The following is a 112952-nucleotide window of genomic DNA, read 5'->3' on the forward strand; positions in this document are numbered from 1 at the left end:
TGTGGTTCCGTCGAGCTCATCGAGTCGTCTACCTGATCTAGGTCGATCAAATCGGTACGCTCACAGAGACTTTCGATATCTTTGATGTTGTTCGGCGGGCCGGATGCGCAAGCCACCTGATCGCGGCGGTTTCGGGTCGAGTGGGATCGACCTTCAGCTGAAGCTTGACGTGGAATAATCGAGTGGACGTCGCTTTTCGATTGTGGCCAATCAAGTTCGCTGTGTTGTACAAATAGTAGGCCAACATGATGTGTACTCCATGGATCTTCGATGGTGGGGGTCTGATGATGCACAACAAGCGTGAAGCCGATACTGTGTCGGACAGATATGTGGGTGATGGATCTCGCCCGAGCTGATCGCAAGCTCGAACCGCCACTGTGGCTGATAGTTCCTGCCGACATCGACAGATGGGTAGGTTCCTCATGGCTTTTCCAGCGTCACAACACCTGATTTTGGCAGCAATTTCATCCGCCACCATCCCGTATGGATTGGCCGCGGCAGCTCTCGACGCTCACTGATGGACAATCGAGACAAGGCAGTCGGCGATCGACGCCCGGAGCTACCCGACGACCCCGATGACCTCGCAGGCCCTCGAGGTCTTCCGCTGCATTTCCAACCGCAGGCGATCGTATTGGTGTTCGTTGGTGGAGCGCTGGGGACGCTTGCGCGCTACAGCGTGGAAGAGGCCCTGCCGCATACCAGTCCAGGATGGCCGTGGGCCACGTTCACGATCAACCTGCTCGGTGCGATCGTTCTCGGGGCCGTCCTCGAGGGGCTTGCGCGGTTGGGTGTCGAGACCGGATGGCGTCGACGAGCGCGGCTATTCGTCGGAACCGGCCTGTGTGGTGCGTTCACCACCTACAGCACGCTGGCGCTCGAGGCCGATACCCTCGGTCGCGACGGACACAGTGCGATCGGTGTGATCTACGCGATTACCAGCGTGCTCGCCGGTGTGGTCGCCGCGTGGGCAGGCATCACGATTGCGTCGAGCCTGCATCAGTGGCGTCGAACGGTGCGGCAGTCATGACTATCGTATTGCTCGCTGTTGCCGGCGCCACTGGTGCCGTAGTGCGTTTTGTCCTCGACTCGATCATCAAGAGTCGGTGGAAGACTACATTTCCATGGGCGACGTTCGCGATCAACGTCTCGGGTTCTCTGTTGATCGGGCTTGTCGCGGGAATCGTGCTGTTCCACAGCGGCCCTGGTGATCTCCAGACCATTGTGGGAACTGGATTCTGCGGTGGTTACACCACGTTCAGCACCGCGAGTTTCGAGACCGTGCGATTGGTGGAGCAACGACGCCGACTGTTGGCGCTGACGAATGCACTCACCACGATGGTGGCGTCCATTGCCGCCTGCTCGGCCGGCCTGGCCATCGTCTACGCATTGTAATTTCATCCACCGATGAGAGGCACTCCTATGAGCGAAACCACCGACAATCAGCCCATAGCCGGAAACCGGCGCCACCGCATCGACGGCCATCCCGCCCGTACGGCGGCGACCGCCGAACTCGTTGTCGGATGGGATGGCCGCCCGCCGAGTACATCCGCCGTCGAGTACGCGGTAGATCTTGCGGAGCGGATCACCGCACATCTTCACGTCGTGCACATCGTCGATATCGACGACCTCCCCATCGATCCTGACTCATCGGATTACGAGACCGAATTGCGCGCCACGCTCGACGAGCAGGCCCGCCATGCACGAGAGCTACTAGACGGTCTCGACGCGAGTTGGACCTACCACGCCTGGCACGGCTCGCCCGCCGATCTGCTGGACACTGTTGCTGATGAGTACAAAGCATTGATGGTGATCATCGGCAGCCCACGTGGGGGATTCATGTCGTTCCTCGACTCCATCGGTGGAGTGTCGGTGTCGCATCGGCTCATCAGTAGACACCGACACCCCCTGCTCCTTGTCCCCGAATCCAGAACTTCGATCAGGAACCCGCACACGTCGACCTGACGGTCGAAGTCGCCGAGGTGACCACCGTAGGTTCGGTCACCCGCGCAGGCTGGACGGCACCTCGAATCGACTGCCGTACTGCGCGGCAAGGTAGTCAGCTCGATGAAGGAACGCGTCCCGTCCGCCAAGGTAACCGGTGACGAACTGACGCACTCCGCCGGTCCATGGGGGGAATCCGATGCCGAAGATGGAGCCGATGTTGGCGTCGGGATCGGAATCGATGACACCTTCGTCGAAGGCCTTCTGCGTCTCGATTACCTGAATGAACATCAAACGGTCTTCGAGGTCTTCGAACGGAATGGCCAAGTCGCGGTTGGAATTCCACTCCTCACGCACACCGTTCCACAAAAGAGCGCGCTTGCCGTCGGCGTACTCGTAGAATCCGCCACCCGACTGCTTGCCGGTCCGCTCGAACTGATCGATCATCTTGGCAATCACCTCGCCGGCAATGGGTACCGCTTTGTCGAGTTCGGTACCTTCCGTTTTGGCTGCTTCTATTGTTTCGTCCATGATCTTGCGGATCGTGCTGAAGTTCAGTTCGTCTGCCAATTGCAACGGCGAGACGGCGTAACCGGCTTGCAATGCTGCCTGTTCGATAATCGCCGGGTCGATACCCTCCGCGACCATGTTGATGGCCTCGAGCAATTGCGAACTGAATACTCGGGTGGTGAAAAAGCCTCGGCCGTCATTGACGACGATCGGGTACTTCTTGATCGCCAGGGTGTAGTCGATCGCCCTCGCCAAGGTCTCGTCCGAAGTCTTTGCACCACGGATGATTTCGATGGGGTCCGTCTTCTCGACGGGTGAAAAGAAGTGAATGCCGATAAAGTCCTCGGGCTTCTTTACTTCCTCGGCCAGTCCAGAAATCGGCAGCGATGAGGTGTTCGATCCCAGCACCGCGCCGGACTCGACGATGTCCTCGATCTCGCGGAACACCTGACCCTTGAGCTCGGTCTTCTCGAAAACCGCTTCGATGACGAAGTCGACGCCCGCGAAATCTGCAGCGTCGGCGGTGGGGGTGATGCGGTCCAGGAGAGCTTTGGACTTTTCCTCGGTGGTGCGTCCCTTGGCGAGCGCCTTGGCCTCGATGTTTTCCGAGTAGGCCTTACCCTTGCGCGCACCTTCGATCGACACATCCTTGAGGACGACGTCGATTCCGGCCTTGGCGGTTACGTAGGCAATTCCCGCGCCCATCATGCCCGCCCCGAGCACCCCGACCTTGAAAATCGGCTTCTTCTCGACACCCTTCGGCCGGGCTGCGCCGCCCTGGACCTTTTGCATGTCGTAGAAGAACGCCTGAATCATGTTTCGCGCAACCTGGCTCTTGACCAGCGACACGAAGTAGCGCGACTCGATCAGCTGCGCGTTGTCGAAGTCGACCTGCGCGCCTTCCAGCGCGGCGGCCATGATCGCTCGCGGCGCCGGCATCTTGTCACTCTTGAGCTGCTTGTGCAGGTTCGCCGGGAACGCCGGCAGGTTCTCCGCGAATGACGGCGAACTGGGTGAGCCACCCGGGATCTTGAAGCCTTTGACGTCCCACGGCTGAGTGTGAGAATCCGGGTTCGCCTTGATCCACGCTTTGGCAGCGGGTACCAATTCCTCGACCGAACCGACGATCTCGTCGACCAAGCCGATCTCCTTGGCCTTTGCCGGTTTCATCCGGGCACCGGTCAGCAGTACCGACATGAGTGCCGGTTGGATCCCGATCAGCCGGACGGTGCGCGCGACGCCGCCCGCTCCTGGCAAAACACCGAGAAGCACCTCGGGCAGGCCAATCTGACTGCCCGGCACGTCGGCAGCGATGCGGTGGTGCGTGGCCAAAGCGAGCTCGAGTCCGCCGCCGAGCGCAGCACCGTTGATGGCTGCGACGACGGGATTGCCGAACGTCTCCAACCGCCGGAACTGCGACTTCAGCTCGGTGACCAGTTCGAGGATGGCAGCAGGCTCTCCCGGGATGACCTCTTCGACGAGTACCCCGAGATCCATGCCGGCGAAAAAGGTCTTTTTCGCCGACGCGACAACGACCCCGGAGATGTCGTCGCGCTCTGCTTCGAGGCGGTCGAGTGTGGTGTTGAAGGAGTCTCGGAATCCCTCGGTGATGGTGTTTGCGTTGGCGCCGGGCTCGTCCAGTGTGAGCGTGACGATGCCGTCAGCGTCCTTGTCCCACGCAATCGTGTTGTCTGTCATGAGGTTGTCAGACCCTTTCGATGATGGTCGCGACGCCCATGCCACCGGCGACGCAGAGTGTGATGAGTCCGTAGCGGCCGTTGGTGCGCTCGAGTTCGTCGAGGACCGTGCCGAGCAGCATGGCGCCGGTCGCGCCGAGTGGATGGCCCATCGCGATAGCGCCACCGTTGACGTTGTATCTGTCGTCCGGGATGTTGAAGGTGTGCTGCACGTGCAGCGCGACGGCCGCAAATGCCTCGTTCATCTCGAAAACGTCGATATCTTCGATGGCGAGGCCGGCTGTGGCCAGCGCCTTGTTGACGGTTGGGATCGGGCCCTCGAACATAAGTACGGGGTCGGCGCCGCTGGTGGCGGCGGAGACGATTCGGCCTCGGGGCGTCAGTCCCGAATCCTTTCCTGCGGCTTCCGATCCGACGAGGACTAGCGAAGCACCGTCGACGATGCCGGAGCTGTTGCCGCCGGTGTGCACGTGGTCGATCTCTTCGACGAACGGAAACTTCTGCATCGCCGTCGCGTCGAATCCGCCGAACGCGCCGATTCCAGCGAAGGCTGGATTGAGCGTGCCCAGCTTCTCGAGCGTCGCTTCGGGACGCATGTGCTCGTCCTGATCGAGGATGGTGATGCCGTTTATATCGCGGACCGGAACGACGGACTTGGAAAAGTAACCGCCGGACCATGCAGCTGCGGCCCGCTGCTGCGAGCGGATCGCGTAAGTGTCCACATCCTCACGGCTGTACCCATAAATGGTGGCGAGCAGATCGCACGCGATGCCTTGCGGGACAAAGTAATTGTCGTACGCGGTGGCGGCGTCGTATGCCATCGCACCTCGGTCACTGCCCATGGCTACCCGAGACATCGACTCCACGCCGCCGGCGACGACCATCTCCTCGAAGCCGGAGCGGATGTCTTTGGCCGCGATGTTGACGGCCTCGAGCCCGGAACCGCAGAAGCGGTTGAGCTGAACGCCGCCGACTGTGTCCGGCATCTTGGCAAGATTGACGGCGGTGCGGGCGATGTCCATGCCCTGGTCACCGATCGGCGATACGCAACCGAGCACCAAGTCATCGATCCGGTCCTCGTTCAGATCAGGCAAACGGTTGCGTAGTTCCTCGATCAACCCGACGACGAGCGAGATCGGCTTGACGCTGTGCAACGCGCCGCTGCTCTTGCCTTTGCCGCGCGGAGTTCTGATCGCCTCGTAGATAAAAGCTTCGGTAGTCATGGAGAGTCCTTTCGAATCCGACTGCTTACAGCGAGCGACTGATGATTTCCTTCATGATCTCGCTGGTGCCGCCATAAATCTTGTTGACGCGAGCTGCGGCGTACATCTGCGCAATCGGGTACTCCATCATGTAGCCGTAGCCGCCGAAGAACTGCACACAACGGTCCACGATGTCGATGGCCTTGTCGGCTGCGATGAGCTTGGCCATCGAGGCAGTTGCTGGGTCGTTCTTGCCGTCGATGTATTCCTGGACGCAGTAGTCGACGGTCGCCTTGACTGACAATGCTTCAGCCTTGAGTGCTGAAAGCGCAAACTTGTTGTGCTGGAACTTGATCAGCGGCTTACCGAAGGCTTCGCGCTCCTTGCTGTACTTGATAGCTTCGAGTACAGCGGCTTCGGCCATACCGGAGCACACCGAGGCGATAGCCAGACGCTCGCGAGCGAGCTGCTCCATCAGCTGGTAGAAGCCGATCCCTTCCTGCTCACCGAGCAGGTTGGCGGTAGGCACGCGCATGTCGGAGAAGAACAGCTCGCGGGTGTCCTGGCCGTGCTGGCCGACCTTCTCCAGAACACGGCCGCGCTCGAACCCGGCGAGCTTGTCATTAGTTTCCGCGACGATCAGCGAAACCCCTGCCGCGCCTTGGGAAGTATCGGTCTTGGCGACGATGACCAACAGGTCGCAGAGGCTTCCGTTGGAGATGAACGTCTTGGAACCGTTGATCACATAGTCATCGCCGTCGCGACGCGCATTTGTCTTGATGGCCTGCAGATCAGAACCGGTGCCCGGCTCGGTCATCGCGATCGCGAGGACCAGTTCACCGCTGATGATGCCTGGCATCCAGCGCTTCTTCTGCTCGTCGTTGCCGTAGGTGTTGATGTAGTGCGCAACGATGGGCGAGTGCACGCTCCAGCCGCTGGCGGTGTCGTGCGCGAGAGCAAATTCCTCGGCCACAATGGCCGACATCCCGAAGTCGCCCCCGGCGCCGCCATATTCCTCGGGTAGGTCGAGTCCGAGCAGACCCGCGTCTCCCAGCTTGTTCCAGAACTCACGGTCGACCTGATGGTTTTTCGCCCAGCGGTCCTGGTTGGGAGTGGCTTCCTTCTGCAGGAAGGCTGCAGCGTGCTTACGCAGCTCCAGGTGCTCGTCGGTCTCCCAGGATGCGCGGTAATTGGGGAACAGTTTCGACATGGTTACTTGACTCCATTCAAGGGGATGTCTGCCTGTGTGGCAATGTCTTCCAGCTCTGCGGTCGTCTTGTCGGCGAACGCCTTGCGCATTTGATCGTGCGTACCGTCGACGCCGAACGTCTCCAGGGTGCGCGTGAAGAAGTGCGGTTCTACAGCTCCGAGGGCAACAAAACCGTCGGCAGATTCGTAGATGCCATAGCCGGGAAATGCGCCGCCGAGTGTGGCGCCGTCACCCATGAGGCCGTGCCGTACAGCGTCGCCGGCTCGTTGGGCAGCCTCCTCGAGTACCACCCGATACGACGCCCCGACCCCGGTCTTGTTACGGCCGTGCAGTGCCGCCAACGCAGTGGAGACTGCGCGTTCGGCACCGAGCATGTCGGCAATGGGCACTTTCGGCATCGCCGGTGGCGACAGCGTGCCGTGCACTGCCTGGTAGTTGAGGTCATGGCCGGGTACGTCGGCCCGGTCGCCGTCGTGGCCGACGATCTCGATCAGGCACAGCCGCGGAAAGCTCTCCTGCGGGCGCGCCAGTCCCAGCCGCGCCAACGCTGACGGACGCATCGAGGTGATCAGCAGGTCGCTGTCGGCGAGTAAAGTGTCCAATTTTGCGCGTTCCGCCTTGATATCAAGGGTGACGACGCTCTGCAGATGTGTAAGGTGCCGATACCAGTCCGGTGCCACGGCGGCCAACGGATCGCCGGAGGGCGGTTCGACCTTCGTGACGAACGCACCGAATTCGGCGAGCCTGGCGGCTGCGAGCGGCCCGGGCAAATTGATAGCCAAAGAGACGACGCGTACATCGTCGAGTAGTTGCACTGTAGTGACCTCCATATTCACTCAGACAATACTGGTGTATTGGATAGCGGTCAATCGTAAGGTTAGTTACCTGAGGCCGTAGGATGAGCGCAACTAGGAGGGCACATGGTCAACCCACGGGCGACGAACGACGATCTCACCGCTAAGGCACGTATCCGGAACACTGCGCTCGATCTGTATGCCCGCTCCGGCGAGGACCGCGTCTCGCTGCGTGCAGTAGCTGCCGAGGCCGGCGTGACGCTGGGGTTGGTACAGCACCACTTCAAGACCAAGGCAGGACTTCGCGAGGCGGTAGATCAGCTGGTCGTAGACTATTTCGAGAATGCGCTCCGCGACATCCCCGAGATAGAAACGCAACCCGCTTCGGTGGTGGCACGCGACGAAGCGGTCCGCCACATGCTCGAGGCGAATCCGACTGTTGTCGACTACGTTCGGCGAGCCCTTCTCGAACCTTCCGGCGAACCCATCCATCTGATCGACGCACTCGTCGAGCTCACCCGGCGCGAAGTCATCGCCCAGCGTGCAACCGGAGTGGCGTCGCCGCAGCGGCGCCTGTCAGCTCAGATCGTGTCTGTGTTGGCGCGTCAGATGGGCGAACTACTGCTCAGTCCGTTGGTCGATGCCGTGTGGGACCGCGCAGCAGAGCCGTCGGACGGCAAAAAACCCACTCTTACCATCCGCGTCGAAGACTGATCAGTCCTCCGAGTTCGACCCCTGTCGACGCAATTCGAGTAACTGAATAATTTCGTCGTCGAACGCCTCGGCAGCCTGAAGATTCGAGCAATGTCCCACTTTCTCCAACTCGACATACCGGTGCAGAACACCGCGTCGCCGCAAGACGGCTTCGATGGCTTGCCCGGCCTCGGGCGGCGTCAAGCGGTCCATTTCACCGACCAGTACCGTGCACGGGACGTGTAATTGCTCCAAACCTTGCAGGACGTCGAGCTTGAACAGTCCTTCGCCCCACTGATTGCGAATTCCGGTGGGAACGCTCGTCACCATCGCCCGCAGGAAGTCTGCCTGGGCCAGAGTGGCCTGCGGCGACATTGCGATAGCGCGAACTGCTCGGGAAATGGGTGCGCCCGCGGGCACGCTCAATCGTGCGCGCATGACCAGGCTGAGCAAAGGAGCACGGATCGCGCCGTACCGGCCCGCGAACGGCATCACCCCGGTAGTAGCCCGGAAACGCGCGGCCACAGTGTTCGCGAGAAGCGTCGCAGCTGCAAGAGTGCGCACCTGCTCGGGATGCCCTTCGGCCCACGCCATGATTGTGATGCCGCCGAAGCTGTGCCCAACCAGCACGGCCGGCCGTTCGGGTGAGACGGTCGTGTCGAGCACCGCTGCCAGATCATCGCCGAGCACCTTCGGGTGTACTCCCGCACGGCCGAGCGTACTTCTGCCGAGTCCGCGCTGGTCGTAGGCGATGACGCGGTACTGGTCCCGGAATCGATTGATCTGCGGATTCCAGTATTCGAGCCGACAGGCGAACCCATGGATCAATACGACGGGCTGAGCATCCACCGGTCCATATGAACGAACGTGTATTTTCGCGCCGTCGGCAGTGTCGACCGTCGTTTCGACCCAAGGGGCCTGAGGGTTGAGCAGCCCACCCTTCGCAGCCGCACCTGCTTTGAACTCGGCTTCGGCATCCATCGGAACTCCCATTCTGTTATCCAATACAGTTGACCAGCAGACAATACCTTCGTAGGGTAGTGACTATGAGCACACCCCTGCCGCGTAACCTGTGCGAGGCCTTCCAGCGAACCGCCGCCGTTCAGCCGGACACCATCGCGCTCCGCGACCTCGACGGCAAAACCACCGTGACGTGGAGCCAATACGCGCAGCGCGTGCGATCCATCGCCGCTGGACTAGCCGAGCTCGGCGTCGTTCGCGGCGACACGATCGGTCTCATGATGACCAACCGGCCCGAGTTTCACCTCGTCGACACTGCCGTACTGCACGTGGGTGCGACGCCGTTCTCGGTCTACAACACCAACCCTGCCGAACTTCTCGGTTACCTGTTCGGTAACGCCGACAACAAGGTAATCATCTGCGAGCAGCAGTTTTTGCCCGTCGTACTCGCCGCTCGGGAGTTCGGCGGAGCGGTGGATCGTGTCGTGTGCATCGACGGCGATGGCGACGGTGTCCTCACGCTCGCCCAGGTGGAAGCCGCTCCGGCAGCAGACTTCGATTTCGAAAAATCCTGGCACGCCGTCGGCGCCGAAGATTTGGTGACGATCATCTACACCTCCGGTACCACTGGCAAGCCCAAGGGTGTCGAAGTCAGCCATCACAACATTCTGGCCGAATCGAAAGTGATCGACGAGATCGGCGGCTCCGACCGCAGCGACAGCGTCATCTCTTACCTGCCCGACGCGCACGGCGCCAATCGGTTCCTCGCGCATTACCAGAATCTGATCACGGGTGCCTCGATCACCACGGTGGATGACCCGAAGAGAATCGCCGAAGCATTGGCCTCGGTACGACCCACAATCTTCCTTGGTGTGCCACGCGTGTGGGTGAAGATCAAGGCTGGGATCGAAGCGAGCGTCGCCGAGGGTTCCATCGTCGAGCAAGCCCTGGCGAACTGGGCTTTCGGCGTCGGCAGAGCACGAGCGCGCGCCAATTCCGAGCGTCGCAGCATCGGGATCGCTGACCGGGTGCAGCACGCTGTCGCGGAACGTCTCGTGTTGTCCGGAGTGCGAGCCAAGCTCGGACTGGACAATGTGCGCATTGCGATGACCGGGGCCGCCCCGATTCCCGAAGAAGTACACGAATACATCCTCGGACTAGGAATTCCGGTTGCCGGCGGTTGGGGAATGACCGAATGTACCTGCGCGGCAACAATCGACCACGGAGACTCCATCAAGATCGGCACCGTGGGCCGAGTGTTCGGCGATAACGAAGTGCGACTGGCCGAGGATGGAGAACTTCTGATTCGTGGCCCGATCCTCTCGCGCGGATACCGGAAAGAACCGGAAAAAAACGCTGAGGCAATCGATTCCGACGGTTGGCTGCACTCCGGCGACATCGGTGAAATCGATGACGAAGGCTACGTGAAGATCATCGACCGCAAGAAGGAACTCATCATCAGCGCGGGCGGTAAGAACATGTCACCCGTCAACATCGAGAGCGCGATTCTCGCATCCAGCTCACTTGTTGCCGTCGCGGTAACGATCGGCGACGCACGGCCGTACAACACTGCGCTGATCATGCTCGACCCAGACGTTGCCGCAAAGTTCGCGTCCGACAACGGCATTGTGGGTTCGACTGCTGAATTCGCGAACGATCCGAAGATGCGAGGCGCCGTCCAAGCTGGCATCGACACTGCAAACGCGAAGCTCTCACGCGTCGAGCAGATCAAGAAGTTCGCCATCATCCCCGAAACATGGATGCCCAGTGGCGACTACCTCACCCCCAAAGGATCACTCAAGCGTAAGTCGATCGATGAGGCGTACGCCGAGTTGATCGACGCAATTTATGAGCAGAACGGGCTCGAGCGAGCGAAAGACCTCCCCCGATAGTCCGTCGGCTACAACACCGACACGTACCCACACTAGAGAGAGATGACATCGATGAGACGAACCCGCTTCGCCGCGACAGCGGCACTCCTTGCCGCCGCACTCGCGGTGATCAGCGCGCCTGTCACAAGCGCGCAACCGCAACCGCCGCCGCCACCGATCCAGACCAACTGGTTACAGGCGCTCGGTTATTCATTGACCAATCCCGAGGTAGAGCCGGTGGGAATGAATGTGCCTGGCTGCGTTCCGAGCCCGTCCCACCCCCGGCCGCTCATCCTTGTGAACGGAACATTCGAGAACTCGTACACGAATTGGTCGTACTTTGCCCCGCAGCTTGCCGCGGACGGTTACTGCGTCTTCGGCTTCAATTACGGCGGTGCACAGGGCAGCCCAATCCAACAGACTGGCAACATGCGCTCATCTGCCCGCGAACTCTCCGATTTCGTCGACAAGGTGCGAGCCGAAACAGGTTCGGCAAAAGTCGACCTTGTCGGACATTCTCAAGGCGGGCTGTTGCCGCTGTACTACATCAATGTCCTGGACGGTGCGGACAAGGTCGACACCTACGTGGGGGTGGAGCCCGCATCGAATGGAGTGGCGCTGTACGGGATCTTACCCATCGTTCAAGCTGACCCACTGCTACGCGGCGCCCTAGGGCTCATTTTGGCCGCGTCCATCGACTTCACGGCAGACTCGGAGTTCCTGCGCGACACCGCAGCGCAAGGTCTGACTCGCCCCCAGGTTCGTTACGCCAGCATCATCTCCAGCAACAGTATTCTGATCAGTGTCCCGGAGGCCCACATACCACCGGCTCCTAACGTGACAAATATCGTGCTGCAGGATGTCTGCGCGCAGGACTACGCCGACCATGTCACCGTCGTCTACGACGACATAACCCTCGACCAGGTCCGCAGAGCACTCGACGCGACTGCACCCGCGACAGCCACCTGTCACCTGGTGCTTCCTCTGGTGACTCAAGCTCCGCCTGCCTGAGGCTCCGCACCACCAGGACAATCAACGTTAGACAGCTACGCCGATACCTATATCGGTGTAGCTGTCTACGTTGTGCGCGACACCACTTTTGCCCTTCGACCACTTGAAATCATGTCACTTCGGGCGGGTCGATCTACGGTTGTGGACGGGCGCGAAGATGCGAATTCGATCAACTCGTTTTCGGTCCAGCTGACTAGCTGATAAGTAGAGCCCTTTTCTACGTATTCGGCGCAGACGGTTACGTCGGCGGTCGAGCCCCTATGGATGTCATCGCCCGTTGATCTTCAACTGTCCGCCCAGCGTGGCCATGCTCCTTCCGACAAAAAATGAATTGTCGGTCAATTCGGCCCTGATCGGGCGGGGCTACCTGTCTTCACAGGGACCGACCGACGAGTTCTTTCATGATTTCGTTTGTGCCGCCATATATCTTCTGCACGCGGGCGGCGGCATACATTTGCGCTATTGGATACTCCATCATGTATCCGTATCCGGCGAAGACCTGCAGGCAGCGGTCGACGATCTCGACTTGTTTGTCGGTTCCCCACATCTTGGCCATCGACGCGGTGGCGGCATCGAGTGTGCCGTTGTCGTAGCTCATGATGCAGTGATCCATGAACGTTTTACCTACGAGCACGTCGGTCTTGCACTCCGCGAGTACGAACTTGGTGTTCTGGAAGTCCAGGATCGTTGTGCCAAAAGCGCGGCGCTCTTTGGCGTAGCGGATTGCTTCGAGCACCGCGGCCTCAGCCATTGCGACGCCGGCAACACCCAGGATGAGGCGCTCACGCGGCAACTGGACCATCAATTGGGCGAAACCTTTGCCTTCCTCCCCACCGAGCAGATTCTCCACTGGGATACGCATGTCGGTGAACGAAAGCTCGCGGGTGTCCTGTCCATGCTGACCGATCTTCTGCAAGACTCTGCCCCGACAGAATCCCTCGAGGCCGGTTGTCTCGGCAACGAGCAGCGAGATTCCTTTGGCACCGAGCTTGGGATCGGTCCTCGCGACGATGACCAGTAAATCGCAGTGAGATGCATTGGATATGAACGTAGTGGGCCACGATCGTCGAATGGACGTTGAAACCGAAGGCTGTATCGTGAGCCAACGCCAATTCCTGCTGGACGATGGCTTCGTGACCGAAGTTGCCGCCACCGCCGCCGAACTCCTCGGGTAGGCCCAGGCATAGCAAACCGGCATCACCCGTCTTGGTCCAGAACTCGCGATCTACCTGGTGTTGTTCAGCCCAACGTGCTTGGTGCGGGGCTGCCTCCTTGCGGAAGAACTCCGCAGCGTGTCGACGCAGGAGCGCCTGGTCTTCGGTCTCCTACGGGGACCTGTAATCCGGGAACAATGTGTTCATGTCGTACCCTCCGAGGAATCGAGATGTGTGTACTGAACAAGCCTGCTACGAACTATTCCCTTTGTAGATGTCAGCGTGCTGGGCGCGCATGTTCTTCTTGTCGAGCTTGCCCACGCTGGTGCGAGGTAGTGCATCCAGGAATAGCACGGTGTCGGGAAGCTGCCATTTCGCGAACTTATCGATCAGCACCCTGTTGATGTCTTCGAGTGGGAGGTCCTCGCCGTCGACTGTGACCGCCAGCACCACCGGGCGTTCCTGCCACTTCGGATGTGCGACGCCGATGACCGCTGCTTCTTTTATCTTCGGGTGTCCGAGGATGGCGTTTTCCATGTCGATCGATGAAATCCATTCGCCACCGCTCTTGACGACATCCTTGATTCGATCGGTGAGCTTCAGGTAGCCGTTCTTGTCGATCTTGCCTACATCACCGCTCCGCCAGTATCCGTCGAGGAATTTGTCGGCGTCGTCGTCGAGCTTGTAATAGCTTTCTATGATCCAGGGCCCACGCATGAGTACCTCACCCTGACTTACGCCGTCGTGAGGGACGTCGTTGCCCTCGGCATCGACTATTCGAATATCCACACCATTGACCGGAAGGCCCTGGCACCGTTTTAGATCCCATTTTTCGTCGTCGGTGAGAACGCCACGCAGGGAAGGTTTAACCGGACCGTTAGTGGTGACGATAGGAGTGGTCTCGGTTGCTCCATAACCGTGAATGATGTCCGCGCCGGTGATGTCGTGGAAGTCGCGCATCAGGGACAGGGCTGGCTCAGTTGCTCCGGACAGCAAACGTGCTCGACTGAAATCGGGTTTGGTGCCGAGGGTCTTGATGTAGTCCATCATCGGTTGGAAGATCGCGGGCGCTCCATTGGCTACGGTTACGTCCTCTGAGATCATGACATCCACCAGGAGAGATGTGTCCTCGGCCATGTACCGGCCCGGCAGAACAATTTTCGATGCGGAATAGACGGCAGCTTGAGCAAAACCCCAGCATTGACCGTGGAACATGGGAGTGATGAGCATGACCGTATCGTCGCTGCGCACGCTGATGTTCGACGCCAAGCTCAAGGTGTGCAGATAGATCCCACGGTGTGAGTAATAGATCCCCTTGGGGCGCCCCGTGGTGCCGGTGGTGTAACACGCACTGTAAGTAGAGGTTTCGTCGATGACGGGCCACTCGATCTCGGGATCTGCCGCCTCGATCAATTCTTCGAGATGGTAGATGTTCTCGAGTGTGGTGCTGATCTCGGAGAGCGGCTTGTCCGACATCACAACCCATGCTTTGACATCGGGGGTGTGCGGGGCCAATGCTTCGGCGATCGGGAGCAGGGTTTCGTCGACCAGCACAACTGAGGCTTCGCTATGAGTGGTGACGTAACCGAGGTCTTCCGGTGACAGTCGCAGATTCATTTGTAGCATCACTGCCGCGATACCCGGTATGGCCCAATACAATTCGAAATGACGTTTGCTGTTCCAATCAAGAATTCCGACGACATCGGCTGGTTCGATCCCGAGTTGTTTCAAGGCGTTCGCAGTACGTTTGATTCGAGCGTAGGCCTCGCCATAGGTGTACCTGTCCCACCCCCCGCTCGGAGTGCGGAAGACGATTTCCTGCTCGGGGTACGTGCGGGCTGAATGCCGGATAAGGCTGGTCGTGTTGAGTTGGTAGTGGTCGCCATGTGTGGACGGCAGGCCCTTGACGATCCGAGTAGTCATATCTTCCTCGCGTTCGTTTCCTGATCGTGGTGTTGGAAGCGCCTTCGCGCACTATACAAGTGTATAGCAATAAAGCCTCGCGTATAGCTGTTTTCGATGTAGGGATGGTCGATGCGACAGAAGGGCTCGACCGTGCAAATTTATTGGGACCTTGTCGTCGAATTTTTCGTGCGGGCTATCGCTGACGCACCTATCGAAAGCTCTCCAGCGGAGGTTGCGGCGGGACGGAATGCTGCGGTGGAGCGCATGCTCGCGAGTAATTCGGCAGTAGTGAACTAGCTGAGGTGCACGATTCTCGATCCGGGTGGATCGAAAGGTCGGGTGCTCGAACGGTTGACGGTGCCGAGTCGAACCGAAATCGCCAAATCACGAACAGCGGGAAAGGTCGGCACGACTCCATGACACCGACCAGGTCATTGAAACGATGGTCCGCAAGCTGGGGTATCTATTCCTCCAGCCCATGATCGACACTTTGTGGGATCAGCTGACGGTGCCGGATACCGGCGCCCCGAACAGGCCGACTTTGTCGGTGACCGTTCGCGGCGGAGCCCCAGTCGTGAGCGTATAGCGCTGTGCCCGCCGTTGCCCTAACCGCCCGGGCTTGTTCGAAGTCCCGATCGACTGTGGCGGACGCTCTGATGATCATCGGCTTGCGTTGTCTACGCCCTGAGTCCGAGTCGCCGCCTCGATGCGGGATGCATGTAGCCTAAAACTACCGTTCGTGTAGTAGTTCGGTGCTGATGCGGGAGGATGCCGTGCTCGAAGACTCGTTGCCCTTGAGTTCGACTCAAGCTGATATCTGGTATGCCCAACAGCTCATGCCGGACATCCCGTTCACCATCGCGTATTACGTGGACATCACCGGTGAGGTCGACGTGGATGCGCTACTCGACAGTGGATCGAGAGCACACCTCGAATTCTCGTCGTCGAGTATGCGGATCGTAGACATCGAGGGGCAGCCTGCTCAGATATTCACGACACAGATTCATGACGTCGCGAACATTGTCGATCTCCGAGCTCACGAGAGCGCACTGAGTGCCGCGCTCCAGTGGATGGACAACGATTGTCGATCCCCGCTGCCGATGGATGGGCCACTTGTCCGGTTGCGGCTCTTTCGTCTCGCCGATGACCATGTGCTCTGGTACACCCGAGCCCACCACATCGCGCTCGACGGCTTTGCATCGATGAAAGTGCTCGAGCGTGCCGCCGCGATCTACTCGGCCTCTCGGGCGGGGACCGAACCGGAACATCTCCACCTGTCGTCTCCGGCCGCCCTTGTCGAAGAGGACGAACGATATCGAACGTCCTCGCGATTCGAACGTGACGGACGATTTTGGGAGACTACGAATCCTGATGCACCCGAATCGATTCCGGTCACCCTGGGTCGGGCGGTGCAGCCCGAACCGTTGTCCATGACGATCGGCGCGGACACCGACGCGCACCGGACGTCTTCGGCCGTTTCATGGTCGGTCGGCGATCGCGCAACATCGAGTGTGGTGATCGCTGCGTTCGCCGCTTTCCTTGCGCGCATGACCGGTTCCGACGACGTCCACTTGTCGTTGCCGGTGTCGGCGAGGACCACGGCATTGCTACGCCGTGCCGGATCCTCGGTGTCGAATGTGGTCCCGCTGCGATTGTCCGGAGTCGGATCGGCCACGGTCGACAGCGTCGTCAAATCGACAGAAGTGGCATTGAGTGGAGTATTGCGGCACCAGCGCAGCAGACCCAGTGCGTCAGTGAGCGGATCTCCGCTTCGCGTCGGCCAATTCGGGCCCACCATCAACGTGATGATGTTCGCCAACAACATCACCGTCGGTGATCTGGACGGTCAGATCCACATCGTGACGACGGGTCCGGTCGCCGATCTTGCGGTCAATATCTATCCGAGTAGAACTGCCACGCAACCCCGTATCGATTTCGAGGCGAACCCGGCCGTATACACAATTGGTGATCTATCCCGGTATCACTGCCGCTTCTTACATTTTCTCGACGGCTTCACCGAACCTGGTTGCGGAGACACCGCTGTGGCGGATCTCGAGCTCTTCTTTCCCGAAGAAACGCGAACCTCGCCCGCGTCCGTCGGCACAGATGCCGAGAGCTCGACTTCGCTGATCGAAGTGTTCGACGAGGCGGTCCGTCTCTACGGCGATCGGATTGCTGTCCGCGATACCGAAGTCGTCACGTATGCCGAATTGTCCACGCAGGTCGACCGTCTCGCCCGTGCATTGATCGACCGCGGAGTCGGGCCCGAGGGCATGGTTGCGGTCCGCGCGTCTCGATCGATCGCCGAAGTCGCGGCGTTCTGGGCAGTAGCGCGAGTGGGCGCAGTGTACGTCCCCATCGACCCGAACTATCCGCGGCAACGAGCGGAGTTCATCCTCCGCGACTGCTCTGCAAGTGTCGGCCTGTGCACATTCGAGCACCTCGAATCCGAACTGGGGGAGGTGCAATGGATGGACATCGACAATCCCTCCGAACCGACACACTCCGCCCCTGCTGTCGCATCGGCCGAGTGCAGGGCAGATAGCGCCGCATACGTCATCTACACCTCTGGCTCGACCGGCAAGCCGAAGGGAGCGATCGTCACTCACGACGGGATCGGTGCACTCACACAACATATTCGAGCCAGCTACCACCTCGACTCCTCCTCGCGCATCTGTCATCTCTCCTCACCGGGGTTCGACACTGCAGTCGTCGAACTGTTGGCGGCTGCGGTCTCCGGCGCGACGGTCGTGATCGCGCCTCCAGGCGTGTATGGCGGACTGGAACTCGCTGAACTACTTTCCCGCGAATCGATCACCCATCTGTTGATCACACCTTCGGCTCTGGCCACACTCGATTCATCAGAGCTGAAGGGCATCGAGACCATCATCATCGGTGGTGAGGCGGCACATCGAGATATCGTCGATCGCTGGTCCCCGAACCGCCGCTTGCTCAACGCCTACGGGCCGACCGAAACGACATGCAGTGTCACCATGACCGGCCCGCTACACACAGGTGAGGCGATCGGAATCGGTGCAGCCATGACAGGGGCGGCGATCTACCTCCTCGACCGCACCCTGCACCCGGTGCCCGCCGGTGCCACCGGAGAGATCTTCATCGAGACACGCGGGCTGGCCCGCGGATACCTCGGCCGCAGTGCTGAAACCGCGACGCGGTTCCTCGCAAACCCGTTCAGCAGTAATGGTTCACGACTTTTCCGTAGTGGCGACCTGGCGCGTCACCTGGCGGACGGAAACCTCGAATTTCTCGGCAGAACAGACGATCAGATCAAGATCCGAGGAAACCGGGTCGAACTCGGAGAAATCGACGCGGTACTGCGTGCGCATCCACAGGTCACCGCAGCATCCTCGACTGTGCGTTACGGCCCCGATGGCGGGCTACGCATCGACGGATACATCGTGCCCATCGAGCAGGCCGTCGATACCCAGCAGATTCGACTGGATATATCGCAGCGGTTGCCCGCCCACATGATTCCGTCGACAATCACGATTCTCGACGCGATCCCGCTGACGGTCAACAAGAAACTCGACCGCGCAGCACTCCCCGTGCCGGCGCCGCAGAATCAACGAAAGGTGCGCGGCGTCGAACCATCGGGTACCACCGAAGTTGCGATCGCAGCGGCGTATGCGCGCATTCTCGGTGCCGACCAAGTCGATGTCGAGACGTCCTTCTTCGATCTGGGTGGCGATTCGCTGGCAGCCACCAGAGTTCTCGCTCTCGTCCGCGTCGACACCAGCGTGGAGATCGGCGTACGAGACCTCACCGAGGCTCCTTCGGTCCGTGCTCTGTCTGCGCTGGTGGAAGCCCGGTCCACCGACCAGGGTTCGGCCTACCCGTCTGGTCCTGAGCGGGGCCTGGCGGACACTGCGGCGTACATCCCGCTCGCTCCGCAGCAGCGCCACATCGATCGAGGCGCACTCCTTCCGTTGTACAACTTGCCGTTCACCATCGACATCACGGGCTCGTTCGATGCGGGCGCGGCGGAAGCAGCGCTTGCAGATCTGACGGTCCGACATCGAAGCTTGAGGACGGTGTATCCGGATTCAGTGTGGGGCCCCAGCCAAGTCATCGAACAGAATGTTCGTCTTGCCGGACCAGCGTTCGGGGCGACTGCGTTCGATGCCGACGAGGTAGATGCGGTATTGGCAGAACCATTCGATGTTCGGTCCGAGCGTCCCATCCGGGCGCAGCTGTTCTCGCTCACTTCCGATCATCATCTGCTCGCGTGCGTTGTGCACCACATCGCTGCAGATGGGTGGTCAATGGGTGTGTTGGCTTCGGACTTCGTTCACGCGTATCGGGCCCGGGCCGCTGGCAGGACCGTTGATTGGACAGAGTTGCCGCTGGAGTACTCGGACTTCAGCGTATGGGCCGCAGCTCGGTCCACCGCCGCCGATATCGCATTCTGGCGCAAGGAGTTGCTTGGAGCACCACCAGATATCGGTTTGCCCCTGGACCGGCCGAGGCCAGACCTGTGGGATTTCTCCGGCGCCCGAGTTTCGCTGGAATTCGACTCCGCAGTCGTGGACGGACTGGATGAAGTCGCCCACCGTGCCCGGACAGGACGATTCACCGTACTTCGGTCAGCACTGCTCGTCCTTCTGGCGCGGCTCAGCACGACCACCGACATCGTCATCGGCACTCCTGTTGCAGCTCGGTACGATCCGAGGTTCGAGCAACTCGTAGGGATGTTCACCAATACGGTCGCCATCCGCACGAATATCGCGTCCGCGCGAACGTTCGACGATGTCCTTGCCCTGGCGCGTACCAGCGAACTGAGAGCACTCGACCACGCAACTGCCCCGTTCGTCGACGTCGCGGGTAATCTCGTCGAGGACCCCGTCGATTCCTTGCATCCACTCTTTCAAGTCGCCTTGTCCCTGGATATCTTCACCACTTCGAAGTTCGACGTCGACGACGCCCATTTCGAGGTAACTCCACGTCCACTGGATATCGCCAAATGTGATATGCACGTCCATGTCACCGAACGTCGGGACGAAGCGGGACTTGTCACCGCGATCGGGGTGGAGATCGTCTATCCGACGGCCTTGTTCGACGTGGCGACGATCGCCGAGTTCGGCCAGTCGTACGAGCAGGTCGTACGTGACATCATCGCCAATTCGACGGCGCAGTGGAACCGTGTACTCGACTGAGAAGCAATGCAATTCGTGCAATACGTGGTGCATCGCACGTGCAACTGAAAGTAGGAAAACCAGTGTCCACGATCAACGGCCTACCAGCCCACATTCTGTTGATTCACTTCGTCGTGGTCCTCGCGCCACTGACTGCACTTCTCGCCGTCGCGGCCAGTGTGTGGGCGGGAGCGCGTCGAAGATTCGTCTGGTTGATCGCGGCTCTGTCGGTGTTGATTCTGGTGCTGACACCGCTCACCACGGATGCCGGTGAATGGTTGGAAAAGCGCGTTCCGAAGTCCGCAGCAGTAGAGACGCATGCCGGGCTCGGCGACACCATGCTCTATTTCGCAATCGCAGCTGTCGTGGTTGCGGCATTGCTGGTACTCCAACATTTACGTGAACGCCGCGAGAAGCCGCCGGTGCGGTGGCTGTCGGTTGCCGTTGCCATTATTGCCGTTCTCGTCGGGGTGGCAACGATCGTCCAGGTGTATCGCATCGGAGATTCCGGTGCGCGCGCCGCGTGGGATGACACCGTCACGTCTGCCCCCGCGGAGGATGGTCCCAGCAAGTGACGGGAGTCAGCAGCGAGAACGGAGATCCGGCTCGAGGCACTTGCCGGTGCAGCTGCCTGCGAACGTTATTGGAAGACAGATGAAGGCGTTTCTCCGACCTCCGGCACGATGACGTCCTGAGCTACGTCGAACAGCGCTATCGAGATCGACGCGCATGCGGCTATCACCACCAGGCCTGCGACGACGACTGCGTAACGTTGGCGCGCTGGCGGGGGCTCGGTCAAAGCGTGCACTCGCCGGACGACATCGCCACCTGTACTTGCGAGTCTCCGAGACTCCACCTCCCGCTCGAGATGAGTGCGGAGCAAAGCCGTTCGCGCGAGCGCAGACACGGTCACATTCCGGCCGAAGGTTGCGGAGTACTCATCTGCTTGACGTTCCGCGGCGTGCCTCACCCGAACTACCAACGGGCGCAGCACCGGATCGAACTGGGCCGCGATCTCGCACAACTGAATCCATAGCGCATGGCGAAATCGCAGATGCGCACGTTCATGTTCGATAACTGCACGCAATTCGGCATCGGACAGAGCCTCGGCGAGGCCAGTGGTCACGACAACAGCACCGCCACCGGATGGCACGGCAAAAGCGTCGGGCTCAGCGGAGTCGACGAGAACTGTTCCCCCTGGCGTGCGGGCTTCGGCTCCGAAGCGCGCCGCCATTGAGGAACTGACGGCAACACGTCGAAGATGCCGTGACACTTCGATGGACCGCCAGAGAACCCATCCGAGAAGTGCAACACCGAGCACAATCGGGAAGGGATTGGGCGAAGAAACCAGGACTGCAGCAATTGCCACCATCGAGGCGACAATCGAGAATGCGGTCACGACGGCGAGAATTGGAAACAGCACTACAGCAGTCGAAGGAGTGAACCGGCGATCGATGCGTTCGATGTTCATGCGAATCGCCAGCGACACCACCCAGGGGAGTGCGGCCACGAACACAAGTAGCGTCACTGCCCGCGCTCATCCAGATCGCCTGCAGCAGGTGAGAGCAGAGTACGCAGAGTCGCCTCGTCCTCGGGGTCCAAGGATGCGACGAAACTTGCCAGCACATTCGCACGCTTGTCCCGCTCACCGAGCTCGGTTCGCATACGCATCGCGGCACGAAGCGCAGGAATCTCGCTTATCGGTGCGGTGAGGGTGTAGACGAAGGATCTGCCTCGGCGCTCCCGCTCGACCAGACCTTTGCCATGGAGTCGAACCAGCGCAGTCATCACGGTGGTGTGGGCGAGTTCGGCGTCCAGATGAGCGCGAGCCTCCGACACGGACAGCTCTCGATGCTCACCGAGTAACTGCACGATGGACTCTTCCAGCTGACCGGACGCTCGACGCACAGGTTTCACCTCAATCACTGATATGCCTCAAGGATAGTGCACTATCGCGCCACCTGACTGACGTGCCGGGTCGGTGCGGATTCGTCCGTAGTCGCAGTGTCGAGTCGGTGCAACGCGAAACCCCCGAGGGTGACCATGGCTGCGGCGATGAGTGCGCCGGCGCAGACGTCGGTGAGCCAGTGAACCCCGAGATACATGCGTGTGCAGGCGATAACGACGGTGAGGGCCAATGCGATACCCAGCAGCAGGACGCGTACCGCCGTTGGGCGTCGCGCGCTGACGATCAGCGCGATCATCAACAGCAGCGCTCCGCTACCGGTGACGTGCCCTGACGGGAATGAATGATCGGTTTCGAGAATGAGCTGCATCGACAGCGGTGGGCGGTCGCGGCCGACGATCAGTTTCAGTGCAGTGCACAGGATCGATGCTGCGGCGACCGTCGCAAGGAGCACCACCGCCGGGCCGTAGCGCTTCGTTCGCCAGATCAGCACTACCGCGACGAGGATGCCCAATGCTGCTGTTTCGGGCGGGCCACCTGCGGTGGTGATGGCTATTGCCAGGTGATCGAGGGTGGAACTTCGGTGATCGACGAACCATTGGGCGACGGGTGCATCTGCGCCGGTCAGAGCGCCGTTGCTGTGTACTGCGACGGCCAGGACCAGCACAGCGAAGGCACAGCCCAGCGCGGAGAAGAGCGCCGCGCGGACTCCATTCTCGCGTGTCCTGAGCACTATCCCGAGTACGACGAGACCGAGGCCGATCGCGAGGCCGACGGCTTCGACGTCGGTGGAGGCGGCTTCGGTGAATACTTCGGTGACCGTGGAATGCACGGCGGACATCGATGAGGAGAGGAGCACGGTCATCAGTGTGCAGAGGTGATCCTGAAGAACCGCTGAAAGCGAATCCCCGGTCACCTGTTGGTTCTGGTGTACTTCTTGGGACGTACAGAGATGGAGCTGTCGATGCGGGTACTGGTGGTCGAGGACGAAGTGCGTCTTGCGGAGATGGTGCGACGCGGTCTGGTAGCCGAGGGTTTCGCTGTCGAGGTCGAGCACGACGGTGACGACGGGTTCCACACCGCGGTCTCCGGCGAATTCGACGCACTCGTGCTCGACATCATGTTGCCGGGCAAGCATGGCTACGACATCGTGCGGGATCTGCGGGCGCAGGGTGTGTGGACGCCGATCCTGATGCTCTCGGCCAAGGACGGTGAATACGATTTGGCCGATGCGTTCGATCTCGGTGCGGATGACTATCTGATCAAACCATTTTCGTTCGTGGTGTTGGTTGCCAGGTTGCGGGCTCTGGTGCGGCGAGGTGCTCCGGATCGTCCTGCAGTGTTGACCGTCGGCGATTTGGAATTGGATCCGGCGCGGCACCGCGTCATGCGGGCGGGATCGGAACTATCGCTCACCCCACGGGAGTACAGCGTGCTCGAGTTCCTGATGCGGCGCAGTGGGGTTGTGGTCACCAAGTCCGAGATCGTCCGGTCGGTGTGGGATGCGCACTACGACGGGGACGAGAACATCGTCGAGGTCTATATCGGCTACCTCCGTAAGAAGGTGGATCAGCCGTTCGGCCGCAAGAGTATCGAGACAATACGGGGAGTCGGATACCGACTCGCAACAGGTACCAGCGACTGAGAGATGTGTTGTGATCGGAGTGATGTAGGTAGCGCCCGAGGGCAGTAAGCCTTCGGGCGCTACGGGTCGGGTCGAACTGTGAGTTACTGTCCCGGTGCGTCTGCGACGTCGCCGGACTCGGGCAGGTCCACCGAGCCCGGTGCGTCCGGGGTGTCTCCGGCTTCCGGTGTGTCGACGACGCTGCTGCCGCCCGGTGTTGCTGCGTGATCGAGGGTGTGACCGGCGGCGATGCCGCCGCCGATGGATCCGCTTGCCAGCGCTACGGCAGCGACGGCAACAATCTTGTTCTTGATGTCCACGAGGTTCCTTCGGTCGTCGGTGTGCACATATCGTTCGTGCGGTACAGGACCGAATATCGCAGTCGGCTCCTGAAGGATCCCTGTGGAGAGCTGAAAGGGTCCGTGGCTTTCGTGAGCGTGCGGTGATCGACCCGATCCTTCTGGTATGTCGCGTTCGACAATGCCGGCCAGTCGGAGCCGAACCAGCGCCGGAATGCCTCACGTACCGAGAATTCGACGATGCGCGCGAGAGTCACCAGGGTTTCAGTGACGTGAGGATGCTCGCAACACCTCTCACGCGGACGCCGACCCATCTTCAGGTTGGATCTACGCCCTCGCTGCGTCTTCAGCGTTGGAATTGTCCGCGGCGGTGTCGAGGACGTCGGCTTTGGTGATGCTCAGGTATGCAACGGAACCAACGATGGCAATCACGAACACGGTGGTGACGATGGTTGATCCGAGTCCGAGCCCGCCGGCAGTCTTGTCCTGGGTCAGGTAGTCACCGATGGACGCGCCGAGTGGGCGGGTGACGATGTATGCGATCCAGAATGCGAGGACGGCGTTGAGGCGTAGGCCGTAATATGCGGCGGTGACCAGGGCGATGATGGCGGCAAAGATGAGCGCCGACGTCAGGTATCCCAGTTCGATCTGCTCCGCAACCAGATCGCCCGCAGCGGTACCGAGTGCGAAAGTGAACAGGATTGCGAGCCAGTAGAACCCTTCTCGGCGGCGGGTTCGGATGCTGTGTATCGAGAGTGTTCCCTCGGAGATATACCAGGTTGCGAAGGTGAGGATCAGTCCGGCGGTGAAGAACCCGGTGCTTGTTGCAAGGGGCACGCCGAATTTGTCGGTGAGATTATCGGTGATCAATGTGCCCGCGACGCTGATCAGGATAACCACCAACCAGTACGCCCACGGCACGTAGCGCCGAAGGGTGAACTGGTAGAGCAGCGCAGCGACCAACATGATGCCGACGACGACAGTGGTCCCGGTAAGACCGAAGCCGAGATCCATGTTAAGAGCGTCGGCGGCCGTCTCTCCAACCGTGGTTCCCAGGATCTTGATGATCCAGAAGTAGAGCGTCACCTCGGGGACTTTGCTCGCCAACATGCGTGTGGTGGTCATGGAATGGGACTCTGGCAGAGCGGTCCTGAAGGGATGCTGAAGATGGTCATTGTCTTCGGCGCTGCAGGTAGGAGACTGGTGGCGTGATGTCCTACATCGATGTACTGCGGCCACGACGTTGGACCGTGCGGGTGCGCTCGGCGGTTGCCTCGACCCTGGTTGTCGCCGTGTGCCTGATCGTGGCGGGCGGCGCGTTGTTGGGTGTTCTCTACAACTCCCTCGAATCCTCCAGCCGTACTGCCGCAGCGGCGCGAGCTGTGCAGGTGTCCGAGCAGCTCAAGTCCGATTCGCCGTCGCAGATCGACGATTCGCTGTTGGCTACCGACGGTCAGATCGGGATCGTGCAGATCGTCGACGCGTCCGGAGTAGTACTCGCCTCCTCTAGTGGAGATGGAGACACACCGTTGTCCACAGTCGACGTTGAACCTTCGACCACGCAGGATCTCGGCCGTGTCGAACGCGACGAGAGTGGCGATTTCTGGGTGACGGGCCGCGGTGCGACGACGCGAGAGGGGCCGGTGACGGTGGTGGTGGGTGCCGATCGTGAACCGGTCGAAGATGTCGTCACCACGGTCGCAGTTCTACTGGCCATCGTCGGCCCCATTGTGATCGCGCTCGTCGCGTTGGCGACGTACCGACTCGTCGGTGCAGCGTTGAGCCCCGTCGAACGGATCCGGACTCGCGTGGCATCGATCTCCAATGGTCAACTTGGGGAGCATATTCCGGTTCCAGAAGCACACGACGAGATCGCCCGACTTGCGGTGACCATGAACGAGATGTTGGAGCGGCTCCACGCCGGGCAGCGTGCGCAGCAGCGATTCGTCAGTGATGCCTCCCACGAACTCCGAAGCCCACTCGCCACCATTACTGCTGCTCTCGAACTCGCTGCAGCACGACCGGAGCTGATCGACGAAACATTGATAGACGAGTCGCTACTTCCCGAAGCGCGCCGGATGCGGGGATTGATCGAAGATCTTCTGCTGCTTGCTCGTTCGGACGAAAAGCAGACTGCTATCAGCGCAGTCGACGTCGACCTCGACGATCTTCTGTACGAGGAAGGTAAGCGGGTCGAATCGATGGCGGACGTGACTATTCGGACGTCGATCGTTCCTGTTCGTGTGACAGGGGATCAGCAGGCGCTGGCGCGGATGGTGCGCAATCTCGTCGACAACGCGATCCGGCATGCGCACAGCCGAGTGGAATTGTCCTGCGCAGAGTCCGGCGGGTCCGCTCTGATCACCGTAGATGACGATGGTCCGGGTATTGCTGAGTCGGAGCGAGAGCGAGTGTTCGACCGATTCGTGCGACTCGACGCGTCCCGAACACGTAACGACGGCGGTGCGGGTCTGGGTTTGGCCATTGTTGCCGGCACGGTTGCCGCACATGCTGGTTCGGTGACTGTTCTCCAATCGCCACTGGGCGGCGCTCGTTTCGAGATCAGATTACGCATGGGGTCGGACTGTGAACTCGCGAGCGATAGGACCTGATCCGTCACCGAGGTTGCCACCGGCAGTAACGGGGGTGGCTCACCTAAGGTGGTGTGATGATCGACATTCGGTTGCGTAGAACGATTCGCTTTGCACCGATGGCGTTGGTTCCGATCCTGCTGATCGCCAGCACCTTTCCTGGGGAGTTCCACGTCCCGTTGAGTTACTGGCTCCTAGGATGCGCGTCGGCGGCGATCTTCGCCGTAGGCGACAGGGCACCGCTCGCCGCGTCCATCACGCTGTCGGCGTTGTCGGTGCCGATGTTCGCCGCGCAGGCATGGGGCGTCTCTGAGCTTGTGCCCTACCTTGGTGCTGTAGCCCTGGGCGAGGTGGCTTTACGCTCGTCCAGGGCATCTCGGATTTTCGCAGCCGTGGTCTGGGCAGGTGCGTTGGTGCTCGGGTCGTGGCTCGACCACCCCGATATCTTGTGGCGCTGGGCAACAGTTGTCTCGACTGCACTTTTCGTCGGACTCCCTCTGCTGCTTGGTCTGTACGTTCGTTCGCAGCGCGAGCTTGCGGCGACCTATGGACAACGCGCCGCGGACGCAGAAGCCCGGACGGCCACAGCTGAAACAAGTGCACGATCAGCGGAGCGAACAGCTGTGGCAAGAGAATTGCATGACCTCGTCGCGCACCACATGGCTGCGATCGTGTTGCGGATAGGGGTAGCGCGACACGTAATCGGAGGGGTCGATCCACGAGTGGATGAAGTGTTCGATGATGTACACCTCACAGCATCGGATGCATTGGCCGACATTCGCCGACTCCTTGCCGCGTTGCGCGATCCGTCCCTGGACGAAGTCCCTCTTGTGGATCCCGACGCCGTACGGTCCGAAATTTTCGACGCCATAGATCGCACTCGACGTGCCGGATACGAAGTGAAGGCCCATGTGGATGCAGATATCAGCGAACTGGATGCAATCAGCAGGCTCTCGTTGCTCAGGGTTGTGCAGGAGGCGTTGACGAATGTCATGAAACACGCGGCCACCGCGTCGGCTGTGAATCTGTCGATAGTTCGCAAGGGTGCGGGGTTCTCGGTTCGAATCACCAATATTGGAGTCAAAAATAGCCCGCCTAGCGGCGAAGGATACGGAGTCGTCGGCATGAGAGAACGCATAGCCCTTCTGGGCGGACAACTAGCGACAGCAGCAACCGTCGACGGATGGGAACTCGATGCGTGGATCCCCGCCGCAGCAGACGCTGCCCCTGCAACACCTGGACACACGCTGTGATCCGGTTGACGATCATCGACGATCAACGCTTGATACGGGCCGGCCTTCGGATGTTGTGCGAGTCGACACCGGATTTGGCCGTTGTCGGCGAAGGATCCAACGGCGTAGAGGCAATTCGGTTGGCCGCCGAACTCTCACCCGATGTGACCTTGATGGATCTCGGGATGCCCGGTCTCGGCGGTATCGAGGCAACGAGACAGATCGTGGCATCCCACCCTGGATCGAAGGTGCTGGTGCTGACAACCTTCGATGACGACGATCACCTTTACCCCGCGTTGGCCGCCGGCGCTGCCGGGTTTCTGGTGAAGGACACCGCGCCGGTGGACCTGCTGAACGCAATCCGGCGAACGGCAGACGGCGACTTTTTGTTCTCACCACAGCTCATGCGTCGAATCGTAGATCGCGCCCTCACTGCCGCCCCGCACGGTCCGGACGGTCCAGAAGCCGAGATCCCAACAGCCTCGTTGACTGCGCGAGAACAGGACGTGCTGAAGCTGGTCAGCGAAGGTTTGAGCAATCAAGAGATCGGGAGTCGACTGCACATCGGTGTAACCACGGTGAAATCGCACATTTCGAACCTTATGGAGAAAACGGGGTGCGACAACCGAGTCCGTCTTGCGATATTCGCCAATCGCATTTGTCAATGATGCTTTTCATGTTGTGCCGGTATCGAATTCATGCCCGAAGTATCGAGTGGAGGGCTGAGCGTCTGCGCTGATCGATCACCCGACTCGACCACCACGAACTGCCCCATCATTCCCTGATCTTCATGCATCAACATGTGGCAGTGGTACATGTATGGCTGCGCTGTATCGGTGTACTCGTCGAACCTCAGTGCCAGCCGTATCCGCTGACCCGGAGGTGTGTACACAGTGTCCTTCCATCCAGCGAGCTCGGGCGGCGGTGGAGCCCCGTCGATGTCGACGATCTGAAACTGTGCATCGTGTACGTGAAAGTTGTGTGGCCAATTGTCCACGTTCTTCACCGTCCATACCTCGGTGGTATCGACAATCGACGCAAAGTCGATGCGGTTCATATCCATGCGTTGGCCGTTGATCATGAACCATCGCATTTCAAATGTTCGCTCTACCACGGGCCTCCCGATATCCAGTTTCGGTAGAACCGAAAGTACAGCAGGGAGCTCCGGCGACGCTCTGAGACGTTGCTTTCCGCGCAGTTCGAGAATATCGAAGGTATCCGCAAAGCCGAAGGTGTCGGCGGATTCCCGACCCACACCGCCGTGATCGTCGATCGGAAATGATTTCAGTATCGAATCCGTTCCCGATTCGATACTGACGATCACCTCGACGCGTTCACCCGGGCTGATCTGAATCCTACTCAACAACAAGGGCTTTCCCAGCAAGCCACCGTCTGTCGCTACGAGCTGGAACTCGCGGAAGTCTTCGAACCCGAGGTTGTACAAGCGTCCTGACGATCCGTTGAGGATGCGGAGTCGAATGCGTTCGGTAACGACAGGCAGGAACGCTCCGGCGATACCGTTGGTGACAATAGTGTCGCCCAGCAGCCCGATATCGGTGGAATCCGATTCGTCGAGACTCCCGTCCTCCTTGAATCGACGATCTTGAATGATGAGCGGTACGTCGTCCACTCCGTAGTCACCGGGCAGTCCGAGGGAATCGGAAACAGCATCGTCGACGAGGAAAACCCCCGCGAGTCCGCGATACACGTGCTTTTCCGACGAACCGTGTGGGTGCGGGTGGTACCACAGTGTTGCGCTCGGCTGGTCGATGGTCCATGTCGGTTCCCACTTGTCACCGGGGTCGATACTCTGAAGGGGCCCGCCATCGAAGCGGGCTGGAACGTGCATTCCATGCCAATGCACGGTCGTTGGCTCGGGCAGCGAATTTTCGACAGTGAAAGCCACAGTCTCGCCGCGACGAGCACGCAACGTCGGCCCCAGCTGCGAACCGTTGTATCCCCAAGTGGCCGTCGTCTTCCCAGCGACCAGCTCTGCGGCGCCGGCTGCTGCGATCAGCTCGAAATGACGGGTGCCGTTGGCATCGATCCGGGACTCGGCAATGGGCGGTATCGGCAACTGCCGCAACGGCGACGCTCGAACCGGTTCGTTCCCGCCGCCGCTGCATCCGGCGAATATCACGATCGGTGTCGCGGCAAGGCCTGTCAAGAAGTGCCTTCTGGATAGTTGTTTCACGATGCTCCTCGTTCGGGCGGGACAGTGCGATGCCCCGCACCTTCCCGACCAGTCTTCCTAGTTGGAACGGTCGAATCTTCGGTCCGATGGGCCCCCCACTGCGGTAAGCCCTCCTACCCAGGTACCTGGTCGTAGAAGCGTTTCCCGTGCTGGGTAGTCGGTTGCGTTCGTACCGCAGCGAGTTCTCCGAAGGGCTGCGTCGAGCATCGTCGGATGAAAGGGGTCCGGATTCACCGCAGCCCGGGGGCCTGGACAGAGCGGGTGTCGAGAAACGGACATATTCGGCCTTCGCAACATTAAGCTGACGAAACGCAGATCATGAGGAGGCCCCATGACGCAGCTCGGTCCAGATGAACAGACCGGTCGCCAGTCCGATGTGGACGGGTTCGAAGAGGTCGATCAGCAGTCGGCCGGTGAACGGGCCGAAGAGGTTAAGCCGGGCCGGCGGAAGCGTCAATGGATCGGACTCGCGGCCGGCGTACTGCTGGCCGTGGTCGTCTACGCGATCATGCCGGCAGATGTCGATCATGCTGCGCGGTTGACCGCCGGGACCGCGGTTCTGATGGGTATCTGGTGGATGACGGAGGCCATCCCGATTCCCGCAACTGCACTGTTGCCCCTCATAATTTTCCCGATCTTCGATCCCGACGTCGCCGTCAACGACGTGGGAGCGTCCTATGGCAACAACATCATTTTCTTGTTCATGGGTGGCTTCCTACTGGCTCTTGCGATGCAACGGTGGAACCTTCACCGTCGGATTGCATTGCTGACTGTCAACGCCATGGGCACCAAGCCGACGATGGTGATCGCCGGATTCATGATCGCGACGGGTTTTCTGTCTATGTGGGTCTCGAATACCGCCACTGCGGTCATGATGATCCCCATTGGTGTCTCGGTTCTGGTTCTGGTGCTCGACATCGGAAAGAAGGCCGGGGTGGAGCACGCCACCGAAGAAGCTGGCACGGACCCTTCCGCGCAGGCACATTCGGCGTCGCCCGATGACCTGCCGACCGACGTGACGGTCACCGAGGCGGTGATCAAAAGCAATTTCGGGACCGCCCTGATGTTGGGCATCGCCTACGCCGCTTCGATCGGCTCTTTGGGGACCATCATCGGTACACCCCCTAATACCTTGCTCGTGGGATATTTGGAGGGCGAGGGGATCACCATCGGATTCTTCGAATGGATGGTTGCCGGAGTTCCACTCGCCGTCGTTCTACTGCTAGTCGCATGGTTTTTGCTCACCCACGTCTTGTTCAAGCCCGAGATCGACGACATCCCCGGCGGTAAGGGCCTCATCAGGGGAGAACTCGATGCTCTGGGGAAGATGTCACAGGGTGAGATCCGGGTGGCAGTCATCTTCTGTCTAGCGGCTACATCCTGGGTCGCGGTTCCGCTGATCTTCGATGACCCCCCGATCTCCGATACCGGCATCGCCATGACCGCGGCCATTCTGTTGTTCTTACTCCCCAGCGGAGGTAAGGCCGGAGTGCGTCTTATCGACTGGGACACGGCAATCAAACTGCCGTGGGGGGTATTGCTGCTGTTCGGCGGTGGACTCGCCCTATCGGCCCAGTTTCAGTCCAGCGGCCTGACCGATTGGATCGGTAGCGTGGCAGCGGGTCTCGACACGATCCCCGTGATCCTGTTGGTCGTCGTGACAACGACCGCGACCATCTTCCTGACCGAGCTCACCAGCAATACTGCGACAGCGGCGACATTTCTTCCGTTGGCAGGCGGTGTGGCGATGGGCATGGATCTCGATGTGCTGCTTCTGACGATTCCGGTCGCGCTCGCGGCAACATGCGCGTTCATGCTGCCGGTGGCGACACCACCGAACGCCGTCTCGTACGCGAGTGGCTACATCACGATCGGTCAGATGATGCGAGGTGGCCTATGGCTCAACCTCATCGCGATAGCTCTGATCACCGTCGCCAGCTATACCGTCTTTGCCTGGTCCTTGGGAATCGCGTCGTGACGATCTGCTCGGTCTGAAGAGGCATGCTGGGAATTTGTAAGAGAAACAGCGCAAGAGAAACAGCTTTGCCAGGAACACGAATTCGACTCGACGAAAAAGGTATGAGTGATGTCAGGGGACTCGGCACACCGACTCGAGCGGTGGCAACGATATTGGAACAAGCAATCGGCCAACTACGACAAACATATGACATTCCTCGATCGAGTTCTCTTTCGAGACACCAGATCGTGGGTCTGCGCCCGAGCCGAAGGTCGGGTGCTCGAGATTGCCATCGGTACTGGCCTCAATCTGGACCACTACCCAGCTGGCGTCGAATTGACCGGCATCGAACTCAGCCCGGAGATGCTTGCTCGCGCAGGCAGCAAGTCCAGGGAAGCCATGCCCGGAGCGCAACTGATGCTCGGTGACGCGCAGGCCCTGACCTTCGACGACGAGTCCTTCGATACGGTCGTCTGCACGTTCTCGCTCTGCGCAATACCCGATCCCGATGCGGCACTGGCAGAGATGACGCGTGTCCTTCGGCCCGGAGGGATATTGCTGCTGGCCGACCATGTGGCTTCGTCCATTCGGGTCGTTCGATGGCTTCAACGAGTCATCGAGTTGATCAGCGTCCCGATGGGGGGTGAGCACTTCCTCCGACGACCCTCCGACTCCGTCAGCCGCAACCGAAATTTCACCATCGAGGAAATCGACCGGTTCACACTCGGGCTGGTCGAACGTTTGCGGGCACAACGGAAATGAGTGCCGATGTCGTAGTGAGGGCACGCATCGAACTTCCGACCATCCACCCTATTACCTGAACATCTCGGGTCGGTTCGCATACTCTGACCTGACAATTGGTGTTCCACCGTGATAGCTAACGTGCACTCTGAAAGGCTAGGTCGCTTCAGTGCTGATCATAGGAATTATTCTCTTCGGTCTTCTGATAGGTGCCGGCGCGCAGTTGATCTTGGGCAGGTCCAAGACCGGCATGGACTGGACGCTGGCGTTCACCGCCGGCATCGTGGGCTCCTTCGTCGGTGGCTTGGTGGTGAGTTCGATTGCCGGCGACGGAATATCGCTACGGCCAAGCGGAATCATCGGATCTCTGCTTGGAGCATTGCTCGTCACGGCACTTTGGCAGCGGTTCAGCCCGGCCAGATCGAACTCCCAGTAGTGGGAGCGAGTCACGCAGGCGCTTCTAGGCTCCGCGATACTGTCCTGGCCTCTTCTCGACGAACGCGGTGATGGCCTCCTGGTGGTCTTCGGTGTGATGAGCCATGGCTTGCATGGCCGCTGACAGCTGCAACAGCGATTCCAAGGACTGGTGTTCGGACTCCCGAAGAAGCTGTTTCGTCATTCGTACCGAATGCGGTGGGTTCTTGGCCACGCGCGTGGCCAACTCGGTTGCCTTCTCCAGAAGCTCCTCTGGTTCGACCACGTAGTTGACCAGTCCCAATTCGAGTGCAGTCGCCGCAGTCACTCGGTCACCGGTCAGTGCCATCTCCGCCGTCCGTGCTCGACCGATCGTCTTCGTCAGCAGCCACGCTCCACCGTCACCGGGGATGATGCCGAGCTGCACGAAGCTCTCCGCAAAAAATGCTGTGGTCGAGGCGACGCGCATGTCGCACATCAACGCCAGATCGCACCCTGCACCGACGGCAGGCCCGTTGACAGCTGCGATAACCGGGACCTCGCAGTGATAGAGCGCAAGAGGGATGCGCTGGATACCGGACCGGTAGCCGTTGTAGACGGTGTGCGGACTGCCCGCGAACATGCTTGTGCGGTCCACCATGTCTTTGACGTTGCCGCCAGCAGAAAACGCGGTTCCCGCGCCGGTGAGCACGACGGCTCTGACGTCGGGATCTTCGTTGACCGCGGCGACGCGTTCACACAGGGCGTCGATCATCGATACGTTGGAGATGGCGTTCCGAACCTCGGGCATGTTCAATGTCCACGTTTCGACGTGGTCGGAGCGGCTGACGAGCAGGGGAGACGAGTCGGGCATGTGGGTGTCCGTTCTGTGAAGGGATGTCCAGGCGATCGCGGCGCGATTATTCGATCGATACCAAAGTGTGGCGAAGACGGGAAGGCCCGTGCAAGCCGGCGCCCCTTCGACGGCTCGAGCACCGATTGCGTCGTATTCGAAGAGGTATAAACGAGGGATGCCATCGATTGATCCGTCCGCACCGCCCACCACTCCGCTTCGTACTGCGGCCCGATACGCGCTGTCCGGTGCGCTGGTATTCGCCGGATTGAGCCACCTCTTCTGGGCGCGCGAGGATTTCCAAGCTCAGGTCCCACGATCGATTCCCCTCGATCCCGACGGTGTCGTCATGGCTTCCGGTGGTGTCGAGATCATGCTCGGCGTCGGGCTTGCCGTGTTGCCGCGCGATCGGGTTCGGATCGGCCGGCTCCTCGCGGCCTTCTTCGTTGCTGTGTTCCCTGGGAATATCGCTCAGTACCGTAACAAGCGGGACGCGTTCGGCTTGGACACCGATCGGCGACGGTTCGTCAGACTGCTGTTTCAGCCGGTACTTGCGGCTTGGGCACTGTGGTCCACCGCCGTCCCGAATAGACGTTAGGCAGTGCCTCACCGCTGCGGCCTTCTTTGACACGCCGCCATTGACACAGTCAATCGTGTCCTAACCTTTGTGCCGCCAAGAGATCTCGCTTCGCGGCTTCGTCCCGAACTTCGGACAGAAATGTTCCGAAATTACCTTCACTGCACACTAGAACGTGTTCTTATTGGGTCTCCAGCACTCGACAGGAGCACCTAGTGACGCGTGACGACGTCGCGGAAATCGAACAACTGAAGTATCGGTACCTTCGGACCCTCGACTGCCGCAGGTGGGACGAATTCGCAGAGACTCTGACCGAGGATGTCGTTGCCGAATACGGTGAACACCTGCGGTTCACCTCACGCGATGATGTTCTGGCATTCATGCGTAGCGCGATGGTGCCGGGACTGATTACCGAGCACCGCGTAGATCACCCGGAGATCATCGTCGAGGGCGACAGCGCAAGTGGGGTGTGGTACCTGTCCGACATGGTCATGCATCCCAAGTATGGCGCCATCCTCAGAGGTGCAGCGTTCTACGACGACCGTTATCAGCGGGGCGAGGACGGCCGTTGGCGTATAGCGCACACCGGTTACACCCGAACCTACGAATTCACACACGAACTCACTAGCCTGCCCGGATTCAGAATGACAGCGGATCCGTGGCAGGACGGAAGGACACAGTTGTGACCGAGAACCTCACTGGCAAGATTGCTTTGATCACCGGAGGCGGCCAGGGAATCGGACGGGGCGTCGCTCTGGAGTTCGCACGTGCTGGGGCCAAGTGCTTCCTCGTCGGCCGTACCCGCTCGAAACTCGAGGCTGTGGCGGAGGAGATTGCGCAGGTGACCTCGGCTGCAGACGTCGCTGTCTACGAGGTGGACATCGCCTCGGACGGTGCCTGCGAGGCTGCTGTCAGCGCCGCAATGGACGCTTTTGGCGGCGTCGACATTCTGGTCAACAACGCTAATTCCGCGTTCCCGGTACCGCTCGACGAATCCGGCGACGACTTCTTCGACTACGCCCTGAGAACAGGACCACGTGCGGTACTACGCCTGATGCGAGCCGTCCACCCATCCATGGTGGAGCGGGGTGGGGGAGTCATCATCACGATGATTACCTCGTCCGCAGTTCGTTGGGACACATCAGGATTCGGGGTCTACGCCGCCACCAAGGAAGCCATGCGAGTGCTGACTCGGACCGCCTCCAGTGAATGGGGACATGAAGGGATCCGCGCACATTGCGTTGCCCCGCACGCACTTACGCCGGCACTGGAGTGGTGGATCGAAAACAATCCGGAGGAAGCCGAAGAGTTCGTTCGGACGATCCCCATGGGGCGTATCGGCGATCCTGAACGCGACATCGGCCAAGCAGTTGCATTTTTGGCCTCGGATTCCTCACGCTATCTGAGCGGCGCGGTCATCCCGTTGGACGGCGGTCAGTCTCGCTGGTGACGCCAGTGTTCAACCCACGTTGACGCCCGCATCCTTGAAATGCGAAGGCCCGCACCCATTCTTCGGGTGCGGGCCATAAGCGAAGTGGCGTCAGTGCTGCAGTGCTGGGTAGTCCGTGTAACCCTCTGCGCCACCGGAATAGAAGGTGTTCTGATCCGGTGTATTCAAGGGCAGATCTTCGCGCCATCGGTACGCGAGATCAGGATTGGCAATGGCGGGGCGTCCGACAACCACAGCATCGCCGATACCGTCTGCCAGGAGGGACAGCGCTTCCTCGCGGCTGGTGATCTCGCCGAATCCGCTGTTGACGAGCGTCGGACCACCGAAGGCTTGCCGCAAGCTCTGGACAAGTTCCCCCGCCGGATTTTTGTGCAGCACGCTGAGATACGAGAGCCCGAGTGGCGCAATCCGATCGACGAGCGCCAGATAGGTCGCCTGCACGTCGTCGGCGTCCTTCTCGTAGGCATCTTGGATGTTGTGCTCGGGAGAGATACGAATTCCGACTCGGCCTGCGCCGATTGCCTCGACAACGGCCTCGACTACTTCAGCGACGAAGCGGGCCCTGTTCTCCGGTGATCCGCCATAGGAATCGTCACGTCGATTCGACGCCGGTGAGAGGAACTCGTGGAGCAAATAGCCGTTGGCACCGTGAATCTCGACGCCGTCCATGCCAGCTGCGATCGCGTTCTTCGACGCCTGCACGAACTCCTCGATCACCGAGGGCAGTTCATCGGTTCGTAGTGCACGCGGGACCGGATAGGACTTCTTGCCGTCGTAGGTGCGGGTTTCGCCTTCGATGGCGATCGCGCTGGGCCCCACTACCTCGCGGCCGCCCGTAGTCCCCTCGTGCGTCACGCGCCCGGCGTGCATGACCTGGGACACGATCAGGCCACCTTCGGCATGCACTGCGTTCGCGACGTCGCGCCAACCAGCGATCTGCTCAGGCGTGACGAGCCCGGGCTGACCCGGGAATCCCTGACCTGCATGAGACGGATATGTCCCTTCGGTCACGATGAGACCGAGCGAGGAACGCTGCTTGTAGTGCTCGACCACCAGGGGGCCGGGAATTCCGTCTCGTCCTGACCGGACACGTGTCAGCGGCGCCATGACCAGCCTGTTTGCAAGCTTCAGTTCACCTAAGGTCAAGGGGGAAAACAACTTCACTGGTTCGGCTCTTTTCGTTGGCAACACTGCGTTCTTCGTTCGAATTACTTACAGTCGCCAACCTTCGGAGAGAGTGAGCTATTCCGAGCCGAGACGATCGTCACGCGTTGTGGCTGCGCACCAAACGGGCTACCGGCGGTAAAGGGTCTCGCGCTTGGCCGGGGTGGGCACGTGGGTGTCGTTCCACCAGGCACACAGTCCCAGTCACCGGGAAAATCCACACTGCGAGAAGTTTTTGGACTGTACTCAATCTCGTGACGAGCACCGATTCGAACACCGACAGCCCGATCCGACCCATCCCCGAAGCGCAGGTGAGTGAGTGGGATTACGAAGCCGACGTCGTCATAGCCGGCTTCGGTGTGGCAGGAGCGGCAGCTGCTGTCGGCGCAGCCCAGTCAGGTGCCGATGTACTGGTGCTCGAACGCACCGGTGGATGGGGTGGTGCCGCTGCAATGGCCGGTGGCTTCATCTACATGGGTGGCGGGACACCCTTGCAGAAGGCCTGCGGATTCGACGACACCGTGGACAACATGAAGGCCTTCATGAAGGCTGCCTTGGGGCCCGGAGTCGACGAGGCCAAGATCGATCTCTACTGCGAGGGAAGCGTCGACCACTATCACTGGCTGGCCGATGACTGCGGAGTTCCGTTCAAGGAAAGTTTCTGGGGTGAACCGGGCTGGGAGCCGCCAGACGACGACGGTTTGCAGTACACGGGAGGGGAAAACGCGGCACCGTTCAGTTCCGTCATTCCGCCGGCGCCGCGAGGGCACGTCCCCCAGATGAAAGACAAGCACGTCAGCTCCGAAAAGGGCGGCGGGTACATGCTGATGAAGCCGCTGACCGACAGGGCCGCAGCACTCGGCGTCAGGTCCGAGTACGACATGCGGGTTCAGACACTGATCGTCGATGCCGATGGACGGGTTGTCGGAGTCCAAGCCAAGCAGTACGGCAAGAACGTTTCAGTCCGCGCACGTACCGGAGTGGTGCTGGCCACCGGGAGTTTCGCCTACAACAAGACGATGGTCGAGTCGTACGCACCCAGGTTGATCAATCGCCCGGCCGCGTCGATCGAAGAGCACGATGGACGCGCAATCCGTATGGCGCAGGCGATCGGTGCAGACCTCGCGCACATGGATGCCGCTGAGGTCGCATTTTTCAGTGACCCACAAATGTTCATCCGTGGAATATTGGTAAACGGACGCGGCCAGCGTTTCATCAACGAGGACACCTATCCCGGCCGTGTAGGACAGGCTGTTCTGTTCGACAATCACAACGAAGCGTTTCTCGTCATCGACGAGGCCGCATACGATGTCGCGTTGACTACGCAGACTTCGACTCCGCAGCTTCGGCGCCGACCAACCTGGGTCGCTGAGGCGGTGGAAGAGCTGGAGTCCGACATGGGATTGCCCGCAGGCGCTTTGCAGTCGACAGTTGAGCTGTACAACCGTCATGCCGTGAACGGTGAGGATCCCTTGTTGGGTAAGAAAACCGAATGGGTCGAACCGATAGGCACTCCCATTGCGGCAATCGACCTCCGCGGCATGACGGGCGGATTCACCCTCGGCGGACTGCGGACGAGTACAGCCTCCGAGGTGCTTCACGTCTCCGGTGAACCGATTCCTGGCCTCTTCGCTGCAGGTCGCTGCACAGCAGGCGTCTGCGCAGGCGGCTATGCCAGCGGGGCGTCACTCGGCGACGGTAGCTTCTTCGGCCGTCGTGCCGGCCAGAGCGCGGCCAACGGACGCTGAGGCATTCTGTTGCCTCAGCGTCCAACTTTCGCGGTCACGATCAGGTACTCCCATTCCATTGCTGGCCCTTCGTAGAATTGGCCGGCCAGCTCGATCAGTGAGTTGTCCAGAGCCCTGACAGCGGCATGGTCGTCCGCGATCCGGCGGTACACCGCGATCGTCGGTCCATAGTTCTTCTTGAAGTAGTGCACGAAGTCCGTCGGCCGGGAAAACATGTCGACGGTCAGAGATCTCACCTCGGCGGTCAATTCGCGGACCTGATCTCCGAACAGACCGCGGACGTGCGCCTCGTCGCCCCACAGCGGTGGCGGCTGTGCGCCGGGAGGTGGGGGAGCGGCGTACGGCTTCATCGTCGAAAACATTTTTCCGATGAATCCGTCCGGCGTCCAATTGATGAGCCCGATCGTCCCACCGTCCCGGCAAACGCGCACGAGCTCGTTCGCAGACTGCTGATGATGCGGGGCGAACATGACGCCGACACACGACATCACGATGTCGAACTCGTTGTCCGCGAACGGAAGAGCCTCGGCATCACCCTCGATCCATTCGAGGGTGGCGTGCTGAGCGGCGGCCAACTCGCGGCCATGAGCGAACAGTTCGGGTGTCAGGTCACTTGCGATCACGGTTGCGCCGGCCGCAGCAGCCGGTATCGCCGCGTTGCCTGATCCCGCTGCGACGTCGAGCACTCGCTGACCCGCTTCGACCCCGCACACACGTACGAGTGTCGGCCCGAGTTCCTGAACTACTTCGGCAGCGACGGCAGGATAGTTTCCCAGCCCCCACATGGTTCTGTGCGCCGCCTTCAGCGCACGGTCGGCATCGACAACTTCTGTGGTGTCGGTCATTGTCCCGCTCCTTCGACGTTGTATCGGCTATCAGTCGAAGACTAGGAATGTGAGCTGGGCTTATCCAGTACAGGATCTGTACCGGGAACGCGATGAGCGCTATCGTCGGTAGATGGGGTCGTCGTACCACCAGTTCTGCCCCGTCGCCAAGGCGATGGAGCTGTTCGACGAGCGTTGGACTCTGCTGGTGGTTCGCGAATTGTTGCTCGGCAGTCGCCGCTTCAACGATGTGCGACGCGGACTGCCCCGAATGTCACCCACCCTGCTGTCGAAGCGCCTCCACCAACTCGCTGTCGCCGGGATCGTCGAAAAGCAGTACTCGGGAAATGAGGCACGCTACGCCCTCACCCCAGCTGGAATGGAGCTGCGACCCGTTGTCGAAGCGCTCGGTATGTGGGGCACGCGCTGGGTCGGAACCCTCGGCGATGGGGACCTCGATCCTGCGCTGCTCATGTGGGACATGCATCGCAACGTATGTTCGACGTCCATCCCGGGCGAGCACGCCGTGATCGAGTTCCACTTCACCGACGTAGCAGCCTTTTCCCGGGCCTGGTGGCTCGTGATCGACCCCCGTGAGGTCGACGTGTGCGATGTCGATCCCGGTTTGGAGGTCTCCGTGTGGGTGAGCACAAGACTGCGTGTGCTGACCGAGATCTGGCGCGGCGACGTGACCTGGTCGTACACGCTCGAGTCCGGTCAGCTGATCATCGACGGACCCGCAGCGCTGCGCCGCGGGCTGCCGAAGTGGTTCACCCTTCCGAGGTCTGCGGCGGTGCCCAGACCTGATCACGATCGGATGTGACCGATGCGCCGTCAGTGGGTTGCGCGCTCGGCCAACAACGCCAACCTGCGCAGGGCTTCGGAGTTTCGGGGATGCACTGCGGCGTGCTGTAGCGAGTCCGGCAGCAGACTGAAAGGTTTGCTCGCAGCGTGTTCGATCATCTGGATTCGACAACCGCGCGCCTGCGGGTGCAATCGAACAGTAATGTGAGCGGTCCCGAACGGCAGGGCATGCGCCCGGAATTGGAGCTCCCGGCCGGGGTAGGAGTCGAGGACGGTAGTGGTGTCGTCCAGTACCGCCGGCCACAGGCCAACAGAGTGATGAATCGACGAACCCGGCGACGGCCACGTGCTGTCGACTGCGCGAATGCGGGATGCACCCACCACCCACATGGCGTATTGCCATCCGTCGGCCAGTACAGACCAGACAGCGTCGACGTCGGCGTCAGTGGTTCGTTGTGTCCCAGATGTCATACCCAATATCCTTACCCGAATACACCTGCTCTGGCGATGGGTACCTCTGCAAGGTATCCATCTGGCTGTACGGGTTTGCCCGCAGACAAGGCAGGGCACTCCCCAGTACCAATATGGAGGTGCCGGTGACCGTTGCACGAGAGCGTTCTTTTCCATCCATCAGTGTCGACGACGGGGTTTATGCGCCTCAGGAAGATTCGTACCTCCTGTGCGCCGAGATTGCTGCGCACTCCGGACTCGCAGGTGCCCGAGTTCTCGACCTGTGCACTGGCAGTGGAATCGCCGCGATCGAAGCTGCACGACGCGGTGCCCGGGAAGTAGTTGCGTACGACATCTCTGTCCAGGCCGTAGCCTGCGCGCTGTCGAATGCCGATGCGAACGGCGTCGACGTCGACGCACGCGTGGGGACTCTGTCCGACGCGCAGCTAGACGCGCCGTTCGGTGTCATAGTCTCCAATCCGCCGTACGTACCCTCACCCCGCCCTCCGGTCGGGATGGGTCTGCACCGTGCGTGGGACGCCGGAGACCGCGGGCGAGTCGTGTTGGATCTCCTGTGCGCACACGCGTTCGAGCTCCTGGTGCCGGGTGGAGCAGTGATCATGGTGCAGTCCGAACTCTGTGGGGTAGAGGAATCTCTCGATCGGTTACGGGGTACCGGGCTCGATGCCGAGGTGATACGCCGTCGAACGATCGGTTTCGGGCCCGTCCTTCATGAGCGTGCAGCGTGGATGGAAGCGGCCGGTTTGATAGAGGTGGGATGTCGAAGCGAAGAACTGATTGTCATCGAAGGTCGTCGCCCAGCCGCTTCCTGATCCGACACCCGGTTGCTTCACCACTATTTGGGGTAGTCGGTGCTACATGACAAAAAACGACAACATCGAATCCGAGTCCACCGCGCCCAAAGGCGGCCGCCCCGGGCCGACGGACGAAGGAAAGACTGGCGGAATGGCCACCCGGGAAGCAGCTCCCGACGTCGCCGAGAACGAGGACACGGACAGCTGATCACAGGGTCGATCCGTCACTATTGGGCGCTGTGTGTTTCGCACTGACGGCCTTGGGTATCAAAGACAGCGGCACTGAAGCAGATTGGCGCCTCGAATTATACGAGCAGCCATAGTCTGGAGTCCGAATGTCAATAGACGAAACTGCCGAGTCCGTGATCTGGCTCGATCCGAGCCCATTGGACAGCTGGTGGGATCGAGTGATGAATCAGAGTCCCGTCGCTCCCGCGGGCCGAAACTGATAGTCGGTCCGGCCGCTCGAAGGCCAACTCTTGCAAGGAAAAGCGAAGGAGTAGTCCCATGAAGGCAGTTACCTGGCACGGTAAGCGTGATGTTCGCGTCGACTCGGTTCCCGACCCCATCATCGAAAAGCCCACCGACGCCGTTATCGAGGTCACCTCGACGAACATCTGCGGCTCTGACCTGCACTTGTATGAAGTGCTGGGCGCCTTCATGAATCCAGGAGACATCCTGGGCCACGAGCCGATGGGAATTGTTCGTGAAGTCGGTAAAGCGGTTACCAACCTCGCTGTAGGTGACCGAGTGGTGATTCCTTTCCAGATCTCGTGCGGTAGCTGTTTCATGTGCGATCGGTCGTTGTACACACAATGCGAGACCACCCAGGTGCGCGAGCAGGGGATGGGTGCGGCATTGTTCGGTTTCTCCGAGCTGTACGGCAGTGTTCCAGGAGGACAAGCCGAGTATCTGCGAGTTCCTCAGGCACAGTTCACCCACATCAAAGTTCCATCGGGAGCACCGGACTCGCGGTACGTATACCTTTCGGACGTGCTTCCGACGGCGTGGCAGTCCGTTGTGTACGCCGACACCCCGCCAGGCGGATCGGTGACGGTTCTCGGTCTCGGCCCCATCGGAGATATGGCCGCTCGCATCGCAACCCACCTCGGCTTCGACGTCATTGCGGTCGATCGTGTTCCCGAGCGGCTTGCCCGTGCACAAGCTCGCGGAATCCGCACGGTCGATCTTGCTCAACACGCTGGGGAGCTCGGCGACGTGATCCGAGATCTCACCGATGGGCGCGGTACCGACTCGGTGATCGACGCCGTCGGGATGGAAGCACATGGTTCACCTGTGGCGAAGGCTGCGCAGCAGCTCACCGGTCTGCTGCCGGACTTTCTCGGCAAGCCGATGATGCAGAAGGCCGGAGTCGACAGACTCGATGCGGTGTACTCCGCCATCGACATCGTCCGTCGTGGCGGCACCATCTCACTGATCGGCGTCTATGGCGGCGTTGCCGATCCGCTTCCACTGCTTACCATGTTCGACAAGCAAATTCAGCTGCGCATGGGCCAGGCGAACGTGAAGCGTTGGGTAGAGGACATTATGCCTCTGCTCGGTGACGACGATCCGTTGGGTGTCGATTCATTCGCCACCCACACCCTGCCTCTCGAGCAGGCCCCGCACGCGTACGAGATATTCCAGAAGAAGCAGGACGGCGCGGTCAAGGTGATTTTGAAGCCCTGAGCGGCGGGCTGTCGGGTGACAGCTTGTTCTCGTCCAAAAGAGACTCCAACAACCGGACAGTCAAGTGCACGACTTGGTTCTCTTCTGCGCCCGCTAGCTCGTCGAGGGTTCCGGCTGCGCGTCCCAACGCGATACCCGCCAGCACTGCCACTGCCATCTGGGCTCTCAATCGTGGGGAGTCGAGACCCGCCTCTTCCATCCGATCTTGTATTCCCGCAGTGAGTTTGGCGTCGATCCGAGCTGTCGCTGCGGTCTGAATCGCCGGATCGTCGTGTGCGCGAACGACCGCCTGCAGCACGGGGCTCGGGCCGACCTGGTGAACACGCCGAATCGTGGCCTCGATCCGAGCGGGGTCGAGCATGTCCGAAAGGTGCGGATTCTCGTTTTCCGTCGGGAGGGTTTGGATGTACAAGGCTGCCTTGCTGCCGAAATAGCGGGCGATCAAGGCCGGGTCAGCGCCCGCCTTCTCGCCGATCTCTCGGATCGTCGTTCGCTCGTATCCACGCGCGCCGAACAGTTCGGTGGCAGCTTCGAGAAGATCCTGCTTGGTGCGGTCGGAGTCACGAATGCGGGCTACCGGGCGTGTCTGGATCATCGTGAATCCTCACTCTGTCCTGGGCGGCTGGCGATGTCGTAGGCAAAGCTGCCGGTTGCGGCCGACTCGATGCTCTCGTCGACCAATCTGGCAGGCAGTTTTTCGGCGCGGCTGCCTCGGTAGGATAGTGCAAAAGCCAGGATTGCCGTGCCCGTCCAGAGGCCGATACCGACGATGGCGGTTGCTGTGTAGCCGGCGCTGTCCGGGAACGTCTGCCCGGGAGCTGTGTATATCGCGAGCACGGTGGCGCTCAAAGCGCTGCCCACCGCGCCACCGACCGTGCGTGCTACTTGATTGACCCGCTAGGGCGCTCCCTGTTTCGTGCGGTGGGACCGCGCTGACGATGAATGCCGGCATCGCGGCGAAGGTGAACCCGATCCCGAGGCCGGCTACCCCCATGAGTACGAATACGACCCATAGTTCATCGCGACCGAACAGGAACAGCGTGAGCGCACCGGCGAACGCCATCGCACCGATCGGCATGATCATCGATTTGCTGATCCACCGCTCGGCCAGGGGAAGGAGCCTGTTGGCGAACACGCTCGTCAACGAGAACGGCACGAGTACGAGGCCAGCCACCATCGCCGACCGACCGAGTCCATAACCGGTGTCGGACGGAGTCTGTACGAAGCGGATGACCGCCGATGACAGAACGAACATGCCGATACCGGCGAAAAGTCCGGTGACATCGGCAGTCAGGACTGCGGGCTTGGACAACAGCCGCAATTCCACCAGCGGGAATCGAGTCCGCAGCTCGTGGAAAGTCCAGCCGACGACGACCGCGAGGCCCACCGCCGCACAGCCGATCGTCTGGACGGAAGTCCAACCCCAGTAGCTGCCGGAGGTGAGCGCAATCAGTAACAGAGTCAGGCCGATTCCGAGGAGTACCGCACCGACGATATCGAGCGGCTTGTGCGGTACATGCCGACTGGAAGGAACCGATGTGATGCCACCGACCAACACCGCGAGCGAAGCCGCAGAGGCGACGACGAAGCACGCGTGGTAACCCCAGAGATGGGCGATAACCCCGGTCAGGGGGTAGCCGAGACCGATTCCCGCTACCGCGGTCACCGACAATGCCGCAACGGTACGTTTGGCTTCGAACGGTGTCAGGTGATCGCGAGCTACTGCCATCGCGAGCGGCGCGAGCCCTAACCCGACACCTTGTAGGCCACGCCCGATGAGCAAGAGTGCGAGATTGCTCGGGATCGCGGCCAGGACACAACCGATGAAGACGACGGACAGCGCTCCGATGATCACGGGTCGTCGGTGGGGGCCGTCTCCGAGACGGCCCAGGACCGGAACGGTAACGGCGCCCACCAGCATCGTTATCGTCAGCGTCCACTGTGCACTGGTGAACGAGACCGAGTATGCGTCGGCCACTGTCGGAATCAGAGGTGCGCCGACGCTGCTGACGATGGCGACGACGGTACAAATTGCGGCCAGCACCGGTACGAACCCGCGGGGGGTCGCGAGGTGTTCCTCCGGCTTGTCATCAATTGATGTCATCGTTTGATGTTATACCCAGTTTCGTGCCGGACCCGGATCGAATTCACACGTGGGTCGATGTCGGATAGATCGGAAGGTCCGTGCCCAACGTGTAGTTCGGTAAGCCAAACTCTATTGTCAGGAAATGGAAAACGTGACGATCGGACAGGTGTGATGGACAAGTCGCCCTCACCAGAGCAATCCTGGCCGCCGCCGTCACGGTTCAGGTCGGCCAGTATCTTGCTCGGTCCCGCCTTCGTTGCGGCGATCGCCTATGTCGATCCGGGAAACGTCGCCTCGAACGTCAGTGCGGGCGCGCAGTTCGGCTACTTACTGGTGTGGGTGATCGTGGCGGCGAATGTGATGGCCGGACTCGTGCAATTCCTGTCCGCGAAGCTCGGCATCGTCACCGGCATGACGCTGCCCGAGGTCGTCCGCTCCAAATCGAGCAGGTCTGTGCGACTTGCATATTGGTCTCAAGCGGAAATCGTCGCCATGGCGACCGACCTCGCCGAGGTCGTCGGTGGTGCGATTGCACTGTATCTATTGTTCGACCTGCCCCTTCTTGCCGGCGGCCTGATCACCGGGCTGGTGTCGATGATGTTGTTGTTGGTGCAGGATCGGCGTGGACAACGGCCGTTCGAGTTCGTGATCCTCGGGTTGCTTGCGGTCATCGCTGTCGGCTTCCTCGCCAGCGTGTTCGTCGAACCCCCGTCGTTTTCGCAGGCCGCTGCGGGACTTGTCCCGCGATTCGACGGTGTAGAGAGCGTGTTGCTCGCAGCAGCGATGCTGGGCGCAACGATCATGCCGCACGCGGTCTACCTCCACTCTGGACTTGCACGTGATCGCCACGGCAACCCCGAACCAGGACCGGTACGTCGGCGGCTGTTGCGGATCACCCGAATAGACGTCGGATTGGCAATGCTGTTGGCCGGAGCCGTCAACATGTCGATGCTGCTCTTGGCGGCAACAACTCTCGGCGGACGCGATGGTGTCGACTCGATCGAGGGCGCCCACGCGGCAGTAGGGGAGACATTGGGTCCAGTGGTCGCGCTGCTGTTCGCGGTGGGGCTCCTTGCGTCGGGGCTCGCGTCGACGTCGGTGGGGGCGTATGCGGGCGCGATGATCATGGACGGCCTACTGCGCAAACGGATTCCGATTGTGCTGCGGCGAGTGGTGACGCTGGTACCTGCACTCCTCATTCTTGCTGCTGGGATCGATCCCAGCCGCGCACTCGTCGTCTCTCAGGTCGTACTGTCTTTCGGTATCCCGTTCGCATTGATCCCATTGGTGCGGTTCACTTCCGATCGAGTGTTGATGGGACAGGATGTCAATCACCGGATCACGGCCTGTGCGGCGTGGCTCATCGCAGCCATCATCGTTGTGCTGAATGTGGTCCTGATCTATCTGACCGTGACATGAGTCAGATCCGCTTGCGGCTTGCGGATCCGATTGCATCGTGTGTTCGAGGCGCAGATCGCGGGTAGCCACCTATATGGCATCACACTCGAACAGCGGGAGCCTCGAATGAGCGAACTGACCTTTACCATCGGGCACGAGGAACTGGTGATTCGTCAGCGATGGGAAGTCGTCAGTATCGTCAACGACATTCTGGTTGCCGTCTGGTTCATCGTCGGCAGTGTCTTGTTCTTCGGCGAGACAACGGCGGTCGCGGGCACCTGGTTGTTCCTTATCGGCAGTGTCGAGCTCTTGATTCGCCCGATGATCAGGCTCGCTCGACGCATCCACATCCAACGGGTCAGGCAGGGGACTGGGGTCTCGGACTCCAGTGACGACTACTGACATCGCCCGGGGCTCGAGCGAGGTCCAGCCGCCGGAATCAGGATTCTGACAGTTCCGAAATCAAAGGAGAAAACAGTGATCTTCATCGTCGTACAGTTCGAGACGAAGCCCGAGTGGACCGAGCGTTGGCCCGGGCACGTAGCCGGGTTCACCGCGAATACCCGCGCCGAGGCCGGAAACTTGTGGTTCGAATGGTCTCGCAGCCTCGAAGATCCATCCGTCTACGTATTGCTCGAGGCCTTCCGCGATGATGAAGCCGGTGGTGCTCACGTCAACAGTTATCACTTCAAGAAGGCAATGGAAGAACTCCCGCAAGCTCTTGCGTCGACGCCCAAGATCGTCAGCCAGACCGTGGATGCAACCGGGTGGGGCGAGATGGGCGAAATGTCGGTCGACGCGCAGTAGTCGACCGAACTGGAATCCTTCGATGTTCTCGGCATGAGATACGTCACTGAACGGCTTTTCGAAGCGGAACTCTACCCTCACGGGAGAGTAGGTTCGTGAACGTAACTTCCAGGGACGCGCGAAGTATGCGCCCATCCTGGGATGTTGCCCCCGACTCCGGCAAGCGTGCAACACCTCGCATCTTCGGACCACACCACATTCCTCGACAGAGAATGGAGCATCTACATGGCTTCCGCGGCCACCGCAGCGCAGACGATCGAACCGCAATGGACGGTGTGGTCTGCCCTGCGATCGCCGAGGCGGTTGCGAACCGAGGTTCTCGCCGGGCTGGTGGTGGCGTTGGCTCTGATTCCAGAGGCGATCTCATTCTCGATCATTGCCGGCGTCGACCCGCGTGTCGGCCTGTTCGCGTCGTTCACCATGGCGGTGACGATCTCGATCGTAGGTGGTAGACCTGCAATGATTTCGGCGGCCACCGGTGCAGTGGCCTTGGTCATCGCGCCCTTGGTGCGGGACTACGGCGTCGAGTATCTGATCGCGACTGTCATTCTCGCCGGGGTTCTGCAGATACTGCTCAGCGTGGTGGGGGTCGCCAAATTGATGCGGTTCATCCCACGCAGCGTCATGGTTGGATTCGTCAATGCGCTGGCCATACTCATCTTCATCGCCCAGGTTCCGCACCTTCTCGGGGTCCCCTGGCTGGTGTATCCGATGGTTGCCATCGGGATTGCGGTAATGGTGTTCTTGCCCAAGTTGAGCACCATCGTCCCTGCGCCGCTGGTCGCGATCGTGATGCTGACGGCAGCGACGATCGTGTTCGCGCTGAATGTTCCCGATGTCGGTGACGAGGGGGAACTTCCGTCGAGTTTGCCATCGCTACTTCTTCCTGACGTTCCCGTCACGTTCGAGACGCTGAAGATCATCGCCCCGTACGCGTTCACGATGGCCATCGTCGGTCTGCTCGAGTCGCTGATGACTGCGAAGTTCGTCGACGACATCACCGACACTCACTCGAACAAGACCAGAGAGTCCTGGGGCCAGGGTGTCGCCAATATCGTCACCGGATTCTTCGGCGGTATGGGCGGGTGCGCGATGATCGGGCAGACGATGATCAACGTCAAGACCTCCGGTGCACGAACTCGGATCTCGACGTTCCTCGCAGGCGTGTTCCTGCTGATTCTCGTCGTCGGTCTAGGCGACATAGTCTCACTGATCCCGATGGCGGCATTGGTGGCGGTGATGATCATGGTTTCGGTCGGCACCTTCGATTGGCACAGCATCGCCCCGGCGACATTGCGGCGGATGCCCACGAGTGAAACCCTCGTCATGGTGGCCACGGTCGCGGTCACCGTTGCGACCGACAATCTCGCCTACGGGGTGGCGGTCGGAGTCGTGACCGCAATGGTCTTGTTCGCGCGACGCGTCGCGCATCTGACCGAGGTCGTCGATGTGGCACACCCGGACCCGGACACCCGCGTCTACTCAGTGCTTGGTGAGTTGTTCTTCGCCTCCAGCAACGACTTGATCTATCAGTTCGATTACGTCGGTGACCCTGCCAATATCGTCATCGACATGTCGTCCTCACACATCTGGGATGCGTCGACCGTCGCGACTCTCGATGCGATCACCACCAAATACGCAGCCAAGGGGAAGACCGCGACCATCGTCGGGTTGAACGAGGCCAGCGCGCAGCGACACGGGTTACTGAGCGGGAAACTCGGCGCAGGGCACTGACGGGTTCGCACGTGCAAAGAAGGAGCTATGCGGATATGCCTCAACCCGAAGACGAAACGGCACATATGCAGATCGGCAACGTCGCGGCGCGAACCGAGCTGTCCATCAAGACAATTCGTCACTACGACGATGCGGGCTTGGTGACTCCGTCGGCGCGAAGTAGAGGCGGATTCCGGCTGTACACCGAATCGGATGTGCAGCGATTGCTCGTCATCCGGCGCATGAAACCGCTGGGATTCACGCTGGGGGAGATGCGCGAACTTCTCAACGCTCTCGACGCACGGGCAGATAGGTCCGCCGACCGAGAGGCCCGAGCGACTGCGGAGCAATACGTCGCCGAATGCCACCGACGCGCCGAAACCACGTGCGCCGAATTGCGAACACAGCTCGCGTACGCCGAAGAATTCACTGCACTCCTTGCGCATCCATGATCGTCAGACTCCGGCAACACCCAACAGTTGTCCGATCAGGTAGGTCACGATCATGGCCAGCGCGCCACCGATGACGATGCGCCACATTGCAGGGCCCGGTCTCGAACCGCCCAGGCGCGCACTGACCTGGCCGGTCAACGCCAGCGCCAACAGAACCGCCACGAAGGTCACCGGAATTCGAGCTGACGCCGGTGGTGCGAGTATCGCAATGAGGGGCAACGCTGCGCCCAATGTGAAGGACAAAGCAGACGACAGTGCCGCCTGAATCGGGCTGGTCAGGTTGTCCGGGTCGAGGTGGAGTTCGGCGTCGACATGCGCTGCGAAAGCGTCGTGCTCGGTGAGTTCGTGAGCGACGGTCAGGGCAGTTGCCCGGCTGAGCCCCTTGCTTTCGTAGATCGAGGTCAGCTCTTCGAGTTCCGCGTCGGGATCGTCACGCAGCTCCATTTCCTCCTTGGCCAGTAGGGCCTTTTCGCTGTCCCGTTGGGTGCTCACCGACACGTACTCGCCGAGTGCCATCGACACGGCACCTGCGACAAGACCGGCGACGCCTGCGGTGAGTATCGGTCCCCGCTCGGACGAGAGTGTCGCAACGCCGACGACAAGTCCTGCCGTGGAGACGATTCCGTCGTTGGCGCCGAGCACACCCGCGCGCAGCCAATTGAGCCGTGACGAAAGACTCTCGTCGTGCTGTTCCCCAGGGTGGGCTGCGTACTTCTCGTCGCCCAGGCCGTTCGACTCGCTCATCGTGCAAACGCTAGTTTCGATCTCGTCCGCGCGCCAGCAATGCAAGGCTTCCCGTAGTCCGTCTGGCGGCGGCCGCCCGTGCCCCCTCGCCTCATCGGTGTTGTCATTCGGCGTAAGAGGACTCATGATTCGAAGCGCAGGCTGCGGGGTAAACCCCGGACTGCCTCACTGTGTGCTTTGCAGCGGCAGCAAAGCACACAGTCAGGTGTGTTGTTCACACTGTGGTGTCGAGTAGATCGGGTAAGGACCTTATGTCACGTACACGTATTCGCGTGGTGGAGCGCGGGCCGATGCTTGTGGACGGTCCGGTGGAGATCACCATGCCCGACGGATCCCAGGTCGTATCGGATCGCAGTGTCGTCGCGCTCTGCATGTGCAAGCGGAGCAAGATCTATCCGTTCTGCGATACCAGCCACCGTGCTCGCCGAGAGCGGACACCCGCCGCGACGATCGGTCGAGCCGTCGACGACGCCGTCGACGACGCCGTCGAGTAGACCGGCTGGCCGCTCAACACCGACACGGTCCGTCGAAGCACTGCCCGATCTTGTGACCGACCATCGGTCAAAAGTCGACGATTGCCGCGATGTGTGTCTCCAAATTGATTCGCACCCTTCCCGACGGTGGTGGCGTGCCCAATCCGAAAGCACGCACAACTGCCGCAACCGAGGCGCCGCCGAGTGCGACGTCGCTGCCGAGTTGCGGCCAGGTTGACAGCGACACTCCGATTTCCGGTAGCGAAGCGAGCATCCGAGGAGTCAGTTTCGTGGGGTCGAGAATCCGCGCGGCCAGCGGTGCCTTCTGCTCCGGCGTGATGTCAGCAAGTGAGCGGGCATCGAGATCTCCGAGGAGGCCGTGTAGCAATGGTCTGGTCGGTTCGAGATCGAACCGCTCGACATCGAGTATTCCGCCGTCACTGGTCTCCATCAAAACTGGTATGCCTCGACTTCTGGCGGCCTCACGAAGAGTCAACTTCGCATCGAGCGAATCGCATTCGTCGATGACGATGTCGAGTCCCTCCATGAACGTGTCCATACTGGCAGCGATCAGACCTTCGGGGTGCGTAACCACCGTCAGATAAGGGTCCAATTCGGCGATTCGGCGTGCCGCGACCGTGGTCTTGTTGACGTCGAGGTCGAACACGGATGCCGGGACTCTATTGAGATTGGACAGGTCCAGGACGTCGAAGTCGGCGAGTCTGAGCTCACCGCACAGCCCTTCGATAGCGATTGTGTGCGCCACGGCGTGCCCCACGCTGAGCCCGACGACTCCCACACGCAGTTCGGTCATCCGCTCCTGCTCGGAGAGGGTGATTTTGTTTCTGTTCCGGTCCAGTCGCAGAGTCCGAAAGCCTGTCGGCCCGAGAAGCTTCACAAGCGAATTTCTCCACGGATAGTGAATCCACCGTTGTGGCTCGTCGAGGACCTCTGCCGGTGGGCTGGGCAAAAGACCGATCAACGATTCGAGCTGGTTTTGTGACGCGTCGAGAATGTGCATTCCGGGTAAAGCCGATAGTTCTTCGACGGTCCTTGAATCGCTCTCGAGGGCCGAATTCAGTATCCGATGTTCTGACACGTGGCTCTCATTCTTCTCGTTCGGACGCTCGAGCAGGTGCTCCGCTGTCGTCAAGATAACTGATCGAGGTGTGCTCGATGTTCACTGAGGTCCGATTGCGACTGCGAAATCGGAGTCGAAAGTCTCGACAGAGAGCGTCGGCGGTACCCGGAAATATCACTTTTGCAGTGCTGGGACGAAGATTTGCGACCTTCGAACAGTCAAATGTTCCACGACCAGGAAGAATTGCCTGGTTGCCACTTGGCAACTGAACTGTCGGCGCCCGATAGCGTCGGCTTTCGCCCCTAGCCGGGGACCTTTGGAACTCGGCATGTCTTCTTAGGAGAAACCGTGTCTGCACCTACGACAGTCGATTACCGAAACGCAACCCCTAGCGCGAAGTGGGGTTCGCGTGCCGCTCGGTCGAAGCTTTCAGGGATATATCGGCCCGTCGACGCATCATTCGGCCCGAGATTCAGCCACTGCGAGGGATCGATGACTCTCGTTGCGGCGATGCCTACTGCAGCGCCGGAGCTCTGGACGAGGTATGTCGACGGTGCTTGGTCGTCGTACTCGCGCCATGGTGTGACGTGTGCTCTCGACATCGATGAAGTGGAATCGGGCGCTACCACAGCGTTGTTCTATGTCGTTCTCGGACCTGACGGGGAGATGCTCGGCGGTGTTCGGGCGCAGGGGCCCTATACCTATGTCGAGCAGTCGCATGTGTTGACCGAATGGGCGGACTCGCCGGGGCTCGACGTGGTCAGAGGTCAACTCCGGACTCGACTTCCGCACGGAATCATCGAGATGAAGAGCGCGTGGGTACGAGAGGGAGCGCCGGCGCGGGTGATTTCGGGACTGTTGGCGAGAACGGCGCTGCCGACCATCGAACTGACGGGGAGCAGGTATTTGTTCGCAAGCGCTGCCGACCATGTGCTTCGTCAGTGGGAAACATCCGGAGGGCGAATCGACACAACTGTGCCCGCTGCTGCGTACCCCAGCGATCAGTACCGCACGCGTTTGATGTGGTGGGATCGGGAGACCATTGCACGAGAAGCGCACTCCGAGGTCTGGGGCCTTATGGAAAGCGACGCGCGTGCGTTGACCGGAAACGGCTATCACTCTTCTGCCGTCGCATAGTGGACATCAAAGCTTCGAGTGCGGGGAACTATCTTCGAGGGGACAACGATTCATCGATCTGCCGCGTCGAGTTCCACGTGACCATAATCGTCCCGGCGTGTGACGCACGGTCACGGCCACTGGATTTGGCGGCGTAGAGGGCGTTGTCCGCGGCGTGCATGAGTGTATCGATGACTTGCTCGACGTGGGGGCTCTCTACATCACCGTCGATGCTGAGCCTGGGATCGAGGACGGCACGGACGTCAGCAGTCACCGATCCGATACTGACGGTGACCTCGCATTCGGAGCGGACACGTTCGAGAATGTTCGATTCGAAACAACGGTTTTCGGTAAGGGGAGTCAATACGAGAAATTCTTCGCCACCTATGCGAGAGACGATCGTTCCTTTCGATCCTGTCTCCTCGGTTGCATGAACGAGGGCATCCGCAATTGTCACGAGTATGAGATCGCCTGCAGCGTGGCCATGACTGTCGTTCACGGCCTTGAAATGGTCGATGTCGATGACATGGGCGGACAATTGACTGCGACTGTCGCACGTCCGGTCGAGCAACGCTTCTACCTGTGTCATCATGCCGCGGCGATTGAGCAACCCGGTGAGTGGATCGGTATTCGCCAGGACATTGAGGCGCTTGTTTACGGTGAGCAGAGACCGGCGAAGGGTCGCGATCAGGATTACCGGTACCAGCACAGACGTTGCTCCCGCACCGATAGCAACGATGGTGACCGCAAAGCCTGCGGAAGACAGACTGACGGCCGACAACCACGTCGCCATCGCCACCGAACCTGCGGTGAGAGCAGCAGTCATGCGCGGCGATGATCCAGAGGCTGCAATTGCAGGAACAACGGCGAGCAGTGACGTCACTGCTCGCGTCCCGGCAGGATCGGCGATGAGGTAAGCCGAAATTGCGACACCGATCATGCCGCCCGCACCGAGGGCAGCGAACTGCCCATCTGTCAGTTTGCCGACGTGCACGGCATACAGCACGGTAATCGCGGTGAAGACGACGATCGCAGTCAGAAGGGGTAGCGCACCGTCGCGAAGGAACGATGGTGAGATCAGCGCAATCGCCAGTAGCGGCAGTGCCCCAGAGGCGCTCGTTATCACCATCGTTGTCCGCGTGTCGAATCGCGTCCAGAACGACTTCGATTCGGACTTCGTTCGGCGCAAGGTCGCGCTCATGTATCAATAGCCTCGGTTCGCCGCCGGATGTAGCCGACAGCATATCGCGGGGACGGCCAGCCCGACGATCTTGATGCCCCGGCGCGGTGTACTTTTCCAATCGCCGTGGCGGCAGGCTAGGTGGCGAGCGGGGCTTGTGGCGAGGACTGAATCAGTAGGCGTTTGATCACCTTGCCGGTTGCTGTCCGCGGAAGCTCGTCGAGGAACGTGACGTCACGAGGTACCGAGAATCGGCTCAGTCGATTTCTGATGTAGAGACGAACCATGTCATCGTCCAGTCCTGCGGCGCCGCGCATCACGACAAATGCGGCCAGCCTCTGACCATATTCCTTGTCCGATACACCTACCACTGCGACCTCGCCGACTTGAGGAAGATGAGCAATCGCATCCTCGACAGGACCAGGAAAGACGTTTTCTCCACCTGAGATGATCATCTCGTCGTCCCGGCCGCTGACGAACAACCGGCCGTTGCAGTCCAAGTAACCCAGATCGCCGGTGTCCATCATGTCCGCCCCGAGGCCTGCTGTGACGGCAGGCGTAGCGCCGTTGGTATATCCGTTGAACAGCATGTCGTTACCTACGAAAATTCTGCCGACAGAACCGCGCGGAACCGGATCACCTCCGCCGTCGAGAATGGCCACAAGAGTTCCAAGAGGCGGCTTTCCGGCCGTCGTAGGAGCAGCTCTGAGATCGGCAGGTCCAGCGACCGTCGCCCACGACACCTCTGTAGAGCCGTAGAAATTGTACAGAACGTCACCGAATGTGTCCATGAAGCGAGTGACCATGGAGCCTGCAAGAACCGATCCGCTGCATGCGACTACCCGCAGACTCGAGGTGTCGTACCGCGCGCGGACGTCCGCGGGTAATTCGAGGATACGTTGGAGCATGATCGGCACCGCGATGAGCGAGGTACAACGATTTTCTGCAATCGCTTGCAGGCAAGATTCAGGTTCGAATCTGTCTTGCAACACAACCGTCGATCGCAGCGGTGTACTGAGCTGAAGTGCCGCGAGACCCCAGCTGTGGAACAGTGGGGCGGCGATCATCATTCGTTCGTTCACCTGCAGCGGCATCTTCGACAACATCGCCGCGATCGTTCCGAACCCTTTGGCGGTGGGGCGGAATGCGCCTTTGGGAGTTCCGCTCGTTCCGGAAGTGAGAACCACCAATGTTCCCGGATGCTCGGGCCGAACGAATGTCGCGGACGGGGGTGCCACCAGCTGCTCGAGCAGGCGCCTGCCAGGAACGGTCGAGCGCGAGGAGAGGCTGATTCGTGGTACTTCCTGGGCCACATGCGAGACGATCGAGTCGAACTCGTCGTCGGCGAACAAGGCTTTCAACCGATGGTGGTCGGCGATACTTTCGATTTGTCGTGCTGCCAGGCCGGTGTTCAACAGCACCACGTCCACCCCGAGCAATCCGCAGGCGACGGTGCATTCGGTCATCGCGATGTGGTTGCGTGCCAGCACCCCGACGGTGTCTCCGGAGCGCAGACCCATCGCGCACAAACCCGCAGCTATGCGGTGTGACCGTTGATGCACTTCTGCGAACGTCCGAGTTCCTCGGTCGTCGATAAGTGCGATGGCGTCCGGTGATGTCGCCGCGGCTGCCCCGAACCCGCCGCCCAACGTGAAACCCCATTTGGACAAAGAGTTCAGTTGTCGAAATGCGAGATCTGGGCGTGCAGTGCGGATGACACCGGTTTTGTACATTGTCTTGGCGATATCGAGTTGCATAGTCCGGGAGTTACCCGAGCCGGAAAGAACAGAGGTCGGCTTCCCCGCCAGATAGTCGGCAATGTGCGCGAACCCTGCTCGCAACCAATCGCATACAGCGCTGTTGCGGTCGGGAACCCGCGAGTACGCACCGTTCAGAGATGCTTTGAACACGGTCACGTCGACTGTGCATCGCCCCGGCGAAACCTCGGTGAGGTGGACATTGACGAAACCGCCGGAATCGAGATGAGTGATCGACATCGTCGTTCTCACGTAATCGAGATCGAGACGCAAAGCGTGATCGATGCCGTCGGCCCTTGCCGTGAACGCTCCCGGAATCGACTCCGAGACAGGCAGGCAGGACTCGAGTCCCATGAAGAACCGGCAATACCATTCCGGCGCAGTCACGATTTCCCAGACTTGATCTCTCGAATGCTCGAAGTCGATGGTCACATCGATCACGTCGGACAACATAGCTGTTCCGCCCCCAGTCAGACGTGCGCCCCACCAGTGCGGGGATTGCTTGATCCAAACCCAATATCGGATGGTAGACGGCAACCTGCACACCTGAGCAGCGTTCGGGAAAGGTTTTTCAGATCAGGCTGGACGCACCCGAGTGCCACGCCGTCAGAACTCGGTCACCGAGCGCAGCGTCGACAAAATCGAGTGCGCGCATCCCGAAGACGATGTCGGACTCGAGATGCGGTTCTGTACGAACGAGACCGCCGACGACGTCGTGACGCAACAATTGCTCGTGCACGGCATCTGCCTCGACGTGCTCGGCGTAGAACGCGATACAGGCCTGCGGTGCCCCCAGCCGCTCGAGGCCGGTGACCAAGCGCTGGGACCCGGGCGAGGAAGTGATCTCAGTGGCAGCGAAGTGACCGACCGTCGCGCCGCGCAGTCCCCGGTGAAGACCGAAGAGCGACATCAAATTGACCCAGGCGAGCGTCTCGGCAGGCACTCGATCGGTATATCCGAGGTAAGTCGAGTCCAGGTCGGCGGCGTCCATGAGGTCTGCCCACAACTTCTGATGTACTCGCTCGCCGCGCCCGCCGCCGTACTCGTCGAATTCGACCGCGACGTACGACGCTTTTGGCTGTCCGTGCAGCCGAGGGATCGCCCATGCGTGCGGGTCGGCTTCCTTGAGATGGTAGATCGACCGGTGAACGAAGTACTCACGCATCTGTTCCCACGAACCTTCATCGCGTAGATACCAGGAAGGCCCGGTACCCGACGAATGCGCAACCGACAAGAACTCCATCTCGGCAATCGCGTCGTTGCCTGGCTCGACGCTGTCTCGGAGGTACGACATGAACGACTCTTCCAAGCCCGCGCGGAATCTCAGCACATCCGGATCCCATTCCCAGCGGTCGTCGACTCCGGCGAAACCTCGGTAGTGCAACTCGTAACACGTAGCCAACGCCACATGGAGGTCCCGAGACATTGGATCGACTCCACCGGCAGTCGGGGGCGCAGCTGTGGACTTACCGGTGATGAAGTCCATGACACCGGCCGACAAGGGTCCACAGGGTGCAGGCAGGGGAGGCGACGAAACGAGTGAAGTGCTTGTCATCGGTCCTGTCTACCCCTTCCGGCCGAAGCCAATCTCCTCTCGGGCCTCAGCGAGGAGAACGGGAGAGCACAGTCAGTCCGGCGCAACGGGTGAACCCGCTGCGCCGGGCTGACTATTTTTGTGCTCAGACCAGATCGAAGCGGTCCAGCTGCATCACTTTGTCCCACGCGGCGACGAAGTCGTGGACGAACTTCTCGCGAGCATCGTCCGAGGCATAGACCTCGGCCAGGGCGCGCAGTTCGGAGTTCGAGCCGAAGACGAGGTCGTTACGAGTACCGGACCACTTCACTTCTCCCGTCGCCGCGTCTTTGCCCTCGTAGACGCCTTCCTCCGATGTGGGAACCCACTCTGTGCCCATATCGAGGAGATTCACGAAGAAGTCGTTGGTCAAGGTGCCCGGACGCGTCGTCAGGACTCCGTGTTCGGACTTTTTGTGGTTTGCTCCCAGCGCTCGAAGACCGCCGACCAGCACTGTCATCTCGGGCGCACTGAGAGTCAACAGGTTCGCCTTGTCGACCAAGGAGTACTCGGCTGGAAGACGCTGGCCCTTACCTACGTAGTTGCGGAATCCGTCCGACTTGGGTTCGAGAGCGGCGAACGACTCGACGTCCGTCTGGTCCTGTGTTGCATCTGTACGCCCCGGAGTGAACGGCACTGTGACATCGTGGCCGGCGCTCTGCGCGGCACGTTCGACGGCGGCACACCCGCCGAGGACGACGAGGTCGGCGAAGGAGATTTTCGCTGTTCCCGCAGCATCGAAGGTCTCCTTGATGCCTTCTAGGACACGAATGGCGTCTGCCAGTTCGTCCGGTTCGTTGACCTCCCATCCGGCCTGTGGCTGCAGGCGAAGACGCCCACCGTTGGCGCCTCCACGCTTGTCACTGCCCCGAAACGACGACGCCGCGGCCCATGCTGTGGAAATCAACTGGGGTCCGGTCAGCTCCGACGCGAGGATGAGGCTCTTGAGTTTTGCGATGTCTGCTTCGCCGACCGGTTCATGGTCGCGCGCCGGGATCGGGTCCTGCCACAGGAGGGTCTCACTCGGAACCTCGGGACCGAGGTAGCGGGAGACGGGCCCTAGGTCACGGTGGGTCAACTTGAACCAGACCTTCGAGAACTCCTCCGCCAGTTCCTCCGGGTGATCGAGCCAACGTCGAGTGATCTGCTCGTAGATCGGATCGACACGCATCGCGATGTCACTGGTCAGCATCATCGGAGCGTGCCGCTTGGCGGGGTCGGCGGGGTCGGGAACGAGATCGGAAGCAGCGCCGTCCTTCGGACGCCACTGCCATGCACCACCCGGACCCTTGTGGACCTCCCACTCGTAGCCGTACAGCGTTTCGAGGAAAGTGTTGTCCCAGGTCGTCGGAGTCGGCGTCCAGGTACCTTCGATGCCACTGGTGATGGCATCTGCGCCGACGCCCGTGCCGTAGCTGTTCTTCCAGCCGAGACCCATCTGCTCGAGCGGTGCGGCCTCTGGCTCTGGGCCTATGTGTGGCTCAGGATCGGCTGCACCATGAACCTTGCCGAAGGTGTGGCCGCCGACTGCCAACGCAGCGGTTTCGATATCGTTCATCGCCATCTTGCCGAACGTGTCGCGGATGTCGACGGCGGAACCGGCGGGATCGGGCTCGCCGTTCGGGCCCTCGGGGTTGACATAGATCAGACCCATTTGGACAGCGGCCAGAGGATTCTCCAGTTCCCGCTCGCCGGTATAGCGCTCGTCGCCGAGCCAAGTCTGTTCCGGTCCCCAGTACACATCCTCGTCGGGCTCCCAGACGTCGACGCGGCCGCCGGCGAATCCGTAGGTCGGCAACCCCATCGACTCGATCGCCACGTTTCCGGTGAGGACGATGAGGTCGGCCCATGAGAGCTTGTTGCCGTACTTCTTCTTGACAGGCCAGATCAGTCTGCGAGCCTTGTCGAGACTTGCGTTGTCCGGCCAGCTGTTCAACGGAGCGAATCTTTGCATCCCCGCGCCGGCACCGCCGCGTCCGTCCTGGATCCGGTACGTGCCCGCTGCGTGCCAGGCCATACGTACGAAGAATGGTCCGTAGTGACCGAAGTCCGCAGGCCACCATGGCTGTGAGTCCGTCATCAGGGCCACAAGGTCGGCCTTGACCTCGGCGAGATCGAGCTTGGCGAACTCAGCGGCGTAGTCGAAGTTCTCGCCCATCGGGTTACCCACAGCGGGGTTCTTCTTGAGAATCCGTAGATTGAGGCTCTGCGGCCACCAATCACGATTGCTCCCGCCCTCACTCGGGTGTAGCTGCCGATCCTGTAGAACTGGGCAGGCGCCTCCCTCTTGGGGCTGGTCCTGGTTCATCTCTTTTTCGCGAGTGGTGTGGTCTTCAGACACGAGATTCCTTCCGGGGCTGGCGGATCGAACCGATCATGATTGTGATCGTGAACTCTGTGGGGATGCGCAATCGGGGCAGATGCCCCAGAACACGACCTCGGCTTCGTGTACCGCGAATCCTCGGGTGTCGGACGCGGTGAGACACGGAGACGATCCGACCGTGCAATCGACGTCGGAGATGGCCCCGCACGAGGCGCATACGAGGTGATGGTGGTTGTCGCCGACTCTGGACTCGTACCGCGCCACGGAACCGGCGGGTTGGATGCGGCGAACGAGCTGTGCGGCAGTCAAGGCGCTGAGCACGTCGTAGACGGCTTGCCTCGAAACGACCGGAAGTTCGGCGCGAACTACTGCATGGATCGACTCGGTGTCCGAGTGCGGGTGAGTATGCACCGCGTCGAGCACCTCGATGCGAGGGCGCGTGACACGAAGTGCTGCATCGCGCAACATCTCCCGGTAGTTGGGCTTCGAGCTCACCCCTGTGATACGACTCTCATTTCTTGAACAAGTCAAGTATTCGTCCGACAGTTCGAAGTCTCCATCGATCTCGAACTCGTGGTAGACAGATCGCGTTCGGATGAGCGGTCGAGGTCGGGTGGTCGGAGATGGTGGGCAACAGCAGCGTGTGGTCGCGCCCGAACCAATCGATGCGCCCGTCGTCGATCGTCAGCGTCCTGTTCGTTCTCGGCATGGTGACGGGTTGGCTTCTGTTGTACTCGGTCAGCATTCTTGGTGCGCTGTGGAGAATGCTGGAGCCCAACGCGCCGGCGCCGGTGCTGAGTGTGTCGGATCAACGTGCCGACCTCATTGTGCTGGCGGTCCAGATGTCGTTGGGTTTCATAGCAATCGGGCTGACACTCTTCTTACGGCGACACACTCTCGCCGCGGTGTTGCCCGAGCGCCGCGGAACTGCCCTCGATGCGTCTATTGCATGGTGCGCGGCCATCGCAGGTGCATCTGCGGTGGTGTTGGTTCTCGGTCAGCTAGGTCTCGCGCGGTTCGACTTCTCGGTGCCGGCGGTCATGGCGTCACCTTGGCTGGCTGTCGCTTCGGCGTTGGCCACCGGGTTGCGTGAAGAGCCACTGCTCGCGGCGCTGCCCGTTCTCCTTCTTGCGGGTCGAATACCGATCGGATGGATCATGGTTCTCGCCGCCACGATGCGAGGTCTGCTCTACGTGTACTTCGGCTTCGGCGGGTTCGTGTGGGCATTCCTCTGGGGCGCAGCCGCGGTGTGGGTCTACTTCCGGTTCCGCAGACTGTGGGTCCTGATACTTCTCCATGGTCTGGTGATGAACATGCAAGCGCTCGACCGTGTCATCGCCGACGACAACGCAGCGACCATTTTGCAATGGTGCAACATCCTGGTTCTTTTCGGTGCGTTGCTGTATTGGCTCGTACCACGTGCGCTCGACGCGGTGCTGCCGGGCGAATTGGAGGCCCCTTCGGTCGATGGGCACACCGGCTCGGACGCGGTTGCCGTGCACGAGGTTCCGTCGCCAGTGCAGCTTCCCACCGAAGATGCAGGCAGAGCGTGACAGATCGAGCGATCGGAAACGGTGGTGGGATAGGACCCGGTCTTCTTGCGAAAGCTCGGCGTTGCGCGATGAGTAGGATGTAGCAACCGTCCGCACACCGACCGAGGAGTTGTCGATGCCCGATTTCGACGCGCAGGTCGTCGCGACGCTCGGTATCCACTCTGGCGTTTTCGGTGGTCGATCCGACGGCGAAGTCCTGTGCAACGTTCGCCTGCTGAAATCGGTCCCGATTCGGATTCCGTCGTGATCGACGACGAACGGCTGGAACGTTCGTCGATCGTGTCCGCACTATCGGAATTCGATTGTCAGCGGATGACAGTCGGCGACATGCGAGCGGCTGCTGTGGCCATAGCCATCGGTGGCGAACCGTACAGACGACGGATGCTTCTCACCAAGCGTCCGGCGCGTCTGCGCGCTCATCCGGGGCAATTTGCTTTGCCAGGAGGTGGCATCGACCCGGGGGAGTCGGCTGAGGATGCTTGCCTGCGTGAACTCGGCGAGGAGCTGAACGTGCATGTTTCCCCACAAGATATCCTCGGCCGGCTCGACGATTACAGCACTCGATCCGGGTATGTGATCACGCCGTTCGTCGTGTGGGTCGGAGACACGTTGAAGCAGGTCGTGCCGAACGTCGTCGAGGTGGAGATCGTGTACGAGGTCGAGGCCTCGGAGATCGATACAGACCCGAGATTCGTGGTGATCCCGGAGTCGGAACGGCCCGTCATCCAATGGCCGTTCCGAGATTCGCTGGTACACGCGCCGACGGGTGCAGTCGTTCACCAATTCCGCGAAGTCGTCTTCCATCGGCGTCATACTCGCGTGGCAGACTTCGAGCAACCGGTGTTCGCGTGGCGGTGACTTCCCACCCCACGTGTGGGTACCAGTCCAGCCTCAATCAGGGCGTCGACGACAAAGGATCGAGGTGTGGGTGGTGAGTGATCCGGGTTCCGATGCCGAACTCAGCAGCAGGGTTCTCACCGTGCCCAACGTGCTCAGCACACTTAGGTTGCTGGCGATTCCACTGTTTCTCTATCTGCTCCTTGTTCCTGAAGCAGATGGATGGGCGCTGACCGTCCTGCTGCTCAGCGGAGCAACCGACTGGCTCGACGGAAAGCTTGCACGGGCGCTCGATCAGTCATCGCAACTGGGTGCGCTACTGGACCCGTTGGTGGACCGATTGTCGGTCGTGAGTGCTCTCGCTGCATTCGTTGCCCGTGGGATCATTCCGTGGTGGGTGGCGGCGATTCTGATCGGACGCGACGTCGTCCTCGCGGGTACTTTGCTGATCTACCGCCGGCGCGGACTACCACCACCCGAGGTGATCTATCTGGGTAAAGCAGCAACCTTCGTGATCATGATCGCTCTTCCTGTGCTGCTCGGTGCCACCGGAGAGTCGGCCGTCGCGGACGTGCTCACACCGATCGGATACTCGCTGATCATTTGGGGGACCGCTCTCTATACCTGGACCGGAGTGCTCTACACCTACAAAGCATCGATCGTGGCGAAGACGATCCCGAGGAGCCAGAATCAACGTGTTTCGTGATGCGTAAACCACCGACACGCAACCCGACGCCTTCACTGCTGAAGTCATTGATGAGCGAGCACCTCGACCCTGGGTATGCAGCCGCTTCGGCGAACAAGTCGTCGAGATCCACTCGGTCCCCTATGGACGTGGTTCTTGCCATCGTCGGCGTAGTTCTCATCGGCAGCGTCTTCGGTGTGGCGCTATCTCGAGTCGACGTCCTCAGGTCGGACGCGTCCGGTCAAGCGCCCGACTTGGTGGAGACGGTACGCGAGGCAGAGAGCCGATCCGATGCGATGGAACGAACTCGGTCCACTCTCGCCGGCGAGGTCGAGTCAGCCCGGTCGAGCGTCTTGCAGAGCGACAAGGATGGCGCATCGATTCTGAATTCACTGAGGAACATCGAGTCTGCGGCAGGTGCCGAAACTTCGTCCGGTGCAGGCATCGCCGTCGTGGTCACCGAGCCGCCTGCCTCGGCAAACCTGTCCGATGTTTCGCAGAAGAAACGCGGAAACTCGGCGGCGACCGTACTGGACCGAGATCTCCAAGTGGTTGTGAATTCACTGTGGGCGAGTGGTGCCGAGGCGATTGCCGTCGACGGTATCCGAATCGGCCCGAACGTCACGATCAGACAGGCGGGTGGCGCCATGCTGGTAGACAATCATCCAGTCTTCTCCCCGTACGCGATCGACGCGATCGGGTCGCCCGAGCAACTGCAGGTTCGATTTGCGGTAAGTGATGCCCACCTGCGAATGTCAGCGCTCACTCAGCTCTACGATGTCGGCTTCGACGTGCGGTCCGAGGATTCACTCGAACTGCCCGCAGCGGCGGTCAGGACTGCCCCGCGTGTACAGCAGGAAGGCGGAAGGTGACGCAGGAACGTAACGAAGGGGTAGCAGCGAATTCTATGTCCGACGACCGTGCCACACATGCTATGAACAGGCGCGGCGGCGGGTTGGTTCTGCTGGCATTCCTGGCTCTCGGGATAGGGGTACTGATCGGAACCGTGTCCGGCCCGCAGATTCCCGGAGCGGTCGCTCCGTATCTACCGATCGCCGTAGTCGCTGCGCTCGATGCGGTCTTCGGCGGCCTCAGAGCGTATCTGGACGAAATCTTCGATTCCAAGGTCTTCGTCGTCTCGTTCGTCTTCAACGTGCTCGTCGCAGCACTCATAGTGTGGCTGGGAGATCAGCTCGGAGTGGGTACACAGCTGTCGACGGCCATAGTCGTGGTTCTGGGCATCCGGATCTTCGGAAATGCCGCAGCCTTGCGCCGTCGACTGTTCGGAGCCTGACCGCAGTGGCACGAGAGGGAAGGCACGAGTTCCACGGTGATCGGCGCCGACGCAGGACGATCGTGTTCGGTTCGCTGACGATCGTGTTGATGATCGCCCTCGGGATCGGCTTGGCTGCGCAGGTTCGCGTGAACGACAGTGAGAATTCACTCGACAGCGCGCGCCCTGGAGATCTTCTCGTCCTTCTGGACAACTTGGGTCGTAGGGAAGCCGCGCTCCGTGAAGACATCACGTCGCTGCAGGACACGCTGGCGACACTGCAGCAGGAGGACGGCGGTTCCGGTGCCGCGCTCACCGAAGCACGCGAGCGTCTCGACGCCTTGTCGGTACTGGTAGGGACCGTTCCCGCGACGGGCCCAGGAATCGTGATGACGGTGGAAGACCCGCGCACCGGCGTCGGTTCGGAGGTCCTCGTGGACGCGTTGCAGGAGCTGCGAGCGGCAGGCGCGGAGACGGTGCAGATCGCCGGCAGTGACAACGATGGAGTGCGTATCGGATTGGACTCGTGGATTGCGGGAAGTGCAGGGGCGGTCGTCGTGGACGGGCAGAAGGTAAGTGCACCGTTCGTCTACACCGCCGTTGGCGATCCGGCGACGTTGGCCGCAGCATTGGATATTCCTGGCGGGGTGGTCGATACGGTAGCCAGGAATGGAGGTCAATGCCGGATTTCACAATCGGAGCAGGTCACCGTGTCCGCCTTGCGGGACCCGTGATCACGTCAATACGCTCATCGAGCGAAACCCAGCATCACCGTCCGGTGAGCTCAGACGAAAGGACTGCCGACTTGAGCGAGATCGAGCTGCCTGCCGATTTGTTTTACACACCTGAACACGAGTGGGTACAGCGAGTAGGCCCATCCAGCGTCCGCGTTGGTATCACCGACTACGCACAGGCGCAGTTGGGAGATGTCGTGTTCGTCCAGCTGCCCTCCGTCGGTGAGGAAGTCACAGCGGGCTCCTCCATGGGCGAGGTCGAATCGACCAAAAGTGTGTCCGACGTGTTCGCACCCCTGACCGCCAAAGTTATTGCCGTCAACGGAGTTCTGGAGGCAGATCCGGAAAAGGTGAATTCGGGACCTTACACCGACGGGTGGTTGGTCGAGCTGGAGGTCTCCTCGGTAGAGGTCTTGGACGCGGCAGTGTCAGAGATGCTCGATGCGGACGGATATGCTGCCATTACGACCGAGTAACTAGCGGACGCGAGCTGAAGCAACCGTCTACACCCATGCCCGTCCGCAAGGTACGGTCGTTGTTGTGCAGTTGTCGTGTCGGGGCGCAGGTCCGTAGGAACACAGAACAAGCAAACTATTTTGCGTCGACCGTGGTGTGAGTCGCCAGGGTGCAGAGGACTGAGAAGGAGAAACGGTGAGCGAGAACGACAACGACGGCATCTACGGAGAGTCGCCAGCGGAAACCACTTCGGTTTTTCGTGCGGATTTCCTGCAGGAGCTGGATAACTCGGCGACGAGCCAGACCTCGGAGGCCCCGGTGTCGGGTGTGGAGGGCCTGCCCGTCGGATCTGCTCTTCTCGTCGTGAAGAGGGGACCCAATGCAGGGTCACGATTCCTACTGGACCAGCCGACAACTTCTGCCGGCCGTCATCCGGACAGTGACATCTTCTTGGACGATGTCACTGTGAGTCGGCGTCATTCCGAGTTCCGTCAGGACGAGAACGAGTTTCAGGTGGTCGACGTCGGAAGCCTCAACGGAACTTATGTCAACCGCGAGCCTGTCGACTCGGCTGTGCTCACCAACGGTGACGAAGTCCAGATCGGCAAGTTCCGCCTCGTATTCCTGACCGGTCCACGCGGCGGCGCCGGGTCCCAGGTCGGCGAATCGTCTGCGGGTGCGGGCAGCCAGTGACCGCCGTCGGGCAGCAGTCTCCCGGGGGGATGTCGATTGGCTCCGTCCTCGATCGACTTCGGCCCGACTTTCCTGACGTCACGATTTCGAAGATTCGATTTCTCGAAGCGGAGGGATTGATTTCGCCCGAGCGCACAGCGTCCGGATACCGCCGTTTCTCCATCGCCGATTGCGAGCGGTTGAGATATGTATTGACGGCGCAGCGAGATCAATACCTTCCGCTGAAGGTGATCAAAGAGCAGCTCGAAGCCATCGACAGTGGTGTTGCACGCGTCGAGCGTGCAGAGGACGCGCCTCGTAGACCCCGCGGCCTCAGTATTGCTCCCGGTGAAGTATCTCCCGAAGAGTTTCTCGCTGATCGTGAGGTCAGAGTGAGCAAGGCCGACCTCATGGAACGAGCGGGTGTCGACGAGACTTTCGTGACCGAGCTCATTCGCGGCGGCCTACTGACGCCGGGTCAAGCCGGCTTCTACGATGAGGGCTCGATAACCCTTGCGCGGACTGCGAAAGCGATGTTGCAGTTCGGTCTCGAGGTTCGGCACCTACGAGCATTCAAATTGGCTGCTGATCGGGAAGCCGGTTTGGTAGCGCAAATCGCCGGACCAGTTGCGAAGGGCCGAGATGCGGGAGCGCGGGACCGAGCCGAAGAAATGATCCGAGAACTGGCTGCGCTGTCTTTGACGCTGCACACTTGTCTGGTCAAGGCCGCGGTGCGCGGTGCGCTCGATCGCTGAGCGTTCGCCTCGTGTCGTGTTCATCCCTAGGCCACCCTCCGTATGGCGGTCGATTCCAATAGACTCGGCTGCAGTAGGCGGACCCAGACCTGCGGCCCGATTTTCAACGCATATGGGAGGCAGAGGCAATGAGTGAGATGCGTGTTGTCGGTATTCGTGTCGAGCAGCCTCAGAATCAGCCCGTCCTGCTGCTGCGTGAAGCCGATGGAGAGCGGTACCTGCCCATTTGGATCGGGCAGACCGAAGCGGCGGCCATTGTGCTCGAGCAGCAGGGCGTGCAACCGGGCAGACCCTTGACGCACGACCTGATCAAGGACTTGATCGGCGCTTTGGGACACACTTTGAAGGAAGTTCGCATCGTGGACCTTCAGGAGGGCACGTTCTATGCGGATCTGGTCTTCGACAAGGACATCCGGGTTTCGGCCCGTCCATCGGACTCCATCGCGATCGCGCTGCGGGCGGGCGTACCTATATTCGCCGAGGAGCCGGTGCTTTCCGAAGCAGGACTCCTGATGCCCAACGAGCGCGAGGACGAAGTCGAGAAGTTCAAGGAGTTTCTGGAATCGGTTTCACCGGATGATTTCAAGGCAACGGACGGCTGAAGCCCTCGATTCGGTAACGGAAGAGTCTCAACCTCAACTTTAGGTTCAGGTTTACGGCGCGTTGCGTTGATTGTCCCTCCTCGGCCCAATAGCGTTCCCCTTGTGAAATACAGAAGTCGACGATCGTGTGTCGTCGGTTCGCGCCGGGGCGTAGTCTTGCCGGGTACGCGGAGTGGATTTCACGCAGAAGTACACCGGGATAGTCTCCCGGTCGGACCTCTATCGTCGTCATGGTCCGAACAGCAGCGTCGAGACATCCGAAGAGGGAGCAAGTAAGTGGAAGATCAGCCGCAGGGACGCCACCACGGTTCAGCGAGCTTTGTGCCGGGCGATGCTGAATCGGTGGAGACCTCGAATGCAGATCTGCCGACGCAGCCTGCGGCAGTCGCCACGGTGACACCCTTCGTGCCCGATTTTCAGCCGGGGCTGTTCCCGGATGATTCCGTTCCGGACGAACTGGTGGGCTACCGAGTTCCGAGTGCATGCCAGATAGCGGGAATCACCTATCGCCAACTCGACTACTGGGCTCGTACGGGGCTGGTAGTTCCGTCCATTCGCAGCGCAGCGGGTTCCGGTAGTCAACGCCTTTACTCCTTCAAGGACATGCTGGTTCTGAAGATCGTCAAGCGTTTACTCGACACTGGCATTTCTCTGCAGAACATACGAGTAGCGGTAGATCACCTTCGCAAGCGCGGCGTCGGAGATCTGGCAAACATCACCCTGTTCTCCGACGGCACCACTGTATACGAGTGCACGTCCGCGGAGGAAGTCGTCGATTTACTGCAGGGCGGCCAAGGTGTATTCGGTATCGCCGTCAACGGAGCGATGCGCGAACTGACCGGTCTTATTGCCGACTTCCCCGCCGAGCGTGCAGACGGCGGAGAGTCCGAGACGAGTCCCGAGGATGAGCTCGCCTCCCGCCGCAAGACTCGGGCCAGCTGCAAGACAGGATAGACTTCGAGCGTCGCGCTTGCGCGGGAGAGTTCCGGGGCAGCCAGTCTCGGACGCCGAAGGAGCAATACCTCCCCGTCAATCTCTCAGGCACACGGACCGTGTGAGCTTCGACGTCTCTGGAAAGTGATGGGAGCACCCATCCGCCCAAGGTGAAAAGACGTTCGGACAGCTCCTCGAGTCCGGATCGGCTGAATCTCTCAGGCGCTCGTTTCGGTGAGCACGCGACAGAGGGGGAGGATCCGGCCCTGTCGTACGCACACCTTGGAGCGCCCCCGTGACCGAAAGCTCTTCTAGCACAGCTGATCCGAAATCGGTGAAGGCATTGTTCGCCGACCGGCACATTGGCCCGGACAGTAACGAACTCGAACGAATACTTCACGTTGTCGGCGTCGCGTCGTTGGACGAACTGGCAGCCCGCGCAGTGCCCAAGTCAATTCTCGATCCTGCGTCGTCGTCAGGTATCGGTGACGGTCTCGAAACTCTCCCGGAGCCGGTGGGTGAACATCAAGCCCTCGCCGAGTTGGCCGCCCTTGCCTCGCGCAACACAGTGGCGACGTCGATGATCGGTCTCGGGTACTACGACACACTGACGCCCCCGGTGTTGACTCGCGGAATACTCGAAAACCCAGCGTGGTACACCGCCTACACGCCCTACCAGCCGGAGATAAGCCAAGGTCGCTTGGAGGCGCTGCTCAACTTTCAAACGATGGTGTCCGATCTGACCGGAATGGAAGTGGCCAACGCGTCGATGCTCGACGAGTCGACTGCGGCCGCTGAGGCCATGACGCTTCTTCGCCGGGCGAATCGCAAGTCGGCGTCGTCGCGTTTCCTCGTGGACATCGATGTGTTCCCGCAGACTCGTGCGATCCTCCAAACCAGGGCTGAGCCGCTGGGTATCGAGCTGGTGTCGACTGATCTGGCCAAAGGCCTCCCCGAAGGCGACTTCTTCGGTGTGCTTGCACAGACGCCCGGCGCCTCGGGTGCGTTGGTCGACCACACGGACACGATCACGCGAGCACACGAAGCAGGTGCACTCGTTGCGATCGGGGCGGACCTGTTGGCGCTGACTTTGCTCACTCCTCCCGGTGAAGCGGGTGCGGACGTCTGTTTCGGCACCACTCAGCGTTTCGGTGTTCCCATGGGTTACGGCGGTCCGCATGCCGGTTATCTCGCAGTGCATTCGAAACATTCGAGGCAGCTTCCAGGCCGCCTGGTCGGTGTGTCCGTCGACGCGGACGGCGATCTCGCCTACCGGCTTGCCCTGCAGACCAGGGAACAGCACATCCGTCGCGAGAAGGCGACCTCGAACATCTGCACCGCTCAGGTTCTGCTGGCGATAGTGGCAGCAATGTACGCCAGCTATCACGGAAGCGAAGGGCTGCGAGCGATTGCGCGCCAAGTGAATTCGCACGCACGACGGCTGGCCGACGGCCTTTCGAATTCTAGCGTGAAACTGGTTTCGAACCATTTCTTCGACACGGTCACTGCGATCGTTCCGGGACGCGCGCAGAGCATCGTAGATGCGGCAAAGAGTGCCGGTATCAATCTCCGATTCATCGATGCCGACAGAGTCGGAGTGTCCTGCGACGAGGCCACCACCACAGCCCATGTCGACACCGTTCTGAGTGCCTTCGAAGCGGGTGACTGCGTTTCCGAGTCGATCGAGTCCATTCCAGCGAACCTCGTGCGAACTTCGGAGTTCTTGACCCATCCGGCGTTCACTCGACACCGATCCGAGACCTCGATGCTTCGTTACCTGCGAATGCTCTCGGACAAAGACATTGCGCTCGACAGAAGCATGATTCCTCTCGGATCGTGCACGATGAAACTCAATGCAACCGCGGAAATGGAGTCGATCACCTGGCCACAATTCGCACGGTTGCACCCCTTCGCTCCCGATGACGACACGGTGGGAATACGTTCTGTCATAGCCGATGTCGAGAAGTGGTTGGTCGACATCACCGGTTACGACGCCGTCAGTCTGCAGCCCAACGCGGGAAGCCAAGGGGAATATGCAGGATTGCTCGCGATCCGTAACTATCACCTCGGGCGGGGGGACAGCCACCGTGACGTCTGCCTGATTCCGTCGAGCGCACACGGCACGAACGCTGCCTCTGCCGTCATGGTCGGTATGAAGGTCGTCGTGGTGGCCTGCCGCAGCAACGGCGACGTCGACGTCGATGACCTGCGGGCCAAAATCGATCAGCATTCCGGTTCGTTGGCTGCGATCATGATCACCTATCCGTCCACCCACGGCGTCTACGAACACGAGATCGACGACATCTGTGCACTCGTACACGACGCCGGCGGTCAGGTGTACGTGGACGGGGCAAACTTGAATGCTCTTGTCGGCCTTGCCCGCCCGGGCCGTTTCGGTGGTGACGTAAGCCATCTGAATTTGCACAAGACCTTCTGCATTCCGCACGGTGGCGGCGGCCCCGGTGTCGGTCCGATCGGAGTACGCAGTCACCTGCAGCCATACCTTCCCGGGCACCCCCTACGAGCCGACCTCGGGGGCGGTCCCGCAGTATCGGGCGCGCCGTTCGGCAGTGCGTCGATCCTCACCATCACGTGGGCGTACATCCGCATGATGGGCGCGGTGGGGCTACGTCGCGCGACGCTCACCGCCATCGCGTCGGCAAACTACATAGCCCAGCGCTTGGACGAGCACTTTCCGGTTCTCTACACCGGCGACAACGGGATGGTCGCACACGAGTGCATCCTCGATCTTCGAGGATTGACCAAAGCGACTGGCGTCACGGTCGACGATGTCGCCAAGCGTCTTGCCGACTATGGGTTCCATGCGCCGACGATGAGCTTCCCCGTCGCAGGCACTTTGATGGTCGAGCCGACAGAGAGTGAGAATCTGGACGAGATCGACGCCTTCTGCGATGCCATGATCGCGATCCGCGCTGAGATCGATCGAGTCGGTGCAGGGGAGTGGCCAGTGGAAGACAACCCGCTTCGTGGTGCGCCGCACACTGCGAAGAGCCTCGTGGGTGACTGGAATCATCCGTATTCGAGGGCCGAGGCAGTGTTCCCCGACGCAGTGAACGGAAGGGCGAAGGTCTGGCCGTCAGTGCGAAGAATCGATGGGGCACACGGAGATCGAAACCTGGTGTGCTCTTGCCCGCCGATCGAGGCCTTCGCCTGAATCTATGCTCCGACGAGTTGCAGCATCGAGATTTCCGGCGGTGCTGCAACTCGTACAGGAGGACCCCACGCTCCGGCGCCGCGCGTGGTGAACAGGGTCGTGCCGCCGATTCGGTCCAGTCCCTCGACGCTCGGCTGCTGTAGCGGCACCAGATAGCGCAGCGGCCAAATCTGACCCGCATGGGTGTGTCCGGACACTTGCATGTCCACTCCCATGTCGGAAGCCTCGTGCGCCTGCTTGGGTTGGTGGGCCAGGAGAAGGACGAATCGATCGGACTCACGCCCTTCGAGGGCAGCGCTCAGATCGGGTTCGTAAGGCGCGGGTGCTGTCGCGTCGTTGATTCCGGCGATGTCGATGCTTACGCCGTTTCGCGTCACTTCCTCCCGATCGTTTCGCAGAACGGTGATCCCTAGAGTCGACCACAAGTCGAGCCACTTGCCACCGTCGTCGGCGTAGAACTCATGGTTGCCACTGACTCCGAAGACGCCCAGTGGCGCCGACAGCTCGCGTAGCGGGTCCAGATCGGAGCCGACGAGATCGACGGTCCCATCGATGAGATCACCGTCCAACAAGATGAGGTCCGGCGCCTGCGCATTGATATCGTCGACGACCTTCTGAACGAAGGGTTCCCCGCGGGCAGGTCCGACATGAAGATCGGACACCAAGGCCACTCGCAGCCCGTCGAATTCCGCCGGAAGTCGCTCGAGGGCAACAGTGGTATTGGTGATCCGCGGTTCGCTTGCTTCGACTACTCCATACGCGACTGCGACGACGGACGCGGCAGCAACCAGAGCAGAACCAAGCCTGTTCACCCGAAACCGGATAGCCCCGGATTCGTGTCCACGCAGCGATGACACGATCCGCATCCCGAGGGTGACAACCCCGACGAGCAGGGTTCCCAGTACCAGATACAGAATCACAGCAAGCCAGGTGAGTCCTAGGAATCCCGGCGCGCGAGCCCAACTCGGATCGAACAACTCGCCCGATCCGATACCCACCAGGGCCAGAGCCCACATGATTGCGAGAAGGGCGTCTGCGACAAAAGAATAGGGTCGCGGGAGTCGCGTTCCGCGCACGAAACGGAGATGAATCACCAGGCACACCAATGCGAGGAAGACACCGAATGCAAGAAGTCGAGTCATGTTCAGTACAAGAACTTTCCGAGAAGTGCAGCTAGGTCGGACCCGTCCGACGACGGAACGGTGGTGAACGTGCCTCCGGTGACCGTGGACACCGCCTCCAAGTCCGCTTTATCGGCAATGGTTCCGATCGATATGACATCGACCGCTACAGGTCTGGCCGGATCGACAAGCTTGGTGATATCGGTCAACTCACTCTCGGACGATTCAGCTGAATCGTCGTTCGGGCCGTCGGTGACAAGGACGATGCTGTTCGGTCTCCCCGGGACGAATCCTTCGAGCGCAGCACGGTATGCCGCTGTCATCGACGGGTAGGTCGAGGCTACGTTCTCGGGTTTCAGGCTCTGTGCCGCCGCAACGAGCGCTTGCCGTCTGCTACCGGCAGAAAGCTGTTCGGACACCGTGCCGGTGGGAACCAATATCCGATACGGACGATCCTCGTCCAGATCCTTGCTGTCGGACCACAAACCCAGTTCGGTCGAATCGATGACTGCGTCGAACTGTGCGGTGAGTGCAGATGCGATGTTCTGCAGACGCGATCGACCACCTTCGTCGGTGTCCATCGATGCCGATACATCCATGACAACGGTCGCTCGACGCTCTGTTGCAGGATTCGTCACAGCGTCGAGCATGGCTGTGCGGACGTCGGGTCCGGTTGGGGCTCCGAGCGGTGACGATCCAGGAGCGTTGTAACCCGCGTCGGTGAACATCTTCGAGTTCTCTGCCTGCAAGATGAACTCGACGAACTGGGCGCCGGCACGCCTGAGCGTTTCGTTCACCCACGACCCGGACATGATGACCGACGGATAGTCGATCGACACCGTCGATCCGGGTGGTGCGTATCCCGTCAGTTCGTTCTGACCGGACGTACCGAGTTGTTGTTCGGTCACCGGAACCGAATGGAAGTCGGCGTCGGGTGAGAGCTTGCCTGCCAACCCGGACAACGCCATATCCGTCGAATCGGGTACCGCTGCTTGAATCCCGCGGTCTGTCGTCGCGAGGGCGGCCAAAGCAGATCGCGTCTGCGATTTCAGGGGTAGCTGCAGTGTTGACGTCTGAACATCGGAGGCGGGCGTTGCCGACGATCCGACGGCGGCGAGAACGGCTGTCGTCGCATCGGAGTCCGGTCCGACAGGGAGTTGCATCCGGAGCCCACCCCATCCTGGGAGGGAGAGGCCGAGCAACGACTCCGGATTGCTCTGCAGTGCAGGGAGATCGGCCCACCCGACACCCTTAGCTTGCAATGCTGCAGTCAACTGCGGAGGACTCGCGAGCACAACAGGGGTGCTCGCAATCGTTTTCGGCGTCCCGTCGACGGTTCCAGCCGGAAGCGCGGTGACCGAGTTGGAAGAACGTGGTAACCACAGAGCAGGGATCGGCCCGAGAGCAGAGGGGTCCCAGTTCTGCTCTCCTGCTGCCAGTGCGCCGGCGATGGCAGTCGAATCCTCGACCTCCACCGCGACAGAAATGCAATGATCGCGAACGACGGGCCCGGTGGCGGCGAACCGCGTCGCGAGGTCGGTAATCTGCGAGGCGATATCGGGATCTACCGTGACCGACAAAGTCTCGGCACCCTCGACGCAGGTCTCCGCCGCCGCAGCACCCTGATCGGCTATCCGATCACGCAATTCGAACCACCCGAACACGGCGAGCACCACCACGATGATGGCGCCCGCCATGAACAATGGGCCTTTGCTGATACTCCGTATTCCGCCGGAGTCGCGATGATCACCCACGTGCGAAGGGTTACGAGACCGTCAGTTGCTCGCGGCCTTGTACTCGCGTCTGCGTCGATGCAGAATCGGCTCGGTGTATCCGCTCGGCTGCTTGGCCCCTTGGAAGATCAGCTCGCTGGCGGCCTGGAACGCGATGTTGGTATCGAAGTCCGGAGCCAGGTTCTTGTACGTCGGGTCGGACGCATTCTGGCGGTCGACGATGGGGGCCATGCGTTCGAGGCTCGCACGGACCTGATCCTCGGTGACGATGCCGTGGCGCAACCAGTTCGCGATGAACTGGCTCGAAATCCTCAGGGTCGCGCGATCTTCCATCAAGGCAATGTCGTTGATGTCGGGCACCTTGGAGCAACCGACACCGTGATCGATCCACCGTACGACGTAGCCGAGAATCGACTGTGCGCTGTTGTCGATTTCCTTCTGCTTCTGCTCGTCGCTCCAGTCGGTGGCTGGAGCAAGCGGAATCTCGAGGATCTCGTCGACGGTCGCGCGCTTGGCCTGTGCCAATTCGAGCTGGCGGGCGAAGACGTCGACCTTGTGGTAATGCAACGCGTGCAAAGTGGCCGCGGTGGGGGAAGGAACCCATGCGGTGTTGGCGCCGGCCTTCGGATGGTTGATCTTCTGCTCGAGCATGTCGTGCATGAGATCGGGCATTGCCCACATGCCCTTGCCGATCTGCGCCTTACCCGTCATTCCCGCCGCAAGGCCGGTATCGACGTTGAAGTCCTCGTACGCCGAGATCCACTTCTGAGCCTTCATCTCGCCCTTGGGGACCATTGCGCCGGCCTCCATCGACGTGTGAATCTCGTCGCCGGTGCGGTCGAGGAAGCCGGTGTTGATGAAGACCACCCGCTCCTTGGCTGCCAGGATCGAGGCCTTCAAGTTGACCGTGGTGCGACGCTCTTCGTCCATGATGCCGACCTTGAGGGTGTTCTCCGGCAATCCGAGCACCTGCTCGACGCGGCCGAAGAGCTCTGCTGTGAACGCAACCTCATCGGGTCCGTGCATCTTCGGCTTGACGATGTACAGCGAACCGGTTCGGCTGTTCGAGAGGAGGTTGTCTGCGGTCAACGAGTGCATTCCGGTGAGCGAGGTGAACAGCGCATCGAGGATGCCCTCGGGAACTTCGTTGCCGTCGGCGTCAAGAATGGCATCCGAGGTCATCAGATGTCCGACGTTGCGGACGAACAACAGTGAGCGTCCGTGAAGTGTGACAGATGACCCGTCGACTCCGGTGTACGTGCGATCAGGGTTCAGAACGCGAGTGAACGTCTTCCCGCCCTTGGAAACGTCCTCGGAAAGATCGCCTCTCATCAATCCGAGCCAGTTGCGGTAGCCGAGAACCTTGTCGTCGGCGTCCACGGCCGCGACCGAGTCCTCGAAGTCCATGATGGTCGTGACTGCCGATTCGAGCAGCACGTCCTTCACGCCCGCCGCGTCGGTAGCACCGATCGGGCTCGTAGGGTCGATCTGAATCTCGAAATGCAAGCCGTTGTGTACGAACAGAATTGCTGTGGGTGCATCCGGCGTCCCGTGGTATCCGAGTAGCTGCGCCGGATCTTTGAGGCCGGTGGTGGTTCCGTCGGCGAGGGTCACTGTCAGCGAAACCGCGTCGACGACGTATCCGGTCGATCCGACATGTGACCCGGACGCCAAGGGCGCCGCCTCGTCGAGGAAATCGCGAGCGAAGGCGATGACCTTGTCGCCGCGAACCTTGTTGTAGGAGGTGCCCTTCTCTGCGCCGTCCGCTTCGGGGATGGCATCTGTGCCGTACAGCGCGTCGTACAGCGAGCCCCAACGGGCATTCGATGCATTGATCGCGAACCGAGCGTTGAGAACGGGCACGACGAGCTGTGGTCCGGCCGTCGACGTGATTTCCGTGTCGACGCCTGTGGTGGCGACGTCGAAGTCGGCGGATTCGTCGACGAGGTAGCCGATTTCCTTCAGGAACGACTTGTACGCCGCACGGTCGTAGTCGATTCCGGCATGCTCACCGTGCCAGGCGTCGACCTTGCCCTGAATCTCTTCGCGTACGTCCAAGAGCGCCTTGTTCTTGGGGGAGAGATCGGAGATTACCGCTTCGGCACCGGACCAGAACGCATCCGATTGCACACCTGTACCCGGAAGTGCCTCGTTCTGTACGAAGTCGTACAGCACCTTGGCGACTTGAAGACCACCGACACGAACTCGCTCAGTCATGAATTCCTCACTCTTTCCGGTCTGGGCGCCCAGAAGGGCGATAAAACGACATCGGCTTCAATGTTACTCGGCAGTAAGTCGGGCACTGTACCCGCCGCTCACCAGTAGATTCTGGCATCGCATCGCCAGCTCCGAACGGAGAGGGGCAGCCCTGGCCGACAGGTCGGTTTGCGCGCGCACATACTCTGCCCGACCGGACGGTGTTTCGATCGCGATAGGCGACAGGCCATAGTCGGAGAGGTCGTACGGACTCGCGCGCATATCGACCGTCCGAGCATCGAGCGCAAGTTCGAAACAGTCGAGCACAAGGTTCGAGTCGATCAACGGTGAGAGTTTGTAGCTCCACTTGTACAGATCCATGCTCGCATGCACACAACCAGGTTGCTCTCGTTCGGTCCTGCTTGCCGGGGACAGGTCGAGAAAATTCTTGGGGGCGGCGTCGGGGGTGAAGAACCTGAACGCGTCATAGTGCGTGCAGCGAATCTTCATGGACTCGACCACCGCATCGGTGCCGTCGTAGCCGAGCCGAAGCGGCACCGACCCGTGTCGCAAGGCGGCCTGTCCGCCCCTATAGACCATCGCCCACTCATGGAGCCCGAAACACCCCAGATTGGGTTGACGGGTCATGGTCGCCTCGAGGAGGTCCCGGGTGAACATGATGGCCGAACGCCGCTGCTCGACCAGAGAGCGCCGTACCCGATACCCGAAGTCCGGTCCGTCGACGGGTTCGTAGGACGCGAACGCTGCGTAGTCCTGAGCGGCTTCACCGGTTAGGACCACCTCGAAACCTGGGTTCCAACGCTTCAGGTGGCCGGGTTTGTAGCTGTAATAGGTGAACAAGAAGTCGAGTACCGGATGTGTATTGCCCTGTGCCCGATTGTGCAGGTAGGCGCCGATCAAGCGGTCTACCCGAGCCGAGTGGTCCGCACGTCTGTTCGTCCAGTCCGGCTCCGTCAACGTCGCCGACATCTCGGTCGCTGAGGTCTGCATCATCGGTCGGTGCTCGTCATCTTTCAGTTTTCGCCACCGGAACGTGCCGGCGAAGACTGGCCCGGTGACGGCCCTGCGATACGGTGCGTGCCGTCGCGGACGGTTCCGACGAACTCCTCTACCAAGTCTTCCAGTGCCACGATCCCGATCGTCGTGCCTGACGAATCGCTCACCGCGCCCAGGTGACTGCTGGCACGCCGAAGTCGAGTCAGCGCGTCGTCCAGCATCGTCTCGGAGGTGACCACTGGCAGCCTTCGTACCTCGGAACGCGGTATGACCGTCTCCGGACCAGCAGCATCGTCGAGCATGTAGCTCAGAACGTCCTTCAGATGGAGATATCCGACCATCGATCCATCCTCGGCTTGCACCGGGTAACGCGAGAAGCCGGTGGCGATCACTGCCTCCTCGACGGATCCGAGCGTGGGACCCGAACCGGGTTCGAGGCCGGAGAGACGCACGCTGCGGACCTTGGCGGATGGAATGAGCACCTCCGCCACCGTCCGGCCGGAGATCTCCAGCGCCTGGGTGAGGCGCCGGTGCTCCTCCTCGTCGATGAGACCTTCCGATCGTGACTCACCGATCATCTGCGAGAGCTCGATGGCGGACACCGACGAATCCAACTCGTCTTTGGGCTCGATGCGCAGTGCACGCAACGTGAGGTTGGCACACATGTTGTAGAACGAAATCAGCGGTTTGGCGAGTTTGATGAACATCAGATGGATCGGAACGAGCAGCATTGCCGTCTTCTCCGGGCCTGCGATCGCGATGTTCTTCGGGACCATTTCGCCGATGAGGATGTGCAACACCACGACCAGCGCCAATGCGATGGCGAAGGCGATCGGGTGCAGCAGGCTTTCCGGGATTCCGATGAGATCGAGTGGCTTCTCGATCAGGTGTGCCACCGCCGGCTCGCCGACGCGGCCGAGAAGGATGGAACAGATAGTGATTCCCAGCTGAGCCGCGGCAAGCATGAGGGACAGATTCTGACTGGCCTCGATTACCGATTTTGCGTTCTTCTTTCCTTGCGCAAGCAAGGATTCCAGTCGGTCGCGGCGCGCCGAAATCAGTGAGAACTCGGCGCCCACGAAAAACGCATTGCCGCCGAGGAGGAGAACGGCGAGCAATACGGAGAGGTAGTCACCCACGAGTCCTCTCCTCCGATCGAATCTGCTCTATCACGTCGGGGCCGACCGGTTGCAACATCACTCGATCGATTCGTCTGCCATCCATTCTGGTGACTCGGCCCGCCCATCCACCGTGTGCATCGGCAGGGTCTTCCTCGGGTGGATCGGGCATGATCACGCGGTCACCTTCGACAGGAATACGTCCCAGTTCGGTCAACACGAGTCCGCCGATGGTGTCGTACTCGCCTTCCGGCGCTCGATACCCGGTCGCGGCTGCCACCTCGTCGATTCGGAGCAGTCCCGAGCACAGCCAACTGTCCCCGAACCGCTGGACGTCGATCTCTGGCTCGTCATGTTCGTCCCTGACGTCGCCGATGATCTCCTCGATCAGGTCTTCCATGGTCACCAAACCCGCGGTGCCACCATATTCATCGACTACAAGGGCAACTTGCATTCCGTCGGAACGAACGCGCTCCATCACCGAATCTCCGTCGAGACTCGACGGCACGACCGGCACATCCTGCGCGAGAGAGTCCAGGCGAGTATCGGCACGTTTCGCTATAGGCACGGTGAAAGCGTGTTTGATGTGTACGACACCAACAGTGTCATCGAGGTCTCCGTCGACAACCGGGAAACGCGAAAAGCCAGTTCTAGCTGCCGTTTCGATGAGGTCGGATACCGAGTCGGACACCGACAGTGACTCGACTTTGACCCGGGGTGTCATCAATTCCTCCGCGGATCGTTCGCCGAACTTCAGTGATCGGCCGACGAGTCTGGCCGTGCCCTCATCGAGGGATCCTTGCCGCGCAGACGTGCGCACGAGCGATCCCAGCTCACTCGCTGATCTCGCCGAGCGTAATTCTTCGGCAGGTTCGAGTCCGAGTCTGCGCACCAGCCAGTTGGCAGAGCCGTTGAGTCCGTTGATCGCCCAGCGAAATACCATCGAGAACCCAGACATTGCGCCTGCTGTCGCCCTCGCAGTTCCCATCGGCATCGCGATTGCGATGTTTTTCGGGACCAGTTCACCGAAGATCATCGAAAACGACGTCGCGATGATCAGTGCCGCGGCCAACGACACAGCGGATGCAACAGAGGTGGATGCGCCCAGTGCAGTCAAAACCGGGACGAAGAAGCCGGCGAGGACGGGTTCGGCGAGATAGCCGGTGATGAGTGTGGTGATGGTGATGCCGAGCTGGGCCCCGGAGAGCTGGAACGACAGCGTTCGGTGTGCACGTTGGACCTGACGCGAGCGCGCATCTCCGACGGTGCTCACCGACGAGTCGACTGTGCTCTTCTCGAGCGCTGTCAGAGAGAATTCGGCTGCCACGAACAACGCGGTACCTGCGGTAAGAGCCACGAACCCAAGGAGGCCCGCGACGCTGATTACGATGTCCATCCGCTACCGCCGCCGAAGTTCCGACAGGAGCATCGCACCCTGGCCGGAGGCAAGTGCGCCGCGGCCGAATGTCACCCCGCCGCGGTGTGGAGTCAGCTTGAACGATGGATCGCCGGGTTTGTCTCCCGGCTCGATAGAGGAGCCCTCCGAAGTGGAGCCCTCGTCACCGGACTCGGTCGGAGCAGTCTCGGTGCTGGTGATGACGGGTGCCTCAGGCACCTTGTTCCCTTCTGTTGTTCCGCTACGAATCGATCGGCGGAAGTGAGTTGTTAGCGTGAGCCGCCATTCTACCGGCAGTCGGGCACGAGGTCGGATCTCGGGCCGAACCGACCGCCGTCACAGATCACCACCCGGATGGAAGCGGGCGACCTTCGGCGAAGCCAGCCGCCGACTGCACACCGAGCACGGCGCGCTCGTGAAGTTCTGGAAGGGTGCGGGCACCTGCATAGGTACATGTGCTTCGAACTCCGGAACAGATGTAGTCGATGAGATCCTCGACACCGGGGCGATCCGGGTCCAAACGCATCCGCGAACTGGAGATTCCCTCTTCGAACAGTGCCTTCCTCGCGCGATCGAACGCACTATCGGCCACCGTGCGAGCAGCGACGGCGCGCTTGGACGCCATTCCGAAGCTCTCCTTGTACGCGTTGCCCGCGGAATCGACCCGAAGATCGCCCGGGGACTCGTAAGTGCCGGCGAACCATGACCCGATCATCACGTTTGCCGCACCCGCTGCCAATGCGAGCGCGACGTCCCGGGGATGGCGTACCCCACCGTCGGCCCACACCGAGGCACCCACTTGGGCGGCAGCCTCGGAGCACTCGGCAACGGCCGAGAATTGTGGTCGACCGACTCCGGTCATCATCCGTGTCGTGCACATTGCTCCTGGCCCGACGCCGACCTTGACGATGTTCGCGCCGGCGGCCACGAGATCTCGAGTCGCTGTAGCGGAAACGACATTGCCTGCCGCGAGTGGAACACCGAGATCGAGAGACCGAACCGAAGCCAAAGCGTCGAGCATCTTTTTCTGGTGACCGTGAGCAGTGTCGATTACGAGTAAGTCAGCACCGGCCTCGACGAGTGCCTGAGCCTTCGCCGCGACGTCGCCGTTGATTCCGACAGCCGCCGCGACGCGCAGTCGCCCCGATCCGTCGACAGCGGGCGCGTAAATGCCGGTGCGGATTGCTCCGGTGCGCGTCAACACACCGACTAGCGCCCCATCCGGTCCGATCAGAACGGCAAGTCCCTCATGTGCGGCATCCAACGCATCGAAGATCACTCGCGGGGACGCATCGGACGGCACCGTGACGAAGTCGGTCGTGGCGACCGATTGCAGTCTGGCGAACCGGTCGACGTCCGCACAGGTCGACTCGGTGACGACACCGATGGGTCGGCCGCCTTCCACTACGACTACCGCGCCGTGTGCCCTCTTGTGCATCAAGGAAAGTGCGTCCGACACCGACGCATCAGGACCGAGTACGACCGGAGTGTCTGCGATCAGATCCCGGCTCTTGACGAACGCGACGGTCTCGGCCACGGCTGCGGTCGGTAGATCCTGAGGAAGAACGGCAATGCCACCCCGACGAGCAACGGTCTCGGCCATTCTGCGGCCCGAGACCGCGGTCATGTTCGAGACGACGATGGGGATGGTTGTGCCCGATCCGTCGACAGTGGAGAGATCGACATCGAACCGAGAAGTGACATCGGTTCGGTTCGGGACGAGGAAAACATCGTCGTACGTCAGGTCATGGGGCGGATGTTGGCCATCGAGGAACTGCACGTTGGGTCAGCCTACCCGTCATCGCGCAATAGGGTGTTCGCCGACCTTTGCCTGTGCTCGTGAGAGGGCAACTGTTGCAACGACCATCACTGTCACGCAGATCGCAATGACAGCCAAGGAGAACGCGTCGTCGCGAACTCGTTCGTCCAGGACGGTGATTCCGAGAAACGCGGCTCCGAACGGTTCTCCGATGGTGATAGCCGGAAGCGAAGCAGACAACGGTCCGGACTGGAAAGCGCGCTGCTGGAGGTAGAAGCCGAGGACTCCGCACCCGACGAGTGCGTACGTCTGCCAGGCAGTGACTGCTTCGGCGATATCGGTTCCCAGCAGATCGGTGACGTACTTCGTCAACGCCACGGCAATCCCGAAGAGCACTCCTCCGGCCGCACCCAGCAGCAGTGCCCGCCGACCCGGATTGGTCGACAACAATCCAGTAATAGTGACGGCCAACACGAGCCCCGATGCAATGGCCAACGGAATCATCCACTCGGAGAACGGCGCATCGGAGTTTCCCTCCGTCGGGTCACCGACGACGATGAACACCGCGAGCGCGGCTGCCAAGGACACCGCCCACACCCATGTCGTACGCGTCATCCGGTATCCGGCGAATTTGGCCGACAGAGGCAATGCGAACAGCAGCATCGAGACGATCAAGGGTTGCACTATGAGGACCGAGCCGACCCACAGTGCAGCAACCTGAAATCCGTAACCTCCGATGTCTCCGCAGAGACCGGCCCACCACCGTGGGCTTCGGATGAGGGTGGCGATCAGCGATCGACCCTCGGGCACCGCCGCGGCAGCACTTTGTTGAGCGACCGACGCGCAAGCGAACAGGAATGCTGCAATCAGCGCCAGTACGATCGACAACACCGGAAGTCCGTTCATCGGCGACCCGATCGACCTGGCTTGTCCCTGGTACGCCGCGGCACCGGGCGCTTTCGGCGATCCACCTCGCGTGGGGGCCCGCTCTGGCCGACCGTGGGTAGCACCTCGACGACTGGCGATCCCGGAGGTGCCTGCGCACCCGTGGATTCGGTCAGTGCTGGACTCGATGCGGTCACCTCGGTGAACTCGGCCACGATTCCGGCTTCGGCGGCAAGCGTCGCGACCTGCGATTGCTGGCTATCGGTGACCAGCGTGACGACGGTGCCGATCTCGCCTGCCCGCGCCGTCCGCCCGGCGCGATGCGTGTAATCCTTCGCATCAGCCGGAGGGTCCACGTGCACGACAAGGGTAATTCCATCGACGTGCAGGCCACGGGCCGCGACGTCGGTGGCGACCAGGACAGGAACCGAACCATCCGCAAATGCAGCGAGAGTTCTGGTTCGACTGGCCTGAGATTTGTCACCGTGCAACGCGAGTGCAGGCACGCCGACTTCGCGCAGGGATGCGGTGAATCGATCCACCGCATGCCTGGTGCGCAGAAAGATCATGGTTCGCCCTGTTCGCGCCGCGATCCGCAGTGCAATCGAATTCTTGTCGATGTCTGCCACACGGAAGAAGAGGTGTTTCATGGTCGCCTGGGCGAGTGGGGGTGGCTCGGCGGAGTGAATGGCGGGGGAGTCGAAGTACCGCTGCACCAGGTCGTCGACATCTCCATCGAGGGTGGCCGAGAACAGCATGCGCTGTCCACCTTTCGGGGTGCGGTCCACGAGCTTTCGCACCTGCGGCAGAAAGCCTAGATCGGCCATCCGATCAGCCTCGTCCACCACTGTGATGGCAATGTCGGCGAGCGAGACAGCGGCGTGCTGGATGAGATCTTCGAGACGTCCTGGGGTAGCCACAACGACGTCGACGCCGCGCATGAGGCGCTCGGACTGGCGTTTCATCGGCACCCCGCCGACAATTCCCATCACTCGGACGCCCAACGCGAGTGCCGGTTCCTCCAGCGCCCGCTCTATTTGCAATGCCAACTCGCGTGTCGGAACCAGTACCAATCCGCGGGGACACTTCGGGCGGCTGCTCGCACCCGACAGTCGCTGGAGCATCGGTAATCCGAATGCAAGGGTCTTTCCCGATCCGGTCGGCGCGCGACCGAGAATGTCTTGTCCGGCAAGGGCATCGGGGATCGCTGCCGTCTGAATGTCGAACGGAACATCGATACCGACTCGACGCAGAGCATGGACCACGACAGGTCGGAGCCCCAAATCGGCAAACGACGTTTCGGAACGGGGCATAGCGGAACAGTACCGCCCGGGAAGTTTCTGTCGGTGCCACAGGCAATCATACTCGATACGAACATACGTTCGACAGAGTTGATCCGGCCGGTTTATTCGCAGTTGGATCCCGACAAGCTTGGGGGAGCTATGTGTGCAATGTGTGACGGGCAGTCGATGGCGGACTACGTGCAAAACGTGCACGGCCTTGTGGACCGCCACGGCTGGGCTTTGCAGTATGTCAATTCGGAGGTGAATTCGAATTTCGATCCGGACAATGCTGGAGTGATCGAACCGGCTTTCTGCTACACAGTCGGTTTGACGGCCCTCGGACACCCCGAGTTGATCGTGACGGGGCGATCACCCGGGGAATCCGCCGCCGCGTTGAACACGCTGGCCAGGCGGGTGATACTCGGCGGTCGGGCCTTCGATCCCGGCATGGAATGCACGGCAGCTGGTTTCGACTTCCATTTCGTCGACGTGACGTACTGCGACGAGTGGCTACTCATGGCTTCCGAGGTGTACCCATCAGATCGGATCCGCGCGGTCCAGGCCGTGTGGCGTGACTCCCAGGGGGACTTGCCGTGGGAAGGCGACGTGTCGTCGACGATCGTGCAACCCATCCTCGGAACACCGTTGGGCTGGGGTCTCTACGACTGAATCCGACTTGCGGATCAAGGTGGGCGACGGTGCGATGGCAACCATCGACAAGTGGTTGCCATCGCACCCTACAGCCGTGTTCGGTTCAGCTCAGGCTTGAACTTCGCTTCGGTCACCGCTCCAGAGCGTGTGGAACTTGCCCTCGGAATCGATGCGCTCGTAGGTATGCGCACCGAAGAAATCTCGCTGGCCCTGAGTCAGGGCGGCTGGGAGCCGCTCGGCGCGAAGTGCGTCGTAGTAGGCCAGCGAAGAGGCGAAGGCAGGCACCGGAATACCGAGTGACGCCGCGGTGATGACGACGCGGCGCCAGCTGTCGATTGCGTCTTCGATCGCGTCACGGAAGTACGGCGCGAGAATCAAGCTCGGAAGCGAGGAATTGTCTTCGTACGCATCTTTGATTCGGTTGAGGAAGCGTGCACGGATGATGCAGCCTCCGCGCCAGATCGTGGCGAGATCACCCGGGTGAAGGTTCCAGTCGTACTCGGTGCTGCCTGCCGCGATCTGATCGAACCCCTGCGCATACGCAACGATCTTGGATGCATACAACGCCCGACTGATGTCGTGTGTGAACTGCTCGGCATCGGTCGGCTTGTCTGCGAGTACGCCCGACGCCAACCCCACAGCGGCCTCGCGCTGCGTGCGCGAGCCGGAGAGTGCGCGTGCAAACACGGCTTCGGCGATACCGGTCACCGGCACACCGAGGTCGAGAGCGGCCTTGACCGTCCACCGGCCGGTGCCCTTCTGCTCGGCAGCGTCTACGATGACGTCGACCAACGGCTGGCCAGTTTTCGCGTCGACCTGTCGAAGGACCTCCGCTGTGATCTCGACCAGGTAACTTTCGAGGTCACCCTTGTTCCACTCGGTGAATACGTCCGCAACCTTGGCGGGTGAGTAGTCCAGCGCGTCACGGAACAGGTTGTACGCCTCGCCGATCAACTGCATGTCGGCGTACTCGATGCCGTTGTGCACCATCTTGACGAAGTGGCCGGAGCCGTCCGGGCCGATGTGAGTGCAGCACGGTGTTCCGTCCACCTGTGCCGCAATGGATTCGAGGAGCGGGCCGAGTGCCTTATAGGACTCGACCGGACCACCGGGCATGATCGACGGGCCGTTGAGTGCGCCTTCTTCGCCACCGGAGATTCCTGCGCCGACGAACAGCAGTCCACGCTCCTTCAGTGAAGCTTCGCGTCTGATCGTGTCTGTGTAGAGTGCGTTTCCGCCGTCGATGATGATGTCACCCTGTTCCATGGCACCGGCGAGTTCTTCGATCACAGCGTCGGTCGGCTCGCCGGCTTTGACCATGATCAAGACTCGGCGAGGCTTCTGCAGTGCGGCGACGAATTCTTCGATCGTCTCGGTGCGAATGAACTTGCCTTCGCTACCGTGCGCTTCGAGGAGTGCATCCGTTTTGGAAATACTGCGATTGTGAAGCGCAACCGTGTGGCCGTGATGCGCGAAGTTCCTGGCGATGTTCGAGCCCATCACTGCAAGGCCGGTGACGCCTATCTGGGCGAGTTCTGACGAGTCCACTGCTGAGGTCATGAGTACAGCTTTCCTTGCCGAGCGCACAAACGAAAGCCAGGCACGCGCATCGCCTCAATCCAGTCAGCGAAATTTGTTGCCGGACAGAGCTCAGACGGACGCAGCAACCAAAAATGGAGGGCACTGCTTCTTGCGAAGCAGTGCCCTCCATTTTTAACGACTTAGATCAGCTATCAGTGATCGCGCGCAGGCCCATCGAAGCCGTCGTACGAGCGGCGATCGGTGCGGCTACGAAATCCGCTCGTCTTCGACTCTTCGCGGACGAATGTCGACTGCGTACGAGGACGGTCACCTTGGTAGCCGCCGGTGCGAGGACGGTCACCCTGGTATCCACCCGAGCTCGGTCGGTCACCCTGGTATCCACCGGTACGGGGACGGTCACCTTGGTAGCCGCCGGTGCGAGGACGGTCACCCTGGTATCCACCCGAACTCGACCGATCGCCCTGGTATCCACCTGAAGTCGACCGGTCACCCTGGTAGCCGCCGGTGCGAGGGCGGTCACCCTGGTAGCCGCCGGTACGGGGGCGGTCACCCTGGTAGCCGCCGGTACGGGGGCGGTCACCCTGGTAGCCGCCGGTACGAGGGCGGCTGTCGCGCCGGTCCCTGGGGGCACTGCTTTCGGCGCGCAATGGGTCGCCCGTGGGCTTCTTCGCTCCGGTAATGCTGTTGAGCTCGGCCGAGCCTGGTGCGACGTTGACCGAAGTCGCCTTGACTCCAGCCATGCCGGTCAGACGCTGAACCTGTCGACGCTGGTTCGGCAGGACTATCGCGACGACTGTGCCCTTTTCGCCGGCACGGGCGGTACGGCCCGCGCGGTGAAGGTAGTCCTTGTGGTCGGCGGGCGGATCGACGTGTACGACCAGATCGATTCCATCGACGTGAATTCCTCGGGCCGCAACGTCCGTTGCGACCAAGACAGGCGTGCGCCCGGCCTTGAAACGCTCCAGAACGCGGGTGCGCTGGTTCTGTGCCTTGCCGCCGTGTAGCGACTCTGCAGCGATGCCGAGAGCGCGAAGGCGGTCGGTGATGCCATCGCATCCGAGTTTGGTCCGAGCGAACATGATCGTCCTGCCGTCGCGGGCACCGATCTCGGAGAGAACGACATCCTTTTGGCCGCGATCGACCATCAGCATGTAGTGATCCATCGTGTTGACGCTCGCCTTGCCGTCCTGCGTCGAGTGCTCGACGTGATCGGGGAGGAACTGGCGAACGAGTGACTGGACTTCACGATCGAGGGTGGCGGAGAACAGCATTCGCTGTCCATCGGCCGGTGTGTCCGCAAGAACGGCGCGCACCTCGGGAAGGAAACCCATGTCGGCCATCTGGTCGGCCTCGTCGAGGGCAGTGATCTCGATGGAGTCGAGAATGCAGGTGCTCTGGCGTAGGTGATCGGCAAGACGCCCTGGTGTCGCGACGAGAACGTCGACTCCTCGGCGAAGCTGCTCGACCTGCTTGTTGAACGGCGTGCCGCCAACCGCAGCAAGCAACCGAAGACCCTGCGCATTTGCGTAGGGGAGCAGGGAGTCCACGACCTGGAAAGCAAGCTCACGGGTCGGAACCAGCACCAGCGCGCGAGGACGCTTGGCTGCGGGCCTGTCCGTGTGCTGTGCGAGGCGAGCAAGGATCGGAAGACCGAACGCCAGGGTCTTACCCGAACCTGTCTGTGCACGTCCAAGGACATTCTTCCCGGCAATCGCGTCGGGGAGTGCTTTGGCCTGGATCGGCGAAGGCACGGTGATGGAGTTGCGGGCCAAAGCGGCCACTACCGCCTCGGGAAGTCCGAGCTCGGCGAAGGTGACGACCGTGGTCGGTACTTCTTCGGCGGTGGGTGTAGTTGGTGTACTAGTCGAAACAGCGTGAGTCACGCAGTAGAACCTCTCCGGATTACGGGCACGCCACGAAGCCACAGCTGAGAAAACACCCGCAGGAGAAGGGCACATAAAACAGCTAGATCACATAGAGACGAGCCAGGGCACTGTCACCTGGCCATCCTTGCGCAGTTGAACTTCGCGCAGAGTGGGGCTGTTTGTGCCTTATCGAATTACTAGGCCGCGATGGCGACCTAGGACTACTGTACGCGACCGTTCTTCGATTCATCGACTCGAAATATGTGAGCTGTCCTACTTTCACGACCGAACGACACGGCTAGCTCGAGCCGAGGAGCCGGCCAAGTTCGTCGAGCCACGGCATCGCGACGAAAATTGTCGGCAGAACCAAAATGATCGCGGCGGCGAGGTACGCGGCGATACTGATGCGGATGTCGGTGCGAGCACCACCGAGACGCCGCACCCTGATCAGGGTGCTAGGGCCGCCTGCCGCAAGTGCACCACGCGGAGCGGTCGATCCGGCACACGTCACGAGTGCCCGAGCCAGCGGTGTTGGCCCGGTGACTTTGACGGCGGAGTCGTCGGCCAACAGTTCGACGAGCAGCTGCACGCTACCGAGTGCGGATCGACTTCGGACTATGCGTGGAAAAGCCTCGTTGACTGCTGTGAACGCCTCGAGGACGAGATCGTGACGAGAACGTAGATGTGACCGTTCGTGACTGAGGATTGCCGTGATCTCGGACCTGTTGAGGTTGGTCAACACACCCTCGCTGAGCACCACGCGTTGACGAAGGCCTGGGAGGCAATAGGCGATCGGTTCCACGGCGTCGAGAACACGTATATCCGCGTTACGCACGCCTGGGAACGGACGTCCGGAGTCACTGCTGCGATCGAGCAGGTCGACCAAAACGCGATGTCGAGCCCGCCGACGCCGTGTTCGGACGAATACTTGAACGAAGGAGAACACCAGCTTGGCGCCGATGCTCAGGGTGATTGCCAGCACCACCACGTACAGGATCCACAACGGCAAGCCAAGTGCTTCGATTTCATCTGTCGGAGCGGTGGTTGGACGGCCGTCCGGACCGGGGACCAACAGTAGGCCACCGATGGCCAACCCCGAGCTGAACGCCGAGAGCACCGCAGCGATGGCAATTGCTTGCCAGAGGACGAGAGCTGCACGCGGCGCGCGGTAGGGCCATGTTGCACGACTGAACACAGCAGGAACGGGACCTGCAAGAAGGAGTGCGAGTACCGCGAAGACCAGCGCAGTGGTGGAGTTCATGGTCCTCACTAACCGATGGCAGGGGTCAATCGGATTGCGGCGCTCCGACGTGTGATGTCGAATGTACATCCGATTGTGCCAGTTCCAGAGCCGCCAGCGCTTCTCGGAGAGCCGCTGCTTCGTCTGCCCCCACTTGGCCGACGAAGTGAACCAATGCTGCGGCTCGTCCACCGGACTTGGGTGCCTGCGCGAGAGCGTCCACCATAAGGCTCGCAACCAACTCATCGCGGCTGTGAAGTGGGGCATAGCGGTGCGCTCGGTCATCGCGCTGTTGAACTACCAGCTGCTTTTTGGCAAGCCGCTGGAGCACGGTCATCACCGTTGTGTACGCCAGTTCACGATGTGCGGCGAGCGCCTCGTGCACCTGTCGAACAGTCTGTGGTTCTGTGGAATCCCAGAGATGATCCATTACTGCACGCTCGAGTTCGCCTAGACCTGCCATTCCACCAAGTCTACGGGTAGTCCGACGCAAATGCGTACTACTCCATGTAGTAACTCTGTGATCTCAATTGCAGCGTGGTGGAACTTGTTGCGTGGCGAATTCATCGACAGTCCCAATTTCGTATCGCGACATGCCTATCCTGCAGTGATGTCAGAACTTCATCGAAGTCCAGTCTTCGACGTGCAGGAAGGGGTGGAGTGCACTCGATCGCGTCTCTTTCACTGATCAGCGGCACCACGCCGATCTTGGTGTCGATTCTCGGCCTCCTCGGCGCCCTGTGGTTACTGGTGTCGAGGCGACGGTGGTACCTCCTGCGCGCGGTACCGATCGTGATCGTGGTGGCCTCCGTGTTCGGATTCTCTCTTTATTACGTCGTGGAGAAGGTGTGGCGGCCATTTCCGGATCCGATCGAGGTCGAGATCTACGTATGGATCGCAGTCGGAACTGCCGCATTGCTGCTGGTGGTGCCCAGAACGATGGTGGCGTTGGGGTTGCTGGGTAGAGCAGTGTCGGTTCTCGCTGCGCTACTGGTCGTTCTCGTGGCATCCATGCAGGTAAACCTGGTGTTCTCGGCATATCCCACGGTCGGGACGGTGTTCGGGGTCGATTCGGCCGATCGAATCTCCCTCTCGGATCTACCCGGACCAGAACCCAGCGTGATCACCGGCGATCCACTGGACAAGTCCTGGAATCTTCCGGCCGACATGCCGCCCGCCGGCAAACTGACCTCGGTGTCCATTCCGGCAACTGCCTCGGAATTCAGCGCGCGAGATGCGCAGGTGTACCTGCCGCCGGCCTACTTCGTCGATCCGCGCCCACTCTTGCCGGTTCTTGTGCTCCTTGCCGGCCAACCGGGGGAGCCCGAGGATTGGCTGAACGGGGGCAAGCTGACCGAAACGATGGACGCATTTGCGCGCGACCACGACGGTCTTGCACCGGTGGTCGTGGTCGCGGACGCCACTGGCTCAGCGCTTGCCAATCCGCTCTGCGTGGATTCGCCCCTGGGAAATGTAGCGACGTACCTGTCCAAGGACGTGCCTAGCTGGTTTACATCCGCGCTCCAAGTCGATCCGAACCCGCGCAGTTGGACGATCGGGGGATTGTCGTACGGCGGGACGTGCTCACTGCAGATGGCCACAAATTTTCCTGATGTCTATCCGACATTTCTCGATCTGTCGGGTCAGCTCGAGCCGACGCTCGGCGATCGAAACCGAACTGTGAACGACGTGTTCGGGGGGAACGACGCAGCATTCGTGGCAGTCAATCCGATGGATCTGATGAAGACGAGACGGTTTCCCGATTCTGGAGGCGCCTTCGTCGTCGGAGCTGACGACAACGACTACAAGCCAGGACAGAAGGCGGTGTACGAGGCCGCTCAGGCAGCAGGGATGGACGTCCGTTACGCCGAGGTGCCGGGCGGTCACAGTTTCGCCGTCTGGTCCGAAGGTCTGAAAGAGCAATTACCGTGGCTGATGCAGAGAGTGGGACTGATCTCGTGAGCAAAATTTCCGAAGACAACCAACAGGTCCCGTCGGCAGATGCATCAGCGCCGGACACGACTCCCTCGACCCCGTCTTGGTTCGATCGACGAAGACTTCGTGCAGCGACGGCGTGGCACAAAGCGGTACGACAACTCGTACGACTGCGGTCTCTGATCGTATTCGGTGCCAAGGGAGCGCCCGTCAGCTTCGGATTGCTGACCGCCGTCTTGATATTCGGCATTCTCGGCGCGAGCCTCGGGCGCAACACGATTCATCGTGACTTCGCCGTCGGGATCATGCCGTTCGAGGAGTTCCGGGTATGGACAGCGTTGACTTCCGGGCTTGTCGCGCCCGGTGTCCTTGGGTACGTAGTGGCGATCGTTGCGATCCTGGTGGCCGCCGCTCCGATCGAACGAAGGATAGGTTCGGTCAAGTTTGCAATAGCTGCATTGCTCACTCAGGTACTGGGTGTATTGCTAGGCCTCGGAGTCGCAGCCTTGGCCAAGATGTTCGACGCGGACTGGGGTTTTCGGCTGCATGTCGGAACCGCTATCGGGCCTACGACGTGGATCGTGGGTGTCGTCATGGTGGCAAGCGCTCGCATGGACACCTTGTGGCGACGGCGTATCCGTGTGGGATTGTTTGCGTTGTTGGTCACGCTGGCGCTGTTCAGTGGGCATTTGCAAGATGTCATTCGCCTCGCGTCCGCTGTGGTCGGATTGCTGCTCGGTCCAGTGATCGTGGGCAGGTCTGCGCGGGGCCCGCGGCTCGCTGGTACGCAGCGCGAAGGTCGTGTGCTCGTTGCGCTCATCGTGGCTGCAAGTGCGCTCGGTCCGGTCATCGCTGCCTTGAGTCCCGACGCCGTCGGCCCGTTCGCGGTGCTCCGCGACGTCGTGCGCGGGGTTCCTTATACCGCTGCCGAGGTACGCGAAATCTGTGCTGATTCACCCACCGACCCGGAGTGTCGTACCGGACTTCTGGAGTTGCGGTTGGGTGGAGTGGGTCCGACGATACTCTCTCTCATGCCATCGATCTTCTTGCTGTTTTTGGCCGACGGACTGCGGCGAGGTCGTAAATTCGCTTGGACTGCAACAGTTTTCGCCCAGATCGTACTGCTGGTTCTGTCAGTGGCCAACTTTGCGATCAGATTCGTGGAATCGGGAGACGACCAGTCCGTCTTCTACGGTCTCGAGTCGCCGACTGCGTACCGCACAATTGTTCCGTTCCTCCTGCCGCTTGCGGTTCTCGTTCTTCTATTGTTGACGCGCAAGTTCTTCGATGTATCAGCGCCGAAGGGGACCTACCGCACTTGGGGCTTTGCCGTCGTCGGATCAGCAGTGGGACTGGCTGTTCTGTATGTTCTGGGCGGCCTCGTGGCGCGCGGGGGATTCGACAACGAACCTTCGATCCTCGGATTGCTCGCGGACTTCCCGCAGAGGTTGGTCCCACCGGTGTATCTCCAGTGGCTCGAGCCACGGTTCTTGCCCGAGAGCATTCCGACCACGTTGCTGTTCGAATGGACCGGAGTCGTGTTCTGGGCGGCACTGTGCGTACTTGTCCTCAATACCTTTCTCACCCCTGCATACGGCGTCGACACCGACGCCACCGAACGGGCCAAGGAATTGCTGACAACCAGCAGTGGCAGCGCGCTGTCGTGGATGACGACCTGGCGTGGCAACAAATACTGGTTCTCGCCCGATGCGCGGAGCTATGTTGCGTATCGCGTCATTTCTGGCGTAGCCCTGACCACCGGCGATCCAGTAGGGCCACGAGAAAGACTGCGAGACAACGTCGTCGACTTCGCGGAGTTTGCGTCGAAGAACGGTTGGATTCCGTGTTTCTACTCGGTGACACCTCAGGTGCGGGAGATCACCGACAGTATCGGGTGGGGTGGCATTCAGGTGGGTGAGGAGACGATCCTCGACCTCGAGAATTTGGCATTCACCGGTAAACGATTCCAAGACGTTCGGACCGCCTTGAACCGAGCGAAGAAGGCGGGTGTGGTCGCGGAGTGGATCAGCTTCCCCGAAGCTCCGCTAGCCATCACCGACCAGATCACGGCGATCTCGGAGGAATGGGTCGCCGATAAAGGGATGCCCGAAATGGGCTTCACCCTGGGAGGCCTGGAAGAAGTCGACGATCCACATGTCCGATGCCTGATCGCTGTGGACGAGCATCGGACCGTTCACGGAATCACCTCGTGGATGCCGGTATACGAGAACGGCGAGATCGTCGGTTGGACTCTCGATTTCATGCGTCGCCGCGCCGAAGGCTTTCGACCGGCGATGGAATTCCTCATCGCATCGGCCGCTCTGCTTCTGGAGCAAGAGGGTGTGAGGTTCTTGAGCTTGTCCGGTGCACCCTTGGCCAAGATCGACGACGGCCGAGGCACGGAAACTTCGACGGATGCGTCCACCTTCTCGACTTTGCTCGATCGCTTGCTCGACGTACTGGGCAGGACCCTGGAACCCGTGTACGGATTCAGGTCCTTGCTCGCCTTCAAATCGAAATTCCAGCCCAGGTACGAGTCCATGCATATGACGTTCGCCGATCCAGCGGCATTGCCGAGCATCGGAAATGCAGTCGGGCGGGCGTATCTACCCGAAGTCTCGCTGGGGCAGGGCTATCGACTGGTTCGAACGATGATCGAGCGTTAGCTCTCCGAGGAGAACGAGGCCGTGGCGACCGCTTCCCTCTGTGGGCCGCCTATGGCGCCGTAGACATGTCGAGTGCCGATAGGAACGATGAGAGGGCGGTCGGACACCGGGTCCTCGATCACTCTTGCTTCGAGGCCGAACACGTCGAGTAGAAGCTTCTCCGAGATCACGTCCTGGGGGCGACCTGCTTCGACAATTTTGCCTTGGGACATGACGATGATCTGGTCGCTGTACCGAACGGCCAAATTGAGGTCGTGCAGCACCATGATCACGGTGCGGCCCAGGTCTTCGTGGAGTCGGTCGATCAAGTCGAGAACCTCCAGCGAGTGCGCCAGGTCGAGATAGGTGGTCGGTTCGTCGAGCAGCAGAATATCCGTGCCCTGTGCGAGCGCCATGGAAATCCAAGCCCGCTGGCGCTGACCACCGGACAGTTCGTCGACCGGCCGATCGGCCAGATCACCGACTCCGGTCAGCTCGAGGGCGTTCGCGACCTCGGACTCGTCGTCCGAGCTCCACTGTCGAATCCAGGACTGATGGGGGTGGCGACCTCGCGAGACGAGGTCGGCGACAGTCAGGCCTTCCGGCGCAACGGGTGCCTGCGGCAACATCCCGAGGACCTGTGCGACGTCCTTCGTGCGCATCGTCGAGATCGCTTTTCCATCGAGAACAACCCTGCCCGACTTCGGTTTGAGCAACCGGCCGAGAGCGCGCAACAAAGTCGATTTGCCGCACCCGTTGGGTCCGATCACCGTGGTGATCACACCGGTGCGAACCTCGAGGTCGAGATTCTCTACGACGATGCGGTCTCCGTACCCGAGAGTGAGATCCTCCGCGACGAGACGTGGCAGATCGGTGGCGGTCATGCGGAGGCCTTTCGATTGCTGCGGACGAGAAGGTACAGAAGGAACGGTCCGCCGAGTGCGGAGGTCACGATGCCGACGGGGAACTCTACCGGCAGTATCGTTCGCGCGATGAGATCGCTGCCGACGACGAGTAGCCCGCCCAGGATCGCCGACGCAATGATCGGCGGCCCGGGTGTTCTCACTAGCCGCAGCGCGATCTGGGGGGCTGCCAACGCCACGAACCCGATGGGGCCGGCAGCGGCCGTTGCGATGGCCGCGAGCGCTACCGCAGCGAGAAGCAGTGCTGCCTGGCGCAATTGCAGTCGCACGCCGAGTGATCGAGCATTGTCGTCGCCGAGGCGGAGGGCGCCGAGGGTGAAAGTCGATACGACGGTCAGGCCGCCGACTATGAGCACCGCGCTCATGACCGGCCACACCGAGTCCCAGTCTGCACCGTTCAGTGAGCCGTTGAGCCACAGCTGAGCTCGCGACACGTCGTTTATGTCGGCACTGATCAGAAGCCATCCGATCGACGCTGTCAACATGGCATTGATCGCGATTCCGACGAGGATCAGCCGAAATCCCTGGACGCCGCGCTTCCATGCGAGTGCATAGATGACCGCCGCGGTGGCGATTCCTCCGATGAGCGCGGCGAGCGGCAACCCGAGGGTCGCGAGAACGCCGGCGAAGGTGCTACCGCCACCGAGGACGATGAGTGCCACGGCTGCAGTACTGGCGCCGGCGGTGATGCCGAGGATGTCCGGACTCGCGAGTGAGTTTCGCGAAATGGATTGCGTCACGGCACCGGACATACCGAGAGCCATTCCGACGAGCACCCCGGTGAGAGAGCGCGGCAATCGTAGGTCCATCACGATGAATCGCTCGATTCGTGTGCCGCCACCGAACAGAACGTCGATGACGTGCCCTATCGACAGAGGGAAGTCTCCGCGTCCAATGTTGAGGCACACCGTCAACAACAGTGCCGCCAACAGCACAATATTGATCAGCACCATCAATGGCCGCCGTACCAACGAGAGACGACCGATCCGGAATCCAGGTCTGGACGGAACTGTCAGCTTCGTTTGCTCCGCCGACGGGGTCTTCGATTCCACTGTGGTCACAGGCTCGCCAACTTTCGTCGACGGACCAGAGCAATGAAGAATGGTGCCCCGAACAGCGCGAGGACGATGCCAACCTGTAGTTCGCCGGGGCGCACAACGACGCGTCCGATGACATCTGCCATCAGAAGCATCACGCCGCCCATCAAACCTGCGTAGGGGACCAGCCATCGATAGTCCGGTCCGGTGACGACGCGGGCGACGTGCGGAACCACCAGTCCGATGAACGCGATCGGTCCACACGCTGCCGTCGCTGCACCCGTCAGCAGCGTAATGGCGATGATGCCGACAGTTCTGCTGAGTGCGATGTTGACACCCAACGACCGTGCGACGTCCTCGCCGAGGCTCATGACGTTGAGGCCAGGAGTACTGGCGAGAGCGATGATCACGCCGAGCACCAGGAACGGCAGAACCTGCCAGAGGACGTCGAGCCCACGGCCGGCAACCGAGCCTACCGACCAGAACCGGTAACCGTCCAAGGTGGTTTGGTCTATCAGCACCACTGCATTGGTCATGGCGGCCAGGAAGAACGCGACAGCGGCACCCGCGAGCGCAAGGTTGAGCGGACTCGCCTTCCCGGTCCCGATCGAGGACAGCCCGAATACGACGATGCTCGCCAATGCCGAACCGGCGAAGGCGAACCAAAGATACTGGCTGGGGGAGTTGAATCCGAAGAGATATATGGCGAGCACGACGAAGAAGGCCGCGCCGGCATTCAGACCCAGCAGTCCGGCGTCGGCCAAGGGGTTTCTCGTGTGGCCTTGAATCAAGGCTCCTGCGATCCCGAGTGCGATTCCGACGACAAGTGCCAGGAGGGTGCGCGGGACGCGAAGGGTACGAACGATGATGTCGGTATCGGTGCCGGTCGAATGCACCAATGCGTTGCCGATCTCCTCGAATGTCAGCGGCCTCGCGCCGATGGCGATGCTCGCGAGAATCGCGGCTACCAACGCGACGGTCAGAACGAGAAGTCCGAAGAGCCTTCGTCTACGGATGGTCTGCACCGAGTTCTCGCGGGGGACGGGTTCGAACTGTTCGGCGTATGCGGTCTTGTCGCGCACCACCTCGGTGCTCGAGCGGCCGAGAGCGAACTGCCTACGGAGTCCTCGACGGACACCGATCGGTCCTCCGGTTGTGGAGTCACGGACTACGAGTCCAGTCCATCGCCTGCCAGTGCTCTGACCGTCGTGCCCAGTGCGAAAACCCTGATTCCACAGCAGCAGCCCGACTGCAACGACCACCGAGATGGCGCCGAAGACGAGTCTGTCCGCCTCTCCACCGCCATTGTCGTCGCGGAGAGAATCGACGATCGACCACCCGATCCCCAGAGGTAGCAGCACAATCGCAAGGTCGACGAACGCTGCGACGACGCGGAGATACCACGGGGCAGGTCCGCGTGGTATCTGCTCTCTCGAAAAGTTCACGTCCGAAGGCGGACGCGGACTTTTCGATCCGAGTGATGGGGCCGTCGTCACAGTAGTTGTGACTCCTCACTTTGTTGAAGGTTCTGCCGCTTAGGTTACGGAACCCTTTGTCCTTACCTACGTCCGGGAAGGCTAGCCAATCCGTACAAGCACACAAAAACCGAAGCCGCGGTGTCGACTCGGTACATTGGTTAGGCTAACCTATTGCTCGTGGCCCTTCAGGGTTATGTCGTTCGAACAAGGGAGTGTTCTGGTGTCAGTTGTAACAACGACGTCCGATGCCTGGGCCGATGTGCATCGTTCGCTTTCGTGCAGCGACGAGGGCGGTCCGCTGGGCGAGGCGTGCGTCGACCTTCGTGCGTTGAACTCGGCCTACCCCCGTATGTATGCGGTTGCATCGATGGCGAACGAGGCGAAGCGTCGCTGGTGGCAGCTGGCAGTAGGCCTCGAAAGTGGTCGTGCGGAGCAGATGGTCACTCGCTCCCTCGAGGACGTGAAGACTCCCGAGGTGGCAGCGATCCAGGTGGCAACCGCGCTGATTCATGCAATCGTGGGCCGCGTCGTCGCCTTGTTGGTTCTTCAGGGGCGTACGTGGGATCCGGGCATCGACAATCTGTGGATTCACATGGACAGCGACGGCGGTATCGACTGGGCGGGGCTCACTTCGCCCGTGCTGAGAGTATTGCCCGGCGACAGCCTCGAAGGGGCTTCGGGGACGGTCACTCTTCCATGTGAGGAAGCGCTGCTGATCTGGACGGCCCACCGATGCATCACTTCCCTCGATGTCGTTTCTCGGGCGATCGCTGACTCTGCGCCCCTCGATCCGCGCGTCTTCTGGTCGTTGGTCGGTGATGCAGTACTCGGCGCATCGACACACGTGCCCATGTTGTCGAGATCGCTCGGAGTATCGAGTGCTCGTCGCGGACAAGCGCTTCTCGACGCATTTGTTGCAGCCGGAGTTCCGGTCCGTTCGCGTCCAGCGTCGATCGGACGACTTCGCTTGCGAGCGTCATGAACACCCCTTGCGGATAAAATAAGGGTAGCCTAGGCTGATATGGAACTAACGGACCGCGCCGGAGTCCTGAGGGCTGCAGTGACTCCCGGTCCTTGCCGCGGCGGGCTCCACATCCATTCGGATGTGGGTCCGCCGATTTTTCTCGGCTGGGTCTCGTGTAGTTCTGGGGAGATCACACGCCGCTCGCCACGCGCGGCCACGACACCCTAGGAGGGCCTGAATGAGCCAGAACGAACCGAAGGTAACAACTCCTTCTGATACGAATGTCGATCCAGCCGACATCACCGAGATGGTCGCGCAGGGTTTCGACGGCACCCTAGGACTGGAGTATCTCGAAGTCTCCGGCGATCGAGTCCGCGCGACGTGGGACGTGACGCCCAAGCTCCACCAGCCAGCCGGGATCATGCACGGTGGCGTTCTCTGTGCCGTAGTCGAGTCGCTTGCCAGCATCGGCGGGAGCGTGTGGCTCGGTGACCGCGGACACGTCGTGGGCGTCAACAACAACACGGACTTTCTCCGCGCAACGCGTTCGGGTCGCCTCACCGGCGTAGCCACCCCTGTCCATCGGGGCCGCACTCAGCAGATCTGGCAGGTGGACATATCCGACGAAGCTGGAAAGCATGTTGCACAAGGCAAGGTTCGGCTCGCCAATATCGTCGACACGGCAATTCTGGGAAACGCCGCGACATGAGCCCACGAGGAGATTGTCGGCGCGGCGGGAGCGCCGCGTTGCCGCGTCGATGATTCTCCTCGAACTCGACGCACTACCTTTGCAGTCATGAGTGAAACGGTCGGCAGCGGTATGTCGTCTCCGAGGGTCGGAGCGTTCGATCCCGAAAACGTCGCCCAGGCACGTGCGGCGATCGCCGCAGTCGACGATATCGGAGTGTGGGTCCAACGCTTCGACCTGTTGGGCGATCCGACTCGGCTGCGCATTCTGCTGTGTATGCACCGGGCGCCCGGCATTTGCGTCACCGATCTGGCGTCGGCGCTGGAAATGACGCCGACCGCCGTCTCGCACGCCCTACGTCTTCTTCGCAACGAGGGGTGGGTTGCCGTTCAGCGCGACGGCAAAAAGATGACCTACCGACTCGACGACGACGTCGTACACGGCATGCTGCACCAACTCGGCGCCACCCATGCACTACATGTGCACGAATGACGCCGAGTGATCACCGTCGCTGAGCCTGTCAGCCCGCGGTTTTCTGCTCCTGCTTTTCGATCCTCTTCTGCGAAGAGCGTTTCGATTCCATCGAGTTCAATTGCTCGATGGCCAATCGTGCGAACACCTGCTGCTCGGTAGACGCCATCTGTGCACGTCCCTTCCCGAGGAAGGTGACGAACCAAGAAATGACCGTGGTGATGCGGCTGCGGTAACCGACCAGGTAGTACAGGTGCAACGCGAGCCACATGACCCAAGCGATGAACCCGCCGAACTCGAACTTTCCGACCTTGGCGACGGCATTGAAGCGCGACACCGTGGCCATAGACCCCTTGTCGAAGTACTTGAACGGCTTGCGTTCTGCCGGATCGGCTCCGGTCAGTGACGCTTTGATCTGCTTGGCGGCGTAGTTGGCCCCCTGGATCGCACCCTGTGCCATACCAGGAACATCTTCGACGGACATCAGGTCGCCGACCACGAAAACATTGGGGTGGCCTTCGACTGTCAGGTCGGGTTCGACAATGACTCTTCCAGCACGATCGGTCTCGGACCCGGACTGATCAGTGAGTTGCTTCCCGAGCGGGCTGCCCTGCACTCCGGCGGACCAGACCTTGCACTGTGCGTCGATGCGACGGGTCGTACCGTCCTTTTCCTTGACCGTCAGGCCGTCGTTGTCCACATCGGTGACCATGGCGTTCAGCTGAATCTCGACGCCGAGCTTCTCGAGCCGTGCTGCGGCTTTGTGGCCGAGCTTTTCGCCCATGGGCGGCAGCACAGCCGGGGCCGCGTCGAGCAGAATGACACGCGCGTCACGGGGGTCGATGTTTCGGAATGCACCGTCGAGGGTGCGATCTGCCAGTTCTGCTATCTGACCGGCGAGTTCGACTCCGGTAGGTCCTGCGCCGACAACCACGAAGGTCATCAGACGGTCCTTCTCTTCCTGATCGTCCGACAATTCGGCCTGCTCGAACGCGCCGAGAATACGACCACGAAGCTCGAGAGCGTCGTCGATCGTCTTCATACCAGGTGCGAACTCGGCGAAGTGGTCGTTGCCGAAGTACGACTGCTGTGCTCCGGCCGCGACGATGAGGCTGTCGAAGTGGGTCACGGTGACCCGTTCGAGAAGCTTGGAGGTGACGGTCTTGGCCGTCAGATCGATGGCTAGAACGTCACCGAGGAGAACCTCTGCATTCTTTTGCTTACGCAGGATGACCCGTGTCGTGGGAGCAATTTCGCCCACGGACAGGATGCCGGTGGCCACCTGGTAGAGAAGCGGCTGAAATAGGTGGTGGGTGGTCTTAGCGACCAGAGTGACGTCGACGTCGGCCTTCTTGAGTGCCTTGACGCCGAACAAGCCACCGAATCCGGAACCGATGACAACGACGTGATGACGCTTCGACTCGACCGGTTGGATGCTCATTAACCTGCTCCTAGAGATTTGAGATGTACCACAACGGTAACGGTCCGGGTTTGGGGTGTCTCGGCAAGGTTCCCATGTCGGAGGACGAATCGGGCGCTGACATGACGGTTAGTGCCACTGACCTGGGCGAGTGATCAGAGGTCGACTGCGAAAAACGACCTGCTTGCTTCTGTATCGCTTCAGAAGTCGTCGGATCATCAGGCGCGAGCGCGCTGCGCCAGCTCCACTGTTGCCGCGCGTAGGTCGGAAACGTCGGCAATCGGTTCGGCATATCCAACGCGAGTGGTCGCCTTCCCACGTGGAGTGAGCACGGCGAGGTCCAGCCCGTACCGGTCGGCCGAGGTGACCGTACTTTCCGTCGCATCCGGGTAGCCACCGATAGCGCGGGCCATTGCGAGCAACGACTCGCTGTGATCCTCGTTCAGGTGCGTGAGCGCACCGGCGGCCTGCGTCGCCACCGGATCTGCCGATGCGGATGCATAGTCGACACCGAGTGCGGAATCCATCCGGCCGTATCCGCCTACCCACCGGACTCGCTCCACGCGCAGAATCCACACCGAGAAGTCGCTGTAGTCGATGTAGTACTTGGCGGCGGGGACAGCCGATAGATGCGCTTGCCGCGCAGCGGTTATCCCGTCGCCAGATGGTCGTTCCACCACGCCGGCGAGAGTGATTCTCGATGTCGCGAGAGGATCGGTGACCGATGCCGGGGAGACCACCGACAAACTCGCCCTAGGGTCGTGATCGAGGTTCCGTCCGTGCTCGGCCATGTTCGAGACACACAGAACCGGTGAGCCGCCCAGTAAGCCATAGGTGATGTAGGACGCCCACGGGTCACCGCCGACAGTCAGACTGGCGAGGGTGCCTGAGTTGGTCGATGCTGCGACGGTTCGAGCCTCTTCGGCTGCCGACATCCGTCGGACAGGTTCGAACTCGCCCAACGGGGGAGGGACGGAAGGAGCGTCGCCGGGATCGCCATGATCGAGTGCCATGGTCGCAGTCTACGGAGCGTGTTCGGCCGTCGTGAACGTTCGTGTGGCCCAGGCGACTCGGAAAATTCGTTTCGCCGCGCGAATCGCGGGCATACTCTCCCGGTGATCAAGGTGATGCGCACGAACCGAACGGTCCGGGCCGTGGTGGCTGCGATGGGGTTGTTCGTTGTGGTGGCCGCGATATGGGCGGGTGTGGGATATGTATATGCCGATGACCACAAGACCATGTCGGCGACCACGGTGGGGCTTTGTGTACTCGCAGTCGGGTGGTTGGTGATTCTGGGGGCCTTCGCCATCAAGTTCGGTCGCCTGCGGGCTCGACGACGCAAAAGTGAACACGACGGCTGAGGCAGGGGTAATTCGCGTATTTATCGAGAAGTCGTGAGCACGACCAACTTTTGCGTCGCACGCGTCGTGGCGACATAGCGGTCGACCGCTCCCTCGGTGTCTGTCCCGAATGCGTCGGGGTCGATCAGAATTACGAGATCGAATTCGAGGCCCTTGGACGTTTCTGGAGTCAGCACGCGAACACGTGAATTCGCCCGGAGTTCAATGCTTCCGGCGGCATCGGCGCTGATGATGCAAATGATCCCTTCGGTGTGGTGGGCCAACCATGTATCGAGAATCGAAGCCAACTCTGACGTGCGTCCGTGCACGACGGGGATGCCGCTCCGACGAATGGAGGTCGGTACGTTGGCGTCCGGCAGAACGGTTCGAATGATCGGTTCGGCTTCCGTCATGATTTCCTCGGGTGTTCGGTAGTTGATGGTCAGTGACGACACCTCGACGTGTTCGAACCCGACTCGTCGCAGCCGCTCCTGCCACGACTCCGTGAACCCTCGGCGAGCTTGGGCGCGATCTCCGACTATGGTGAAGCTCCGGGATGGGCAGCGTGAGAAGAGCATTTGCCACTCCGCGTCGGTCAGTTCTTGAGCCTCGTCGACGACTATGTGCGCGAACGGGCCTGCTAGCGCGGCGTGACCGCTGTCCGGGGAATCGGAATCTGTAAGGACCATGTCGTCGACGAGGGCATCTCGAACGCCTTTTTGGCGAAGTTGGGCGATCATTCCTTCGTCGTCGTCCAATTGAAGTAGCTCGTCCACAACCCGGTCCATCCGCTTACGTTCGCCCGCTTCGGTTGCAGCTCGGCGGCGGTGCTTCAGTGACAGATTCGGATCGCCGAGGCGCCTACGCGCGGCATCGAGAAGTGGGAGGTCGGAGATTGTCCAACTCTTGGGCTTCGGGCGCTGCAGCGTTGCGATGTCGTCCTCGCTGAGCGAGGGTGCACATCTACGAAGATAAGCGGGTACCGACCATAGGTCTGCGACGAGGTCGTTGGCTTCGACCAAGATCCATGCCTTCTCCAGAACAGCGCGCAACTCCTCGTTCTCATGCAACGACGTTCGGATGGTCCTGGCCGAAACGTCGCCGTCGTATTTGTCGGTCAGGATTGTCAGAAGCAACTCCCACACTTGTTCTCGGGCCTCGTTGTGCGGAATGCCCGGTTCGGGTGCACCGAACGCTTCGGCCCAGTCCTGGGGGCCGAGCCAAAGGTCGGCCCAGTCGGTCTCGACGGCCATTCCCGTGGTCGGTGGCTGCTCGTAGAATCTGACGGCCGACTCGATGGCCGTCACGAGATGTCTCGACGCTTTGAGGCGGCCGACCGAAGCGTCTTCCTCGAGTGCGGCGGACGCACCTTCTGACACGAGGTCCCGCAAGGTGCAAATGTGGACGCCCTCTTCACCGAGGCTCGGTAGGACGTCGGCGACGTAGGTCAGGTAGGCCTCGTGCGGCCCGATGAACAGCACACCACCTCGATGACGGCCGACCAGGGCATCGCCGTACAGAAGGTAAGCAGCCCGGTGAAGCGCGACGACCGTCTTCCCCGTGCCGGGACCCCCGTCGACGACGAGCGCCCCGCGCGATCCTGCGCGAATGATCGCATCCTGATCGGCTTGGATCGTTCCCAGCACATCGCGCATCCGGTGTGACCTGTCACTGCCGAGACTCGCTATGAATGCCGAGTGATCGTCGAGGGCAGCGAGTCGGAGCACCCCATTCTCGCCTTCGAGTTCGTCAGCAGTGAAAACCTCGTCCCAGTAGTCGCTCACGCTTCCACAAGTCCAGCGATACCGACGCCGGCGGGCCAGCCCCATCGGGTTGGCCTGTGTTGCGCCGAAGTAAGGCTCGGCTGAAGGGGAGCGCCAGTCGACGAGGAGTTGATTTCCCGCCGTGTCCAGAAGTCCTAGCCTGCCGATGTACGACGACTCGTGTGTTTCTGCATCGACGACATGGCCGAGACATAGGTCCAAGCCGAATCGGCGTAGAGACCGAAGGCGAGCAGTGAGTCGGTGGATTTCGAAATCGCGTTCCATCAGTTCCTGGCCCATCCGGCCGGTCTCCTTGCGGACGGAATCGAGTCGGTCGGTCAAGTCGGCGATAGATTTCGAGAGGCTTGTCGCGATCGCAGCGAAATGTTGCTCGTCGTCCAAGATCAACGCGGGGTGGGCTTTGGCGATGAGTCGATCCGAGAGATCGAAGGCACTGTCGGTGGTGGGGATCACGCCGCCGTCTCCCATTGCTCGAATCGCGATGGGTTCGAAATCGGTGGTAAATCGGGTACAGGTAGATGCATGAGTTTCCCTCCCTTTCCGCAGCTTTCGGCTTCAGCCGGTAATTCTGCGCTGCACCCGGGGTCTTGCCACAAGCCCCCGGGTGCGCTATATGTTGAAAAGGGAAGGGAAGCTGCTGCACGGTCCAAGCGGCTCGGTAAAGGTCGAAAAGGGCCTTGCTACCGGCCCCGTTCATCAGAGGATTCGGTGTATCAGCCCGAGACGTCGATGATCTCGATCGCGAAGACCAAGGTGTCGCCTTGCTCGATGCCAGCGGACGACTGACCACTGGGGTACCCGTCGGCGGATGTCATCGCGACAGCTACCTTCGACCCGACGGTCTGCCCGGCGATCGCCTTCTGAAAGCCTGGTACGACTCGGGCAAGCGGGAACTCGACCGGTGCGCCACGTTCGTAGCTGCTGTCGAAGACCGAACCGTCGCGGCCGTTGACCCCCATGTAGCAGACCGAGACCGTCGCGTCGTCGGCCACAACAGGTCCGTCACCGGTCTGCAGCGTGTGTACCTGGGTCTCGGTCACAGCGAACGGTGTGGTGACCTCGACGAGGGGAGCCGTCGTATCGGTTGATCCGGCAACTGCCACGCTGCCGGTGGATCCGGGAAGCGTCCATTCGGGTGTGGTGCCGGCCTCGGGCGTTTGGGCCGGGCAGGTGGTGGATGCAGGTGCAGATTCGCTGACCGATGAGGTAGTCGAATCGGAGCCGCATGCTGCGAGCACCACAGCGAGCGACGCGGCGCAGGCCACGAGTATGCCGGATTTGGTTGCGCGAGAATAATTCACGTCGATCACGCTACAGAACCTCGATCGCGCGGAGGAACTCGAACCCGCATCGTTCATCGAGATCGCTTATCGGGCCCAGGGTGGTGTCAGAGTCGAGCCATCGGGTAGCTCGGCAGACATGCCCACCGTGGTGGCTACCCACACTCGCGCCGAGTCGATTTCTGTCTGCACGCGAAAACTGCTCTTCGCCGGCACCTGCGCGACGTCACCCGGGCCGAGAACTGTTGCAACACCATCTATATGGACTGTCAACAGTCCGCTCAGTACGAGAAGCACTTCTTCGTTCGACACGGTGTGTTCGGCACCGGGGGTATGCGGTGCGACATCGAGCATCCAGCCGCACAACTCGGTGCTCGCGGAGGTCGTGGGTGAAACGTAGGAGGTGAATACGGAACCGTGAAGTTCGAACCGACGTGTAGCGCTCGAGGTGATCGTTGGCATGACATGCTCCCGAGTTAGACAATTTGCTTGACTACAATGGTCAAGCAACTTGTCTACACTGTCAAGGGTGAATTCCGCGCAGCTTCCGTTCTCCCTGTTGTCGTGTGCCCACGTCCTCGCGGACGGCATACAGTCCGGCATGTCGACCCGCGGATTCGACGACCTCCGGCCCGCTCATGGATTCCTCTTCGCTCGCGTATCCGGGGCCGGATGCACCACGAGCGAGATAGCCGCACATCTCGGAGTGACCAAGCAAGCAGCAAGTCAAATGACCGACCAACTCGTCGAGTCGAGCTATCTGGAGCGCGTCGAGAATCCCCGGGACAAGCGATCGACGTTGATCATGTTGACACCCAAAGGGATACGGGCCACGAGAGCCGCAGAAGAGTGCGCTCTCGCTGTCTACCGGCAATGGGAATCCGCTGTTGGTGCCGAACAACTGATGCAGATGGGGGAGACGCTCGCAACCCTGGCTGTACCGGGACGGCTCCGGCCGTTGTGGTGAATACAAGAGCCTGACCGGTGCTATTCGGTGGTCCGCGCATCGCCCTCCGACTGCTCGGTGGGGAGGATGCCGTGCAGGACGATGTCGGCCAAAGCGTCGGCGACCGGCCCAGGATCGTCGATATCGCGGACCGACATCGCGAAGATCGCGGCACCCGCGAGGATGTCGAGGAGAGTGTCCACGTCGACACCTGCACGAATTTCGCCCTGTTCGCGGGCTGCGACCAGTCGGCGCTCCAGTTCCGCTCGCACTCCTGCGAGCTGGCGTACGACCAACACTTCACGTAACGCTCCGTCGGTACGTACCTCGCTCATCAGCCCGGGGGCTGCTGCCCGGGTGGCAGGAGAGGCGAAAAGTGTGACCGCGCCCTGCACCAAGGCGTGGACCTGGTCGGCCATCGTGCCGGTGACGCCGAGTGTCGAGTCGATGTCGGCGCCCAGATCCGTGTCCAGAACGGGGTAGACGGCCTCGTTGACTATGTGGGCCTTCGATGGCCAACGCCGATAGATGGCAGGGCGTCCGACGCCCGCGAGGGCTGCTATCGCCTCGATCGTGGTGGCGGCATATCCCTTCTCTGTCAGCAATTGTCGGGTGGCATCCAGCACGGCTGCGTCGATCGTCGGGTTCCGCTGTGGGCCGAGCCGATGCTGGGCCTCGGGTTCCTTCGGCATCTTCTACGGGCCCCTTGTGGTTTCGGTGTGACGTCCGTTACATTCTGTCACGGCTTCAGTCGATACAAAGTGTAACGACTAGCGCGTGCCATCGGTGTCTCCCAAGCCACTAGGAGTGGTTATGACTTCAGAATCCAGGGGAGCAGATCCCGACTTTGCCGAGCTCGCCCGACCAGGTGAGTCCCGCAGCGATCCTGCTGTCTTGCGGGCGCGACTCGAGCGGTGGCTGGTCACAGTTCTCGACGCCGAATCCCAGCCGGAGGTGACCTCGACCGAAATTCCGGCCGGTACAGGGATGTCCAACGAGACGGTGCTGTTCGATGCTGTGTGGACCGAGGACGGGTGCCGCTCGGAGCACCTTCTGGTTGCGAGGATCGCACCTGCCGTCGTCGGGGTGCCGATCTTCCCGACCTACAATTTGGACCAGCAGTTCCATGTCATGCGAGCGGTTGCGGAACGCACGTCGGTGCCGATTCCCCGTGTCTACTGGTCGGAGTCCTCGCCCGAGGTCCTCGGTGGAGAGTTCTTCGTCATGGAGCGGGTCAAGGGCGACGTCCCTCCCGACGTGATGCCGTACAACTTCGGATCCTGGCTGTCCGAGGGGACGGTCGAAGAACGTTCCCGACTCCAACTTTCCTCTATCCAGGTTCTCGTCGACCTGCATGCCATCGCCGAGCCCCACCGCGTATGCCCGAGTTTGAGATGTACCGACGGCGACGACGAACCCACCGGGGAGACGGCGCTGCGCGCGCATGTCGCGGGTCAACGGCGCTACTACGAGTGGGCCACCGCTGACGGACCACGGTCTCCGCTGATCGAACGCGGACTCGACTGGATCGAGGCGAACCTGCCCACCGACGACCGACCGGCGGTGCTGTGTTGGGGCGACTCCCGCATAGGCAACGTCATCTACCAGGACTTCGAGCCTGCAGCGGTACTCGATTGGGAGATGGCCACGCTCGGACCGCGCGAGTTGGATCTCGGCTGGATGATCAACTTACACAGGTTTTTCGAGGATCTCGCCACGATGGCCGGGCTCCCCGGGCTACCCGACCTTCTCCGCCGCGAAGACGTCGCCGACACGTATCGGGAGCTGACCGGGCACCGACCGGCCGATCTGGACTTCTACACGCTGTACGCGGCTGTTCGTCACGCCGTCATCATGTTCCGAGTGCAACGCCGTGCCGTCGCTTTCGGCCAAGCTCAGCTACCGGAGAACCCAGATGACATGATCATGCACCGAGCGAGTCTCGAAGCCATGCTGGACGGCACCTACTGGGCCGGCGTCACGGCGGGAGCTGCGTCATGACTCTGTCTCCGCTGGACGACTACCCAGTCCACCAGATCGCCGAGCCCATCCGACATGTCGGCACCTCGGACCGCAATTTCTACGACCGTTACTACTTCAATTGTCACGCCGGGGTCGACGGGGCTGATCCACTGTTCCTCATCATCGGACTAGGTCAGTATCCCAATCTCGGTGTGTGCGACGGGTTTGCGGTCCTACGACGCGGAGATGATCACGTCGTGTTTCGAGCTTCCCGAGCGCTAGGGGAGGACCGCATGGATCTGTCCGTCGGACCGTTACGGATCGAGATAATCGAAGGATTGCACCGTCTGCGAGTCGTTCTCGAACCGAGCCTGGAGGCTCCCGACCTCAGTTTCGATCTCGAATTCGAGTCCGACGTGCCGGCGAACCTCGAGGCGAGGCATTTCCACCGGCAACTCGAGCGGGTCACCTTCGACACCCAGCGGTTCGTCCAAACCGGGACGTGGGCTGGGACACTGACGCTCGACGGCGAGGCAATCCCCGTCACGCCGGACACGTGGCGCGGCAACCGTGACCGTTCCTGGGGCGTACGGCCAGTGGGCGAGGCGGAACCACCTGGACGCAAGGGCGATCCGGCGATCGCCGCCGAGCAGAACTTCTTTTGGATCTACTCGATCATGCAGTTCGGAGACTTCACCATTGTCACGGTCATTCAGGAGGACAGGCACGGGCGGCGCATCGTCGAGGACTCGACTCGGGTCTTCGCCGATCGAACTCGTGACCGGGAGTGGCTGGGCCGACCGGATCACGAGCTGAGCTTCGTTCCGGGTACCCGCGAGGTCGAGACCGGGACACTGTACTTCCGTAGACCGGGTTCGCCCGGCAAGCCGGACCACGTCCTCACCGTGACCTGCGAACCAGTGCTTCCGCACTACCTGGGGGTCGGCACCGGGTACGGCCTCGAGCAAGATTGGCGCCACGGAATGTGGCAGGGCGAGCTGGTGGTCCAGGGGTTTCGCGAGAAGGTCTCCGAGATCGAGCCCTGGAAGAAGATGTTCAGCCCTGTCGACAATCTCGCGCGATTCACCATCATCGAGGACGGCGTCTCCCGCACTGGCGCAGGACTTTTCGAGGTGGCGGTCATCGGACCCCACGAGCAATACGGGTTCACCGGGGTCGGCGACGTCGCCCCCTGAGCATCCGGGCGTCGGCCGAATTCTGAGCCGTCGGCGACGTCCCATGTCAGTGCTTCACGCGATACCGCACGTGCGTCGTCAGCGGAGAATGAATCGCTTCAATTGGTTCGAGGCTCAAGTTTGTCAGGCCTTCGAACGGTGATTCACCGCTTCCGAGCAGGATTGGTGTGATGTCGAGGACGAGTTCGTCGATCACGCCGGCGGCGAGGGCTTGACGAACGGTCGACGCTCCGCCGGCGATGGAGATGTCGTTTTCGCAGGCCACGGCCTGGGCCTGGGCATAGGCGGAATCGAAACCATCGGTCACGAAGTGAAAAGTAGTGCCACCCGCCATCTCGATCGGTTCGTGTTGGTAGTGGGTGAGGACGAACACCGGTGCGTGGTACGGGGGATTGTCACCCCACCACCCGCTCCAGTCCTCATCCCATTCGCCCCGGACGGGGCCAAACATGTTACGGCCCATGATGAATGCTCCACGGGGCCGCAGTAGTTCAGCGGTGAGCGCGGCATCAGCCTCGTTCGTGGCCTCACCGATATGCCATGTGTGCAGTTGGAGGCCTCCGACACCCAACGGGTTGTCCTTGTCCTGATCAGGGCCGGCGACGAAGCCGTCAAGGGAGATCGACGCGTGTGCGGTAGTTCGGGTCATGCCGTTCAGACTGCCACCGCGATCGAAACTCATCGCCCCATCTCACATGCCTTCTGCTTCTGGTGGACCCAGGCTATTGAGTTGCCAGAAAATACGTTGTTGGATCCCGATCGGCCCTGCTACGTTGCCGGAGACCGTGCACGAGAACAAGGAGGTGGTACCTGTGAACGCTGTAACGACATGGGTGCTTCTTCCTTTCATCACGGTCGGACGAAAAGATCGTCCGGGAGCGCCGTTCACGAGCACTCTCGAAAGGCACGACCATGAAATTCACTTCTGCACAGCATGACGACGGCGTTGTCGAGCGCGCGTTCACTCTCGACGGGATCCCCGGCATTCTGTGGACCCCCGAGTCTGCATCCGTACCGGTGCCGCTGGTTTTACTCGGCCACCCTGGAGGACTGCACGCAATGCACTCCCGGTTGGTAGGGCGGGCCCGGGCGTCAGTTTTGGAGCACGGCTTCGCCGCGGCCGCCATCGAGCTTCCTGGCGGCGGTGAGCGGCCCCGTTCCGCCGCCGCGGAGCAGGCCCGCAGCGATCTGCGGCGGGCGCTGGCAACCGGTGAGCCGGTCGACGAGATCGTCGATCGGCTCGTACTTCCGCTGGTGGACAAGGCAGTCCCGGAATGGCAGGCCGCTTTGGACGCTCTCCTTGCGCTACCTGAAGTCCGCGGACCGGTCGGGTTCTCGGGAGGACCGATAGCCATCGGTATCCGGTTGGCGGTGGTCGAGCCCCGTATCACTGCCGCCGTGTTGTTCGCGGGTAGCTTCGTGCCCGCCGCCATGTTCGACGAGGCCCGTCAGGTCACCATTCCGCTACAGGTTCTCCTGCAGTGGGACGACGAAGGGAACGACCGGCAGGCCGCTTTGGATCTGTTCGACGCCTTCGGCTCCGAAGAGAAGACGTTGCACGCGAACATGGGCGGGCATGCTGGAGTACCACAGTTCGAGGTGAGCGGTGGGGCCCAGTTCCTCGCCCGACACTCGAGTTAGTCGTCCGTTCCCGGCACCTGTCGCGATGTCCGCTATCGGTTTCGTGTCAGAGGAGCGCGGTATCGACCGGACGGGCAGCGACGAGCCTGATATCCGTCCCGCAGTATCGGTGAGCGCGGGGTTGTCAGTCGACGTTCGGCGCCCACTGCACGCCGTTGATATGGCTCCCACCGTCGACGAAGAGGGTGTTGCCCGTCATGTACCGGCAATCATCGCTGCCCAGGAAGAGAGCCACTGGCCCGATATCCTCCAACGGGTCGCCCATGCGTCCCATCGGATTCGCGCTGGCCATCGCCGCCGCATTCTCCGGACTTGCGGCCTCCATCCGCTCGAACGCCGCGCTCTTGGCGCCAGGACAAATTATGTTGCAGCAAATTTGATGCTGAGCCCATTCCCGCGCAGCTGTGCGAGTGAGTGTGCGTAGAGCTTCTTTCGCCATGTTGTAGGCGACTGAGTACATGTGGGCGTTCACGCCATTGAGCGAGGCGATGTTGATTACCCGGCCGGTTCCGTGCTTCTTCAGTTCGGGAAACGCAGACTGCATCGCCCAGAACGCAGCCATCACTCCCATGTCGAATCCGGCGCGTACCGACTCCTCCGGTGTCTTCTCCAGACGTGCGTAGGGGATCCCGCCCCACGCATTGTTGATCAACACATCCACCCGGCCGAAGTTCGAGACGGCGGCTCCGACCATGTCGTGCACTTGCTGCCGGTCTGTCACGTCGGTGCGCACGAACTCGACCCGCCCGTTGTACTGCCCGCGCAACTGCTCCGCGGCTCGTTCACCCAACTCTCCGTCGATCTCGGCGATCAACACGCTCGCACCTTCGCGTGCGTAGGCCTCGGCGATGCCGCGGCCAATACCTGTCCCACCACCGGTGATCACCACAGACCTGCCCGCCCACCGATTCGTCATCGTCTCACTCCCAGTTTCATGCAATGGAAAATTTCATCGCCGACTACCCACGCGGTGATATCCGCCGCGTGGCATCGACTGTGTCAGGCGCTCGCCGCTTCCGATTTACGGGGTGTAAGCGCGGCCAATCTCATTACGTGAGCCAATATGCTCTTGTGAACAATGGTCGGCAACACCAGGTTCCACATCTGGTTCAACCGCTCGTACAGGTCGGTTCTGCCGGTCAACATCTCCGAGAGAATCTGCACTCCGGTGAACGAGCCCACGATGAACCGGGCCAGCGCGTCGATGTCGGTGCCCTCGACGATGTCGCCGTCCTCGGCTGCTTGCAGCGCAATCTCTTTGATGGCGTCGATCCAGTCCAAGTACGGTTTTTCTATCGGACCCTGGATGCTCCCGATTTCCATCGTCAAGCGCATGCCGCCTCGCGCGATGGGCTCGGTTACGAGCTGCCGCGCCATCTCTTGGGACACCAGCACCAGCATCTCGATCGCGGTGTCGGACTGAGTGCCCACCAGTCGGTTGCCTTCCATGGCCATAGCGTGTTGCGCTTCGATGACCGCGTGCGCGAGCTCTTCCTTAGACGCGAAGTGGAAATACATCGCACCTTTGCTCACACCGGCGTGCTGCAGGATGGTGCCCAGGCTGGCGGAGTAGCCGAACTTTTCGAAGCTCGTGGCAGCTCCCAAGATGACGGCCTGGCGCGTAAGAACAGCGCGCTCCTGCATGT

At 61.1% G+C, this 112952-nt stretch carries 105 protein-coding genes, 1 pseudogene and 2 riboswitches; of the genes and pseudogenes, 54 read left to right on the top strand and 52 right to left on the bottom strand.

Translation table 11 applies throughout. The annotated features are described in order from the left end of the window. Window positions 1-323: 323 nt before the first annotated feature. A riboswitch (Fluoride riboswitch) is annotated at window positions 324-401 on the top strand. Between the two features lie 116 nt (window positions 402-517). Genes BJD99_RS02915 through BJD99_RS02925 form a run of 3 tightly spaced genes read left to right on the top strand, consistent with a single transcriptional unit; the run spans window position 518 to window position 1962 of the window. Continuing rightward, a complete protein-coding gene (locus BJD99_RS02915) occupies window positions 518-1027 on the top strand; it encodes a CrcB family protein (RefSeq protein ID WP_084345299.1) in 510 nt (169 codons plus the stop codon). Beyond that, complete coding sequence (crcB, locus tag BJD99_RS02920; RefSeq protein WP_084345387.1) at window positions 1024-1392, top strand: fluoride efflux transporter CrcB; 369 nt, start codon at window positions 1024-1026, stop codon at window positions 1390-1392. The genes BJD99_RS02915 and crcB overlap by 4 nt, the downstream gene beginning before the upstream one ends. Before the next feature lie 27 nt (window positions 1393-1419). After that, complete coding sequence (locus tag BJD99_RS02925; RefSeq protein WP_143542032.1) at window positions 1420-1962, top strand: universal stress protein; 543 nt, start codon at window positions 1420-1422, stop codon at window positions 1960-1962. Between the two features lie 36 nt (window positions 1963-1998). On the opposite strand, the gene BJD99_RS02930 is transcribed toward BJD99_RS02925, so the two are convergent. From BJD99_RS02930 to BJD99_RS02945, 4 genes are read right to left on the bottom strand one after another with little or no spacing between them, the layout of a single operon-like run. After that, window positions 1999-4149 (bottom strand): 3-hydroxyacyl-CoA dehydrogenase NAD-binding domain-containing protein, encoded by a 2151-nt coding sequence (locus BJD99_RS02930; RefSeq protein ID WP_084345301.1) that lies wholly within the window; start codon window positions 4147-4149, stop codon window positions 1999-2001. A gap of 7 nt (window positions 4150-4156) precedes the next feature. Beyond that, window positions 4157-5371, bottom strand: a complete 1215-nt coding sequence (locus BJD99_RS02935) for an acetyl-CoA C-acetyltransferase (RefSeq protein ID WP_084345302.1) — start codon at window positions 5369-5371, stop codon at window positions 4157-4159. A gap of 25 nt (window positions 5372-5396) precedes the next feature. Continuing rightward, a complete protein-coding gene (locus tag BJD99_RS02940) occupies window positions 5397-6560 on the bottom strand; it encodes an acyl-CoA dehydrogenase family protein (RefSeq protein ID WP_084345303.1) in 1164 nt (387 codons plus the stop codon). Window positions 6561-6562: 2 nt separating this feature from the next. Continuing rightward, window positions 6563-7390, bottom strand: a complete 828-nt coding sequence (locus BJD99_RS02945) for a CoA transferase (RefSeq protein ID WP_084345304.1) — start codon at window positions 7388-7390, stop codon at window positions 6563-6565. Between the two features lie 90 nt (window positions 7391-7480). On the opposite strand from BJD99_RS02945, the gene BJD99_RS02950 reads away from it, so the two are divergent. Beyond that, entirely contained in the window at window positions 7481-8068 is a 588-nt protein-coding gene (locus BJD99_RS02950) for a TetR/AcrR family transcriptional regulator (protein ID WP_084345305.1), read from the top strand. Here BJD99_RS02950 and BJD99_RS02955 read toward each other — a convergent pair whose 3' ends face one another. Next, on the bottom strand, window positions 8069-9028 hold the full coding sequence (locus BJD99_RS02955) for an alpha/beta fold hydrolase (protein ID WP_084345306.1): 960 nt from the start codon (window positions 9026-9028) through the stop codon (window positions 8069-8071). 134 nt (window positions 9029-9162) lie between these two features. Between BJD99_RS02955 and BJD99_RS02960 the strand changes: the two genes are divergently transcribed. Then, window positions 9163-10899 carry a long-chain fatty acid--CoA ligase gene (locus BJD99_RS02960; protein WP_373270506.1) on the top strand — a complete coding sequence of 579 codons (1737 nt, stop codon included), beginning with the start codon at window positions 9163-9165 and terminating at the stop codon, window positions 10897-10899. Between the two features lie 42 nt (window positions 10900-10941). Continuing rightward, window positions 10942-11889, top strand: coding sequence for a triacylglycerol lipase (locus BJD99_RS02965; protein WP_084345308.1), 948 nt, complete (start codon window positions 10942-10944; stop codon window positions 11887-11889). 373 nt (window positions 11890-12262) lie between these two features. Here the strand turns inward: BJD99_RS02965 and BJD99_RS02970 are convergent. Both BJD99_RS02970 and BJD99_RS02975 read right to left on the bottom strand, forming a co-directional pair. Next, a pseudogene (locus tag BJD99_RS02970) lies at window positions 12263-13193 on the bottom strand (acyl-CoA dehydrogenase family protein). A gap of 102 nt (window positions 13194-13295) precedes the next feature. Further along, window positions 13296-14966 carry a long-chain-fatty-acid--CoA ligase gene (locus BJD99_RS02975; RefSeq protein WP_084345309.1) on the bottom strand — a complete coding sequence of 557 codons (1671 nt, stop codon included), beginning with the start codon at window positions 14964-14966 and terminating at the stop codon, window positions 13296-13298. A 740-nt stretch (window positions 14967-15706) separates the two neighbouring features. Here BJD99_RS02975 and BJD99_RS02980 point away from each other — a divergent pair. Continuing rightward, window positions 15707-20122, top strand: a complete 4416-nt coding sequence (locus BJD99_RS02980; protein WP_256895421.1) for an amino acid adenylation domain-containing protein — start codon at window positions 15707-15709, stop codon at window positions 20120-20122. A gap of 62 nt (window positions 20123-20184) precedes the next feature. Beyond that, window positions 20185-20676, top strand: a complete 492-nt coding sequence (locus BJD99_RS02985) for a DUF2231 domain-containing protein (RefSeq protein ID WP_084345389.1) — start codon at window positions 20185-20187, stop codon at window positions 20674-20676. A gap of 65 nt (window positions 20677-20741) precedes the next feature. On the opposite strand, the gene BJD99_RS02990 is transcribed toward BJD99_RS02985, so the two are convergent. From BJD99_RS02990 to BJD99_RS03000, 3 genes are read right to left on the bottom strand one after another with little or no spacing between them, the layout of a single operon-like run. Then, complete coding sequence (locus BJD99_RS02990; RefSeq protein WP_084345310.1) at window positions 20742-21629, bottom strand: M56 family metallopeptidase; 888 nt, start codon at window positions 21627-21629, stop codon at window positions 20742-20744. Beyond that, on the bottom strand, window positions 21626-22009 hold the full coding sequence (locus tag BJD99_RS02995) for a BlaI/MecI/CopY family transcriptional regulator (protein WP_084345311.1): 384 nt from the start codon (window positions 22007-22009) through the stop codon (window positions 21626-21628). Before BJD99_RS02995 ends, BJD99_RS02990 begins: the two co-directional genes overlap by 4 nt. A gap of 41 nt (window positions 22010-22050) precedes the next feature. Then, a complete protein-coding gene (locus tag BJD99_RS03000) occupies window positions 22051-22866 on the bottom strand; it encodes a phosphatase PAP2 family protein (protein WP_218775701.1) in 816 nt (271 codons plus the stop codon). Between the two features lie 105 nt (window positions 22867-22971). On the opposite strand from BJD99_RS03000, the gene BJD99_RS03005 reads away from it, so the two are divergent. Beyond that, window positions 22972-23652 (top strand): response regulator transcription factor, encoded by a 681-nt coding sequence (locus BJD99_RS03005; RefSeq protein ID WP_084345390.1) that lies wholly within the window; start codon window positions 22972-22974, stop codon window positions 23650-23652. A gap of 83 nt (window positions 23653-23735) precedes the next feature. Here the strand turns inward: BJD99_RS03005 and BJD99_RS03010 are convergent, their stop codons facing one another. Beyond that, window positions 23736-23951 carry a hypothetical protein gene (locus BJD99_RS03010; RefSeq protein WP_143542035.1) on the bottom strand — a complete coding sequence of 72 codons (216 nt, stop codon included), beginning with the start codon at window positions 23949-23951 and terminating at the stop codon, window positions 23736-23738. A gap of 306 nt (window positions 23952-24257) precedes the next feature. Further along, window positions 24258-25055: a hypothetical protein gene (locus tag BJD99_RS03015; protein ID WP_084345314.1), complete on the bottom strand. Its 798-nt coding sequence runs from the start codon at window positions 25053-25055 to the stop codon at window positions 24258-24260. 86 nt (window positions 25056-25141) lie between these two features. Here BJD99_RS03015 and BJD99_RS03020 point away from each other — a divergent pair, with 86 nt between their 5' ends. Genes BJD99_RS03020 through BJD99_RS03030 form a run of 3 tightly spaced genes read left to right on the top strand, consistent with a single transcriptional unit; the run spans window position 25142 to window position 28421 of the window. Beyond that, window positions 25142-26542: a cell wall metabolism sensor histidine kinase WalK gene (locus BJD99_RS03020; RefSeq protein ID WP_084345315.1), complete on the top strand. Its 1401-nt coding sequence runs from the start codon at window positions 25142-25144 to the stop codon at window positions 26540-26542. Between the two features lie 56 nt (window positions 26543-26598). Next, window positions 26599-27774 carry a sensor histidine kinase gene (locus tag BJD99_RS03025; RefSeq protein WP_084345316.1) on the top strand — a complete coding sequence of 392 codons (1176 nt, stop codon included), beginning with the start codon at window positions 26599-26601 and terminating at the stop codon, window positions 27772-27774. Further along, window positions 27771-28421, top strand: a complete 651-nt coding sequence (locus tag BJD99_RS03030) for a response regulator transcription factor (RefSeq protein ID WP_084345317.1) — start codon at window positions 27771-27773, stop codon at window positions 28419-28421. Before BJD99_RS03025 ends, BJD99_RS03030 begins: the two co-directional genes overlap by 4 nt. On the opposite strand, the gene BJD99_RS03035 is transcribed toward BJD99_RS03030, so the two are convergent. Beyond that, window positions 28415-29947, bottom strand: a complete 1533-nt coding sequence (locus tag BJD99_RS03035) for a multicopper oxidase family protein (protein ID WP_084345318.1) — start codon at window positions 29945-29947, stop codon at window positions 28415-28417. The two genes, BJD99_RS03030 and BJD99_RS03035, sit on opposite strands and share 7 nt — an antisense overlap. A 331-nt stretch (window positions 29948-30278) precedes the next feature. Here BJD99_RS03035 and BJD99_RS03040 point away from each other — a divergent pair, with 331 nt between their 5' ends. The 3 genes from BJD99_RS03040 to BJD99_RS03050 all read left to right on the top strand — a co-directional run bounded on the left by BJD99_RS03040 (window position 30279) and on the right by BJD99_RS03050 (window position 33081). Next, window positions 30279-31925: a DASS family sodium-coupled anion symporter gene (locus BJD99_RS03040; RefSeq protein ID WP_084345319.1), complete on the top strand. Its 1647-nt coding sequence runs from the start codon at window positions 30279-30281 to the stop codon at window positions 31923-31925. Between the two features lie 108 nt (window positions 31926-32033). Continuing rightward, the gene (locus BJD99_RS03045; RefSeq protein ID WP_084345320.1) at window positions 32034-32666 is read left to right on the top strand and encodes a class I SAM-dependent methyltransferase; all 633 of its coding nucleotides are present in this window, start codon (window positions 32034-32036) and stop codon (window positions 32664-32666) included. Window positions 32667-32814: 148 nt separating this feature from the next. Then, window positions 32815-33081, top strand: a complete 267-nt coding sequence (locus tag BJD99_RS03050) for a GlsB/YeaQ/YmgE family stress response membrane protein (protein WP_084345321.1) — start codon at window positions 32815-32817, stop codon at window positions 33079-33081. A 24-nt stretch (window positions 33082-33105) separates the two neighbouring features. On the opposite strand, the gene BJD99_RS03055 is transcribed toward BJD99_RS03050, so the two are convergent. Next, window positions 33106-33912 (bottom strand): crotonase/enoyl-CoA hydratase family protein, encoded by an 807-nt coding sequence (locus tag BJD99_RS03055; protein WP_084345322.1) that lies wholly within the window; start codon window positions 33910-33912, stop codon window positions 33106-33108. 157 nt (window positions 33913-34069) lie between these two features. Between BJD99_RS03055 and BJD99_RS03060 the strand changes: the two genes are divergently transcribed. The 3 genes from BJD99_RS03060 to BJD99_RS03070 all read left to right on the top strand — a co-directional run bounded on the left by BJD99_RS03060 (window position 34070) and on the right by BJD99_RS03070 (window position 35918). Continuing rightward, window positions 34070-34489, top strand: a complete 420-nt coding sequence (locus BJD99_RS03060; protein WP_084345323.1) for a hypothetical protein — start codon at window positions 34070-34072, stop codon at window positions 34487-34489. Between the two features lie 194 nt (window positions 34490-34683). Beyond that, on the top strand, window positions 34684-35154 hold the full coding sequence (locus BJD99_RS03065) for a nuclear transport factor 2 family protein (protein ID WP_084345324.1): 471 nt from the start codon (window positions 34684-34686) through the stop codon (window positions 35152-35154). Then, window positions 35151-35918, top strand: a complete 768-nt coding sequence (locus BJD99_RS03070; RefSeq protein ID WP_084345325.1) for an SDR family NAD(P)-dependent oxidoreductase — start codon at window positions 35151-35153, stop codon at window positions 35916-35918. The genes BJD99_RS03065 and BJD99_RS03070 overlap by 4 nt, the downstream gene beginning before the upstream one ends. 90 nt (window positions 35919-36008) lie before the next feature. On the opposite strand, the gene BJD99_RS03075 is transcribed toward BJD99_RS03070, so the two are convergent. Further along, on the bottom strand, window positions 36009-37082 hold the full coding sequence (locus BJD99_RS03075; RefSeq protein WP_084345326.1) for an alkene reductase: 1074 nt from the start codon (window positions 37080-37082) through the stop codon (window positions 36009-36011). Between the two features lie 254 nt (window positions 37083-37336). Between BJD99_RS03075 and BJD99_RS03080 the strand changes: the two genes are divergently transcribed. After that, window positions 37337-38830, top strand: a complete 1494-nt coding sequence (locus BJD99_RS03080; protein WP_084345327.1) for an FAD-dependent oxidoreductase — start codon at window positions 37337-37339, stop codon at window positions 38828-38830. A 14-nt stretch (window positions 38831-38844) separates the two neighbouring features. On the opposite strand, the gene BJD99_RS03085 is transcribed toward BJD99_RS03080, so the two are convergent. Further along, a complete protein-coding gene (locus tag BJD99_RS03085; RefSeq protein ID WP_084345328.1) occupies window positions 38845-39675 on the bottom strand; it encodes a class I SAM-dependent methyltransferase in 831 nt (276 codons plus the stop codon). A 112-nt stretch (window positions 39676-39787) separates the two neighbouring features. Here BJD99_RS03085 and BJD99_RS03090 point away from each other — a divergent pair, with 112 nt between their 5' ends. Further along, window positions 39788-40477 carry a helix-turn-helix domain-containing protein gene (locus tag BJD99_RS03090; RefSeq protein WP_084345329.1) on the top strand — a complete coding sequence of 230 codons (690 nt, stop codon included), beginning with the start codon at window positions 39788-39790 and terminating at the stop codon, window positions 40475-40477. Window positions 40478-40488: 11 nt separating this feature from the next. Here BJD99_RS03090 and BJD99_RS03095 read toward each other — a convergent pair whose 3' ends face one another. Next, window positions 40489-40929: an SRPBCC family protein gene (locus BJD99_RS03095; RefSeq protein WP_084345330.1), complete on the bottom strand. Its 441-nt coding sequence runs from the start codon at window positions 40927-40929 to the stop codon at window positions 40489-40491. A 125-nt stretch (window positions 40930-41054) separates the two neighbouring features. On the opposite strand from BJD99_RS03095, the gene BJD99_RS03100 reads away from it, so the two are divergent. The 3 genes from BJD99_RS03100 to BJD99_RS03105 all read left to right on the top strand — a co-directional run bounded on the left by BJD99_RS03100 (window position 41055) and on the right by BJD99_RS03105 (window position 43412). Further along, entirely contained in the window at window positions 41055-41741 is a 687-nt protein-coding gene (locus BJD99_RS03100) for a HemK2/MTQ2 family protein methyltransferase (RefSeq protein ID WP_256895427.1), read from the top strand. A gap of 46 nt (window positions 41742-41787) precedes the next feature. Further along, on the top strand, window positions 41788-41931 hold the full coding sequence (locus BJD99_RS20900) for a hypothetical protein (protein ID WP_179142165.1): 144 nt from the start codon (window positions 41788-41790) through the stop codon (window positions 41929-41931). 299 nt (window positions 41932-42230) lie between these two features. After that, the gene (locus BJD99_RS03105; RefSeq protein WP_084345332.1) at window positions 42231-43412 is read left to right on the top strand and encodes a zinc-dependent alcohol dehydrogenase; all 1182 of its coding nucleotides are present in this window, start codon (window positions 42231-42233) and stop codon (window positions 43410-43412) included. On the opposite strand, the gene BJD99_RS03110 is transcribed toward BJD99_RS03105, so the two are convergent. Continuing rightward, complete coding sequence (locus BJD99_RS03110; protein WP_084345333.1) at window positions 43390-44007, bottom strand: TetR/AcrR family transcriptional regulator; 618 nt, start codon at window positions 44005-44007, stop codon at window positions 43390-43392. The two genes, BJD99_RS03105 and BJD99_RS03110, sit on opposite strands and share 23 nt — an antisense overlap. A gap of 9 nt (window positions 44008-44016) precedes the next feature. Beyond that, a complete protein-coding gene (locus BJD99_RS03115) occupies window positions 44017-45516 on the bottom strand; it encodes an MFS transporter (protein ID WP_256895430.1) in 1500 nt (499 codons plus the stop codon). A 153-nt stretch (window positions 45517-45669) separates the two neighbouring features. Here BJD99_RS03115 and BJD99_RS03120 point away from each other — a divergent pair, with 153 nt between their 5' ends. From BJD99_RS03120 to BJD99_RS03140, 5 genes are all read left to right on the top strand, one after another. After that, window positions 45670-46917, top strand: coding sequence for an Nramp family divalent metal transporter (locus BJD99_RS03120; protein ID WP_084345334.1), 1248 nt, complete (start codon window positions 45670-45672; stop codon window positions 46915-46917). 105 nt (window positions 46918-47022) lie between these two features. Next, complete coding sequence (locus tag BJD99_RS03125) at window positions 47023-47298, top strand: YrhK family protein (protein WP_084345391.1); 276 nt, start codon at window positions 47023-47025, stop codon at window positions 47296-47298. Window positions 47299-47373: 75 nt separating this feature from the next. Beyond that, a complete protein-coding gene (locus BJD99_RS03130; RefSeq protein WP_084345335.1) occupies window positions 47374-47703 on the top strand; it encodes a putative quinol monooxygenase in 330 nt (109 codons plus the stop codon). 225 nt (window positions 47704-47928) lie between these two features. Continuing rightward, window positions 47929-49437: a SulP family inorganic anion transporter gene (locus BJD99_RS03135; protein ID WP_084345392.1), complete on the top strand. Its 1509-nt coding sequence runs from the start codon at window positions 47929-47931 to the stop codon at window positions 49435-49437. Window positions 49438-49472: 35 nt separating this feature from the next. Beyond that, a complete protein-coding gene (locus BJD99_RS03140) occupies window positions 49473-49868 on the top strand; it encodes a MerR family transcriptional regulator (RefSeq protein ID WP_256895433.1) in 396 nt (131 codons plus the stop codon). Between the two features lie 3 nt (window positions 49869-49871). Here the strand turns inward: BJD99_RS03140 and BJD99_RS03145 are convergent, their stop codons facing one another. Then, complete coding sequence (locus tag BJD99_RS03145) at window positions 49872-50612, bottom strand: VIT family protein (RefSeq protein ID WP_084345337.1); 741 nt, start codon at window positions 50610-50612, stop codon at window positions 49872-49874. Between the two features lie 251 nt (window positions 50613-50863). Here BJD99_RS03145 and BJD99_RS03150 point away from each other — a divergent pair, with 251 nt between their 5' ends. Further along, the gene (locus tag BJD99_RS03150) at window positions 50864-51106 is read left to right on the top strand and encodes a CDGSH iron-sulfur domain-containing protein (RefSeq protein ID WP_084345338.1); all 243 of its coding nucleotides are present in this window, start codon (window positions 50864-50866) and stop codon (window positions 51104-51106) included. Between the two features lie 67 nt (window positions 51107-51173). Here BJD99_RS03150 and BJD99_RS03155 read toward each other — a convergent pair whose 3' ends face one another. Beyond that, window positions 51174-52238 carry an Rv1355c family protein gene (locus BJD99_RS03155; RefSeq protein ID WP_256895434.1) on the bottom strand — a complete coding sequence of 355 codons (1065 nt, stop codon included), beginning with the start codon at window positions 52236-52238 and terminating at the stop codon, window positions 51174-51176. 420 nt (window positions 52239-52658) lie between these two features. Between BJD99_RS03155 and BJD99_RS03160 the strand changes: the two genes are divergently transcribed. Then, a complete protein-coding gene (locus BJD99_RS03160) occupies window positions 52659-53303 on the top strand; it encodes a hypothetical protein (protein WP_084345339.1) in 645 nt (214 codons plus the stop codon). A 28-nt stretch (window positions 53304-53331) separates the two neighbouring features. Here BJD99_RS03160 and BJD99_RS03165 read toward each other — a convergent pair whose 3' ends face one another. The 5 genes from BJD99_RS03165 to BJD99_RS03185 all read right to left on the bottom strand — a co-directional run bounded on the left by BJD99_RS03165 (window position 53332) and on the right by BJD99_RS03185 (window position 60610). Further along, window positions 53332-54483, bottom strand: a complete 1152-nt coding sequence (locus tag BJD99_RS03165) for a GGDEF domain-containing protein (RefSeq protein ID WP_084345340.1) — start codon at window positions 54481-54483, stop codon at window positions 53332-53334. Window positions 54484-54599: 116 nt separating this feature from the next. Beyond that, a complete protein-coding gene (locus BJD99_RS03170) occupies window positions 54600-56672 on the bottom strand; it encodes an AMP-binding protein (protein WP_084345341.1) in 2073 nt (690 codons plus the stop codon). A 118-nt stretch (window positions 56673-56790) separates the two neighbouring features. Next, a complete protein-coding gene (locus tag BJD99_RS03175; RefSeq protein WP_084345342.1) occupies window positions 56791-57774 on the bottom strand; it encodes an iron-containing redox enzyme family protein in 984 nt (327 codons plus the stop codon). 124 nt (window positions 57775-57898) lie between these two features. Continuing rightward, a complete protein-coding gene (gene katG / locus BJD99_RS03180) occupies window positions 57899-60133 on the bottom strand; it encodes a catalase/peroxidase HPI (protein ID WP_084345343.1) in 2235 nt (744 codons plus the stop codon). 33 nt (window positions 60134-60166) lie between these two features. Beyond that, window positions 60167-60610: a Fur family transcriptional regulator gene (locus BJD99_RS03185; protein ID WP_143542036.1), complete on the bottom strand. Its 444-nt coding sequence runs from the start codon at window positions 60608-60610 to the stop codon at window positions 60167-60169. Window positions 60611-60738: 128 nt separating this feature from the next. Between BJD99_RS03185 and BJD99_RS03190 the strand changes: the two genes are divergently transcribed. The 13 genes from BJD99_RS03190 to gcvP all read left to right on the top strand — a co-directional run bounded on the left by BJD99_RS03190 (window position 60739) and on the right by gcvP (window position 71790). After that, window positions 60739-61668, top strand: coding sequence for a CPBP family intramembrane glutamic endopeptidase (locus tag BJD99_RS03190; RefSeq protein WP_084345345.1), 930 nt, complete (start codon window positions 60739-60741; stop codon window positions 61666-61668). A 115-nt stretch (window positions 61669-61783) separates the two neighbouring features. Then, a complete protein-coding gene (locus BJD99_RS21175; RefSeq protein ID WP_256895437.1) occupies window positions 61784-61915 on the top strand; it encodes a hypothetical protein in 132 nt (43 codons plus the stop codon). Further along, window positions 61912-62526 carry a CoA pyrophosphatase gene (locus tag BJD99_RS03195; RefSeq protein ID WP_084345346.1) on the top strand — a complete coding sequence of 205 codons (615 nt, stop codon included), beginning with the start codon at window positions 61912-61914 and terminating at the stop codon, window positions 62524-62526. The genes BJD99_RS21175 and BJD99_RS03195 overlap by 4 nt, the downstream gene beginning before the upstream one ends. A 73-nt stretch (window positions 62527-62599) precedes the next feature. Beyond that, window positions 62600-63211, top strand: coding sequence for a CDP-alcohol phosphatidyltransferase family protein (locus tag BJD99_RS03200; protein ID WP_373270503.1), 612 nt, complete (start codon window positions 62600-62602; stop codon window positions 63209-63211). Further along, complete coding sequence (locus tag BJD99_RS03205) at window positions 63211-64062, top strand: DUF881 domain-containing protein (protein ID WP_179142166.1); 852 nt, start codon at window positions 63211-63213, stop codon at window positions 64060-64062. Before BJD99_RS03200 ends, BJD99_RS03205 begins: the two co-directional genes overlap by 1 nt. A 35-nt stretch (window positions 64063-64097) precedes the next feature. Then, window positions 64098-64484 (top strand): small basic family protein, encoded by a 387-nt coding sequence (locus tag BJD99_RS03210; RefSeq protein WP_373270504.1) that lies wholly within the window; start codon window positions 64098-64100, stop codon window positions 64482-64484. 5 nt (window positions 64485-64489) lie between these two features. After that, a complete protein-coding gene (locus tag BJD99_RS03215) occupies window positions 64490-65197 on the top strand; it encodes a DUF881 domain-containing protein (protein WP_256895438.1) in 708 nt (235 codons plus the stop codon). Between the two features lie 71 nt (window positions 65198-65268). Next, a complete protein-coding gene (gene gcvH, locus BJD99_RS03220) occupies window positions 65269-65673 on the top strand; it encodes a glycine cleavage system protein GcvH (protein WP_084345397.1) in 405 nt (134 codons plus the stop codon). A gap of 175 nt (window positions 65674-65848) precedes the next feature. Continuing rightward, entirely contained in the window at window positions 65849-66346 is a 498-nt protein-coding gene (locus BJD99_RS03225) for an FHA domain-containing protein (RefSeq protein WP_084345348.1), read from the top strand. Further along, window positions 66343-67080: a MerR family transcriptional regulator gene (locus BJD99_RS03230; RefSeq protein ID WP_084345349.1), complete on the top strand. Its 738-nt coding sequence runs from the start codon at window positions 66343-66345 to the stop codon at window positions 67078-67080. Before BJD99_RS03225 ends, BJD99_RS03230 begins: the two co-directional genes overlap by 4 nt. A 128-nt stretch (window positions 67081-67208) precedes the next feature. Further along, on the top strand, window positions 67209-67682 hold the full coding sequence (locus BJD99_RS03235; RefSeq protein WP_084345350.1) for a bifunctional nuclease family protein: 474 nt from the start codon (window positions 67209-67211) through the stop codon (window positions 67680-67682). A 363-nt stretch (window positions 67683-68045) separates the two neighbouring features. Continuing rightward, window positions 68046-68636, top strand: coding sequence for a MerR family transcriptional regulator (locus tag BJD99_RS03240; RefSeq protein ID WP_084345398.1), 591 nt, complete (start codon window positions 68046-68048; stop codon window positions 68634-68636). Between the two features lie 11 nt (window positions 68637-68647). Continuing rightward, a riboswitch (glycine riboswitch) is annotated at window positions 68648-68745 on the top strand. Window positions 68746-68910: 165 nt separating this feature from the next. Then, complete coding sequence (gene gcvP / locus BJD99_RS03245; RefSeq protein ID WP_084345351.1) at window positions 68911-71790, top strand: aminomethyl-transferring glycine dehydrogenase; 2880 nt, start codon at window positions 68911-68913, stop codon at window positions 71788-71790. Window positions 71791-71792: 2 nt separating this feature from the next. On the opposite strand, the gene BJD99_RS03250 is transcribed toward gcvP, so the two are convergent. The 10 genes from BJD99_RS03250 to BJD99_RS03295 form a co-directional block, all read right to left on the bottom strand. After that, complete coding sequence (locus BJD99_RS03250; RefSeq protein ID WP_084345352.1) at window positions 71793-72932, bottom strand: metallophosphoesterase; 1140 nt, start codon at window positions 72930-72932, stop codon at window positions 71793-71795. Between the two features lie 2 nt (window positions 72933-72934). Continuing rightward, entirely contained in the window at window positions 72935-74665 is a 1731-nt protein-coding gene (locus BJD99_RS03255) for a substrate-binding domain-containing protein (RefSeq protein WP_256895443.1), read from the bottom strand. A gap of 21 nt (window positions 74666-74686) precedes the next feature. Next, window positions 74687-76861 carry a malate synthase G gene (locus BJD99_RS03260; RefSeq protein ID WP_084345353.1) on the bottom strand — a complete coding sequence of 725 codons (2175 nt, stop codon included), beginning with the start codon at window positions 76859-76861 and terminating at the stop codon, window positions 74687-74689. A gap of 63 nt (window positions 76862-76924) precedes the next feature. Continuing rightward, window positions 76925-77851 (bottom strand): 3-methyladenine DNA glycosylase, encoded by a 927-nt coding sequence (locus tag BJD99_RS03265; protein ID WP_256895445.1) that lies wholly within the window; start codon window positions 77849-77851, stop codon window positions 76925-76927. Between the two features lie 23 nt (window positions 77852-77874). Further along, the gene (locus BJD99_RS03270) at window positions 77875-78996 is read right to left on the bottom strand and encodes a hemolysin family protein (RefSeq protein WP_084345354.1); all 1122 of its coding nucleotides are present in this window, start codon (window positions 78994-78996) and stop codon (window positions 77875-77877) included. Then, a complete protein-coding gene (locus BJD99_RS03275; protein WP_084345355.1) occupies window positions 78989-80371 on the bottom strand; it encodes a hemolysin family protein in 1383 nt (460 codons plus the stop codon). The genes BJD99_RS03270 and BJD99_RS03275 overlap by 8 nt, the downstream gene beginning before the upstream one ends. A 3-nt stretch (window positions 80372-80374) precedes the next feature. After that, window positions 80375-80590: a hypothetical protein gene (locus BJD99_RS03280; RefSeq protein ID WP_084345356.1), complete on the bottom strand. Its 216-nt coding sequence runs from the start codon at window positions 80588-80590 to the stop codon at window positions 80375-80377. A gap of 124 nt (window positions 80591-80714) precedes the next feature. Next, window positions 80715-82151 carry a GuaB1 family IMP dehydrogenase-related protein gene (locus BJD99_RS03285; RefSeq protein WP_084345357.1) on the bottom strand — a complete coding sequence of 479 codons (1437 nt, stop codon included), beginning with the start codon at window positions 82149-82151 and terminating at the stop codon, window positions 80715-80717. Window positions 82152-82169: 18 nt separating this feature from the next. After that, window positions 82170-83036, bottom strand: coding sequence for a DMT family transporter (locus BJD99_RS03290; protein ID WP_084345358.1), 867 nt, complete (start codon window positions 83034-83036; stop codon window positions 82170-82172). Then, entirely contained in the window at window positions 83033-84328 is a 1296-nt protein-coding gene (locus BJD99_RS03295; RefSeq protein WP_084345359.1) for a DEAD/DEAH box helicase, read from the bottom strand. Before BJD99_RS03295 ends, BJD99_RS03290 begins: the two co-directional genes overlap by 4 nt. A 138-nt stretch (window positions 84329-84466) precedes the next feature. Between BJD99_RS03295 and BJD99_RS03300 the strand changes: the two genes are divergently transcribed. Beyond that, window positions 84467-84967 carry a DUF4262 domain-containing protein gene (locus tag BJD99_RS03300; protein WP_256895447.1) on the top strand — a complete coding sequence of 167 codons (501 nt, stop codon included), beginning with the start codon at window positions 84467-84469 and terminating at the stop codon, window positions 84965-84967. A 90-nt stretch (window positions 84968-85057) separates the two neighbouring features. On the opposite strand, the gene gndA is transcribed toward BJD99_RS03300, so the two are convergent. The 4 genes from gndA to BJD99_RS03320 form a co-directional block, all read right to left on the bottom strand. Next, window positions 85058-86509 (bottom strand): NADP-dependent phosphogluconate dehydrogenase, encoded by a 1452-nt coding sequence (gndA, locus tag BJD99_RS03305; protein ID WP_084345361.1) that lies wholly within the window; start codon window positions 86507-86509, stop codon window positions 85058-85060. A gap of 173 nt (window positions 86510-86682) precedes the next feature. Further along, complete coding sequence (locus BJD99_RS03310) at window positions 86683-88374, bottom strand: DEAD/DEAH box helicase (protein ID WP_084345362.1); 1692 nt, start codon at window positions 88372-88374, stop codon at window positions 86683-86685. Between the two features lie 280 nt (window positions 88375-88654). After that, window positions 88655-89617, bottom strand: a complete 963-nt coding sequence (locus BJD99_RS03315; protein ID WP_084345363.1) for a M56 family metallopeptidase — start codon at window positions 89615-89617, stop codon at window positions 88655-88657. 25 nt (window positions 89618-89642) lie between these two features. Then, window positions 89643-90059: a BlaI/MecI/CopY family transcriptional regulator gene (locus tag BJD99_RS03320; protein WP_084345364.1), complete on the bottom strand. Its 417-nt coding sequence runs from the start codon at window positions 90057-90059 to the stop codon at window positions 89643-89645. A gap of 197 nt (window positions 90060-90256) precedes the next feature. Between BJD99_RS03320 and BJD99_RS03325 the strand changes: the two genes are divergently transcribed. Together BJD99_RS03325 and BJD99_RS03330 are read left to right on the top strand one after the other, a co-directional pair. Continuing rightward, window positions 90257-91558 (top strand): esterase family protein, encoded by a 1302-nt coding sequence (locus BJD99_RS03325; RefSeq protein WP_084345365.1) that lies wholly within the window; start codon window positions 90257-90259, stop codon window positions 91556-91558. 5 nt (window positions 91559-91563) lie between these two features. Next, entirely contained in the window at window positions 91564-94197 is a 2634-nt protein-coding gene (locus tag BJD99_RS03330) for a bifunctional lysylphosphatidylglycerol flippase/synthetase MprF (protein ID WP_084345401.1), read from the top strand. Here BJD99_RS03330 and BJD99_RS03335 read toward each other — a convergent pair. From BJD99_RS03335 to BJD99_RS03345, 3 genes are read right to left on the bottom strand one after another with little or no spacing between them, the layout of a single operon-like run. After that, a complete protein-coding gene (locus tag BJD99_RS03335) occupies window positions 94194-95060 on the bottom strand; it encodes an ABC transporter ATP-binding protein (protein WP_084345366.1) in 867 nt (288 codons plus the stop codon). The genes BJD99_RS03330 and BJD99_RS03335 overlap by 4 nt on opposite strands. Further along, the gene (locus tag BJD99_RS03340; protein ID WP_256895450.1) at window positions 95057-96160 is read right to left on the bottom strand and encodes an iron chelate uptake ABC transporter family permease subunit; all 1104 of its coding nucleotides are present in this window, start codon (window positions 96158-96160) and stop codon (window positions 95057-95059) included. Before BJD99_RS03340 ends, BJD99_RS03335 begins: the two co-directional genes overlap by 4 nt. Then, window positions 96157-97632: an iron chelate uptake ABC transporter family permease subunit gene (locus BJD99_RS03345; RefSeq protein WP_084345367.1), complete on the bottom strand. Its 1476-nt coding sequence runs from the start codon at window positions 97630-97632 to the stop codon at window positions 96157-96159. The genes BJD99_RS03340 and BJD99_RS03345 overlap by 4 nt, the downstream gene beginning before the upstream one ends. Window positions 97633-97834: 202 nt before the next feature. Here BJD99_RS03345 and BJD99_RS03350 point away from each other — a divergent pair, with 202 nt between their 5' ends. From BJD99_RS03350 to BJD99_RS03360, 3 genes are all read left to right on the top strand, one after another. Continuing rightward, window positions 97835-98596: a hypothetical protein gene (locus tag BJD99_RS03350; RefSeq protein WP_084345368.1), complete on the top strand. Its 762-nt coding sequence runs from the start codon at window positions 97835-97837 to the stop codon at window positions 98594-98596. 220 nt (window positions 98597-98816) lie between these two features. Continuing rightward, window positions 98817-99287, top strand: a complete 471-nt coding sequence (locus BJD99_RS03355; RefSeq protein ID WP_084345369.1) for a PaaI family thioesterase — start codon at window positions 98817-98819, stop codon at window positions 99285-99287. Between the two features lie 87 nt (window positions 99288-99374). Then, on the top strand, window positions 99375-99758 hold the full coding sequence (locus tag BJD99_RS03360) for a helix-turn-helix transcriptional regulator (protein WP_084345370.1): 384 nt from the start codon (window positions 99375-99377) through the stop codon (window positions 99756-99758). Between the two features lie 28 nt (window positions 99759-99786). On the opposite strand, the gene BJD99_RS03365 is transcribed toward BJD99_RS03360, so the two are convergent. Next, the gene (locus BJD99_RS03365; protein WP_084345371.1) at window positions 99787-101178 is read right to left on the bottom strand and encodes an NAD(P)/FAD-dependent oxidoreductase; all 1392 of its coding nucleotides are present in this window, start codon (window positions 101176-101178) and stop codon (window positions 99787-99789) included. A gap of 197 nt (window positions 101179-101375) precedes the next feature. Then, window positions 101376-102170: a HugZ family protein gene (locus BJD99_RS03370; RefSeq protein WP_084345372.1), complete on the bottom strand. Its 795-nt coding sequence runs from the start codon at window positions 102168-102170 to the stop codon at window positions 101376-101378. Between the two features lie 102 nt (window positions 102171-102272). Between BJD99_RS03370 and BJD99_RS03375 the strand changes: the two genes are divergently transcribed. Beyond that, window positions 102273-102518 (top strand): hypothetical protein, encoded by a 246-nt coding sequence (locus BJD99_RS03375; RefSeq protein ID WP_256895454.1) that lies wholly within the window; start codon window positions 102273-102275, stop codon window positions 102516-102518. 20 nt (window positions 102519-102538) lie between these two features. Here BJD99_RS03375 and helR read toward each other — a convergent pair whose 3' ends face one another. The 3 genes from helR to BJD99_RS03390 form a co-directional block, all read right to left on the bottom strand. Further along, entirely contained in the window at window positions 102539-104749 is a 2211-nt protein-coding gene (gene helR, locus BJD99_RS03380) for an RNA polymerase recycling motor ATPase HelR (protein WP_373270505.1), read from the bottom strand. 245 nt (window positions 104750-104994) lie between these two features. Beyond that, window positions 104995-105582 carry an FKBP-type peptidyl-prolyl cis-trans isomerase gene (locus tag BJD99_RS03385; protein WP_256895457.1) on the bottom strand — a complete coding sequence of 196 codons (588 nt, stop codon included), beginning with the start codon at window positions 105580-105582 and terminating at the stop codon, window positions 104995-104997. A gap of 66 nt (window positions 105583-105648) precedes the next feature. Beyond that, a complete protein-coding gene (locus tag BJD99_RS03390) occupies window positions 105649-106023 on the bottom strand; it encodes a cupin domain-containing protein (RefSeq protein ID WP_084345374.1) in 375 nt (124 codons plus the stop codon). Between the two features lie 67 nt (window positions 106024-106090). On the opposite strand from BJD99_RS03390, the gene BJD99_RS03395 reads away from it, so the two are divergent. Next, window positions 106091-106528 (top strand): MarR family winged helix-turn-helix transcriptional regulator, encoded by a 438-nt coding sequence (locus BJD99_RS03395; protein ID WP_218775702.1) that lies wholly within the window; start codon window positions 106091-106093, stop codon window positions 106526-106528. Window positions 106529-106548: 20 nt separating this feature from the next. On the opposite strand, the gene BJD99_RS03400 is transcribed toward BJD99_RS03395, so the two are convergent. Next, the gene (locus BJD99_RS03400; protein ID WP_084345375.1) at window positions 106549-107199 is read right to left on the bottom strand and encodes a TetR/AcrR family transcriptional regulator; all 651 of its coding nucleotides are present in this window, start codon (window positions 107197-107199) and stop codon (window positions 106549-106551) included. 121 nt (window positions 107200-107320) lie between these two features. On the opposite strand from BJD99_RS03400, the gene BJD99_RS03405 reads away from it, so the two are divergent. Both BJD99_RS03405 and BJD99_RS03410 read left to right on the top strand, forming a co-directional pair. Further along, complete coding sequence (locus tag BJD99_RS03405; protein WP_084345376.1) at window positions 107321-108508, top strand: phosphotransferase family protein; 1188 nt, start codon at window positions 107321-107323, stop codon at window positions 108506-108508. Continuing rightward, window positions 108505-109665, top strand: coding sequence for a hypothetical protein (locus BJD99_RS03410; RefSeq protein WP_084345377.1), 1161 nt, complete (start codon window positions 108505-108507; stop codon window positions 109663-109665). Before BJD99_RS03405 ends, BJD99_RS03410 begins: the two co-directional genes overlap by 4 nt. A gap of 46 nt (window positions 109666-109711) precedes the next feature. Here BJD99_RS03410 and BJD99_RS03415 read toward each other — a convergent pair whose 3' ends face one another. Further along, on the bottom strand, window positions 109712-110314 hold the full coding sequence (locus BJD99_RS03415; protein WP_084345378.1) for a dihydrofolate reductase family protein: 603 nt from the start codon (window positions 110312-110314) through the stop codon (window positions 109712-109714). A 263-nt stretch (window positions 110315-110577) separates the two neighbouring features. Here BJD99_RS03415 and BJD99_RS03420 point away from each other — a divergent pair, with 263 nt between their 5' ends. Continuing rightward, complete coding sequence (locus BJD99_RS03420; protein WP_084345379.1) at window positions 110578-111306, top strand: alpha/beta hydrolase; 729 nt, start codon at window positions 110578-110580, stop codon at window positions 111304-111306. A gap of 124 nt (window positions 111307-111430) precedes the next feature. Here the strand turns inward: BJD99_RS03420 and BJD99_RS03425 are convergent, their stop codons facing one another. Beyond that, window positions 111431-112222, bottom strand: coding sequence for an SDR family NAD(P)-dependent oxidoreductase (locus BJD99_RS03425; RefSeq protein WP_084345380.1), 792 nt, complete (start codon window positions 112220-112222; stop codon window positions 111431-111433). Window positions 112223-112305: 83 nt separating this feature from the next. Continuing rightward, window positions 112306-112950 carry a ScbR family autoregulator-binding transcription factor gene (locus BJD99_RS03430; RefSeq protein ID WP_084345128.1) on the bottom strand — a complete coding sequence of 215 codons (645 nt, stop codon included), beginning with the start codon at window positions 112948-112950 and terminating at the stop codon, window positions 112306-112308. Window positions 112951-112952 lie beyond the last annotated feature (2 nt).

It is taken from the genome of Rhodococcus sp. 1163, from assembly GCF_002091985.1.
In the GTDB taxonomy this organism is placed as follows: Bacteria; Actinomycetota; Actinomycetes; order Mycobacteriales; family Mycobacteriaceae; genus Rhodococcoides.

Excerpts from the sequence above, each read along its gene's own strand:
- BJD99_RS02915 (WP_084345299.1), top strand. The coding sequence starts at position 518 with ATGGACAATCGAGACAAGGCAGTCGGCGATCGACGCCCGGAGCTACCC.
- crcB (WP_084345387.1), top strand. The coding sequence starts at position 1,024 with ATGACTATCGTATTGCTCGCTGTTGCCGGCGCCACTGGTGCCGTAGTG.
- BJD99_RS02925 (WP_143542032.1), top strand. The coding sequence starts at position 1,420 with ATGAGCGAAACCACCGACAATCAGCCCATAGCCGGAAACCGGCGCCAC.
- BJD99_RS02930 (WP_084345301.1), bottom strand. The coding sequence starts at position 4,149 with ATGACAGACAACACGATTGCGTGGGACAAGGACGCTGACGGCATCGTC.
- BJD99_RS02935 (WP_084345302.1), bottom strand. The coding sequence starts at position 5,371 with ATGACTACCGAAGCTTTTATCTACGAGGCGATCAGAACTCCGCGCGGC.
- BJD99_RS02940 (WP_084345303.1), bottom strand. The coding sequence starts at position 6,560 with ATGTCGAAACTGTTCCCCAATTACCGCGCATCCTGGGAGACCGACGAG.
- BJD99_RS02945 (WP_084345304.1), bottom strand. The coding sequence starts at position 7,390 with ATGGAGGTCACTACAGTGCAACTACTCGACGATGTACGCGTCGTCTCT.
- BJD99_RS02950 (WP_084345305.1), top strand. The coding sequence starts at position 7,481 with ATGGTCAACCCACGGGCGACGAACGACGATCTCACCGCTAAGGCACGT.
- BJD99_RS02955 (WP_084345306.1), bottom strand. The coding sequence starts at position 9,028 with ATGGATGCCGAAGCCGAGTTCAAAGCAGGTGCGGCTGCGAAGGGTGGG.
- BJD99_RS02965 (WP_084345308.1), top strand. The coding sequence starts at position 10,942 with ATGACATCGATGAGACGAACCCGCTTCGCCGCGACAGCGGCACTCCTT.
- BJD99_RS02975 (WP_084345309.1), bottom strand. The coding sequence starts at position 14,966 with ATGACTACTCGGATCGTCAAGGGCCTGCCGTCCACACATGGCGACCAC.
- BJD99_RS02980 (WP_256895421.1), top strand. The coding sequence starts at position 15,707 with ATGCGGGAGGATGCCGTGCTCGAAGACTCGTTGCCCTTGAGTTCGACT.
- BJD99_RS03005 (WP_084345390.1), top strand. The coding sequence starts at position 22,972 with ATGCGGGTACTGGTGGTCGAGGACGAAGTGCGTCTTGCGGAGATGGTG.
- BJD99_RS03015 (WP_084345314.1), bottom strand. The coding sequence starts at position 25,055 with ATGACCACCACACGCATGTTGGCGAGCAAAGTCCCCGAGGTGACGCTC.
- BJD99_RS03020 (WP_084345315.1), top strand. The coding sequence starts at position 25,142 with ATGTCCTACATCGATGTACTGCGGCCACGACGTTGGACCGTGCGGGTG.
- BJD99_RS03025 (WP_084345316.1), top strand. The coding sequence starts at position 26,599 with ATGATCGACATTCGGTTGCGTAGAACGATTCGCTTTGCACCGATGGCG.
- BJD99_RS03040 (WP_084345319.1), top strand. The coding sequence starts at position 30,279 with ATGACGCAGCTCGGTCCAGATGAACAGACCGGTCGCCAGTCCGATGTG.
- BJD99_RS03045 (WP_084345320.1), top strand. The coding sequence starts at position 32,034 with ATGTCAGGGGACTCGGCACACCGACTCGAGCGGTGGCAACGATATTGG.
- BJD99_RS03055 (WP_084345322.1), bottom strand. The coding sequence starts at position 33,912 with ATGCCCGACTCGTCTCCCCTGCTCGTCAGCCGCTCCGACCACGTCGAA.
- BJD99_RS03060 (WP_084345323.1), top strand. The coding sequence starts at position 34,070 with ATGCCATCGATTGATCCGTCCGCACCGCCCACCACTCCGCTTCGTACT.
- BJD99_RS03085 (WP_084345328.1), bottom strand. The coding sequence starts at position 39,675 with ATGACCGACACCACAGAAGTTGTCGATGCCGACCGTGCGCTGAAGGCG.
- BJD99_RS03090 (WP_084345329.1), top strand. The coding sequence starts at position 39,788 with ATGGGGTCGTCGTACCACCAGTTCTGCCCCGTCGCCAAGGCGATGGAG.
- BJD99_RS03095 (WP_084345330.1), bottom strand. The coding sequence starts at position 40,929 with ATGACATCTGGGACACAACGAACCACTGACGCCGACGTCGACGCTGTC.
- BJD99_RS20900 (WP_179142165.1), top strand. The coding sequence starts at position 41,788 with ATGACAAAAAACGACAACATCGAATCCGAGTCCACCGCGCCCAAAGGC.
- BJD99_RS03105 (WP_084345332.1), top strand. The coding sequence starts at position 42,231 with ATGAAGGCAGTTACCTGGCACGGTAAGCGTGATGTTCGCGTCGACTCG.
- BJD99_RS03110 (WP_084345333.1), bottom strand. The coding sequence starts at position 44,007 with ATGATCCAGACACGCCCGGTAGCCCGCATTCGTGACTCCGACCGCACC.
- BJD99_RS03115 (WP_256895430.1), bottom strand. The coding sequence starts at position 45,516 with ATGACATCAATTGATGACAAGCCGGAGGAACACCTCGCGACCCCCCGC.
- BJD99_RS03120 (WP_084345334.1), top strand. The coding sequence starts at position 45,670 with ATGGACAAGTCGCCCTCACCAGAGCAATCCTGGCCGCCGCCGTCACGG.
- BJD99_RS03125 (WP_084345391.1), top strand. The coding sequence starts at position 47,023 with ATGAGCGAACTGACCTTTACCATCGGGCACGAGGAACTGGTGATTCGT.
- BJD99_RS03135 (WP_084345392.1), top strand. The coding sequence starts at position 47,929 with ATGGCTTCCGCGGCCACCGCAGCGCAGACGATCGAACCGCAATGGACG.
- BJD99_RS03140 (WP_256895433.1), top strand. The coding sequence starts at position 49,473 with ATGCCTCAACCCGAAGACGAAACGGCACATATGCAGATCGGCAACGTC.
- BJD99_RS03145 (WP_084345337.1), bottom strand. The coding sequence starts at position 50,612 with ATGAGCGAGTCGAACGGCCTGGGCGACGAGAAGTACGCAGCCCACCCT.
- BJD99_RS03150 (WP_084345338.1), top strand. The coding sequence starts at position 50,864 with ATGTCACGTACACGTATTCGCGTGGTGGAGCGCGGGCCGATGCTTGTG.
- BJD99_RS03160 (WP_084345339.1), top strand. The coding sequence starts at position 52,659 with ATGACTCTCGTTGCGGCGATGCCTACTGCAGCGCCGGAGCTCTGGACG.
- BJD99_RS03165 (WP_084345340.1), bottom strand. The coding sequence starts at position 54,483 with ATGAGCGCGACCTTGCGCCGAACGAAGTCCGAATCGAAGTCGTTCTGG.
- BJD99_RS03170 (WP_084345341.1), bottom strand. The coding sequence starts at position 56,672 with ATGTTGTCCGACGTGATCGATGTGACCATCGACTTCGAGCATTCGAGA.
- BJD99_RS03175 (WP_084345342.1), bottom strand. The coding sequence starts at position 57,774 with ATGACAAGCACTTCACTCGTTTCGTCGCCTCCCCTGCCTGCACCCTGT.
- BJD99_RS03190 (WP_084345345.1), top strand. The coding sequence starts at position 60,739 with ATGGTGGGCAACAGCAGCGTGTGGTCGCGCCCGAACCAATCGATGCGC.
- BJD99_RS21175 (WP_256895437.1), top strand. The coding sequence starts at position 61,784 with ATGCCCGATTTCGACGCGCAGGTCGTCGCGACGCTCGGTATCCACTCT.
- BJD99_RS03205 (WP_179142166.1), top strand. The coding sequence starts at position 63,211 with ATGCGTAAACCACCGACACGCAACCCGACGCCTTCACTGCTGAAGTCA.
- BJD99_RS03210 (WP_373270504.1), top strand. The coding sequence starts at position 64,098 with ATGTCCGACGACCGTGCCACACATGCTATGAACAGGCGCGGCGGCGGG.
- BJD99_RS03235 (WP_084345350.1), top strand. The coding sequence starts at position 67,209 with ATGAGTGAGATGCGTGTTGTCGGTATTCGTGTCGAGCAGCCTCAGAAT.
- BJD99_RS03250 (WP_084345352.1), bottom strand. The coding sequence starts at position 72,932 with ATGACTCGACTTCTTGCATTCGGTGTCTTCCTCGCATTGGTGTGCCTG.
- BJD99_RS03260 (WP_084345353.1), bottom strand. The coding sequence starts at position 76,861 with ATGACTGAGCGAGTTCGTGTCGGTGGTCTTCAAGTCGCCAAGGTGCTG.
- BJD99_RS03265 (WP_256895445.1), bottom strand. The coding sequence starts at position 77,851 with ATGCAGACCTCAGCGACCGAGATGTCGGCGACGTTGACGGAGCCGGAC.
- BJD99_RS03275 (WP_084345355.1), bottom strand. The coding sequence starts at position 80,371 with ATGGACATCGTAATCAGCGTCGCGGGCCTCCTTGGGTTCGTGGCTCTT.
- BJD99_RS03290 (WP_084345358.1), bottom strand. The coding sequence starts at position 83,036 with ATGAACGGACTTCCGGTGTTGTCGATCGTACTGGCGCTGATTGCAGCA.
- BJD99_RS03295 (WP_084345359.1), bottom strand. The coding sequence starts at position 84,328 with ATGCCCCGTTCCGAAACGTCGTTTGCCGATTTGGGGCTCCGACCTGTC.
- BJD99_RS03300 (WP_256895447.1), top strand. The coding sequence starts at position 84,467 with ATGTGTGACGGGCAGTCGATGGCGGACTACGTGCAAAACGTGCACGGC.
- gndA (WP_084345361.1), bottom strand. The coding sequence starts at position 86,509 with ATGACCTCAGCAGTGGACTCGTCAGAACTCGCCCAGATAGGCGTCACC.
- BJD99_RS03315 (WP_084345363.1), bottom strand. The coding sequence starts at position 89,617 with ATGAACTCCACCACTGCGCTGGTCTTCGCGGTACTCGCACTCCTTCTT.
- BJD99_RS03320 (WP_084345364.1), bottom strand. The coding sequence starts at position 90,059 with ATGGCAGGTCTAGGCGAACTCGAGCGTGCAGTAATGGATCATCTCTGG.
- BJD99_RS03335 (WP_084345366.1), bottom strand. The coding sequence starts at position 95,060 with ATGACCGCCACCGATCTGCCACGTCTCGTCGCGGAGGATCTCACTCTC.
- BJD99_RS03355 (WP_084345369.1), top strand. The coding sequence starts at position 98,817 with ATGAGCCAGAACGAACCGAAGGTAACAACTCCTTCTGATACGAATGTC.
- BJD99_RS03360 (WP_084345370.1), top strand. The coding sequence starts at position 99,375 with ATGAGTGAAACGGTCGGCAGCGGTATGTCGTCTCCGAGGGTCGGAGCG.
- BJD99_RS03365 (WP_084345371.1), bottom strand. The coding sequence starts at position 101,178 with ATGAGCATCCAACCGGTCGAGTCGAAGCGTCATCACGTCGTTGTCATC.
- BJD99_RS03370 (WP_084345372.1), bottom strand. The coding sequence starts at position 102,170 with ATGGCACTCGATCATGGCGATCCCGGCGACGCTCCTTCCGTCCCTCCC.
- helR (WP_373270505.1), bottom strand. The coding sequence starts at position 104,749 with ATGGGAGACGGCGGCGTGATCCCCACCACCGACAGTGCCTTCGATCTC.
- BJD99_RS03390 (WP_084345374.1), bottom strand. The coding sequence starts at position 106,023 with ATGCCAACGATCACCTCGAGCGCTACACGTCGGTTCGAACTTCACGGT.
- BJD99_RS03400 (WP_084345375.1), bottom strand. The coding sequence starts at position 107,199 with ATGCCGAAGGAACCCGAGGCCCAGCATCGGCTCGGCCCACAGCGGAAC.
- BJD99_RS03405 (WP_084345376.1), top strand. The coding sequence starts at position 107,321 with ATGACTTCAGAATCCAGGGGAGCAGATCCCGACTTTGCCGAGCTCGCC.
- BJD99_RS03410 (WP_084345377.1), top strand. The coding sequence starts at position 108,505 with ATGACTCTGTCTCCGCTGGACGACTACCCAGTCCACCAGATCGCCGAG.
- BJD99_RS03415 (WP_084345378.1), bottom strand. The coding sequence starts at position 110,314 with ATGACCCGAACTACCGCACACGCGTCGATCTCCCTTGACGGCTTCGTC.
- BJD99_RS03420 (WP_084345379.1), top strand. The coding sequence starts at position 110,578 with ATGAAATTCACTTCTGCACAGCATGACGACGGCGTTGTCGAGCGCGCG.
- BJD99_RS03425 (WP_084345380.1), bottom strand. The coding sequence starts at position 112,222 with ATGACGAATCGGTGGGCGGGCAGGTCTGTGGTGATCACCGGTGGTGGG.
- BJD99_RS03430 (WP_084345128.1), bottom strand. The coding sequence starts at position 112,950 with ATGCAGGAGCGCGCTGTTCTTACGCGCCAGGCCGTCATCTTGGGAGCT.